We start from the raw sequence: 106150 nt of genomic DNA on the forward strand, positions 1-106150 counted from the left end.
GCATGGACGGCGCGGCGTACGGCTACGCGAACATGGGGCCCTACGACGGCGGGCAGGCCGAGTACCTGCGCGTCCCGTACGGCGACGTGAACCTGCTCGAGCTGCCGGAGGGCACGGAGCACGAGAACGACTTCACGATGCTGAGCGACATCTTCCCGACCGGCTGGCACGGCACGGAGCTGGCCCGGATGTCGCCGGGCGACGACGTGGCCGTGTTCGGCGCCGGCCCGGTCGGGCTGATGGCCGCGCACAGCGCGCTGCTCCGCGGGGCCTCCCGGGTGTTCGTCGTCGACAAGGAGCCGGACCGGCTGAGGCTCGCCGAGAGCATCGGCGCGATCGGCGTGGACTTCTCGCAGGGCGACCCGGTCGAGCAGCTGATGGACGCGACGCTCGGCCGCGGCGTGGACTGCGGCGTCGAGGCCGTCGGCTACCAGGCGCACGACCCCTCCGGCGAGGAGCACCCCGAGCTGGTGCTCGACAACCTCGTCGCGAGCGTGCGGACCACCGGGGGCATCGGCGTCGTCGGCGTGTACATGCCGCAGGACCCGGGCGCGGCGGACGAGGGCGCGAAGGAGGGCCGCATCGGCTTCGACTACGGCACGTTCTTCACCAAGGGCCAGCACATGGGCACCGGCCAGGCGCCCGTCATGCGGTACAACCGGCAGCTCCGCGACCTGATCGTCGCGGGCCGCGCGACGCCGTCGTTCATCGTGTCCCACGAGCTGCCGCTCGACCAGGCGGCCGACGGGTACGCCCGGTTCGACGCCCGCGAGGACGGCTGGACGAAGGTGCTGCTGCGCCCGGGCGCCGCCGCGTGAGCGCCCGGGACGTGACCGCGCAGGACGCGCCGGTCGGCGAGCCGGAGCTCGTGCACGCGTTCGACGGCCCGATGCCGACCGGCGTGACGGTGTCCGCCGCGGGGCGCGTGTTCGTCAACTACCCGCTGTGGGGCGACGACGTGCCGGCGACGGTCACGGAGCTGCGCGACGGCGTCGCGGTGCCGTACCCCGACGAGGCGTGGAACTCCCCGGGCGGCGACGACGACGCGAGCGCGTTCGTCTCGGTGCAGAGCGTCGTCGTCGACCCCGCCGACCGGCTCTGGGTGCTGGACACCGGCAGCCCGATGTTCCGGCCGACGTCGAAGGGCGGCCCGAAGCTGGTGTGCGTCGACCTCGCGACCGACGCGGTCGTGCAGGTGATCACGTTCGACACCGACGTGGCCCTGCCGAGCACGTACCTCAACGACGTGCGGTTCGACCTGCGCCGCGGCGAGGCGGGCACGGCCTTCATCACCGACTCCTCCGACTCCGGGCCGAACGGGATCGTCGTCGTCGACCTCGCGTCGGGCCGGGCGTGGCGCCGGCTGCACGACCACCCGTCGACGAAGGCGCAGCCGTGGTCGGAGTTCCGGCCCGTCGTGGAGGGCCGCCCGTTCGTGCAGCGGCCGGAGCCCGACGCGGAGCCGCAGCCGGTCGCGATGGGCGCCGACGGCATCGCCATCTCCGCCGACGGCGAGCGGCTCTGGTACTGCCCGCTGGCCTCGCGCCGGTGGTGGAGCGTGTCCGTCGACGCGCTCGCCGACGAGCAGGCCGACGAGTCCCGCGTCGCCGCGACGGTCCGCGACGAGGGCGACAAGGGCACCGGCTCGGACGGCCTCGAGACCGACGACCAGGGCCGGCTGTACCTGACCGCCTACGAGCACGACGCCGTGCTGTGCCGCGAGCCCGACGGGACGTTCCGGACGGTGCTGCACCACCCGAGCGTGCTCTGGCCGGACACGATGGCCGTCGCCGACGGGTACCTGTACGTCACCGCCAACCAGCTGCACCGGCAGGCGACGTACCAGGGCGGCGAGGACCTGCGCGAGCGGCCGTACGCGCTGTTCCGGGTGCCGATCGACGCCGGGCCGGTGCGGCTGCGCTGACTGCGGCTCGCGTCCGCCCGCTGACCCGGTCGGTGCGCGCTACTCCAGCCCGGCGTCGTGCACCAGCCGCGCGATCTGCACCCGGTTCGTCACGTCGAGCTTCGCGAACAGGTGCGCCACGTGGGTCTTCACCGTCGCGAGCCCGAGGTACAGCTGCTCGGCGATCTCGGCGTTCGACAGCCCGCGCGCCACGGCGGTCGCGACGTCCCGCTCGCGCGGGGTGAGCTGCTCCAGCCGGCGGACGGCGTCGTCGCGGCGCGTGCTGTCCTCGGGGCGGGTGACCGTCGCGATGAGCTGCGCCGTGACGGTCGGGGACAGGATCGGCTCCCCGGCGGCGACGCGGCGGACGCCCTCGACCAGCTGGGCCGGCGGGGTGTCCTTGAGCAGGAACCCGGCGGCGCCCTCGCGCAGGGCCCGGAGCACGAGCTCGTCGGCGTCGAACGTCGTCAGCACGACCACCCGGGCGGTCGACCCCTGGGCGCGGAGCGTCCGCAGGGCGGTGAGCCCGTCGACGCGCGGCATCCGGACGTCCATGAGCACGACATCCGGGCGCAGCCGCCCGACGACGTCGACCGCCTCGGCCCCGTCGGCGCACTCCGCGACGATGTCGATGGCGGGGTCGCCCCCGAGGATCATCCGCAGGCTGGCGCGCACCAGGGCGTCGTCGTCGACGACCACCAGGCGCACCGGGGCGGGGGTCGTCAGCTCGGCCACGGCAGCCACACTCTCATGGCGAAGGTGCCGTCCCGCTCGACCCCGTGCTCCAGTGAGCCGCCGAGCAGGTCCGCACGCTCCGCCGCGCCCACCAGGCCCAACCCGGCGCCGGGGACGGCGGCCGGCACGGTCGCGGGGACCAGGTTGCGGGCCTCGAGCAGCAGCCGCTCCCCCGGGGCGCCGGCCAGCCGGACCCGCACCTCCTGACCCGGCGCGTGCTTGCGCGCGTTCGTCAGCGCCTCCTGCAGCACGCGGAACGCCGTCCGGGACGTCGTGCCCGGCAGGGCCGCGAGCGCGGCGAGGTCGCCGCCGGGCAGCCCCGAGGTGTCGAGCTGGACGCGGCCGCCGGCCTCGACGGAGTCGGCGAGCAGCGCGGGGAGCTCCGCGAGGGTCGGCTGCGGGGCCTCGACGGCGACCTCCCCGGCCTGGCCCGGCCGCAGGACCCCCGAGCCGCCGTCGGTGCGCAGGACGCCCAGCACCTCGCGCAGCTCCCCGAGCGCCTGGTGCGCGCTGTCCCGGATGGTCTCCGCGGACTGCGTGATCTGCTCCCGCGACAGGTCCGCCCGGTAGGCCAGGGCGCCGGCCTGCATCGCGACCAGCGAGATGCGGTGGGCCAGCACGTCGTGCATCTCGCGGGCGATCCGCGTGCGCTCCGCCTGCCGGGCCTGCTCCGCGCGGGACTCCTGCGCGTGCTCCGCGGCCTCGGCCCGCAGCTCCAGGGAGCGGACGAGCTCGCGCCGGGTGCCGATGTAGAAGCCCGTGGCGATGACCAGCGCCGTGCCCAGCACGCTGAGCGCGATCACCAGCATCGTCATCAGGTGGCTCGGGGGCTCCCCCTGGGCCCCGGTCTGGTAGACGAGCTCGTAGACGAGGCCGGCGGCGAACCACAGCCCGGCGACCGGCAGGACCTCGCGCCACCGGCGCCGCGTGCTGAGCGACACGAGCGCGAGGACCGCGGGTCCGGCCGCGAACGACGACACCGCCGTGGCGGCGGCCAGCACCGCGGCCACCACGACCGGGTACCGCCGGCGCAGCGGCAGCAGCCCGATCGACAGGACCCCCACCACGAGGTCCAGCAGGACCGCGGCTCCGACGCGGCCGTCGTCCTCGACCCCGGGCTGCGTGCTGAGGTCGATGACCACGATCATCCACAGCAGGAGCCCCGTGCCGATCGCGACGAGGTAGCGCCAGGTCCGGGACCAGCCGCCCAGGCGCGGCGGCTCGACGGCCGCGGCAGAGGCGGTGGCGGGACGGGAGGGCATGCCGGCGAGCATAGGTCGGGCACTGCCGCCCGCGGATCGCCCCGGCGGCTGCGACGCCTCCGCCGAAAGGTGGACCGGCCCACCCACCGGCGCCGGGCGGGTCGAGCCCCGGAGCCGACGCGGGCCCGGACGCCCCGCGGCGAGGCTGACCACCATGATCGACATCAGCCACCTCACCAAGCGCTACGGCGCCACGACCGTCCTGGACGACGTGTCGTTCACCGCCCGCCCCGGCCGGGTGACCGGGTTCCTCGGCCCGAACGGGGCCGGCAAGTCGACGACCATGCGCGTGCTGTGCGGGCTGGCCACCGCGACGTCCGGCACCGCGACCGTCGCGGGCCGGCCGCTGCGGGACCTGCCCACCCCCGGCCGCGTCGTCGGCGTCCTGCTCGACGCGTCCGCCCAGCACGCCGGGCGCTCGGGCCGCGAGGTGCTGACCCTGTCGGCGCGGCTCATGGGCCTGCCCGCGTCCCGCGTGGCGGAGTGCCTGGCGCTGGTCGGCCTGACCGCCGCGGAGGCCGACGCCCGCACCCGCACCTACTCCCTCGGCATGCGGCAGCGGCTCGGGCTGGCGCACGCGCTGCTCGGGCAGCCGCGGGCGCTGGTGCTGGACGAGCCGGCGAACGGCCTCGACCCGGCCGGCATCCGGTGGATGCGGGACCTGCTGCGCGCGTTCGCCGACGACGGCGGCACCGTGCTGCTGTCCTCGCACCTGCTGCGCGAGGTGGAGGCCGTCGCCGACGACCTCGTGCTCATCGGGCGCGGGCGGGTGCTCGCGCAGGGAAGCGCGCAGGAGCTCCTGTCCGCCCCCGGCACGGAGGTGCGCAGCCTCGACGACGGCGCGCTCGCCCGCGCGCTGCTCACCGCGGGCCACGACGTCCGGCCGCTCGACGGCGGGGGCCTGGCCACGTCCGCCGGCGCGGAGGCCGTCGGCCGCTGCGCGCTCGACCAGGGCGTCGTCGTGCTCGACCTGCGGCCCGCCCGGTCCGCCGGCATCGAGGACCTGTTCTTCACGCTCACCGCTGGGACCGACCGACAGGAGGCCGCGGCATGACCGCCGTCCGTGAGAACCCCGCCGTGACGCTGCCGGCCCCCGCCGCGCTCCCCGGCATCCCGTGGCACCGCCTGGTGCGCGTGGAGCTCCGCAAGCAGCTCGACACCCGCGCCGGCCGCTGGCTGCTGGCCCTGATCGTCCTCGTCGACGTCGCCTTCATGGCCCTCATGCTGTGGACCTCCGACGCGGGGTCGCTCAGCTGGTCCGACCTCACCGAGGCCGCCACCGCGGGGCAGCTGCTGCTGCTGCCGCTGGTCGGCGTGCTCGCCGCCACCTCCGAGTGGTCCCAGCGCACCGCCCTGACGACGTTCGTGCTGGAGCCGCGGCGCACCCGCGTGCACGGGGCGAAGGCCGCCGCGGCCGGGCTGCTCGCGCTGGCGATCATGGTCGCCACCGTCGCGGCCGCCGCGCTGGCGAACCTCGCCGGCGGCGCGCTGCGGGACGGCGCGGGGCCGTGGACGCTGGACTGGGCGCTGGTCGGCGGCAGCACGCTCGGGCTGCTGCTGCTCGTCGCGCAGGGGCTCGGGTTCGGGCTCGCGCTGCTGTCCACCCCCGCAGCGATCGTCGCCTACCTCGCGCTGCCGACCGTGTGGACGATCGTCGCGAACCTGGTCGAGGCCCTGCGGAAGCCCGCCGAGTGGCTCGACATGTCCGGGCCGGTGTCCACGCTGATGTCCGGGGACATGGCCGGCGGCGACTGGGCGCGGCTCGCGACGTCGACCGCGCTGTGGGTCGGCGTGCCGCTCGCGATCGGCCTGTGGCGGACGGCGCGGCGGGACGTGGCCTGAGGCGCGGCGGCACCTCGTCCGGTCAGCGGGCGGGTGCCGCCACCGCGTCCTCCCACGGCCCCGGTCGGCCCAGCAGGTACCCCTGCCCGAGCTCGACCCCGAGCCCGAGCAGCGCGTCCCGCTCCTGCGGGGTCTCGACGCCCTCGGCCACCAGCCGGGACCCGAGCGTGCCCGCGAAGTCCCCGACGGCGCGCGCGAGGGCCTGCCGGACCGGGTCGGCGTCGATCCCGCGCACCAGCCCGAGGTCGAGCTTGATGATCGTCGGCCGCAGCTGGAGCACGTGCCGGAGGCTGGCGAACCCCGCGCCGGCGTCGTCGACCGCGACGTGCACGCCGGCGTCCTTGAGCCGGTCCGTCACCGCGCACAGCGCCGGGTAGTCCTGCACGGGGGTGTGCTCGGTGACCTCGACGCCGACCGACCGGCCGCCCGGCAGCAGCAGGGCGGGCGTCCGGGGGTCCAGCAGCGCCTCGGCGGACAGGTTCACGGACAGCCGCACGCCGGCGGGCAGGTCCGGCAGCCGGTCGAGCGCGCACCGGGCGGCCAGCAGCTCCAGCTCCACCGCCAGGCCGGCGGCGGACGCGGCGGCGAACGCGTGCACCGGCGTCGGGAACCGGGCGGGGTCGAACCGGGACAGCGCCTCGACCGCGACCACCTCGCCGGTCGCCAGCCGCACGATCGGCTGGAACACCGTGCGCAGGTCCCCGGTCGCGACGACCTGGCGCACCCAGCGCACCCGCTCGGACACCGCCGGCCGGTGCGGCAGGCCCAGCACCCCGAGCCGGTCCTCGACCAGCGCCGCGGCGAGCCCCATGACGCGCAGCGCGTCCTCGTCGAGCAGCGGGTTCGGACCCCGCCCCAGGCAGCAGAGCATCCCGACGGGCCGGCCGTCCGGGCCCCGCAGCGGCGCGCCGACGTAGGAGCCGATCCCCAGCTCCGCCGTCGCGCTCAGCTCCCGCGCCACCGGGTGCCGCCGCGCGTCGGGGATCACCCCCGGGAGGCCGCCCGACAGCACCCGCACGCAGTACGTGTCGTCGAGGTCCCGCGCGTCGCCCACGGCCATCTGCATCGGGCCGGTCTCCGCGCTGGTCGCGAGCACCACCTCGGCCGACGTGGTCAGGCCCGAGAGGAACGCGATGTCCATCCCGAGGTGCTCGCGCACGCGGTCGAGGATCCGCCGCACCGCGCCCGCATCGGCCTCCGACTCGGCCGGCGACCGGTCCTCGGTGACGCTCATCCCACCCCCGTGCGTCCTTGCCTGGTGATGACGCGGTCAGCCTAGTGACGCGGCGCCGGACGGCCACCCGGCGCCGCCGACGTCGCCCGTCCGGCCGTGCCCGTTCCCCCGCCCGGCCCTGGTCCCGGCGCTGCGCGCACCGCGAACTTCCCCTGCCGGGGGCCGCGCCGTGTGTGAGGATCGGGCGCATGGAGAGCCCGACCACCGGGACCGCGCCCGCCGCGCCCGCCCAGCCCGCCGCCACGCCCGCCGCCGACCGGCTGTGGGTGGAGCGCACCGGCACCCGCACCTACACCGGCCGCAACACCCGCGGCGCGGAGGTCAGCATCGGCCCCGTCGAGGCCGGCGCCGTCTTCACCCCGGGCGAGCTGCTGAAGATCGCGCTCGCCGGCTGCTCCGGCATGAGCGCCGACCACGCGCTGAGCCACCGGCTGGGCGACGACGTCGAGGTCACCGTCGAGGTCGAGGGCCCCAACCTGCAGGCCGAGGACCGGTACCCCGAGCTCCGCGAGCGCATGGTCGTCGACCTCACCGGCCTGGACGACGCCACCAAGGAGCGGCTGCTGCGCGTCGTGCACCGCGCCGTCGACGAGCACTGCACGGTCGGCCGCACCCTCCAGGCGGGCGCGACCGTCGAGCTCACCGTGACGGGCGAGTGATGGTCACCCGCCGCACCCCGCTGGTCGACGCGGCGCTCGACCGCGCGGTGACCATCCCGTCCTCGACCATCCACGCGCACGTCGACCAGGTCCGCCGCCGCAACCCGGAGGCGACGCCCGCCGAGGTCGTCGAGCTGCTGGAGCGCGAGTACCTGCTGGTCGTCCAGGGCACCGGCGGCGCCGTCGGTGCGGCCGCCGCGTTCCCCGCGGTCGGCACGGGGGTCGCGCTGGCGCTCACGATCGGCGACGTCGCGACGTTCTTCGGCGCGTCCGCCGCATTCGCCCTCGCCGTCGCGGACGTGCACGGCATCGACGTCCAGGACGCGGAGCGCCGCCGCGCGCTGCTGCTCGCGACGATCCTCGGGGAGTCCGGCGCGAAGGCCGTGACCGACACCGGGGCACTGACGGGGCTGCGCGGCATCAACGTCGCGCGCGCCCTGCTCACCCGGATGCCCACGGGCACCATCAAGCGCGTGAACGCCCGGCTCACCCGGCAGCTGTTCCGCAAGCAGCTCGCCCGGCAGAGCGGGCTCGCCTTCGGCCGGATGGTCCCGTTCGGCATCGGCGCGGTCATCGGCGTCACGGGCGCCCGCGCGCTCGGCCGGACCGTCGTCGAGGGCGCCCGGACCGCGTTCGGCCCGGCCCCCACGACGTTCCGGGACCGCGTGCTGGTCGTCGAGACCGGCGGCGAGCCGAAGCTCCTCCCGGAGCGGGAGACCCACCGCCGCTGACCCCGACCCCGACCCCGACCCGCGCAGTCGCCGAGTGGGCAGAAGATGTCCCCTCGGAGGCGCGAATGGGGACGTCGACTGCCCACTCGGCGACTGCGCGGAGCGGCGCGGGACGGGGCGGGCGCGGCGGGCCCGGGGACGAAGCCGGGCTAGCGGGTCACCAGCGGTCGTGGACGTGCGGGCGGATGCGGTCGTCGTAGATGCGGCGGAGCTCCTCCGCCGTCGCCTCGTCGAGCGCCGGGAGCGCGGCCGCACCGGCGTTGGCGCGGGCCTGCTCGGGGTTGCGCGCGCCGGGGATGACGGTCGAGACGCCGGGCTGGTCGACGATCCACCGCAGGGCGAGCTGCGCCGTGGTGGCGCCCTGCGGCGTGAGCGCCGCGACCTCGCGGGCCGCCGCGACGCCGACCTCGAACGGCACGCCGGAGAACGTCTCGCCGACGTCGAAGGCCTCGCCGTGCCGGTTGAACGCGCGGTGGTCGGTGGCCGCGAACTCCGTGTGCTCGTCGTACTTGCCGGACAGCAGGCCGCTGGCCAGCGGGACGCGGGCGATGATCCCGACGCCCGCCTCGGCCGCCGCCGGCAGCACCCGCTCGAGCGGCTTGCGGCGGAAGGCGTTGAGGATGATCTGGATCGTGGCGACCCCCGGACGGGCGATGGCCGCGAGCGCCTCGTCGACCGTCTCGACGGACACGCCGTAGGCGGCGACCCGGCCCTCGGAGACGAGGGTGTCGAGCGCGTCGTAGGTCGCGTCGCGGTCGAGCACCTCGCTCGGCGGGCAGTGCAGCTGCACGAGGTCGAGGGTGTCGACGCCGAGGTTCTCCCGGGACCGGTCCGTCCAGCCCCGGAACGCGTCGAGGGTGTACGCGTCCGCGACGTGCGGGTCCGCGCGGCGGCCCATCTTGGTGGCGACGGTGATCCGGGCGGCGTCGGCCGGCCGCTCGGCGAGGAACCGGCCGATCAGCCGCTCGCTGCGCCCGTCGCCGTACACGTCGGCGGTGTCGAAGAACGTCACGCCCGCGTCGGCCGCGGCGGCGAGCACGCCGAGCGCGTCGTCCTCGGCCACCTCGCCCCAGTCCGCGCCGAGCTGCCAGCAGCCCAGCCCCACGACCCCGACGTCCCGTCCCGTCCTGCCCAGCGTCCTCGTCTGCATGGGCGCGAGGCTACCGCCGGCGGCGGGCCGGGGCGCGCGGGTGAGATCCGTCTCGGACCACGTGGGGTCTGGGTGCCTGCACCCAACGACCTGCCGCCGCGGCCGCTCGGCCGGCGCCGTCGGGGAGAGGATGGGGACGACACGCCCGCGGGGTCGACGTGGGCACCCGCCCCACCCGCCCGGCGTGACGGACAGGGGCGCAGCGTGATCACGCAGGACCGGCACCGGACGCCCTGGGCGCGCGTGACCCGGGTGGTCCCGCTGGACGCGGCCGCCGCGTGGGCGCTCGTCGCCGACGCCCGGCACCACTCGCGCTGGGTGCCGCTCACCCGGGTCGACCTGGGTCCGCCGCCCGCGCCGGGCCGCGGGCCGGTGCGGCGGGCCGCGGGCGACGCGCCGCGGGTCGGCGACGACGTCGTGGCGGTGAGCGGGCCGTTCGCCCGGCGGGGGGCGCCGGGGCTCGTGGACCGCATGCGCGTGGAGCGGTTCGAGGCGCCGCTGGGTGCCGTGCCGGGCGTGGCCGTGTTCGTGAAGCGGGGGCCGGTCCTGCTCGGCACCGCGCGCATCGAGGTCGCGGCCGCGGGGCCGTCCTCGGCACGGGTGACGTGGTCGGAGACGGTGCACTTGCGCGGGCTCCCGCCCGCCGCGACGCGCTGGCCCGCGGCGGTGCTGCTGGACCTGATGATCGGGCTGGTCCTGCGGCGCGCGATCCGCGACGCCCGCCGCGCCGCCGCGCAACGATCTGCCGCCTGAGCCGCGATCCGCGCAACGAACTGCTGGTCCCCGCGCAACGTCGCGCCATGATGCTCGCGCCCCGGGCCTCGTAGGCTGACGGGACGTGCCCCGACGAGGCGGCCGACGTCCCCGGACCACGACCCCCGCGAGGAGCACCATGACCCGCACGCCCCAGGCCACCGCGCGGCACTACCTCATGTGCGAGCCCACCCACTACACCGTCTCCTACGAGATCAACCCGTGGATGGACTCGACCCGGTACACCGACGCCGGCCTGGCCGTGCAGCAGTGGAAGACCCTGCGCGAGACCTTCGAGCGGCTCGGCCACACCGTCGAGACGATCGACCCGATCCCGGGCCTGCCGGACATGGTCTACGCGGCCAACGGCGCGACCGTCGTCGACGGTCTCGTGTACTCCGCGAGGTTCCGCTACCCGGAGCGCCAGCCCGAGGGCCCGGCGTACGAGAAGTGGTTCGCCGACCACGGCTACGTCACGCACACCGCGGAGCAGGTCAACGAGGGCGAGGGCGACATCCTCGGCGTCGGGGACGTGCTGCTCGCCGGCACGGGGTTCCGCACGGACCGTGCCGCGCACGACGAGATCGCGCGCGTCACCGGCCGCGAGGTCGTCAGCCTCGAGCTCGTCGACCCGCACTACTACCACCTCGACACCGCGCTGGCGGTGCTCGACTCCACGCCCGGGCGCGAGCAGGTCGCGTACTTCCCGCCGGCGTTCTCCGACGCCTCGCGCGCCGAGCTGGAGCGCCGCTACCCCGACGCCGTGATCGCCTCCGAGGCCGACGCTGCCTGCCTGGGCCTCAACGCCGTCAGCGACGGCCTCAACGTCGTCGTCGCGCCGGGCGCCGTCGACCTCGCCGCCCAGCTCACCGAGCGCGGCTTCCGCCCCCACCCCGTCGACACCAGCGAGCTGCTCAAGGGCGGCGGCGGTGCCAAGTGCTGCACGCTGGAGATCCGCCCCACCGCCTGAGCACGCCCGCCACGCGCCCCAGGACAGCGGGCGCCCGCCCCGCCGAGGTGTCCCGATGACCGCCACGCTCCCCGCACGCACGGCCGAGGGCGCCGGCCCGCTCGCCCCCAACTACCACCCGCTGCCGGTCACCCTCACGACCGGCGAGGGCGCGTGGGTGCGCGACGCCGACGACCGCACGTACCTCGACATGCTGGCCGGGTACTCGGCGCTGAACTTCGGGCACCGGCACCCGGCGCTGCTCGCGGCGGCGCACGCGCAGCTCGACCGGCTGACGCTCTCGTCCCGGGCGTTCGACCACGACCTGCTGCACCCGTTCGCGGCCGCGCTGTCGGACCTCGCGCGGCCGGTCGTCGCCGGCGCGCAGGACGGGACGGCGCCGATGGTGCTGCCGATGAACACCGGCGCCGAGGCGGTCGAGACGGCGATCAAGGCGGCCCGCAAGTGGGGCTACGACGTCCGGGGCGTCGCGCCCGACCGGGCCACCGTCGTGGTGGCCGCCGGGAACTTCCACGGCCGGACGACGACCATCGTGTCGTTCTCCACCGACCCCGAGGCGCGGGACGGCTTCGGCCCGCACACCCCCGGCTTCCGCATCGTGCCGTTCGGCGACGCCGAGGCGCTGCGCGCGGCGGTCGACGAGACGACCGTCGCGGTGCTGCTGGAGCCGATCCAGGGCGAGCAGGGCGTGGTCGTCCCGGCCGCCGGCTACTGGCCCGCGGTGCGGGAGATCTGCACGGCGGCGGACGTGCTGCTGATCGCCGACGAGATCCAGTCGGGCCTCGGCCGGACCGGCACGACGTTCGCGCTGGAGCTGTGGGACGTCCGGGCGGACCTCGTGACGCTCGGCAAGGCGCTCGGCGGCGGGGTGCTGCCGGTGTCCGCGGTCGTCGGCCGGCCCGACGTGCTCGGCGTGCTGACCGCCGGCACCCACGGCTCCACGTTCGGCGGGAACCCGCTCGCGTGCGCCGTCGGGATCGCCGTGGTGGACCTGCTGCGGCCCGGCACGTACCAGGAGCGCGCCCGGACGCTCGGCGCGCACCTGCACGAGCGGCTCGCCACGCTGGTGGACACCGGCCTGCTGGTCGGCACCCGCGGCGTCGGCCTCTGGGCCGGGCTCGACGTCGACCCCGACCGGATGACCGGGCGGGAGCTGTGCGAGCGACTGCTGCGCCTGGGCGTGCTCGCGAAGGACACGCACGGCTCGACGATCCGCCTCGCGCCGCCGCTGATGATCGACGCCGACGACCTGGACCTCGCGCTCGACCGGCTGACGCAGGCGCTGCGCTGAGGCCCCGCATCCGCGCGGGTCAGGAGAAGCGCATCGCCGTGTAGAGGCGGCCGTTGATCGTCACGGCGCCGATCGACACGGTCGTCTTGCCGTCCTTGAGGATCCACGCCCGGTGGCCCGGGGAGTTCATGTAGGCGGCGATCATCTGGCTGTCGCTCGCCGGCTGCACCCAGCCGACGATGTGGTCGTTCCCGGAGTGCCAGATGCTCCCCGCGGCCGCCATCGCCGCCGCGTGGTCCGCGAGCGAGGACGACCCGGTGACGGCGAGCGCCGGCAGCCCGTTGTCGACCCGGGCGGCGTTCAGCGCGGCGCCCAGCCCGCTGATCCCGTACGACTGCACCCCGGCGGCCCAGCCACCGGCGGCGGGCGCCGCCGCGACGGACCCGCCCGACGAGGCGGGGGCGGCGGCGCGGGCCGCCCGGGAGCCGGTGCTGCGGGCGGCGGCGCGCTGGGCGGCCTCGGCGGCGGCGCGCTCCGCGGCGACCCGCTCGGCCTCCACGCGCGCGGCCTCGGCGGCCTGCCATGCTGCCTCCGCGGCGACGGCGGCCTGCTGCGGCGCGGCGACGGCGGCCGCGGACGCGCGGAGGGCCGCCACGTTCGTCCCGGCGCCCACCGTCGAGGCGGCGGCCGCGGTGGCGTCCGCGGCGGACCGGAGCGCGGCCAGGGGGGCCTCTCCGGCGTGCGGGGAGGCGTCGGCGGCCGCGCGCGCGGCGGTGACCACCTCGCCGGCCCGGGCGACGGCGTCGGCCGTCGCGGCGTCGTAGCCGGCGGCCACGGCGGTGCCCCGAGCGGTGGCGGCCACCGCGTCGTCCGCGCGCTGGGCGGCGGACGCGGCGGCGGCGCGGCTCTGGGCGTGGGCCCACGCGGCGGCGCGCTCGTCGGCCCGCAGCTGCACGACGACGCCGGCGGCGACCGCCCCGACGACCGCCAGGCACAGGAGCACGACGGCGACGGCGCGGGCGACCGCGCGGCGGCGGGCCGGCTCGGTGCGGCCGGGCTCGGTGCGGACGGGCTCGGTGCGGGCCGGCTCCGTGCGGGCCGGCGCCGTGCGGGCCGGGCTCGGTGCGGCCACCGCGGCGGGCGTGCCAGCGGCGGGGGCGTCGCCGTCCGGCGACGCGGGGTGCTCCCGCTGCGTGGGGAACGTCCGTGGTGCGGTCTCGCCCGGGTGGGGTGGCTGCGCCGCCCCCGGGGCGACGAGCGTGTCCGTACCGGCGTGCGTGGGTCCCTGCGGTGCAGGCATCCGCGTTCCTCTCGAGTCCGTCCGGGTGTCACCCCTTCATCGGCCGTGGGGCCGTCCGGGTGAAGCGTCGACGCCGGGTTCATCCGGCACGGGCAGGCGGTGAGCCGTGCCCCGGGGGCCCCGCGAGCGCAGGTGTGCGGGAAGATCGACCCCGTGACACCGACCAGCACCCGCGACCTGGACCCCATCGACGAGGCGATCCTCCGCGAGCTCGCCGTCGACGCCCGGGCATCCTACGCGGATATCGGCGCCGTCGTCGCCCTGTCCGCCCCCGCGGTCAAGCGCCGCGTGGACCGGCTGCGCGAGCGCGGCGTGGTGCGCGGGTTCACGGTGCTGCTCGACCCGGCGGCGCTGGGCTGGGAGACCGAGGCGTTCATCGAGCTGTTCTGCCACGGATCGACGAGCCCCGCGACCATGCGCGGCGCGGTCGAGCGCTACCCGGAGGTGGTCGCCGCGAGCACCGTGACGGGCGACGTCGACCTGGTGGTGCAGGTGCGCGCGCGGGACATGCGGCACCTCGAGCAGGTGGTCGAGCGGCTGGCGGCGGAGCCGTTCGTCGCGCGCACCCGCTCGACGATCGTGCTGTCCGCGCTGGTCCGCCGCCCGGACGTCCCGCCGCCGCCCGCCTGAGGGCCCGGGCCGGCACCCGCCTGACGGCGCGGCGCCGGCCCCCGCCTGCCAGCACCCGCCGGTCAGCGCCGGCGGTCAGCGCCCGGCGCTCTCCCCGTGCGCGGACCCGCCGGCACCGGCGGGCTCCGGCCGCTCCTGGCACCGGTTCGTCACGACCATCACCGGGCACGCCGCGTGGTGCAGCACCGCCTGGCTGGTCGACCCGAGCAGCAGGCCCGTGAACCCGCCGCGACCCCGGGAGCCGACCACGATGAGGTCGGTCGCCGTCGAGAACTCGGTCAGCAGCTCCGCGCCGGTGCCGTCCAGCACGTGCCGGCGGACGGTGAACCCGGGGTGGTCGGCGAGCGCGCGGTCCACGACCACGTTGAGCCCCTCGGTCACGTCGGCCAGCACCTGCGTCTGGTCGATGCTGGCGGGCAGCCACGCCATGACGCCCGACCCGCTCCCGACGGGCACGCCGGCCACCGCTGTGAGCTCGGCGTCCCAGGCCTTCGCCTCCTCGATCGCGTACCGGAGCGCGAGGTCGGCCTGCGGGGACCCGTCGACGCCGACGATCATCCGGCGCACCGGCCGGACGACGGGCTCGGACTCGTCCGTGGGGACCACGCCGCCGCGCCGCTGGTCGCGCAGCGGGACCACGACCGTGGGGCAGTAGGCGTGGGCGGGCAGCGTCGACGACACCGTGCCCAGCAGCCGGTCGGCGAACCCACCCTTGCCGCGCGTGCCGACGACCGCGAGCGACGCGTCGCGCGACATCTCGACCAGCACGGCCGCGGCGTCGCCGGTGGCGACCGTCGTGACGACCTCGACGCCGATGTCCCCGACGCGCTGGCGTGCCTCGGCCAGCACCGCGCGGGCGCCCTGCTGGATGGCGGTGTCGTCGAGCGCGGCGTACCCGCCGTCGAGCGACGCCGCCGTGAACGACGGGAGCGTGTACGAGCACACCACGTGCAGGGGGCGCCGGCGGGTGCGGGCCTCCCCCGCGGCCCAGTCGAGGGCGTGCATGCTCGCCGCCGACCCGTCCACCCCGACCAGGATCTCTGCGTCTCGCCTCATCGCTGCGTCCTCCTTCGGTGCACACCCCAGTGTGCCCCCGATCATGCCGTCTGCGCACGCTCCCCGGGGGGTGGCGTGGAGAACACTTGGCAGATCCTTGACGACCTCAGGCGCGGTCGGCGGCCACGACCTCGACGACGGTGCGGTCCGGGGCGACGCCGCGTGGCGGGCGGACGGTGTAGGTGGTGAACGCCATGTCGGCCGTGCAGGCGCCGCCGGGCGGGGTCACGTCGTCGACCGTGACCCGGAGCGTGGACCCGTCCAGCTCGACGGCGACGGGCACCCACGGGCACGACGAGCTGCCGCCGACCCACACGTCGACGAGCCCGTCCTCCCGCACGACCCCGCCCGAGCCGTCGGGCGTCAGCTCCGCTCCCGCCGGCACGCCCGGCCGCGAGTCGACGGCGATGCTCCGGACGCCGCCGGCACCCCGCTGCGCCAGTACGACCAGGAACCCGGCGACGATCGCGACGACCACCGCCACGGCCAGCACCCGCCGGCGCCGGCCCGTCACGCGGCCAGGTACGCCGACCACGCCGGCTCGTCGACGGCGGCGCCGTGCAGGAACGCGACCGCGCCGCGCGGCGGCGTCGGGGTGTACCGCAGCTCCCAGCCGATCTCGTGCAGCAGGCGGTCCGCCTTGCGGTGGTTGCACCGGCGGCAGGCGGCGACGACGTTCGCCCACTCGTGCCGCCCGCCGCGCGAGCGCGGGTGCACGTGGTCCACCGTGTCGGCGTGCGAGCCGCAGTACGCGCACCGGTGGTCGTCGCGCTGCAGCACGGTGCGGCGCGTCGGCGGCAGGGGCCGTCGCATCGGGACGTGCACGTACCGGGTCAGGCTCAGGACCACCGGCAGCGGCAGCGCGGCGTGCTCGGAGTGCAGCACGCGGCCGTCGGTCTCCAGCACGGTGGCCTTGCCGGACATGACGAGGGTGACGGCGCGGGGCATGGTCACCACGCACAACGGCTCGAGGCTGGCGTTCAGGAGCAGCGTCCTGGGTGGCGCGGGCAGCAGCACGGCGTACTCCTAGACCAGGTCGGGGACCCGTCTGGCTGTCCGGGCCCGCTGGGGGAGGCAAGCAAGAGCAGGGTACGCGCACCCGGCGGGATCCCGCGTGGGCTTTGCCGCCCGGCCCCGGGGACGACGCGACCCCCACGGCCGGTGGGCCGTGGGGGTCGGGTCGAGGAGTGCTGCGGCGCGGTGCGTCAGCCGATGCGGATGAACACCGGGGAGCTCTGCCAGATGCTGCGGAACTGGATCGTCTTGCCCGGGCGCGGGGAGTCGATCTGCTGGTCGCCGCCGGCGTAGATCGAGATGTGCCCGGGGCTCCAGATCAGGTCGCCCGGCTGCGCGTCCGCGGCGGAGACGACCGTGCCGGCCGCCTTGATCGCCGAGGAGGTGCGCGGCAGGGAGATGCCGAGCTGGGCGTACACGTAGGAGACGAAGCCGGAGCAGTCGAAGCCCTCGGGCGTCGTGCCGCCGGAGACGTACGGGACGCCCACGTAGCGGGCGGCGACCTCGAGGACGGCGTTGCCGGCGACCGACTGCGGCACCGAGGCGGTGGCCTCGGCGGCGACGGCCGTCGTGGCGGTCTCCGCCGTGGCGCGCTGGGCGCTGCGGGAGGTGGCCCGCACCGGCTCCGGCTCGGGCTCGGGCTCCGGCTCGGGGACGACCGCGGTCGCGGCGGGCGCCTCGAACGTCCACGCGGCGTCGGCCGGGGCCGTCACGACGGGGGCGGTCTCGAGCACCGCGCGGGCCGACGCCGTCAGGGCGGCGGTGTCCACGGACGGCAGCGACGCCTGGTCGCCGGACGAGGACGCGGCGGTCGCCGGGACGGCGACCATCGAGACCATGAGGCCCGAGGACGCCGCGACGACGGCGGTGCGGCGACCGGCGAGGGCGATGGAGCCCGTCGCGACGGTGGCGAGATCGGTCAAGGGGGTGACGGGGCGACGCGCGGAACGGTGTCGAGCGCGCACAGCACTAGCGGTCACGTACAGCCTCTCCTGGCGCCTACGAGGTGAGCTGTCGGGTTCGGGTTGGAGATCCCCGGCCGCGCTCCGCTCCCGGACGGATCCGGTCACGTCGCGCGGCTTCACCCCAAGGACACCGTCTCCGGTGCCCACATGTGGTTCCCCCGCCCCTGCCGGCGAAGTCCGTTCGGAACCTCGGGCGGCGGCAGGGCTCGGCGTACCGTCCAAGGGCTCTGACGGAGGAGGGTTCCGTCGAGCGAAACCGAACGTACCGGACCCCGGAGCCGATTGTCACGTTCCGGTCACGACTCGTTTCCCTGCGCGCGAGAACGCTCACAAGCACGGGTGAGGCCCGCCGCAGGTCACCGACGCGCGAGGGCCCCGCACGTGGCCTTCGCCACAGCGCGGGGCCCTCGGGGGGCGCGGCGTCAGGAGGTGCGCAGGAACACGTGCCGGGCGACCTCCTGCGGGAGGTCCAGCACCGTCTCGGCACCGGGGGCGCCGACGGTCACGGTGCCGCCGTTCTTCTCCACGACGATCTCGTTGCCGGGCTGCACGCCGGCCTGGGCCATGCGCGCCAGCAGCTCGACGTCGATCTGGATCGGCTCCCCGATGCGGGCGACGACGGCCTTGGTCGGGCCGCTCGAGCGGGTGGCGACCGCCACCGAGGACTCGACGCCGTCGAGGAACGTCACCTGGGTGCGCTCCTCACCGATCTCGTCCAGCCCGGGGATCGGGTTGCCGTACGGGTCGAAGTGCGGGTGGTCGAGCAGCGCGGCGAGGCGGCGCTCCACCCGCTCGCTCATGACGTGCTCCCAGCGGCACGCCTCCTCGTGCACGTACTCCCAGTCGAGGCCCACGACGTCGACCAGCAGCCGCTCGGCCAGCCGGTGCTTGCGCATGACCCGCATCGCCTTGCCGAAGCCGGCCTCGGTCAGCTCCAGGTGGCGGTCCCCCGACACGACCAGCAGCCCGTCGCGCTCCATCCGGGCGACGGTCTGCGACACCGTCGGCCCGCTGTGGCCCAGCCGCTCGGCGATCCGGGCTCGCAGCGGGGTGATGCCCTCCTCGGTGAGCTCGTAGATCGTCTTCAGATACATCTCGGTCGTGTCGATCAGGTCACTCACGCCGGTGCCCTCCTGTCGTGCGCGGACGTCCGTCCACAGGCTAGTCGGCTCCGGCGACGCCCGGAGGCGGGCGCGTAGGGTGCGGCGCGTGACCGCGACCACGCCCGTGACGATCCCGGACCACCTGCTGCCGTCGGACGGCAGGTTCGGGTCCGGCCCGGCGAAGGTGCGGGACGCGCAGGTCCGCGCGCTGGCGGAGGCCGGGCGGGCGCTGCTCGGCACCTCGCACCGCCAGAAGCCCGTCCGCTCGCTGGTCGGGCGGGTGCGCGCCGGCCTGGCCGAGCTGTTCGACCTGCCCGACGGGTACGAGGTCGCGCTCGGCAACGGCGGGTCCACGGCGTTCTGGGACCTCGCGACGCTGTGCCTGGTCGAGCGCCGGTCCGCGCACGCCGTGTTCGGCGAGTTCGGGTCGAAGTTCGCCGCCGCCGCGGCGCGCGCTCCGTTCCTCGACGAGCCGGTCGTCACCGAGGTGCGCCCCGGCACGTCCGCCGTGCCCGCGCGGGCCGAGGGCGTCGACGTGTACGCGTGGCCGCACAACGAGACCTCCACCGGCGCGATCGCCCCCGTGCGGCGCGTGCCCGGCTCCGCCGACCAGGGCGCGCTCGTGCTCGTCGACGCGACGTCGGGAGCGGGCGGCCTCGCGGTGGACGTGTCGCAGACCGACGCGTACTACTTCGCCCCCCAGAAGTCGTTCTCGTCCGACGGTGGCCTGTGGCTCGCGCTGCTGTCCCCCGCCGCCGTCGAGCGGGCCGCCCGCGTCGAGGGCTCCGGGCGGTGGGTGCCGGAGTTCCTGTCGCTGACGACCGCCGTGCAGAACTCGCGCGCCGACCAGACGCTGAACACCCCGGCCATCGCGACGCTCGTGCTGCTCGCGGAGCAGGTCGACTGGATGCTCGCGAACGGCGGCCTCGCGTGGTGCGCCGAGCGGACCGCCACCTCCGCCGCCCACCTGTACGGCTGGGCGGAGGCCCGCGACTGGGCGACGCCGTTCGTCGCGGACCCCGCGCAGCGCTCCCCCGTCGTCGGCACGATCGACCTCGCGCCCGAGATCGAGGCGCCGACCGTCGCGGCGATCCTGCGCGCGCACGGGATCGTCGACGTCGAGCCGTACCGCAAGCTCGGGCGGAACCAGCTGCGCGTCGCGATGTTCCCGTCGGTGGAGCCCGCCGACGTGCTGGCGCTCACCGCCTGCGTGGACCACGTGGTGGACCGGCTGGGCTGATCCGCACGGACGCACCCGCCGGGGGTTCCCGGCGGGTGCGTCCGTGCTGCGTCGCCCGGTGCGCCGCCCGGGTCCGGTCAGTGGCCGCCGTGGTGCCGGCGCACCGAGGTGGTCACGAGAGCCGCGCCCAGCAGGACCAGCAGCCCCGCCGCGGTGAGCATCGGCCAGGTGTCGGACCCCGTCGCCGCGAGCACCGCGGAGTCCGGCGCGGCGAGCACGTCGGACGTCGTCGTCGTGGTCGTGTCGGAGGCCGCGAGCACCTGGGACGACCCCGGCGGGTTCGCGCAGACCGACGTCTCGGGCGGGTACGACACCACCGTCGAGGCCTCCGGGTTCACCGACAGGACGACCTGGACGTCCGGCCGCGTGAAGTCGTAGGCGTCGTGCTGCGTCCAGCTGCCCTCGGGCGTCAGCATCCACCCCGGCCAGTCGACGACGGCCCCGTTCACGACCACGGTCCCGGGCCAGTACACCCGCCCGCTCAGCGGCAGGCCGGACTGGACGATGTCCTCGCCGTCCGGGTTCACCCAGGTGATGGTCAGGGTGTCGTCCGTGGTCCCGTACGCCTCGACTGCGTAGTCGAGCACCGGGGCGGCCTCGAGGCAGATGCCGGCCGCGCGGGCGATGACCAGCTCGCACCGACCCGGGGGTGCGTAGCCGTCCGCGGGCGTCTCGCAGCCGGTGTCCGGGTCGATGACCGCCGCGACCGGGGCCGCGGAGGCGGCGGGTCCTGCGGGGGCCGGCGGTGCGGCCAGGGCGGAGCCCGCCCCGCCGACGAGGAAGGCCGCCGCCAGCACCGCCACGAGTGTGCGTCGAACGCGTCCCATGTCCTGCTCCTGTCTGCCCAACGCCGTTGTCGGACGTCCCGCCAATTCGTACAAATCGGACATTTCGTACATCGTAGGCACGGGTCCGGGGAGGGCGCTGATCGGGAGAGCGGGTGAAAGTTCCGCGTGATCACGCGGAACTCCGGCCCTGGAGCGCGGCCGACGCGGTGACCAGCCACGACGGGGTGCCGGCGGGCGCCGGGAGGGGCGAGAGCGGCGTGCAGGGTCACCCGGACGGGTGTGCCGGACGGGCGCTCCCGGGCTCCGGGCGCGGCAGCGCGGTGCGCGGTCTGAGGCGGGCGGGGGGCGGCGGCGCGGCGAGTGGCGGCGCCTCAGGGTGCGGGCGGGCACTCCCCCGTGACCACGCCCGGGCCCGTCAGGGTCGGGGTCGTCCACACGGTCAGCGCGCCGTCGGGGGCGAGCACGGTCACCGAGTACACCTCGGCGGTCGCGGGGGCGAGGCGCGACGTCAGCACCGCGACGTCCCGCCGCGCGGTGCTCGCGGTCTGCCCGCCGACGACCGCGTCGCCGCGCCGGACCTCTCCCAGCCGACCGTCCCGCGCCGAGTAGAAGGACACGTTCGTCGCGAGCCACCCGGCGGGCAGCCCGGAACCGCCGTCGCCGACCACCTGCGCCGGGAGCCCCGCGACGTCGCCCGGCGGGTGGTACTCGAGCGCGACGTCCACCCGCGCCGCCGCCCGGGGCGTCCCGCACCCGGTCATCGTGACGGTCACCCCCGCCGTCAGGTCGTAGTCGAGCTTGCCGGCGGTGCCGTCGTCGAGGAACACGCCCACCGCCTGCCCCACGCCCCCGGTGGCCGTGGGGGCGTCGCCGCTCAGGAACGCCCCGCCGACCGAGGACGCCGCGAGCCGGGCCTGCTCGGCGGGCCGCGCGGACCACAGGGCGACCCGGCGGGCGGCCACCGCGTCCGTCGCGACCGTCACCGCGGCGCGCGCCGTCGCCGGGTCGGCCGCGGCGTCCCGCAGCACCGCGAACACCGACGTGGCGACCTGCGCGTAGAACAGGTCGCCCGCGCGCGGGTCCCCGTAGGCCAGGTAGGCGTCGCGCAGCAGCGCCTGCAGCAGGTCGTCGCCGCCGAGCTCCTCGCCGTCGGCCTGCACCGTCCGCCCGGTCGCGGCGAGCAGGTCGGCGACGACGGTCGGGTCGGTGGCGAGCACCCCGTCGACCGGCTGCCCCGTCGAGGCGACCCAGAACGCGGACGCGAGCTCGGCCGCGCGCGGGTAGTCCGGCGTCTGCACCGTGTCCTGCACCCAGCGCCCGAGCCGGTCGCCGAACAGCGCGAGCTCCTCGTCGGTCAGCGGCAGCGCGCTCGCCGGCAGCTCCGGCAGGTCGGCGGTGCTGCGCTGCCCGACCAGGCCCACGGCCCCGTCCCGGGCCTGCAGCACGGCGACCGCCCCGACGATGCCGCCCTGCGCGCGCAGCTCGGCGGGGTTGAGCGACAGCAGCAGGTACGTGCGCGGGCCGTCGGCGCCGAGCATCTCCGGCAGGACGGCGGCGAGGTCCGCCAGGGTGGCGCGGCCGCCCGCGGAGGCGTCGAGGGCGTCGCGCAGGTCGCGCACCGGGTCGGCGAGCGGGGCGGCGAGCCCGTCGGGGTCGATCGGCGCCAGGTCGGCGGCCAGGTCGTCGACGACCTCGGCGGCCCGGGCCGCGGCGGGGGCGGCGGCGGCCAGCGGCGCGACGTCGACCCAGCCGTCGGGGACCGTGCGCCCGGGGTCCGCGGCCGCAGCCGGTGCGGTGAGCGCACCCAGCGCGTCCAGGAGGTCCGGGGCCGCGTCGTGGGTGAGGTCCTCGGCCGCCGTCGCGACCGCCGACACCGCCGCGAGGTCGTCCCCCACGAACGGCAGGTGCTGCGCGAACCGCCACACCGGGTCGTCGGCGGCGGCCGACGCGCGGGCGGCAGCGTCCTGCAGGGCCGGCAGGCGCGCGCGGAGGGCCGCCACGTCGAGCGCCTCCGCCTCCGGCCGGGCGCCGTCGGCCGCGGCCTGGAGGTCCCGGGCGGCGCCGGCGGCCTGGACCACGCGGAACGTCAGCCACCCGCCGGCCAGGAGCACACCGCCGAGCAGCACCGCCACCGCGATGAGGAGCCGCCGTCGGATCGCCATCGTTCGATCGTCACATATCGGACAATTCGGACACGGGTCGGGGGGCGAAGTTCACCCGGCGCCGGCGGGGCCCGAGCGTCCCGGCGGCGAGAGCGTCCGGCAGTCAGAGCGCCGCGTCGGCCGCCTCGCGCGCCGCGACCTGGTCCACGCCGCTCCGGCGGGGGTTCGGCACGTCGGGGTGCAGCACCTCGAGGTGCGGGCGGGTGCGGACGCGGTACCGGACCTGGACGTTCCAGTGCTTCCTGGCCCACAGCGCCGCGAGCGTGGACACCAGCAGCGCGGTGATCGACCCGATGCCGATGGACCAGCGCGCCCCGAACGTCTCGCCGATCCAGCCGACGATCGGCGACCCGACCGGCGTCGCCCCGAGCATGACGATCATGTACAGCGACATGACGCGCCCACGGACCGCGGGGTCGGTCGACATCTGGATGGTGGTGTTCGCGGCGGTCATCATCGTCAGCGACGCGAGCCCCACCGGGATGCACGCGATCGCGTAGGACGTGTACGTCGGCATCAGCGCCTGCACGCCCGTCGCGACCCCGAACGCGAACGCCGCACCGATCACCAGCCGCACCCGGGGCCGCTCCCGCCGGGCGGCCAGCAGCGCGCCCGCGAGCGACCCGATCGCCAGCACCGACCCGAGGATCCCGTACTCCCCCGCGCCCTTGCCGAACTCGGCCCGGGCCATCAGCGCGCTCGTCATCTGGAAGTTCAGCCCGAAGGTCGACACCACGCAGATCACGACCATGATGACGAGGATGTCGCTGCGGCCCCGGACGTACCGGACGCCCTCGCGGATCTGCCCCTTCGCGCGGGGTGCGACCGGCATCGGGCGGAGCTCCGAGGTCCGCATGAGCAGCAGCGCCAGGATCGTCGCCGCGAACGACACCCCGTTGATGACGAACACCCAGCCGGTGCCGACCGCGGCGATCAGCAGGCCCGCGAGCCCGGGGCCGATCAGCCGCGCGGCGTTGAACGACGTGCTGTTCAGGCCCACCGCGTTGGACAGCCGGCCCGCGGGCACGAGCTCCGCGACGAACGTCTGCCGCACCGGCTGGTCGAGCGCCGCGACGGCGCCCAGCCCCAGCGCGAACAGGTACACGTGCCAGAGCTCCGCGTTCCCGGACAGCACCAGCACCCCGAGCCCGAACGCCAGCAGCCCCATCCCGCCCTGCGTGAGCATCAGCAGCTTGCGGCGGTTCACCCGGTCGGCGAGCACGCCCGCCCACGCGGACAGCAGCAGCGTCGGGAGGAACTGCAGCGCCGTCGTGATGCCGACCGCCAGGCCGGAGTCGTCGGACAGGACGGTCAGCACCAGCCAGTCCTGCGCGACGCGCTGCATCCAGGTGCCGATGTTGGCGACGAGCGCACCGCCGAACCACAGCCGGTAGTTCGGGTACGTCAGCGAGGCGAAGGTGGAGCTCATGCGGGCGGCCTCATCCTGCCGCGATCCGGCGCAGCAGCACGGCGGCCTGCGCGAGGGTCCGGCGTTCCTCGGGGGTGAGCGTGCGGAGCTGGTCGGCGAGCCAGGCGTCGCGGCGTCGGCGGGTCTCGCGGACCTCGGCCTCCCCCGCGCCCGTGAGGCTCACGACGACCTGCCGCCCGTCCGTCGGGTGCTCCGACTTCGCGACGAACCCGAGCCCGACCAGGGTGTTCACGGTGCGGGTCATCGACGGCGGCTGCACGTGCTCGGCCTCCGCGAGCGCCCCGGGGGTGAGGGGACCCTCGCGCAGCAGGATCGCGAGCACGTTGAACTGGGGGTCCGGCAGGTCGGCGGCCCCGCGCCGGGACCGGATCCGCCGGGTCGACTTCGCCAGCGCGACGCGCAGCTCCCCGGCGAGCGCGAGGGGCCGGGCATCGGCGACGAGAGACATGTCCTTACCTTAACTCATTACCTACGCTAACGACACGCCCGGAGCCCTCTCCCCCGCCTCCCCACGGCCTACCCACCGCCTCCCCGCGGACGTCCGGCGCCGAGACTGCAGCAGACCGGCGGGTCGTCAGGGTTCGAACCACCCCGCTGCTGCAACCTCGGCGCGGGACCGTCGAGGCGTCCACAGGGTCAGGTGCGGCTGCGTGGTCCACAGGGACGCCCCCGCCGGGCGGCGTTCGGGTGCCCGGGTGCGGGACCGTGCGGCCGTGACTCACCCTCGCGCGGCGCTGCCGGCTGCCCTGTCGGGGGCGGCGTTCACCGTCGCGGAGGGCCGGCGTGCCGGGCTCACGGTCGACCAGCTGCGGCGGACGTCGCTGCGCGCCCCGACGCGCGGGGTGCGCACCGGGGCGCCCGCCCCCGACGACCTGCTCGGACGGTGTCGCGAGCTCCTGCCGGTCCTGCCGCCGGATGCCGTGTTCTGCCACGTCACGGCCCTCGGGCTGCTCGACGTCGACCTTCCCTGGCACCTGGACCCCGCCGGCCCCCTGCACGTCCAGGTCGGTCCGGCCGCGTCGTGGCCGCGGCGACGCGGGGTCCGGGCCCACTCCCGGTCCACGGCCGACGTGCGGTCCTGGGCTCTGCCCGGCGGAGTCCGGGTCCTCGCCCCCGAGCTCGCGTGGGTCCAGCTCGGGGGCGAGCTCGACGTGCCGGAGCTCGTCGTCCTGGGGGACGCGCTCCTGCGACGCCGGGAGGCGCTGTCGCGCCTCGATCGCCTCCAGGCCACCGTCGCCGGTCTCCCCGCGGGGACGCGAGGGGTGCGGCGCCTGCGCTCGGCGGCCGTGCACGTGCGCGCCCGCACCGACTCGCCGATGGAGTCGCGGCTGCGGTGGCTGCTGGTCGACGCGGGGCTCCGGTGCCCGGACGTGAACGTCCCGGTGCGCGGGCCGGACGGCTCGGTCGTCGCGATGCCCGACCTGAGCTACGTGCAGGAGCGCGTGGCGGTCGAGTACGACGGGGACGTGCACCGGACCAGCAGGGCGGTGTGGCGCCGTGACGTCGCCCGCCGCCAGGCGCTGGAGGCGCTGGGCTGGCGGGTGGTCTCCTGCACGGCCGACGACGTCCTGCACCACCCCGCACGCGCTGTCGCGTGGGTCCGCGCCGCGCTCTCCCGCGCCGCCACGCCGTCGAGCCTGCAGTAGGCGGGTGGTTCGAGGGCCGTGAACCCCCCAGGTTCTGCAGTCTCGGCGCTGGTCGGCGGGTGGGTGGGTGGGGGGGCGGGTGGGGGCGGGCGGGGGGCGGGCGGGAGGCCCCGTCAGGGGCGGCCCAGGGCGCGGTACGTCCAGCCCGCGGCGCGCCAGCGCGGGGGGTCCAGGACGTTGCGGCCGTCGAGGATGCGGCGCTCCCGGACCAGGCCCGCCAGGGCGTGCGGGTCCAGGTCGCGGTACTCGGCCCACTCGGTCGCCAGGAGCACGACGTCCGCGCCCTCGACGGCCTCCTCGACGGTCGCCGTGAACACGAGGCCCGGCCACGCCGCGCGGGCGTTGTCGACGGCCCGGGGGTCGGTCACCCGCACCTGGGCGCCCTGGAGCTGCATCTGGCCGGCGACCGACAGGGCCGGCGAGTCCCGCACGTCGTCGGAGTCGGGCTTGAACGCGGCACCGAGCACCGCGACGTTCCGCCCGACGATCGACCCGTGGCACACCTCGCGCGCCAGGTCGACCATCCGGACGCGCCGCCGCATGTTGATGGCGTCGACCTCCCGCAGGAAGGTGAGGGCCTCGTCGACGCCGAGCTCCCCGGCGCGGGCCATGAACGCGCGGATGTCCTTGGGCAGGCAGCCGCCGCCGAACCCGAGGCCGGCGTTGAGGAAGCGGCGCCCGATCCGGTCGTCGTAGCCGATGGCGTCCGCGAGGCCGGTGACGTCCGCGCCGGTCGCCTCGCACAGCTCGGCCATCGCGTTGATGAACGAGATCTTGGTCGCGAGGAACGAGTTGGCGGCGACCTTGACGAGCTGCGCCGTGGCGTAGTCGGTGACGACCAGCGGCGTGCCGTCGGCGAGCGCGGCCGCGTAGACCTCGTCGAGCACCGCCCGCGCGGCCGCGCCGGCCTCGGTGGGCACGCCGCCCGGGCCCGTCGGCAGGCCGTAGACGAGCCGGTCGGGGTGCAGCGTGTCGTGCACGGCGAAGCCCTCGCGCAGGAACTCCGGGTTCCACACGAGCGTCGCGCCGGTGGGCGCCAGCCGCTCGGCCAGCGACTCCGCGGTGCCCACCGGGACGGTCGACTTCCCCACCACCAGGTCGCCGGGACGGACGTGCGGCAGCAGCGCGGCGAACGCGTCCTCGACGTAGGTCAGGTCCGCCCGGAGCTCGCCGTGCCGCTGCGGGGTGCCGACGCACAGGAAGTGCACGCGCGCGCCGGCGGCCTCCGCGGGGTCGGTCGTGAAGGTCAGCCGTCCCGCGTCCCGCACCGAGGTGAGCAGCTCGGGCAGCCCCGGTTCGTAGAACGGGGCCGTCCCGGCGGCGAGCTTCTCGACCTTCGCCTTGTCGACGTCGACGCCCACGACGGTGTGCCCGAGCTCCGCCATGCTCGCCGCGTGCACCGCGCCGAGGTAGCCGCAGCCGATGACCGAGACGCGCATGGGTCCTCCCGCCGGTGGTGGTCGGGTCGAACCTACCGGCGCGTCAGACGCCCAGCAGGTCCTTGATCGGGCCGATGAGGAAGTACACGACGAACAGCGCGCCGGCGACCCACATCAGCGGGTGCACCTGGCGCAGCTTGCCCATCGCCAGCTTGATGACGATGAACGAGATGACGCCCGCGCCGATGCCGACCGTGATCGAGTACGAGAACGGCATGAGCACGATGGTGAGGAACGCGGGGACGGCCACCTCGAAGTTCTTCCAGTCGATGCCCGAGACCTGCATGACCATGAGGAAGCCGACGACGACCAGCGCCGGGGTGGCGGCCTCGAACGGCACCATGCCGACCAGCGGGGCGAGGAACGTCGCGAGCAGGAACGCCACACCCGTGGTGACGGACGCCAGGCCGGTGCGCGCGCCGTCGCCGACGCCCGCGGCCGACTCGACGTAGCTGGTGTTGGAGGAGACCGAGGCCGCACCACCGGCGGCGGCGGCCAGGGAGTCGACGACCAGGATCTGGCGGGTGCGCGGCGGGTTGCCCTTCTCGTCCAGCAGGCCGGCCTCGCCGCCGACGGCGACCATCGTCCCCATCGTGTCGAAGAAGTCGGCGATCATCACCGAGAACACCAGCAGCACGACCGCGACGATGCCGATCTTCTCGATCGACCCGAACAGCGAGAACTGCCCGAGCAGGGAGAAGTCGGGGGCGGCGACGATGGAGTCGGGCAGCGCGGGCACGGCCAGCGACCAGCCGCCGGCGTTGTCGGCGGACCGGGCGCCGATCCCGGCGACGGCCTCGACCACGACGGCCAGCACCGTCGACGCGATGATCGCGATGAGGATGGCGCCGTGCACCTTGCGGGCCATGAGGATGATCGCGAGGAACAGGCCGACCACGAAGACGAGCAGCGGCCAGCTGCCGAGCGACCCGCCGATGCCGAGCTCCACGGGGGTGGCCTGGCTGAACGGGATGCGCACGAAGCCGGCGTCGAACAGGCCGATGAACGCGATGAACAGGCCGATGCCGACGCTGATCGCGGTCTTCAGCTCCATGGGCACGGCGCGGAACACGGCCTCGCGGAAGCCGGTGAGCACGAGCACCAGGATGATGAGGCCCTCGAGCACGACGATGCCCATCGCGTCGGCCCACGTCATGTCGGGCAGCGAGGCGATCGAGTACGTCACGACGGCGTTCAGCCCGAGGCCCGCCGCGAGCGCCAGGGGGAAGTTGGCCACCACGCCCATGAGGATCGACATGACGCCGGCGACCAGCGCCGTGGTCGCCGCGATCATCGGGATGTTCGGCTCGGAGCCGCCCCCGAGGAAGCTGCCCGTGCCGTCCTGCACGGTGCCGATGATCAGCGGGTTGAGCACGATGATGTAGCTCATCGTGAAGAAGGTGACGAGGCCGCCCCGGATCTCGGTCCCGACGGTCGACCCGCGCTCGGAGATCTTGAAGAACCGGTCGAGCGCGCTCTTCGGTGCGGCGGGCGCCTGCGCGGACGCCCCCGTGGAGGTGGTGGACATGGGGGGAAGTGTGGCAGAAGCGTGCGGGACGGGTCGCGCCCGTCCGCGAACGTTTACCCCCCCGAAACGCGCCCGGCCCGGCACCCCCGCGGGGGTACCGGGCCGGTCGCAGAGCGCCTCGCGTCAGATGACCAGGACCGACGCGGTGCCCTTGCCGTAGCCGGACACCTCGACCTCCAGGTCGAGGCGGCGGACGTACGCCAGGACCCACTGCGCCACGTCGGCGGGCAGCGGCTCCCGGGGGGCGTACCACTGGTCCAGCTTGAGGTGCGGGGCGTCGCCGACGTTGAACAGCGCGGCGGTGACGTTGAGGATCTCCCCCGCGTTCTCGGCGAGCGCCGGCGGCAGCTGCTCCTCCTCCGCCGCGGCCCGCGAGGTGGCGGCGGGGACGAGGGCGATGGACGCGCCGAGGTGCGCCGCGAGGGGCAGGTCGAACAGCACGATGGCCGACAGCTTCATCAGCCGGTCGACGTACACGCCGACGAGCGCGCCGCCGTTGAGCACCGGGTCGACCATGGGGCCGCCCGTGGCGACCTCCACGTCGCGGCCGATCAGGCCCTCCCAGTGCTCGCGGACCTCCTTGGCGGAGGGCAGGGGCGTGGCGTCGCTCATGCGAGCACCGGCTCGATGGCCTCGCGGAACGTGTCCGCGGTGAACGGCTTCGCGATGAGGAACAGCGCCCCGGCCTCGTCGGCCATCGTGCGCATCTCGTCGGAGCCCTCCGAGGTCACGAAGCCGAACGGGGTGCCGAACCCCTCGGCACGCAGGGCGCGCAGCAGGTCGATGCCCGTGAGGTTCGGCATGTTCCAGTCCGACAGCACGACGTCGGGCTCCTGGGCGCGGACGGCCTCGAGCGCCTCGGCGCCGTCGGCCGCCTCGCGGACGTCCCAGTCGTAGCCGGCCTGGCGCAGCGTGCGGATCACGATCTGCCGCATCACACGGCTGTCGTCGGCGATGAGCACGTTGATCATGCTCGTCACTTCCCTTCGGTGTCAGCGGTCGCGGCGGGGGCCGCGGGGTGCAGGGGGTACAGAGGATGCAGCGAGCCCACGCAGCTCACTGGAACAGCCAGACCACGACGAGGATCGCGTGGCCGCGCCAGTCGAGCCGCAGCTCGTGCGAGAGGGAGCCGCCGGCGACGTCCGGGAGCTCGGTGGCGACCCGGGGCAGGCCCAGGGTGCCCTGGGACGGCAGCAGCGCCTTGATGTTGCCGCCGACCACGTTCGCGACCTCGCCGAAGGCGTCGTCGAGGTCCTCGGGGCCGACGGGCTCGTCCGCGCCCATGCGCAGCAGCGCGCGGGTGAGCTCGTGCGCGGTGGCCAGGTCGGTGGTGACGGCGGCCCGGCCGGCGAGCTCGCCGTGGACGTCCACCCAGGCGACCAGCGGCTCGACGACGGCGGGCAGCTCGCCCTCCCAGGGACGCAGGTAGCCGACCTCCCCGTCGATCATGGCCGCGAACACCTCCTCGGCGATCGCGTACACCTGGTCCTGCTCGACGACGGCGGTCATACGGTCTCCTCGGCGGGGACGAGCCCGAGCAGGTCGAGCTTGTCGCGGATGGCATCGGGGGTGAACGGCTTGATCAGGTACTCGTGGGCGCCGGCCGCCAGGGCGCGCACGATCTGGCCGTGCTCGCTCTCGGTGGTGACCATCATCAGCGTGATGTTCCGCCACAGCGGGTTCGCGCGGACCTTGGTGACGAACGTCAGCCCGTCCATCACCGGCATGTTCCAGTCGATGCAGGCCAGGTCGACCTCGCCCTCCTGGTCCAGGACGTCGAGGGCCTGCTGACCGTCGCCGGCCTGGAGCGTGGTGAAGCCCAGCTCCTCCAGTGCGCCCGCGACGATGCGCCGCATCGTCCGCGAGTCGTCGATGACCAGGGCTCTCATCGCGTCACTCCTTGTTCGAATGCGGTGCCGGTCGTGCCGACCGCACCGGTCGGGCGCGGGCGCGCCGTGGGCAGGGTGGTGGTGGCCGGCCGGGTGAACGCCGGACGGGTCGTGGGGGCCGGCGCCGCGGCGGGGGCCGTGCCGAACGCCGGGGGTGCGAGGCGGGGCTGCGGGACGCCGCCGGCGCGCACGGGCCGGTAGACGGACCCCCGCTCGACGGGCATCCGCTCCCAGTCCTGGTCGACGCCGATGGTCGTCTCCGCGGCACCGAGCACCAGGAACCCGCCGGGCTTCAGCACGCGGTGCACCCGGGACAGGATCGAGCGCTTGGTCTCGAGGTCGAAGTAGATGAGCACGTTGCGCAGGAACACGATGTCGAACGGGCCGGCGGGCGGGACGTCCAGCAGGTTGTGCTTGAGGAACGTGATCGCGCGGCGCAGCTCGTCGGCGATCTGCCAGTCCGCGCCGGCGCGCTGGAAGTAGCGCACCAGCATCGGGGCGGGCAGGCCGCGGTTGACCTCGAGCTGCGAGTAGCGGCCCGACTTCGCCTTGGCCAGCACCTGGTCGGACAGGTCGGTGGCGGTGATGTCGAACCGGGCGCCGGGGCCGAGCACGTCCGCGAGGGTCATCGCGAGCGAGTACGGCTCCTGCCCGGTCGAGCACGCCGCCGACCAGACCCGCACGGTGTCGAGCACGGGCCGGTCCGCGCGCAGGGCGGGGACGATGTGCGTGCGCACGGCGCTGAACGGGGTGTTGTCCCGGAACCACGAGGTCTCGTTGGTGGTGAGCGCCTCGACGATCACGGCGAGGTCGGTCTCCCGGCGCGCCGAGCGCACCTCGCGGATGTACGCGTCGACGCCGGCGTGGCCCGCGTCGCGCGCGATGGGCAGCAGCCGGCTCTCGACGAGGTACTCCTTGCCGGCCTCGAGCTGGATCGCGCTGCGGCGCCGGACGACGTCGGCGACGAACGCGAAGGTGTCCTGGGTCAGGCTCATGGCCGACCTCCGATCGGTGCTGCGGGGCGTCCGCCCGCGCGGGCGAGGACGGACTCGAGAGCGGGGGCGACTTCCCCGAGGGGCAGGACGCGGTGGGCGAACCCGGCGGTCGCGACGGCGCCCGGCATGCCCCAGACGACGCTGGTGGGCTCGTCCTGGACGATGACGGTGCCGCCGGCGGCCACGACGTCCTCGCAGCCGGTGCGGCCGTCGGCGCCCATGCCCGTGAGCACGAGCGCGAGCAGCTGCCCGCCGAGCTCCCGGACGGCCGAGCGGAACAGCACGTCCACCGCGGGGCGGCAGAAGTTCACGGGCGGGCCGTCGGTGATCGCGGCGCGCAGCATGCCGGCGGACCGGCGCAGCTCCAGGTGGTGGTCGCCCGCGGCGATGTAGACGTGCCCGGGCTCGAGCAGGTCGCCGTCGGCGGCCTCGACCACGGTCGCGGGGCCCAGGCGGTCCAGGCGGTGCGCGAGCTGGCGGGTGAACACCGGCGGCATGTGCTGCACGACGAGCACCGGCACCGGCGGCGGCGCGGACAGCGCCCCGAGCCCCTTGGACGGCGCCTCGGGCCCGCCGGTCGACGAGCCGATGATCACGGCGCTGACCGGGTGCGGCGCGGGCGCCTGCCGGGTCACGACCGGCATCCGGGCCGCCGCGGCGGTCCCCGCGATGGGGGCGCGCTGCGTCGGCGCGGCGAACGCCGGCTGGGCGGAGGCGGCGGGCGCCCCGGTGGCCGGGCCCGTGACGCCGGGCGCACCCGCCCGGCGCGGCACCAGCGCCTTGATCTTCGGGATGAGCTGGTCGGCGACCTGCGCCAGCGACTCCTGCACGCTGCCGACGTTCGCCGGCTTCGTCACGTAGTCGGTGGCCCCGGCGACCAGCGCGTCCAGCGTGGCCGACGCCCCGCGCTCGGTGAGCGTCGAGAACATGATGATCGGCATGGTGTGCCGGTTGCGGCGCAGCGCGCGCACCGCCTCGATGCCGTTCATCTCCGGCATCTCGATGTCCATGGTGACGAGGTCGGGGGCCAGCTGGTCCACCTTCGCCAGGGCGATGCGCCCGTTGGAGGCGAACCCCACCACCTCGATGTCCGGGTCGCGCGAGAGCGAGTCCGTCACCAGCCGGCGGACGACGACCGAGTCGTCGACCACCAGCACGCGGATCCTGGTCACGTCGTTCCCCTTACATGCGGACCGGCCGCACCGGCCGGGTTCGTGGTTCTGATCGGTCGGTGCGGCCGGTTCCTGAGTGGGCCGGTGCCTCGCGGGCGGGTGGTCAGAAGGTGAAACGCGCCACCCGCTCGTGCAGGTCCGCGGACAGCGCCGCGAGGTCCTGCACCTGGCCGGACACCTGGTCCAGGACGCCCACGGAGCGGGCCGCGGCACCGGCGACGCCGGTGATGTTGTGCGCGATCTCACCCGACCCCGTCGCGGCCTCGGCCACCGAGCGGGACATCTCGTTGGTCGTCGCGGTCTGCTCCTCGACGGCCGACGCGATGGTCAGCTGGTAGTCGTTGATGCTCGCGATGATCTGCGAGATCTCCCCGATGGCCACCACGGCGGCGCCGGTGTCGTTCTGGATCGCCTCGACGCGGCGCGCGATGTCCTCGGTCGCCTTGGCGGTCTCCTGCGCGAGCTCCTTGACCTCGCCGGCCACGACCGCGAAGCCCTTGCCGGCCTCCCCGGCGCGCGCGGCCTCGATCGTCGCGTTCAGCGCCAGCAGGTTCGTCTGCTCCGCGATCGACGTGATGACCTTGACGACGTTGCCGATCTCCTGGCTCGAGACGCCGAGCTTGGCGACCTGCTCGTTCGTGGCGACGGCCACGTCGGTGGCCTGCCCGGCGACCTTCGCCGCCTGCGAGGCGTTCTGCGCGATCTCGCGGATGCTGGCGCCCATCTCCTCCGCGCCGGCCGCGACGGCCTGCACGTTGCGGGACACCTGCTCGGCCGCGGCCGCCACGACGCCCGCCTGCGCGGACGTCTCCTGCGAGCCGGACACGACGTCCCCGTTGGACGCCTTCAGGCTGGCCGCCGTGGTCTCGACCGACTCGGCGGCCGTCACCACCCCGGCGAGGGTCGTGCGCAGGGACTCCTGCGCCTGGCCGAGCGCGGCGGCCATCCGGCCGGTCTCGTCGCGCCAGGGGACCTCGGCCGTCACGGTGAGGTCGCCGTCGGCCATGGCCTCCAGCGAGCCCTGCACGCTGCGCACGGCCCGGGTGATCCGGCGGATCACCAGCACCGCCAGCACGCCGGACAGGCCGGCACCGACGACGAAGGCGATGACCAGGACGAGGATCGTCCGGTCGACCTCCGCACGGCTGTCCGCGAGGATCTGGTCCACCTGGGCGTCGACCTGGCCCTGGGCGAGCGCGAGCGCCCGGCCGGCCCAGTCGGGGTCGGCGGAGGCGTCGGCGGCCAGCGCGGTGCGCAGCCCGTCCACGTCGCCCGCCTGGATCAGCGGGGCCAGCGTGCTGTCGCGGTACGCGACCCACGCCTCCCAGCGGTCCACGAAGTCGGTCCACTGCCGGGTGTCCGACTGCGGGTAGGCGGCGATGTTGTCGATCTGCGCGGCGACGTCGCGGTCGTTCCAGGCGGACGACTCGAGCAGCTGGGTGCGCACGGACTCGTCCGTGGCCTCGGTCGCGCGGTGCACGAGCAGGTGGCTGCGGGCCTGCGCGGTGCGCAGCTCCGACATGGCGGACTGCAGGTCGCCGGTCAGGCCGGACATCTCCTCGAGGTTCTGGCCGGCGCGGTACAGCGCCACGGCGCCGACCCCGCCGACGACGGCGAACGTGCCGCCGAGCACCAGGAGGGAGACGGCGATCTTCAGGGCGACGGGGCGGTCCCAGAACCAGGACGCGCGCCGGCGGCGGGCGGGCGCCTCCTGCTCGGCGGCGCCGTACGGGCCCAGGTCGTCGTACGACGGGCGGGCGTCCTCGTAGCGGTTCCGCTCGCCGCGCGCGGGGGCGTAGGCGTGGTCGGTGGCGGTCATCAGCCCAGCTCCTCCGCGGTGTAGTAGCCGCCGGCCACGAGGACCTGGCGGTAGTTCTGGCCGGTGACGACCTGCGGCGTCAGCAGGTACGACGGGACGACCTTCACGCCGTTGTCGTACGAGGTGATGTCGTTCGTCTCCGGCTCGGCGCCGTCCAGCAGCGCGCGGACCATCGAGACCGCGACCTCGGCGAGCTGGCGCGTGTCCTTGTAGACCGTGCCGTACTGCTCCCCGGCGGCGATGGACTGCGCGGAGGCGAGCTCCGCGTCCTGGCCGGTCACGACGGGCAGCGGCTGCGCCGTCCCGTAGCCGATGGTCTTCGTGGCCTCGATGATCGCGAGCGAGATGCCGTCGTAGGGCGACAGGACGCCGTCGAGGCGCTGGCCGGCGTAGAGCGGCAGCAGCGTGTTCATGCGCGTCGTGGCGTTCTTCGGGTCCCAGGCCTCGATGGCGATGGTGGTGAAGTCCGTCTCGCCCGACGGCACGGTCAGCACCCCGGAGTCGAGGTACGGCTGCAGCACCTGCATCGCGCCGGAGTAGAAGACGGTGGCGTTGTTGTCGTCGGGCGACCCGGCGAACAGCTCGACGTTGAACGGGCCGGTCTGCCCGGTGGGCTCCCCCGCCGCGTCCAGCACGCCGAGACCCTGGAGCAGCTGGGTGGCCTGCTGCACGCCGACCCGCGCGTTGTCGAAGGTGGCGTAGTAGTCGACGTCCGGCGACTCGCGGATCAGGCGGTCGTAGGCGATGACGGGGATGTCGGCGGCGGCGGCCTCGGCGAGCACGCCCTTGAGCGCCACGCCGTCGATCGACCCGATCACCAGCGCGTCCGCGCCGTCGGCGATCATCTGCTCGAGCTGCGCGACCTGCGTCGGCACGTCGTTCTCCGCGTACTCCAGCGCGACGTCGTACCCGAGCGCCTGCAGCTGGTCCTCGACGTTCTCGCCGTCACCGATCCAGCGCTCCGACGTGGTCGTCGGCATCGCGACGCCCACCAGCGGGCGCTCGCCCGGCTCCTGCGCCGGGTCGGCGGCACCGCAGCCCGCGACCGTCCCCACCGCCAGCAGCGCGAGGGACGCGGTCAGCGCGTTCCTCGCACGGTGGCGCTTCCCGTGCCTCATCTCGACTCCCTCGTCCGTCTCGGCCGCTGCGCTCCCTGCCGCGGCCGTGACCCCCCATTCGGACGGAGCCCGGGGGAAATGAGCGCTCCCCCGGGCGAAACCGCCGCGGGGGAGCGCTGGACGAGGCGTTCGGGTGACCTCAGGCGGTTCTCAGTAGGTGAACCGCGACACCCGGCCGCGCAGGTCCTCCGACATCCGGGCGAGCTCGCCGATGGAGTCGCCCATCTGGCCGAGCGTCTCGGACGACGTGGCGGCGGCCGACGCGACGCCGGTGATGTTCACCGCGATCTCCCCGGAGCCGGTCGCGGCCTCCGCGACCGAGCGGGACATCTCCGTGGTGGTGGCCGTCTGCTCCTCCACCGCGCTGGCGATCGTCAGCTGGTAGTCGTTGATGCTCGCGATGATCTGCGAGATCTCCCCGATCGCCGCGACCGCGCCCGTGGTGTCGGACTGGATGGCCTCGACGCGCCGCACGATGTCCTCGGTCGCCTTGGCGGTCTCCTGGGCCAGCTCCTTGACCTCGCCGGCGACCACCGCGAAGCCCTTGCCGGCCTCGCCCGCTCGCGCGGCCTCGATCGTCGCGTTGAGCGCGAGCAGGTTCGTCTGCTCGGCGATGCTCGTGATCGTCTTGACGACGTTGCCGATCTCCAGGCTCGAGGCACCGAGGCGCGCCACCTGGTCGTTCGTCACCGCCGCCGCGTCCGTGGCCTGGCCCGCGACCTTGGCGGCCTGCGAGGCGTTCTGCGCGATCTCCCGGATGCTGGCGCCCATCTCCTCCGCGCCGGCCGCGACCGTCTGCACGTTCCGGGACACCTGCTCCGCGGCCGCCGCGACGACGCCCGCCTGCGCGGAGGTCTCGTCCGACCCGGACACGACCTGGTGCGACGCCACGGACAGCTCCTCCGCGGCGGCCGCCACGGTCTGCGCCGTCTCGACCACGCCGGAGATCAGCCCGCGCAGGCTGTCCTGCGTGCGGGCCAGGTCGACGGCCAGCCGGCCGATCTCGTCCCGGCCGTCGACGCCCGACGGCACCGTGAGGTCCCCGTCGCCCGCGGCGGACAGCGCGCGCTGCACCCCGCCGAGCCGGCGGACGATCCCGCGGGCCACGACGTACGCCAGCGCGGTCGCCACCAGGGCGCCCAGCAGCGCCACCAGGACGGTGATGAGGATGGAGCGGGCGGCCACGTCGTCCGTCTCGTCCGCGAGCGCCGCGGCCTGGTCGCCCTGCGCGGTGGTCTCGACCTGGATCGCGTCGACCACGCCGGTGGTCAGCGGCCGGATCGTGTCGTTGAAGTAGGTCCCGAAGCCGGCGGTGTCGCCGGCGTCGGCCAGCGGGAACAGGGAGTCCTCGGCGGCCGCGTAGTACGCGTCCAGCGCCGTCACGATCGCGTCGACCGCGCCCTGGTCCACGGCCCCCGCCCGGTACTCCTCGATCTGCGCGTCGAGGTCCTGCTGCCGGGTCGTGAGCTCGTCCAGCAGCGTGGCGCGGGTCTCCTCGTCGGCGATCCCGTACTGGATCACGCGCGCGCGGTCGCCCTGGAAGGAGCGCTGGATCTCGGTGAGCTGCTGCAGCGGGGTGACGTTGCCGGCGTACATCTCGGCGGCGTCGGCGCGCAGCGTGCGCAGCGAGCTGACGGCCACGAGCGTCACGACGAGGGTCATCAGGGTCATCGCCGCGACGGCGGCGAGGATCTTGACCAGCACGGGCCGGTCGGTCCAGGGCCGGCGCGGGGCGCCGGGGTGCTGCGCGGTCATCTTCTGTCCTTCTCGCTCTGCGGGACCTACGTCCCCTCTATCGGCCGGGCCGCGCGGGTGCGGAGAGGTTGCCGGCACGCCGCAGGGCCCGGCGCGCGGGGGGTGCGCCGGGCCCTGCGGGGTCGAGGGGTGCTGCGGGGTCGTGCTCGGTCGTGCCGGGTCGTGCGGTCAGTACCGGAAGCCGGACACCCGCGCGCGCAGGTTCTCCGACATCCGCGCCAGCTCGGCGACCGCGTCGCCCATCTGGTTGAGCGTCTGCGACGACTCCGCAGCGGCCGACGCGACCCCGGTGATGTTCACCGCGATCTCCCCGGAGCCGGTGGCGGCCTCCGCGACGGAGCGGGACATCTCGTTGGTCGTGGCGGTCTGCTCCTCCACGGCCGACGCGATGGTCAGCTGGTAGTCGTTGATCGACGCGATGATCGAGGAGATCTCCCCGATGGCCGCGACGGCCCCGTGGGTGTCGCCCTGGATGGCCTCGACCCGGCGGGCGATGTCCTCGGTCGCCTTGGCGGTCTCCTGCGCGAGCTCCTTGACCTCGCCGGCGACGACCGCGAAGCCCTTGCCGGCCTCCCCGGCGCGGGCGGCCTCGATCGTCGCGTTCAGCGCCAGCAGGTTCGTCTGCTCCGCGATGGACGTGATGACCTTGACGACGTTGCCGATCTCCTGGCTCGAGACGCCGAGCCGCGAGACCTGGTCGTTGGTGGTCTGCGCGACCTCGGTGGCCTGCCCGGCGACCTTCGCCGCCTGCGAGGAGTTCTGCGCGATCTCGCGGATGCTGGCGCCCATCTGCTCGGCGCCCGCCGCCACGGTCTGCACGTTGCGGGACACCTGCTCCGCGGCCGCCGCGACGACGCCCGCCTGGGCCGAGGTCTGGTCCGAGCCGGCCACGACCTGGTGGGACGACGCCGACAGCTCCTCGGCGGCGGCCGCGACGGTCTGCGCCGTCTCGACCACGCCCGAGATCGTGTCGCGCAGGTTCTCCTGCGCCCGGGCCAGGGCCCGCGACATCTGGCCGAGCTCGTCGGTGGTGTCGACCTGCGGGACGACCGTGAGGTCGCCGTCCGCCATCGCCTCGACCGCGCGCTGCACCTCGGTGACCTGCCGGCGGATCATGTTCGCGATGACCATGCCGACGGCGGCCACGACGGCCACGCCGCCGAGCAGCACGATGATGAGGATCCGCGAGCCGGAGGCGGCCTCCGCGGCGGCCTGGTCCGCGACCGTCTTCAGGTAGTCGGCGCCGGACACCTCGGCGGTCTCGAGCGCGGCGACCATCGTGTCGATCGCGGCCTGGCCCTCGTTCTCCGTGATCCGGGCGAACTCGACGTCGTCGTTGGAGAACGCCGCCGGGACGAGCTGCTCGTCGCGGATCTGCTGCCAGGCGGCCCAGGCGACCTTGAAGTCCTCCCAGCCCGGGACGACGACCTCGCCGATGCCGGCCTCGAACGCGTCGGCCGCGGCCTGCAGGTCGGCGTCGGTCGCGGCGATCGCGTCGAGGTCCTCCTGCTGCTGCGCCTCGGTGTCGGTGACGCTCGCGCCGGACTGGGCGATGAGCATGCGGGCCTTGATCTCCTCCTGGTGCACGACGGCCAGCGGCGCGATCACGTTCGCGCTCACGGACTGCACCGAGGCGGTGCTGGCGGCCAGGTCGTTCATCCGCACCGCGGCGAACGTCCCCATCGCCGCGACGACAGCGACGACGAGGGCCAGCAGCTGGATGATCTTGGTGCGCACGCCGCGGTTGGCGAACCAGGCGGTGCCACGGCGGCTGCCGCGGGACGGGCGCGGGGCGGGACGCGGTGCGGCGGACCCGCCGGGGCCGCGCTGGGAGGGCACGCGGTCGAGCCGGGTGGCCGGCCGCGACGTCGTGGTGACGCTCATGGTGGGTCCTTCCTGTGTGGAACACCTTCTGGGCTTCTCGATCGTCCGGACCCCGTTCGCCGTGAGGGGACGACCGGGTGAACGCGCGGCGAACGGCCACGGGCCGCGCCCTCCCCCTGGTAGGGGACGGCGCGGCCCGTGGCCGTGCGGTGCGGGGTGGCTCAGTACGCGAACCGCGACACCCGGCCGCGCAGGTCCTCCGACAGGCGCGCGAGCTCGCCGATGGCGTCGCCCATCTGCCCGAGCGTGCTGGAGCTGCCGGCGGCGGCCGTCGCGACGCCGGTGATGTTCGTGGCGATCTCGCCGGAGCCCGTGGCGGCCTCGGCGACGGAGCGGGACATCTCCGTGGTGGTGGCCGTCTGCTCCTCCACGGCGCTGGCGATGGTCAGCTGGTAGTCGTTGATGCTCGCGATGATGTGGCTGATCTCGCCGATCGCCGTCACCGCCGCGACGGTGTCGGACTGGATCGCCTCGACCCGGCGGACGATGTCCTCCGTGGCCTTCGCGGTCTCCTGGGCCAGCTCCTTCACCTCGCCCGCGACGACCGCGAAGCCCTTGCCGGCCTCACCGGCGCGCGCGGCCTCGATCGTCGCGTTCAGCGCCAGCAGGTTGGTCTGCTCGGCGATGCTCGTGATGGCCTTGACGACGTTGCCGATCTCCTGGCTCGACTCGCCGAGGCGCGTGACCTGCTCGTTGGTCGCCGCGGCGACGTCCGTGGCCTGTCCCGCGACCTTGGCGGCCTGCGAGGCGTTCTGCGCGATCTCCCGGATGCTCGCGCCCATCTGCTCGGCGCCCGCGGCGACCGTCTGCACGTTGCGGGACACCTGCTCCGCCGCCGCGGCGACGACGCCCGCCTGCGCGGAGGTCTCGTCCGACCCGGACACGACCTGGTGCGAGGCGGCGGACAGCTCCTCGGCGGCCGCGGCGACCGTCTGCGCGGTCTCCGCCACGCCCGACACGACGCTGCGCAGGCTGGTCTGGGCGGCGTCGAGGGAGCGCGCCATGTCGCCGAGCTCGTCGACGCTGCGCACGCGGGCCTGCACCGTGAGGTCGCCCTCGGCCATCGCCTCGAGCGCCGTGCGGACCTCGCCCGCGTCCCGGGCCAGGCGCCGGGCGACGACGAAGCCGATCGCCATGACGATCGCGAGACCCACCACGAGCAGCACCACGACGGTGACGATCGTGCGGGACACGGTCGCGCCGGCCTCGTCGGCGGTCGCGTCGGCGACCTCGGCGACCGACTCGTTCTCGAGCGCGATCGCGTCGGCGGCGATGGTCGTCTGCGGCAGGATCTGGTCGCGGTAGAACGCGCCCGCACCGGCCACGTCGCCCGCATCCGCCATCGGGAAGAGCTCGGTCTCGGCGAGGCGGACCATCTCGTTCCAGCCGGAGTCGAAGTCGGCCCAGGCCTGGTCGTTCACGACCAGCTCGGCGTACGCCGCCTGCTGGTCGGTGATCTTCGCCTCGTACTCGTCGAGCTGGGTGCGCAGGTCGGCCCGGACCTCCTCGGAGGCCGCCGGGTACTCGACCATCCGCGCGCGGCCGGCCTGGAGCGCGCGCTGGAGGTCGCTGACCTGGCCGAGCTGGGTGACGTAGCCGGAGCTGTGGGTCACGTCGGTGCGCAGCTCGGCCAGGCTCGCGGCGGCCGCGACGACCACGACCACGCCGACCAGGCCCGCCGCGGCGAGCAGGCCGAGCACCTTCGCGGCGATCGAGAGCCGCAGGCCGCGGCGGCGCGGGGTGACGGCGGACGGGTGGGACATGGTCGCTCCTGACAGGGGACGGTCGTCGGCACCCGCGCCCGTGAGGGCGACGGTCCGGCGCTGGGGATCGCCCTCCCGATCGGCAGCCCGCTCACCAGCGTGAACACTCACCCGGGTGAATCCCGGCGGAGCGGGACCTCGGTCCCGGGCGCCGGCACCGACGCCGGCCCCCGGCGCCCAGCGGAGAGCCCCGCCGGGCACGCCGGGGCGTGTCGGGCGGGGCTCTCGGTCGTGCTCCGGGGGGCGGAGCGCGTCAGGCGGCCGGGTCGGGCGGCCGGGTCAGGCGGCGGTGGCCTGGTCCACGTCGAGGACCAGCAGCAGCCGGCCGTCGAGCTTGTGCGCGCCGAGGATCAGCGGGCGCAGCGCGGCGTCCAGCGTCTCCGGCGGCGCCTCGAACGTCTCGGGGCCGACCTCCATGACGTCGCCGATCTCGTCGACGAGCAGGCTGACGGGCTCCCCCGCCACCTGCACGACGACCATCATCGGCTCGGCGTCCTCGCCCAGCGGCGCGAGGCCGAGGCGGGGGCGCAGGTCGACCGTGAGGACGACCTGGCCGCGGAGGTTCACCAGGCCGGCGACCCCGGGCGGGGCGAGCGGCACGCGGGTGCGGACGTGCGAGCGCAGCGCCTCCTGCACCCGGGTGACGTCGACCCCGTACAGGCTGCCGGCGAGGCTGAACGTGACGTACTGGCTCATCGCGTGGCTCCCACCAGCTCGGACCCGCCGACCTGCGTCGGGAGGTCGTCGTACGTGGAGCGGTGCTCGGGCCGCTCGTCGTAGAACGCCGCGTCGGCGGCGAGGATCGCGCGGCGCACGTCCAGCAGCTCGGTGACCTTCTCCCCCAGCACCGTGGAGCCGACCAGGCCGGCGTCCTCGATGTCGGAGTGCCGGGCCGAGTCGTCGTCGACGATGTCGACGATCTCCCGGACCACCAGGCCGACGCTGCGGCCGGCGCGGCTGTAGACCACGAGCAGCAGCTCGGAGGCGTCCTCCGACCCGTAGGCCCCGAGGATCCGGTCGAGCCGGGCCAGCGGGAGGATCGTCCCGCGGTACTGGACGACCTCGCGGCCGCCCACGTACTCGACCTGCTCGGCCTGCACGTGCTCCAGGCGGGCGACCGACGCGAGCGGCATGGCGACCTGACGGCCGCCGCCGATCCCGACGACCAGCACCTGCTGCACCTCGTGCGTCTCCCCCGAGCCCGCGTTCGCGTGGGCGTTCCGGGCGGCGACGTCGAGCTCGCCGGCCAGGGCGCGGCGGGCGATGGCCTGCACGTCCAGGATCAGCGCGACGTGCCCGTCGCCCAGCACCGTGGCACCGGCGTACGCGCCGATCGCCTTGAGGCGGGCGGACAGCGGCTTGACCACGATCTCCTCGGTGTTCAGGACGCGGTCCACCAGCAGGCCGAAGCGCTGCTGGTCGGACTGCACGACCGCGATCACCGCGTTGACCGGGCGCTCCGCCGGCACCTCCAGCACGGAGGACAGCGACACCAGCGGCAGCAGCTCGCCGCGCAGGCGGTACACCGGGGCCTCGTGGATGTGCTCGATGCCGGACTCCGAGCGCTGCGAGTCGAGCGCGACGAGCTCCAGCAGGTTCACCTGCGGGATGGCGTACAGATCGCCCGCGGACTCCACCGTCAGCGCCGGCATGATCGCCAGCGTCAGCGGGATCCGCAGCCGCCACGTCGTCCCGCGGCCGACCACCGAGTCGACCTCGACGGCGCCGCCGATGGACTCGATCTTGGTGCGCACGACGTCCATGCCGACGCCGCGGCCGGACACGTTCGTCACGGCCTCCGCGGTCGAGAACCCCGGCAGGAACAGCAGCTGCAGCAGGTCCGCCTGGCCCATCGACGCGACCTGGTCGACCGTGCGCAGGCCCTTCTGGACCGCCTTCGCGCCGATCTTCTCCGGGTCGATGCCCCGGCCGTCGTCGGCGACCTCCACCACGACCTGGCCGCTGGCGTGGTACGCCCGCAGCGCCAGGACGCCCTTCGGGGACTTGCCCGTGGCGACGCGGTCCTCGGCCGACTCGATGCCGTGGTCGACCGCGTTGCGCACCAGGTGCGTCAGCGGGTCCTTCACGGCCTCGAGCAGGCTGCGGTCGAGCTCGGTGTCACCACCGGAGAGCTCCAGGGTCACCTCGCGGTGGCACGCGGCCGCGACGTCGCGCACCATGCGCGGCATCTTCGACCACAGGTGCTCGATGGGCTGCATGCGGGTCTTCATGACCCCCTCCTGCAGCTCGCCGGCGATGAGGTTCAGGCGCTGCGCGGAGCGGGCGAGGTCGACGTCCTCGGTGCCGCCGGCGAGCCGGCTGATCTGGTTGCGGGCCAGCACGAGCTCGCCGACCTGGCGCATGAGCGCGTCGAGCAGCTCGACGTCCACGCGGATCGACGCGTCGGCGGCGGTCCGCAGGGAGCCGATCTCGTCGGCCGACGGCGCGGCGGCGGGCACGGCGGCGGCGGGTGCGGCGGCGGCGGGTGCGGCGGCTGCCGGCGCGGCGGCGAGTGCCGGCTCGCCGATGGCACGCACGGGCGCGGCCGGCTCCGGGGCGCGCGGTCGGACGTCCGCCACGGGGGCGGCCTCCGCGACCGGTGCGACGGCCTCGGCCGGGGCGACCGGCTCAGCGGGCACCTGGGCGGGGGCGGGGGCCTCGGCCGCCGGCTCCTGCGCCGGGGTCGCCGACGGGTCGACCGCCTGGATGGCCTCGATCGCGGCGATCACCGCGTCGATCTCCACGCCGCCCTCGGTCCCGTCGGCCTCGATGGCCCGCAGGATATCGCGCACCGTGTCGACCAGCCGGAGCAGCACGTCGGTCGTCGCGTGGTCCATGGACCGGCGCCCGTCCCGCAGCTCGACCAGCAGGTTCTCACCGGCGTGCGCGACGCGCTCCAGGCGCCCGAACGCCAGGAACCCGCTGGTCCCCTTGATCGTGTGGATCGTCCGGAACACGCTCGCGATCAGCGAGCGCGATCCTGGTTCGCTCTCCAGGGCCACCAGGTCCTGGTCGAGCTGGTCGAGGTTCTCATGGCTCTCGACCAGGAACTCGCGGACGATCTCGTCCATGTCCTCCACTGCTGCCTCCTACGTAGGCCCCGTCTGAGGTGAGGATCGGCGGGATCGGCCGCTGCGTGAGGACTTTCGCCCCGCCCCCGCCGCACCGGAGCGGGTGAACGACGCACGCCCCACCGGGCGGGACGGGCCGGGGCGAGGCGGGGGGGCTCACGGGCACGGGCGTCACGTGGGGCGGGGCCCGGGGCGGCCCGGAGGCGACCGGGGCCGGCGCGGTGCGGTTCGCGCGGGGGCTGCTGCGGACGGCCGGCCGGTCGTTCGGCGGGCGGCGCGTCGTCGTCGCCCGCGGGGGCCAGCAGCCCGCGCAGGGACTCGACCGCGTCGTCGCCCGCGTCGGAGGCGGCGACGTTGGCCGCGGTCACGGCCTCCAGGACCTCCGCGCGGTGCACGGAGACGGAGCGCGGGGCGTCGATGCCGAGGCGGACGCCGTCGCTGCGCACCTCGATCACGGTCACGACGATGTCGTCCCCGATCACGAGGCGCTCCCCGACCCGCCTGCTCAGCACCAGCATGGCGCCGACCCTACCTTCCGCGGCCGGGAGGACGGGATCCGACACCTTCGCGCGCCGCGCCCCGCACTCCCCGGGCCGGGTGGAACGTTCGGACGGACACGCCCGCGGCGTGTCCGTCCGAACGTTCCACCCGACGTGCCGGAGCCGCACGGCTGGACCCGGGTCAGCCCCAGACGGTGCCGTCGGGGAGGTGCTCGCCCAGGGCCGCGGCCCACGCCACGCGGGACGCGGGCACGCCGTCGATCCACGCGACGGGGACCCCGAGGCCCAGGACCGTGCCGGGCTCGCTGGTCTCGAACAGGCCGCCGACCGCCAGGGCGTCCAGCGGGCGGCGCGCCCCGACGGTGGCGATCCACCGGGTGCAGTCGCGGGACTTGCTGCGGGCGTCGACGACCCCCCAGGCCTGGTCGGGCGCCAGCGCGGCGAGCAGCTCCGCGGCGGCCTCCTCGCGGGCCCGGCCCGGGCGGACGCCGAGCGCGACGACGGTCACGCCGTCGCCGCCGGCGAGGTTCGCCCGCCACCGTTCCGCGGCCACGGGGCTGGTCAGCCGGTGGCCGGGGGTCGCGCCCGCCTCCGCGTCGCCGGCGTGCACGACCGCGCCGGTGCCGGCCCGCAGCGCCAGCAGGTCCGCGACCCGGGCCGCGTCCTCGGGCGGGCCGGCGACGACGAGCACGGTGCCGGGGTCGCGCGGCAGCGGCGGGGCGGCGGGCACGGCGGCCAGCAGCCGGGAGAGCTCCACCGGGCCGTCGCCGCACGCGGCGAGCAGCGCGTCCGGGACGCCCAGGTCCGCGAGCGCCGCACGCGGCACCCCCGGACCGGCGGGCACGGCGGGTACGGCGGGCGCGAACCGCTCGGCCGCGGGGGCCGGCGCGGGCGCGGGGACGACGGGCGGGGCGATCGGCTGGAACGTGCGCTCCGCGGTGACGACCGGACGCGGTGCCCCCGGCGCGGGCGGCGGGACCTCGATCTGGTGGTCCGGCGCCACGGTGCCGGTCATCGCGCGCATCTGCTCGAGCACCGACGCGAAGGACTCCTCCCCCGTCGACACCCGCGGCGGCGCGTCCGGGAGCCCCGCGGCGGCACCGGCGGGCGCGAGCACGTCGAACCCGGGCAGCGACCCGTCGGGCGCGGCGTCCTGGGCGTCGGCGGCGGCGAGCAGCGCGTCGATCCCCCCGGCGCCGCCGCCGACCGGCACGACGCCGATCCCGCGGCGGCGCAGCAGCGACTGGGCGGGGGCGGCGGGCGTGTCGGGCACGTCGATGGTCAGCTCGTAGCGCTCGCGGGCGAAGAACCCGGCGAGCCCGCCGGTGCGGACCCGCTCGGCGCGCACGATCCGCGCGGTGGGCCCGAACTCGGCGCGCACGTGCACCATGAGCTCGGCGAGGTCGGCTCCCTCAAGCAGCAATCGCGTGGGCACCGCTCACCACCCCGACGGTCTCGATGCGGACGCCGCCGCCGGTGACCTCGGCGTAGGACAGGACGGGCAGGCGGTCGAGCGCGAGGATGACGACCTTGCGCAGCGCGGGCCGCAGCGCCGGGGCGCAGACCAGCACGACGGACCGGCCGGTCGCCTCGGCGTCGGCCACCGCGACACGCAGCCGCTCCAGCATGGCCTCGAGCCGGGTGGGGTCGGTGACGATCTGCGTGCCGGAGTCCGACGGGCGCAGGGCCTCGACGAGCTGCTGCTCGAACACCGGGTCCAGCGTGAGCACGCGCAGCACGCCGTCCTGCACGTACTGGGCGGATAGCGCCGGACCGAGCGCGCCGCGGGCGGCCTCGACCAGGCCCTCGGGGTCCGTGGCGACCTTGGCCCTCAGCGTCAGCGCCTCGTAGATGCGGCCGAGGTCGCGGATCGGGACCTCCTCCGCGAGCAGGCCCTGCAGGACGCGCTGCACCTCGCCGAGCGACAGCAGCCCGGGGACGAGCTCCTCGACCACGGACGGGTTGACCTGCTTGACGCCCTCGGTGAGCACCCGGACGTCCTCGCGGCCGAGCAGGCGCGGGGCGTTCCGGGTGATGATCGAGCCGAGGTGCGTGATGAGCACCGACACCCGGTCGACGACGGTCGCGCCGGCCATCTCGGCGGCGTGCCGGAGCTCGGCGGCGACCCACTTGCCCGGCAGGCCGAACACCGGCTCGACCACGGACTGCCCGGGCAGCGCGCCCAGGTCCTCGCCCAGCGCGAGCACGCGCCCCGACGGCACCTCGCCGCGGCCGACCTCGACGCCGGCGATCCGCACGACGTAGGTGGACCGCGGCAGGTCGACGGAGTCGCGGGTGCGCACGGGCGGCACGACGATGCCGAGCTCCATGGCGATCTTGCGGCGCAGGCCGCGGACGCGGTGCAGCAGGTCCTGCTCGGGGCCGTTGCCGACCATGTCGACCAGGTCGGGGGCGAGCAGGATCTCCAGGGTGTGCACCCGCATCTGCTCGATGAGCGCCTCGGGCGTGTCGTTCGAGGTGGGCGCGGCGGTCGCGGTCGACGCGGCGGTGGCCTGCGCGTCGGCGGCGGCCTTGGCCTCCGTGGCCTTGATGCGCTGGGCGGCGATGATCAGCGCCGCGCCGACGAGCACGAACGGCAGCTTCGGCATCCCGGGCAGCAGCGCGAGCGCGAGGGCGCCGCAGCCGGCGATCAGCAGCGCGGTGCGGGACTGCATGAGCTGCTTGGACGCGACCGATCCCATGTCGCCGGAGGCGCTGGCGCGGGTCACCACGATGCCGGTGGACACGGAGAGCAGCAGGGCCGGGATCTGGGTGACGAGGCCGTCGCCGATGGTCAGGAGGCTGAACCGCTCGAGCGCCTCGCCGACCGACAGCCCCATCTGCATCATGCCGATGACGAAGCCACCGATCAGGTTGATCAGCGTGATGATGATGCCCGCGATGGCGTCGCCCTTGACGAACTTCGAGCCACCGTCCATCGCGCCGTAGAAGTCGGCCTCGGCGGCGACGTCCGCGCGCCGCTGCCGGGCGGTGTCCTCGTCGATGAGCCCCGAGTTCAGGTCGGCGTCGATCGCCATCTGCTTGCCGGGCATCGCGTCGAGGGTGAACCGGGCGCCGACCTCGGCCACGCGCCCCGCGCCGTTGGTGATGACCACGAACTGGATGACGACCAGGATCAGGAAGATCACCAGGCCGATGACCAGCGAGCCGCCGACCACGAAGTGCCCGAACGCGTCGATGACCGCACCGGCGTAGCCGTCCCGCAGCACCAGCCGGGTCGACGCCACGTTCAGGCCGAGCCGGAACAGCGTGAACACCAGGATCAGCGACGGGAAGACGCTGAAGTCCAGCGGCCGCTTCACGTACATGCTGGTGAGCAGGATGACCAGGGACGCCGTGATGTTGACGGCGATCAGGATGTCCAGGAGCGCCGCGGGCAGCGGCACGACCAGCAGGAGCACGATGCCCACGACGCCGACCGGGACGGCGAACTGGGAGATGTTCCGGTTCTTCATCGGAGGTCCTCTCGGGTGGTGCAGGTCGGGGGGGCGTGGTGCGCGCGGGCGGGCGCGGCGGGGGCGGGCCTCATGCGGCCCTGTCCTCGCGCGCCCGGCGCCTGGCGGCGGCCACGGTGGTCGGGACGTCGTCGGGGGCGACCGAGCCGCCCGGCATCGAGTGCTTGCCCAGGGCCGCCCCGCGGCGCTTGAGCTGCATGACGAAGGCCAGCACCCGGGCGACGGCGGTGAACAGGTAGGCGGGGATCTCCTGGTCGATCGCGCACGCGGCGTGCAGGGCCCGGGCCAGCGGGATGTCCTCGACCATCGGGACCCGCTTCGCGACCGCCTGCTCGCGGATCTTCGCGGCGACCGCGCCGGCGCCCTTGGCGACCAGGCGGGGTGCGCCGGTGCCGGGCACGTAGCGGATGGCGACGGCGACGTGGGTCGGGTTGACGACCACCACGTCCGCGTCGGCGACCGCGGCCATCATCCGGTTCCGGCTCATCGCCATCTGGCGGGAGCGGATCTGGCCCTTGACCTGCGGGTCGCCCTCGGAGCGCTTGTGCTCCTCCTTGATCTCCTGGCGCGACATGCGGGTCTGCTTGCGGTTCCGCTTCATGACGACCATGACGTCGATCGCCGCGAGCAGGATGCCGGCGGCGATGCCCCAGACCAGCAGCTGCTGCACGCCGGAGCCCGCGACGCCGAGCATGTGCGCGAGCGGGACCCGCCCGTTGCCCATGAGCTGCGGGACGAGCGCCTGGACGGCGACGTAGAGCACGGCACCGACCACGGCGGTCTTGAGCAGGGTCTTGGCGGCCTCCCACCAGGCGTGCCCGCCGAACATCCGCTTCAGCCCGGAGACCGGGTTGAACTGCTGCGTCTGCGGCTTGAGCTTCTTCACGTGCACGCCGCCCTGGGCGACGGCCACCGCGACGATGACGAACGCGACGACGGCCATCATCGGGCCGAGCGTGCCGACCACGGACCAGAGCCCGTCGCCGAGCAGCTCGGTCACGGTGCCCGCGTCCGGCGCGGCGATCGCCTGCCGCACGGCGGTGATCTGCTGGAGCGCGGCGTCCGAGCCGCGGCTCAGCGTGCTCGGCACCATCACGGCCGCGGCGGCCAGGCCGACCCACGCGGACAGGTCCTGGGAGCGGGAGAGCTTCCCGTCCCGGTGGACCTCCTTCATCCGCTGGGACGTGGCCTTCTCGGACTTCTCGCCGCCGTCCCCGCTCACGACGCCACCCCGAGGACGGCGTCGACCGCGCGCTCGGCGAGGTCGTCCACGACGCCGGGCAGGGCGAGGAACGCGAAGCCGGCGAACGTCAGGGTCATCAAGATCTTCAGCGGGAAGCCCATCGCGAACGCGTTCAGCGCGGGCGACACCCGGGTCAGCAGGCCGAGGCCCACGTCGGTGAGGAACAGCACGACCAGCAGCGGGCCGCCGATCTGCAGCGCGGCGACGAACATGTCCGTGAGGCCGGTCGTCACCGCGGAGGCCATCTTCGCCAGGTCGAGCCCCGCGCCCACGGGCACGGCGTCGAACGACCGCGCCAGGCCGCCGATCAGCACCTGGTAGGCGCCGGAGACGAACAGCAGCACCAGGCAGGTCATGTTGTAGAGCTTCGAGAACTGCGCGCCCGCGGTCATGTTCTGCGGGTCGAACGCCTGCGCCAGCTGGAAGCCGCCGAACAGGTCGATGAGGTTGCCTGCCGCCTGGACCGCCGAGAACACCAGCGACACCAGGAACCCGAGCGCCGCGCCCACGACCGCCTCGAGCACCAGGGCGCCGACGAACGCGCCGGTGGACTCCGTCACCGCGGCGTCGAGCCGCGGCAGGACGGCCAGGGCCAGCCCGACGGAGAGCATCGCCTTGACGGCGCCGGGGATGCCGCGGTGCGCGAACGGCGGGGCGATCATGAAGAACGCCGCGAACCGCACGCCCGCGAGCATCGCGGTCTGCACGTCGGCCAGGGGCAGGGTCACGTCCATCGCGCGTCAGCCCCCCAGGAGGGCGGGGATGCGGTCGAACAGGGCCTGCGTGAAGGACACGAGCTCGGCGATCATCCAGTGCCCGCAGACCAGCAGGGCCACGGCGGTGGCGATCGCCTTCGGCACGAAGGACAGCGTCACCTCCTGGATCTGCGTGACCGACTGCACCAGGGAGACGGCGAACCCGACGACCAGCGCGGTGATGAGCACCGGGGCGGAGAGCTTCGCGGCGACGATCATGGCGTCGAGCCCGATGTCGAGGACGGCGGCGGTGTCCATCAGCCCGCCCCTGCGACCGACGCGGCCGACGCGGCGCCGATGAGGGCGGTGACGATGAGGCCCCACCCGTCGACCAGCACGAACAGCAGCAGCTTGAACGGCAGCGACACCATGACGGGCGGCAGCATCATCATGCCCATGCTCATCAGGACCGAGGACACGACCAGGTCGATGACGAGGAACGGGATGAAGATGACGAACCCGATGATGAACGCCGACCGCAGCTCGGAGAGCATGAACGCGGGGATCAGCGTGAGCATCGGGACGGACGCGGCGTCCTGCGGGTTCGGCTGGTCGGCCGCCCGGGTGACGAGCGCGAGGTCCTGCTCGCGGGTGTGGCCGAGCATGTACTCGCGCATCGGGGCCGAGCCGGCGTCGAGCGCCGTCTGGAAGTCCATCGAGCCGTCGAGGTAGGGCTGCACGGCCTCGGTGTTGACGTCGGACAGCACCGGCGCCATGACGAACAGGCTGAGGAACAGCGCGAGGCCGGCGATCACCTGGTTGGGCGGCACGGTGGTGAGGCCGAGCGCGTTCCGGGTGAGGGACAGCACCACGAAGATCTTGGTGAAGCCGGTCATCATCAGCAGCAGCGACGGGGCGACCGAGAGCAGCGTGATGCCGATCAGCACGACGATCGAGCTGCTGGGCGTGCCGTTCACGCCGTTGATGGAGACCGAGACCTCGCCGGTGCCGGGCTCCACGGGGGCGACGGGCGCGACGGGGTCGGTCGGCGGGACCGGCGCGGCGTGCGCGGCACCCGACCCGAGCACCACGAGGGCGACGGCGAGCGCGAGCACGGCGAGCAGGACCAGCGGCCAGGTGCGGCGCGGCGCGGCGGCGGCCGAGGTGGGCGCGGCGGCGCGGGCGTCGGCGGTCACCGGCGCACCGTCCGCTCGCGCAGCGCCGCGACGGCCTGCTTCCAGGTGGACGGCGCGAGCACGGAGCCGTGCAGGGCGCCGCTGGCGTCCGCGGCGGCCGGCTCGGCGGCGGTGCGCTCGAGGGTCTCGATGCGGGCGTCGTCGACCTCGGCGACCGCCAGGCCCGCGAGTCCCGCGTCGTCCTGGGCCGACGCGAGCACGGCCTCGAACGACGGGGTCGCGGCGGTCGCCGCGGCGGCCGGGGCCGACTCCGCGCGGACGGTCTTCGGCGTGCGCGGCCCGCGCGGGTTCGGCAGCACCGCGGCCGCGAGCGCGCCGAGGGTCATCGGCGTGCCGGCCGTCCCCGCGTCGTCCGCGGTGAGGGGCGTGACCTCGGCCGGCGCGGGCGCCAGCTCGGTCAGCATGGTGACGTTCTGCTCGCCGTAGCCGAGCAGCAGGCGGCGGTTGCCGACCGCGACCACGGCGACACCGGCGTGGCGGCCGAGCGCCTGGCGCCCGACGACCTCGACGGCCGGGCCGGCGGGACGACGGCGCCCCTTGCCCCACCCGGCGCGGCGCGCGAGGACCCAGATCAGGCCGATCACGCACGCCAGCGCCAGGAGGACGCGCAGGCCCAGGACGAGGGAGTCCATCAGAGGGCGCCGTCCTCGCCGCGCGCGATCTCCGTGATGCGGATGCCGAACTCCTCGTCGATGACGACGACCTCGCCGCGGGCGATGAGGCGGCCGTTGACCATGACGTCGGCGGGGCTGCCGGCGGCGCGGTCGAGCTCCAGCACGGCGCCCGGGGTCAGCTCGAGCACCTGGCGGACCGGCAGCTTGGTGCGGCCGAGCTCGGCGGTCAGCGTCATCTCCACGTCGTAGAGCACGTTGAGGCTGGCGCGCTGCGTCGGGACGCCCGCGGCCTTCGGGGTCGGCTCGCTGCGCAGGCGCAGGCCGAACCAGGCCTGGACGCCCTCGTCGGTGGCGAGCGCGACGAGCTGGGCGTCGTCGGGCAGCGCGGTGGCGACCGGCTCGGTGCGGGCGGCCTCGAGGACGCCGGCGCCGAGCTCGGCGACCGCGGCCTCCAGCGCCGGGCGCAGCGCCGCGGCGAGGTCGAGCGGGATGCCGTCGGGCGCGCCGGCGGCGAGGGCCTCGCGCACGGCGACGTCGGCGACCAGGACCACGTCGGCGCTGTTCGGGCCGACGAACGAGGCGACGACGGCCAGCGCGTCGGCGTCCGGGCGCTGGCCGGACGGGGGGGGCGGTGACCGTGGGGTGGGGGAGGTAGCGGGCGGCGGTGGCGGCGGCCAGGGCGACGGCGGCGTCCGTGGTGGCGGTGGTGGCGTTCATCAGTGCTTCTCCTCGACGGTGACGACCATGCAGGCGAGGCGGGAACCGTTGTTCCCCGCAGCGGCTCGCGCGAGCACGACGCCGTCCACCACCACGTCGAGCGGCTGGGACGACGGGTGGGACAGGGGGACGACGTCGCCGACGGCGAGGCCGACGACGTCACGGGGGCGGACGACGACCGGCGCGAACCGGACGGCGACCTCGACGGGGACCTCCTCGACGGCGGCCTCCAGGTCGAGGACGGCGAGCTCGTGGGCCCGCTGGTCCTCGCCGGACCGGCCGCTCGCGCCGTCGGCCTGGCGGACGGCGGACAGCAGGAGCTCCGCGGGGAACATGACGGTCGCGAGGTCCTCGCGCTCGCCGACTCGCATGACGAAGGTGGCGACCAGCACCGAGTCGGAGGCGGGGACCGCCTGCACGAACTGCGGGTTGTACTGGACGGCGCGGAGCGTCACGTCCAGCGGGGTCAGGGCGGAGAACGCGTAGCCCAGGTCGCCGAGCGCGGCCTGCATCACGCCGCGCAGCAGGGTGATCTCGATCTCGGTGAGCTCGCGGTCCTCGCGGGCGTCGCCGGTGCCGGGGCCGCCGAGCAGGTAGTCGATCCACACCATGGTGGTGCTGACCGGGACCTGCACCACGGCGGTCTGCCGCGTCTGCTCGATCGTGCAGAGCATCATCGCGGTGGTGCCCGGCAGGCTGCGCACGTACTCGTCGTACGAGGTCAGCGTCAGCCCGTCGAGGGTGACCTGCGCCATCGCACGGAGCCGCGCGGTGAGCTGGTTGCCCCACTGGCGCGAGAAGGTCTCGAACGCCATCTCGAGGACGCGGGCGTGCTCACGCGCCATCGTCATGGGGCGTCGGAAGTCGTAGGGCTCCGGCACGTGCGTGCGCCGGCGGGAGCGCGCAGGGGCCTGACCCGTGGTGTGGACCGTCACGCCCACCCACATCGGCGCGCGAACGGGTGATGTGAGGGGTCTGCGCCGTCACTCTGCCGGCGACTTCTCCGCCCTCGGCCCGTCGTGGGCCGGCCTGCTGCGGAGCGATGTGGCGCCCTCCGTGGCGCCGCGGTTCACCAGCCCCCGACCCGCACGGTGACGTGCCTGGTCAGGGGCGGTGGGAGGGGTCGCGCGTCGCCGCGCGAGCCCTCACTGCGTGACGTAGTTCGTCAGGTAGACGTCCATCACCTCGCCCTCGTACAGCTCCTCCAGCTCGTGCAGGAACTCGGTCTTGAGCTGCTCGCGCACGGCGGGGTCGCTGACCTCGGCGATGGTGCGGCCGGAGAACAGGGCGATGGCGGCGTCGACGGCCTTGCCGGGCTCCGGGGCCTCCTCGCCGACGTCCGCGATCAGCTGCAGCTCGAACCCGAGGCGCAGGTAGTGGCCCTGCGCCAGGTTGAGGCTGATGGGCTCCACCGCGACGACCGCACCGGGCTCCGGCGCGGGCTCCTCCTCGGCGGCGGCCTCGGCCCCACCGGACTTCCCCAGCAGGAAGTACGCGGCCGCTCCGCCCAGCACCAGCACCACGGCGCCGATGACGAGGAGCAGCTTCTTCTTCTTGCCCTTCTTCGGGGCCGGCTCCGGCTCGGGCGCCGGGGCGTCCTTGCTGCCGCCGATCTTGGCTCCGCCGCCGATCTTCTGGCTCTGGCCGCCGATCACACGCTGCTCGATGGGCATGTCCCCTACCTCCCGTCCTCTCAGCTCCCACCCGCGACCGCGGGCAGCAGGGCGCGCACCGCTTCGGGCGCCGCGCTCAGAATCACCATGTCGACCCGCCGGTTGGCGGTCATCGCGTCCTCGCCCGTCCCCTGCACGAGGGGACGGGTGTCGCCGTAGCCCACCGCCTGGATGCGGGTGCCCGGCATGCCGTCGAACTCCACCAGGTGCCGCAGCACCTGCGTGGCCCGGTCGGACGACAGCTCCCAGTTGGTCGCGTACCGCCCGGAGATCGGGATCGTGTTCGCGTGCCCCTCGACGGAGATCTGCTCCTGGAGGCTCACGAGCGTGGGCGCCGCCAGGTCCAGGACCTGGTCGGCGGTCGGGGTCAGCTCCGCCGACCCCTGCGAGAAGAAGACGTCGTCGGCGACCAGCCCCAGCACGAGGCCGCGCTCGTCGATGCGGAACCGGACCTGGTCCTGCAGCCCCTGGCTGGTCAGCGCGGACAGCACCGCCTGCTTCACCTGCTCCAGGTGCGCGGCCTCCGCCTGCGCGGCCGCCAGCGTCGCCGCGTCGACCGCCGAGGGGTTCTCCTCCACGGTCGGCGACGGGTTCGACGCCTGCAGGCCGAGACCCTCGTCCGCGTCCACCATGCCGGACGTGCCGGTGTCGGGGGCGTCCGCGGCGGCGCTCGTGCCGTCCAGCGTGCCGTCCGTCCCGTCCAGCACCGAGCTGTTGACCGCCCCGTCACCGAACCCGGCGGCCAGGGAGGCGCGCAGCGCGACGTACTTCTCCTGGTCCACCTGGCTGATCGCGAACAGCACGATGAACAGCGCCATGAGGACCGTGATCATGTCGGAGTAGGACACCAGCCACCGCTCGTGGTTGACGTGCTCCTCCTCGTGCGCCCCGCCCCGGCGGCCGCGCCCGTGGCCGCCGGTGCTCATGCAGCGGCTTCCTTCTCGGCGGGGGTCTCCGGCAGCAGGCTGCGCAGCCGCTCGCCGACCAGGCGCGGGTTGGCGCCGGCCTGCACGGCCAGGAGTCCCTCGAGCGTGACCTCCATCTGCGCGCACTCCAGGTCGGAGAACCGCTTGATGCGGGCGCCCAGCGGCAGCCACACCACGTTCGCGGACAGGATGCCCCACAGCGTCGCGACGAACGCGGCGGCGATGGAGTGGCCCAGCGACGCCGGGTCGGACAGGTTCTCCAGCACGTGCACCAGCGAGATGACCGTGCCGATGATGCCGATGGTCGGCGCGTAGCCGCCCATGTCGGCGAAGTACTTGGACCAGACCTTCTCGCGGCTGCGCTTGGTCGCGATCTTGTCCTCCAGGATCATCCGGAGGTCGTCGGGGTCCGTGCCGTCGATCGCGGCCTGCAGACCCCCGCGCAGGAACGGGTCGTCGATGTCGCGGGCGGCGTCCTCGAGGGCCAGCAGGCCCTCGCGGCGGGCGCGGTCGGCGAGGTCGACCAGGGTGTCCACCGTGGTGGTGGGGTCCGGGACCTTGCTCATCAGCGCGCGCGGCACGGCCTTGAAGGACTGCATCACGTCCTTGACCGTGTGGCCGGCGATGCCGACGCCGATCGTGCCGACCCACACCAGCAGCAGCGGTGCGGGCAGGAAGATGGACATCGGGTCGGCGCCCTCCATGAGGAGGGCACCGAAGATCGCGCCGAAGGCGACGACCAGCCCGATGAAGCCGGCGGGATCCATCAGCGGCTCCTCGGTCGCAGGGGAACAGGGTCGGCGAGCGGCTCGTCGCGGTCGTCCTCGCCGGAGCCGTCGGACGCCGGTGCGGCGTCACGGACGAGCTCGACGGTGGGGACCGGCGTGGCCTGGATCTCCTGGGCTCGGGCCAGGAGGTGGGCGCGGTGCTCGTTCACCCGCGCGATGACCTCGGCCATCGACTCGCGGACGATGTACTTCGTCCCGTCGATGAGGGTCAGGATGGTGTCGGGCGCGCTGTCGACGCGCTGGAGCAGGTCGGGGTTCACCCCGAACTGGGCCCCGTTGAGGCGCGTCACGATGATCACGAGCGTTGTCCCGTCCCTGGTCGTACATGTGCGGCGGTGTCCGCCGCGGCGGCCCTTCCGTGGGCCGCTCACCCTTTCCCATCGGCCGCCGGGACCCTCGGCTGAGGGTTCCCGGCGGCTCTCGGGGCTGCGGCGCGGGTGATCAGCGCTTCAGGTTCACGAGCTCCTGCAGCACCTCGTCGGAGGTGGTGATGACGCGGGAGTTCGCCTGGAAGCCGCGCTGGGCGATGATCAGCTGCGTGAACTCCGTGGACAGGTCCACGTTGCTCATCTCCAGGGAGCCGGCGGACAGCGTGCCGCGGCCGCCGGTGCCGGCGGCGCCGACCTGCGGGTCGCCCGAGTTCACCGAGGTGGTGAACAGCGAGCCGCCGGCCTTGGCCAGGCCGGACGGGTTGGTGAAGGACGCCATGGCGATGCGGCCGAGCGTCTGCTTCAGGCCGTTGCTGAACGAGCCGGTGATCGTGCCGTCGGAGCCGAGCGCGAAGGACTCGAGGATGCCGGAGGCGTAGCCGTCCTGCTTGCCCGCCGCGACGGTGTCGACGCCCGCCATGCCGGTGACGCCGGACAGGTCGACCGAGACGCCGCCGAGCATGAACGACGCGTCGCCGGTGGTCCCGTCCGTCCAGGTGAGCGCGCCCGTGGCGTCGAACGTCAGCGGGGTGGCCGCGTACGTCGAGGTGCCGTCCGTGGCGGACATCGTCCAGCCCGTGGCGCCCTTGGTCAGGGTCAGCGCGATCTCGCGCGCCGTGCCGATCGCGTCGAACGCCTTGACCGTCACGGTCTTGACCGTGCCGTCCTTGGCGTCCGCCTGCAGGTTGCCGGCGAACGGCGCGTTCACGGTGGCCTTGGCCGGCATGACCGTGCCGACGCCCACGCGGATGTCGCCGACGGGACGGCTCGTGTCGATGACGCCGTTCTCCGCCGCCCAGCCCTGGACGATCGCGCCGTCGCCCGGCAGGACCATCTGGCCGGTCGAGTCGAAGTCGAACGAGCCGGCGCGCGTGTAGAACTGCTGCGTGCCCTGGCGGACGACGAAGAAGCCGTCGCCCGAGATCATCATGTCGGTGCTGCGGCCCGTGAGCTGCGCGGCGCCCTGCGTGAAGTTCGTCGTGATGCCGGCGACCTGCACGCCGAGGCCGACCTGCGCCGGGTTCTGACCGCCGACGCCGTCCTGGGCGCCCGACGCCGCGTTCAGCATCTGGCTCAGGGTGTCCTGGAACTGGATCTGGGACGCCTTGAAGCCCGTGGTGTTCACGTTGGCGATGTTGTTGCCGGTCACGTCGAGCATCGTCTGGTGGCTGCGCAGACCGCTGATGCCGGAGAAGAGAGAGCGGAGCATGGTGGATCCCTTCGGGGGTTCTGGTGCAGGACCGCGGTCAGGCGGTGGTGGTGGGGGCGCCGGCGGCCGGCGCGTCGGGGGTGACGGGGCTGACGCCGGAGACGGAGTCGAGCGGGAGGTCGGTGGTCCCGACCTTCAGGATCGGCACGGAGCCGGAGTAGTCGACGGATCCGACGACACCGGTCTGGGCCTTGCCCGCGGCGTCGGTCCAGGTGACCTGCTTGCCGACCAGGTCGGCGGACGCCATGCGCATCTGCAGCGCGAACTGCTCGCGGGACGACGTCTGGATCTCCGAGAGGGACTCCATCATCGACAGCTGCGTGGTCTGCGCCATCATCTGGCTGGTGTCCATCGGGCTGCTGGGGTCCTGGTTGGACAGCTGCGCGACGAGGAGCTGCAGGAACGTGTCCTTGTCGAGCTCCTTGCTCGGGGTGTTCGTGGGGGCGGCCGTACCGGTCTGCGAACCGATGTAGGACACGGGGACTTCCAGGGACACGGGGTCTCTCCTCCGGTCAGACGAGCAGGTCGAGGCCGCCGGCGGTGGCCGGCGAGCGGGTGGCGTGGGAGTCGTGGGGGCCGGCGAGGCCGGTCGCGCCCGGCTGCGGGGCCGCCGGGCGTGCGGGCCCGGCGAGGCCCCGGCGGTCGGCGCTGCCGCCGGGGGTGCCGGAACCGTCCGCGCCGTCGGCGCCGAGGCTGACGTCGGACGACAGGCCGGTCGCGGCGAGGTCCCGGCGCAGGTCGGGCAGCGACTGCCGCAGCGCGTCGCGGGCGGCGTCGGTGGCGCCGACCAGCTCGACCCGCACGGCGTCCGCCGAGATGTGCGCGACCACACGGACTGGGCCGAAGTGCTCGGGGTCCACGTGCAGCGTCAGCACGTGCTGGCCGTTGCCCGCGGCGCGCAGGGCCGGCAGCTGCTCCCCCAGCTTGGTCGCGAGCTGGTCCGACAGCGCCGGCGTGGCGCCCTGCGCGGCCGCGGCCACGCGGTGCTGGACCGTGCCGACCTGCAGCGCGCCGGCCGGGGCCGTCGGCGTGGGAGCCGGCGCGGGGGCGGCGTCCGTGGTGGCCGCCGGAGCGGCGGCGTCGGGGGACGCCGTGCCCGGCTCGGCGGAGGACGCGGCGGGCGTCGCGGCCGGCGTCGCGGCGACCGGAGCGGTCGCGGCGGCCGGGGCGGTGGTCCCGGTGGCGGCTGCCGGCGTGGCCGCGCCGTCGGCCGGGGAGGGCTGCGCCGGGGCCGCGGGAGCCGCCGGCGTCGTCGCGAGGTCCGCGGAGGCGGCGGTCGAGGCCGCCGTGGCCGGCGTCCCCGTCGCGGCACCGGCCGCGGCGACCCCCTCGGTCGCCACCTGGGACGAGGCGTCCGTGGCGGTGGGGGCGGCCCTGGGGGGCTGGGCGGCGAGCGCGGTGGCGGGGAGCGTCGCGGCGGCCGGGGCCCAGGCGGCCTGGGGTCCCGGCAACCGGGGCGAGGGCGCGGCCGCGGGGGGGACGCTCGCAGCGGGGGCCGCGTCCGCCGCCGGGGCGGGGACCGGCACGGCGACCGGAGCGGTCGGGGCGGTGATCGGGCGCCGGCGGCGGGGTCGGTGGTGGGGGCGTCGGCCTGGGCGGCCGTCGCGTCCGCTGCGTCCTCGGGGGTGCCTGTGGCGTCGGCGGGGCGGTCGGCGGCGTGGTCGGCGCGGTCGGTGCCGTGGGCCCGGTCCGTGCGGTCCGTGCGGTCCGTGCCCGGACGGTCGGTGCCCGGACGGTCGGCGCGGTCGGCCCGGTCCGTCCGGTGGCGCTCGACGGCGCCCCGGTCGGTGACGGGACGGTCGGCGGGGCGCTGCGGCGCCCGCTCGGGCTGCTGCGGGGCGGCGGCCAGCGCGCCCTGCAGGACGGCGTCGAAGCCGCTCGCGCCGGAGCGGGCGGGGCCGCCGGTGCCGGACGCGCTCGTGCTCGGGCGGGCCGGCACGGCGGACAGCGTGGTGGTGGTCACGAGGCGGCTCCCCAGAGGGACGAGGTGGACAGCGAGGACAGGGCGGACCCGCCGGAGGCGGACCCGGTGAGCAGCGCGAGGGCGTTCTGCCCGGCGGCCGTGGAGGCGAGCGCACCGGACAGCCCCGTGGTCGCGGAGGCCGTGGTGGCCGCGGCGGTGGCGCCGGCCTGCGGCAGGATCCGCCGGATGGTCGTGGGCTCCGCGTACACGTCGCGGACCGTCACGGACTTCCCGGGCTTCGGGGCGTCGATCATCTGGCCGCCGCCGACGTAGATGCCGATGTGCTTGCCGCCGCCGAGGACCACGAGGTCCCCCGGGAGGGCCTGGTCGAGCGACGGCACCTCCGTGCCGATCGTCGCCTGGTCGCGGGCCACGCGCGGCACGCCGGTGACCCCCAGGTCGGCGAGCGCCCGCTGCACGAGGCCGGAGCAGTCGAGGCCGCCCTCGGCGAGCGACTCGCCGCCCCACACGTACGGGGTGCCGAGGTACTTCTTCGCGGACGCGACCAGGTCCTGACCGGTGACGCCCGAGCCCGGCGCGATCGAGCCCGACTCGTCCAGGGCGGTGCCCGCGCCCGAGGCCTGGGCGAGCGCGGCGGCGAAGGTGGCGTCGGTGGCCGGCGCGACGGACGCGGCCGAGGCCGACCTGCCGGACCCGGTGGACGCAGTGGTCGCGGTCGACGCGGTGACGGCGACCGGGGTGACGATCTGCCGGATCTCGGAGATGCGCGCCTGCACGGCGGCGATCGGGTTGCTCACCGGTCCCCCTCCCCCGGCGCGCGGACGGCGGCGCGGCGGCCGGCGACCTCGTCGAGCACGACCTGCTCGGCCCGCTGCTCCTCGACGCGGACGACGGCCTCGTGCTTCTCCTCGAGCTTCTCGAGCGTGCGGGTCCGCGTGCGGGCGGCCGACCACTCGGCGTTCGCGGCGTCGACGGCGTCCTGCGTGACGCTGACGCGGGCGCGCTGGTCGACCAGCAGCGCGGACAGCGCCATGCGGCTGGCGACGACGGCGCGCATGCCGAGCACGTCCATGTCGACGGGGAACTCGGCGTCCCCGAGCATCGACTCGGTGGCGCGGCGGCGGGCGACGGCGGCGTCCCGGACGCTGCTGGCACCCGCGAGGCGGGCGGCGGCCTGCTCCTCGGCGAGCGAGCGCAGGCGGAGCAGCCCCGCGAGGCGGAAGGCGCGGCTCACGGCAGGTCTCCCATCGCGGCGACGAGGGCGGCGAGCCGGCCCCAGGACTCGTTCGAGGGCGCGCGCTCGTCCATGCCCTGGCGCAGGAACGCGTCGATCGCGGCGCCGTGCGTGACGGCGGCGTCGACCAGCGGGTTCGAGCCGGCGACGTACGCGCCGACGTCGAGCAGGTCCTGCGCCTGCCGGCGGGCCGCCATGACGCGGCGCAGCCGGGCGGCGAGCTGCTTCTGCTCCGGGCCGATGACCCGGGAGGCCACGCGCGAGATGGACGCGAGGGCGTCGACGGACGGGAAGTGCCCGGCGACCGCGAGGGACCGCTCCAGCACGACGTGACCGTCGAGGATGGACCGGGCGGCGTCGGCGATCGGCTCGTTGTGGTCGTCGCCGTCCACCAGCACCGTGTACAGGCCGGTGACGGACCCGGTGGCCGCGGTGCCGGCGCGCTCCAGGAGCTGCGCGAGCAGGGCGAAGGTGCTCGGCGGGTACCCGCGGGTGGCGGGCGGCTCGCCGACGGACAGGCCGATCTCGCGCTGCGCCATGGCGACGCGGGTCAGGGAGTCCATCATCAGCACGACGTCGTCGCCCTGGTCGCGGAACGACTCGGCGATCCGGGTGGCGACGAACGCGGAGCGCAGGCGCACCAGCGGCGGCTCGTCCGACGTGGCCACGACGACCACGCTGCGGGCCAGGCCCTCGGGGCCCAGGTCGTCCTCGAGGAACTCCCGGACCTCACGGCCGCGCTCGCCCACCAGGGCGATGACGGACACCTGGGCGTCCGTGCCGCGGGCGATCATCGACAGCAGGCTGGACTTGCCGACGCCGGAGCCGGCGAACAGGCCGAGGCGCTGGCCGCGGCCCGCGGTGACGAGGGTGTCGAGCACGCGCACGCCGAGGTCGAGGGGCTGGGCGACGCGGGCGCGGGCCAGCGGGTGCGGCGCGTGGCCGGTGACCTCCGCGCTGCGGACCCCGACCAGGGGGCCGCGGCCGTCGATGGGCCGGCCGAGGCCGTCGAGCACCCGGCCGAGCAGGCCCGGCCCGACGGGGGCGGTGAGCGCGGTGCCGCGCGGGCGGACCCGCATGCCGGCGCGCAGGCCGTGGGTGGGGCCGAGCGGCATGGCCTGCGCGGTGCCGCGGCCGGTCGCCACGACCTCCGCGGGGACCTCGTCGGCGTCCGTCTCGATGGTCACGAGCTCGCCGACGGCCGCGCCGGTGCCGGCGACCTCGACGGTCAGGCCGACCACGCCCCGGACGGTGCCGACGCGCTCGGGGCGCGCGGCGGCCAGGGCGGCGCCCCAGGCCGGGGTGCCGAGCGCGGGCGCGTCCGCGGTCGTCGCGGCGCGGCCGGCGGGCTCGACGGCCCCGCCGCGCGGGGTGGGCAGCACGGTGCCCGTGGTGGCGGTCACGCGATCACGCCCGCGGACGCCGGCACAGCGAGCGCGGCGCGGGCGCGGTCGAGCGCCCCGTCGATCCGCGCGTCCAGGTAGCCCTCGGGGAACTCGCCCACGGCGTCGCCGGGGGCCAGCGTCGGGTCGGCCACCAGGTCCACGCCGGTGAGGTCCGGCAGCCCGCCGAGCGGGTCGCCCGCGCCGGCTCCGGGCGCGGCCAGTGCCGTCCGGACGGCGGCGAGGTCGCGCGGGTGCAGGCGCACGGTGTGCACCTCGCGGGCCGGGTCCTGCTCGCGCAGGCGGCGCAGGGCGGCCCGGGCGGCGGTCGCCGCGTCGGACAGCTCGGTGCCGAGCACGGCCGCGGCCAGCTCGAGCGCCGCGGCGTGCAGGGTCGCCTCCGCCGCCGCGAGCACCGGGGCGCTGCGGTCGGCGGCGGCGCGGGCGGCGGCCGCCAGCACCGCGAGGGCGTCGGCGTGCTCGGCCGCACGGCGGGCGTCCGCCTCGGCGCGCTCGCGCTGGACGCGGACGGCCTCGGCCTCGGCGGCACGGGCCGCCTCGCGGGCACCGGCGGCGTAGCCGGCCGCGTACCCGGCGGCGTAGCCCTCCGCGCGGACCGACGTCTCGGCGGTCCCGCGGGTGCTCGCGTACGCCTGGGTGAAGGAGCGGGTGTCAGGAGACATACTCGTCCTCGCCCTCGCGCCGGATCACGATCTGACCGGACTCCTCCAGGCGGCGGATCGCCTGGACGATGCCGGCGCGCGACTCCTCCACCTGCGAGAGGCGGACCGGGCCGAGCAGCTCGATCTCCTCCTCCAGGTTCTCGCGGGCACGCTCGGAGAGGTTGCGCAGGATCTTGTCCCGCACCTCCGGCGCGACGCCCTTGAGCGCGACCGACAGCTCGTTGGTCTCGACGGCCCGCAGCACCAGCTGCATCGCGCGGTCCTCGAGCAGGACGATGTCGCCGAACACGAACATGCGGCTGCGGACCTCGTCGGCCAGCGCCTCGTCCCGGGCCTGCAGGCCCTCGAGGATGAGCTTCTCGGTGGTCGGGTCGGCGCGGTTGATGATCTCGACCAGCGGGTCGACGCCACCGACGGCGGACAGCTCGTTCGGGGTCAGCACCGTGGAGGCCTTGCGCTGCATCGACTCGGCGATGACCGCGACGACGTCCGGCGAGGCGCGCTCCATGAGCGCGATCCGGTGCGCGACCTCCGACTGCTGGTCCGGCGGGAGGCCGGCCAGGATCGCGGAGGCGTGCTCGGGCCGCAGGTGCGCGAGCACCAGGGCGACGGCCTGCGGGTGCTCGCCGTTCAGCAGCGACAGCACCTGCCGGGCGTCGGCGTGCTGCAGGAACTCGAACGGCTGGCCGGCCATCGAGGTCTGCAGGCGCTCGATCATGCCCGCGGCCTCGTCGCGGCCCAGCGCGCCCTCGAGCAGCTGGGTGGCGTAGCCGAGCCCGCCGCCCACGCCCGGGCCGATCGCCGACGCGGCGTAGAACTCCTCGACGACCTCGTCCGCGACCGTCTGGTCCACGCGCTCGAGGCGCATGATCTCGGCGGTCAGCTCCTCGATCTCGGCGACCTCGAGCTGGGACATGACCTTCGCGGCCCGCTCCCGGCCGAGCTGCAGCAGCAGCATGGCGGCCTTCTGGGTCCCGGTCAGCATCGCGGTGGCCATCAGCGCCGTCCGGCGGGGGTCAGCCAGCCGCGCAGGAGGTCCGCGACCTCCTCGGGCTGCTCGTCGGCCAGCGCGGCGATCTCGGCGCGCTTGACGGCGAGCGACTCCTGCACGGGGTCGATCTCGGCCGGGCCGGGCAGCGCCGGCGGGATCTCCGGCAGGTCCTCGAGCTCGGGCGCCTCGTCGGGGCCGTCCATGAGCGGCAGCTCGCCGATGTCGAGGGCCTCGCGCTTGCTGCGCCGCGAGCGGCGGGCCAGCACGATGCCGACGACGATCGCGATCAGGAGCAGCGCCCCGGCGATCACGGCCTGCCGGAGCAGCGACGCGCGCTCCGCGGCGGCGGCCTGGGCGTCCGCGGCGGCGAGCGCCTCGGCCGCGGCGTCCGCCCCGGTGGTGTCGAACGGCATGGCCTGCACCGCGATCGTGTCGCCGCGGGCGGTGTCGATGCCCGCGGCGGCGGTGAGGGTCGCGCTGAGCTGGGTCAGGTCGACGCCGGCGGCCGCGGTGGTGTCCACCAGGACGGCCAGCGACTGCTTCTGCACCGTGCCCGGGGCGACCGTGGTGACCTCGGTGACCTTGTTGACCGCGTTGTTCACGTCCTCCGTGGCCTTCGAGTACGTCCCGGTGCCGTCGCCCTCCCCGGTGGGGACCGCGATGTTGTCCGGGCCGAGCACGCCGGTGGCGGTGCCGGAGCCCGCGCCGGCGTAGTCCTCCGTGGTGGTGGACGAGGCGAGCGGCGGCACGCCCTCGGCGGCGGTGAACTCCTCGGAGGTGCGCTGCGTCTGGTCCTGGTTCAGGGCCGCGGTCACGGTGACGGCGGAGTTGCCCGGGCCGACGACCTGGTCCAGCAGGGCCTGCACCGCGCCGGTGACGCGCTGCTCGTAGGCGGAGGTCGCCTCGTCGCCGGTGCCCCCGGTGAGGCCGGTCCCGACCTCCGACAGCACCTTGCCGGTGGAGTCGACGACCGCGACGTCGGTGGCCTTCATGCCCTCGATGCCCGCGGACACGAGGTGCACGATCGCCTCGACCTGGTCGGTCGTGAGCTCGGTGCCGGTGCGGGTGCGGACGAACACCGACGCGGTCGGGTCCTGCTGCTCCGAGACGAACACCGTCTCCTCCGGCAGGGCGAGCTTGACCGTCGCGGCCTCCACGCCCTCCATCGCGCCGATGGTCTTGGCGAGCTCGCCCTCCAGCGCGCGCTGGTACGTCGTCTGCTGCTGGAACTCGCTGGACGTCATCGACATGCCGTCGAGGAGCGAGTAGCCGTCGCCCTCGGCGTTGGCCGGCAGGCCCGCCGCGGCGAGCTTGAGGCGCATCGCGTAGAGCTGGTCCTGCGGGACGAGGACGGTGCTGCCGCCGTCGGCGATCTCGTAGGCGACGCCCTCCGCGGAGAGCTGGTCGACCACGGCGGAGGCGTCGGTCGCGGACAGGCCCGAGAAGAGCGGGCTGAGCGCGGGCTTGCTGGCCCACGAGTACACGGCGAACGCGCCGAGGGCGATCGCGGCGACGGCGATGAGCGCGAAGGTCTTCTGGGGCAGCGAGAACTGCTTGACCGCGCCGCTCATGCGGCCGAACAGGGACTTCACCTGGGCGGGCATCAGGCCTGCATCCTCATGATCTCGGTGAACGCGTCGACGGCCTTGTTGCGCACGGCGGCGGTGAGCTCGAGGGCGAGCTTCGCCTCGGACGACGCGACGGTGTAGTCGTGCACGTCGTCGAGGTCGCCGGTCACGGCCTGGACCGCGAGCGCGTTGCTCGTGGACTGGAGCTGCTGCACGTGGTCGACCGCGCCGAGGGCCGCGGCGAAGCCGCCGTCGCCGGCACCGGTCGTCGCGGACGCGCCGGCGCCGGAGACGCCCTGCAGCTCCGCGAGCTCGGACAGGTAGGAGGTGGGGCTGACGCCGGAGACGCCGCCGACGGGCTGGATGCTCATGCGCTGCGTCCGATCTGCAGGGCCGCCTCGTAGGACGACTTCGCCCGGTCGACCACCGCGGCGTTCGCCTGGTAGCCGCGCTGGGCCATGATCAGCTGGGTCATCTGGCTGGCCATGTCGACGTCGGGGTACCGGACGTACCCGTCCTCGTCGGCCAGCGGGTTGGTGGGCTCGTACACCAGGCGGCCCTCGGCGGAGCCCAGCGCGATGCCGGACACCTGGGCGCCGCCGCCGCTCTCGGAGGGGATCTCGCTCGCGATGACCGACTTCGCCTGGTAGGCGTCCTCGGCGGTCGAGCGGACGGTGTTGAGGTTGGCGAGGTTGTCCGAGACCGCGTCGATCCACTTGCGGTACACGGTCATGCCGGTGCTGGCGATGCCGATCGCCCCGAACGTCGTCATCAGTTGGTCCTCATCGCGGTACGGACGCTGGAGAAGGTGCCGTCGACCGCCTGGGTCGCGAGCTGGTAGCGCAGGTTGGTGTCGACGTTGAGCAGCGTCTCCTCGTCGAGGTTGACGTTGTTGCCGTCGAGGCGGGTGGGCTCGAGGGACCGCGCGACGGTGGCGGAGGTGGCGCCGGTGCCACCGTCGACCGCACGCGCGAGCGCGTCCTCGAAGGCCACCTTCTTGGCGTGGTAGCCGGGAGTCTGGATGTTCGCCACGTTCTCGGCGATCGCGCGCTGGCGCAGGGCCAGGCCGTCGAGCGCGCTGTTCAGCGCGACATAGCTCACGGAGTCGAACATGCCCATGGCAGGGTCACCCTCACCGAGGTTGGTCCTGAGTCGGCCCGTCCATGGCCTGCTGCTCGAGCGATCCGTGCTCAGACCTCCCATCGGCGCCGAGCCCCGCTCGATGAGGCGCCGGGAGGGGTTTCTTTTCCCGTCACCCGCGTGGCGGACGCGTTTCGATGAGGAATGTCCGAGTTTGCCGAGGAATGTCTCGGCGCCCGCCGGGTGCTACCACCCAGCGCGGGCGGGTGGGTCAGCCCTCGACGTCGAGGTAGACCGGGGCGGCGGCGGCGCGGGTGCGCAGGCCGTCGGAGGTGCGCAGGCGGCGGCGGTGCTCGCCCAGCTGCTCGGCGGTGCGGCGGACCAGGTCCCGCTGGCGCTCGACGAGCGCGGCGGCGCGCGGTGCGAGGGTCACCGGCAGGGGGCCGAGCCCGCGCGGGGTGGTCCACGGCTCGGTGAGGGCGACGGCGACCTCGGGCTCGGCGGAGCGCGCGACGCGCAGCAGGTCCTCGGCGTGGTCCGCGACGCGCTCCATCTCGGCGAGCGCGTGCACCCACGCGGCCTCGCGCGCGGTGCGGGCGTCCCGCTCGCGGGGGCCGTCGTGCTCGGGGTGGGCGGCGGCCTCCGGGTGGGCGTCGGCGTCGAGGGCGGCGCGCTCGGTCGTCGCGACGGCGGCGACCGCGGGCGCGCTAGCCGACACCGAGCACCCCGGCTCCCGCACCCAGCTCCTCGGAGGCGGGGGCGGCCCGCGGCGTCGGGACGTCCTGGGCGACGACCGTCGCGGCCTCCCGCCACGTCGCGGCGAGCGGCGTGACGACGGCGCGGCAGGCGGCGGCGCGATCGGCGTCCCCGGCCAGGCCGGCGCCGATCATCTCCGACAGCAGGTAGGTGTAGATCGACAGCAGCCGGTCGCCGCCGTCCCACTCGTCGACGTCGAGGTTGACGATGAGCTCCGCCACGATCTCCTGCGCGTGCGCGAGCTGCTGGGTGCCCTCGGCGCGCGAGCCCGCCCGCAGCGCGACCTCGGCGCGCTCCAGGTCGAGCAGCAGCCGGTCGTACAGCATGGTGAGGAGCTTCGCGGGGCCGGCGGTGGCGACCGCGTCGGCGAGGTACCGGGTACGGACGTCGTACACGACGGTCCTCCCTTCCGTTCGGGCGGTGGGTCAGCTCGACGCGTTGGCGTTGAGCTGGGCGAGCTGCTGGGACAGGAAGTTGGAGGTCGACTGCATCTGCGACATCGAGACCTCCATCGCCGTGTAGGTGCGCACGAGCGACGCCCGGCGGGTGGCGAGGCGGTCGTCCCAGTCGGCGATCCGGTCGGCGAGGTCGCTGACCTCGCCCTCGTAGGACGTGATCTGCGTCGACAGGGTGCCCTTGGTGGGCTCCGACGCCGACGTGGCCGCGGTCTCGAGCGCGCCCGCGACCGCCTGCACGATCTTCTGGGTGCGGACCGGGTCCTCGTTGTAGGAGGTGGTGAAGGCGGCCTCGTCGAACGTGAAGGTGCCGTCCTTGCCCAGGACGATGCCGACCGAGGCGGGCGACCGGCCGTCGACCTCCAGCGAGCCGGCGGCCAGGACGTTCTGCTGCAGCACGCGGATCGCCGTGTTGCCCGACAGCAGGCCGGCCTTGAGGATCGAGCCGCCGTCCGCCGCGGTCCCGGTGGTGGACTTCGTGCGGTCGGCGATGTCGCCGAGCACCGCGGTCAGGTTGGACACCAGGTTCGACGCGAGCTTGCTCATCGAGCCGGCGCTGCGGGCCACCGTGACGGTGACCTCCTCGGTGCCCTCCTTGCTGACCGTCAGGTCGACGCCCGTGAGCAGGCCCTTGAAGGAGTTGCTCGAGGAGGTGACCTCGGTCTTGCCCGGCGTGCCCGGCCACAGCGTGACCTTCGCGTCCGCGGCGGCGCGCAGCTGCTGGCCCGTCAGCGTGGTGCCGTCGTTCGGGTTGGTCGCCGTCAGGGTGAAGCCGTTGTCGACGCCCGTGGCGGAGCCGGTGAGCTGGAGCCGGTAGACCGGCTCGGCGGCGGTGCCGACGTTGACGGCCGAGGCGGAGACGCCGGTGCCCTCGGCGTTGAAGGCGGCGACGACGTCGCCGATGTGCGTGCTGGTGGCGACGATCGTCTTCGTCTCGCCGCCGACGGTCAGGGAGAACGAGGGCTTCTCCGACGTGTACGACGTCGGGAGCGTGTAGAGCGTCGACTGGGACGCGGCCAGCTTGTCGACGGTCAGCGTGAGGGAGGACGGCGTCGCGTCCTTCGACGTCACGGCGGTGACGGCGGTCGAGGACGCCGTCGCGGTGGTGGTCTGCCAGGACTCGGCCTTGAGGGCCGCGGTCGAGGCGGTGCCGAGGGAGGCGACCTTGGTGTTGAGCGACTGCAGCGCGGTGACGATCGACTGCAGGCCGGTGCGCTTGGACGCCAGGAGCTTCTGCTGGTTGCCCTCGACGGCCAGGAGCTGGTCGATGATCTCCGAGGTCTTCATGCCGCTGATCAGGCCGTCGATCCCGATGCTGCTCGCCATGCTGGTGCGGTCCTCCCCGGTGGAACGGTGCTCGTGCGCGGCGGTGCCGGCACGCGACAGGCGGGGGGTGGACGGTCGTCCACCCACCGCCTGTCAGGGTCGTGCGGTGCCCCCCGCCCTCAGGGGCGGGCGACGGTCACAGCGTCAGCTCACTGGAGGAGCTGGAGGACGCTCTGCGGCAGGTTCTTGGCCTGGGCGAGCATCGCCGTACCGGCCTGCGACAGGATCGAGGCGCGGGTGTAGCTGACCATCTCGGACGCCATGTCGGTGTCGCGGATGCGGCTCTCGGACGCGGTCAGGTTCTCCACCGCGACGTTGAGGTTGTTGATGGTGTGGTCGAAGCGGTTCTGGACCGCACCGAGGCCGGAACGGACCGACGACACCGAGGTGATGGCGGCGTCGATCAGGTCGATGGCCTCGTCCGCACCGGAGGCCTGCGTGAAGCCGATCTCCGTGGCGGCGACCTGGGCGGCCGTGCCCGTGGTGGCGGCACCGGTCAGGGTGATGCCGGTCGCCGTGGCGGCGGCCGTGGCGGCACCCGCACCGAACTGGGCGGTCAGCGCGTTGTTCAGCGCGGTGACGGCACCGGCCGTGGTGGTGATGCCGGTGTAGTCGACCGACTTCAGGTCGAGGGACTTGGAGCCGATGGTGACGGTGCCGTTGAGGTCCTTGAACCCGTCGACGTTGTCACCGGTGAAGTCCACGGCCGCACCGAGGGTCTTGACGCCGGCGGTGCCGGACGCCGCGGCCGTGGTGTTGGCGACGGTGGTGGCGTTGGTCGCGATGGTCGTGACGTCGACGTTCGCGACGCCCAGGCCCACCGAGCCGAGGCCCTGGCCGTTGGCGGTGCTGATCTTGACCGCGATCTTGTCCTGCGCCGAGGTGTTGGCGCCGACCTGGAACGAGCCGTTGTACTGGCCGTCCAGCAGCTTCTTGCCGTTGAACTGCGTGGTGTCCGCGATGCGGGTGAGCTCGGTCTTGAGCTCGCCCAGCTCGTCCTGGATGTTGGACTTCGCGGTGTCGGACAGACCACCCTCGTTGGACGCCTGGACCGACAGCGTACGCATGCGCTGCAGGATCGAGTGCGTCTCGGTCAGGGCGCCTTCAGCGGTCTGCACGACCGAGATGCCGTCCTGGGCGTTGCGGACGGCCTGGGTGGTGCCGCCGATCTGGGCGCGCAGGCCCTCGGAGATCGCCAGGCCGGCAGCGTCGTCCGCCGCACGGTTGATGCGCAGACCGCTCGACAGCTTCTCGAGCGACTTGCCCAGGTCGTTCTGCGTGGCGGACAGGTTGCGGTACGCGTTGAGTGCCGCGATGTTCGTGTTGACGGAGAGCGCCATGGTTCTCTTCTTCCTTGAGTGGGGTACTCGTGGCCCATCCGTGGGCTCACCCTTGAGATTCGACCGGCGGCGGGCGCCTCTGAGGATTTCGCGCCGGTTCACCCGATAGGGGCAACCCGGGTGGCCGGCAGGCCCGTGACCTGCGCGGACGCGGTGCCGGCGTGGTGCCGGAGCGGTGCCGGAGTCGCGCTGGGGTCGTGCTGCGGGGGGGGCGGAACGCCGCAGGCGCCGGCCGCGGTGTCGCGGTCCGGCGCCTGAGGCGGGTGTGAACAGCCCTGGGTCGTGCGGGTCGTGCAGGCGGTCGAGCCGGGGCTCAGCCGGCCAGGGCGCGGGCGCCCGTGGTGTCGCCCTCGAACGGGGTGGGGACGACGCCCGCGGCCTCGACCTGGTGGCCGGCGGCCGACATCGCGGCGCGCGAGGCGACCGCGGCGAAGTACGTGCGGCGGCGACGCTCGGCCACGCCGTCGGGGCGCTCCGCGACCGGCACCATCTGCGGGTCGAGGCTCGCGTTCAGGCCGTCGCGCATGAGGGCCAGGCCCTCGGTGCGCAGCTGGCTGATGCGGGACTGGGTGACGCCCAGCTCGTCGGCGAGCTCGGCGACGGTCCGGTCCTGCAGGAACAGGCCCTCGATGACGGAGCGCAGGCGGTCGGGCAGGGTCTCGACGGCCGCGCGCAGGTAGCGCAGGCGCTCGCCGATGAGGACGTTCTCCTCCGGGCCGGGGGCCTCGTCGCGGACCAGGTCGGCGACGGGGTGCACCGTGGCGTCCATCGAGAGCACGCGGCGCTCGGCGTCCTGGCGGGCCTGGTCGACGGCGGCGACGTCCGTGCCGAGCTCCTTGGCGAGCTCCTCGCGGGAGGGGGTGCGGCCGAGCGCCGCGGTGAGGCGGTCGCTCGCGGCCGACATCTCACGGGCGCGGTGGCGGGCGCCGCGGGAGGCCCAGTCCATCGAGCGGAGCTCGTCGATCAGCGCGCCGCGGATGCGCAGCGCGGCGTAGCGGGCGAACGGGACGCCGGTCTCGGGGTCGTACGAGCGGGAGGCGAGGACGAGGGCGAGGTGGCCGGCGGACACGAGGTCCTCCCGGACGACCGTGGCGGGGACCCGGGACAGGACCTCGCTGACGTGGTAGCCCACGAGGGGCATGTGCGCGACGACGAGCTCGTCGGTGACGGGGGTGGCGGCTGAGCTGTTCACGATCCGGTTTTCGGTCCGGTCCGCAAAGGCCTTGAGCCCGCATCTCCATCTTTTCTGAGAAGCGATCTATGCGACTTCCTCGGCCATTTCGGACGTTACGGACCGGCAAATCGGACATGCGACCCCATAGCTCCGGGCCGCCACGGACGGGTGTGATGCAGGTCACACGAAGATCGCCCGATGTGTGTATCAGTCAGCCTCCTGCGCGCCCGTCACGGCGCTCGGACGGGCGACCTGTCCGATTCGCCTCAGCATCGGGGCGACGTGCCCGATAGGGAGGTCGAACCCGCCCGGCGACCTGCCGGAGCCGGTCCGGGTGACTGCATCGCGCCAGCGACGACAAAGGGGGCTTCCCGATGGCCTTGAGCCAGCTGTCCGACGTCCTGTGGACCGAGCGACGCCTGCTCGAGCTGCTGCTGTTCAAGCTGGAGGAGGAGCAGCTCGTGCTCACCAGTGGGCGCACCCGCTGGCTCGCCCACGCCACGCGGGAGGTCGAGACCGTGCTGGACCAGATCCGGGACGCCGAGCTCGGCCGGTCCGTCGAGGCCGACGCCCTGGCGATCGAGCTGGGCCTGGAGCCGGGCGCGAGCCTGCGCACCCTCGCCGAGCACGCGCCGGCCCCCTGGGACGACCTGCTGCACGCGCACCGCGACGCCTTCGTGCAGCTCACCACCGAGATCGCGCAGCTCGCCGACGGCAACCGCGAGCTGCTCGCCATGTCGCACCGGGCCACGCAGGAGACGCTCATGTCCCTGCAGCAGTCCGTGCAGACCTACGACCCGCAGGGTCACACCGCCACCGAGGCCGACCGCAGCGCACAGCTGCTCGACCGGTCGTTCTGACGGCCGACCACCGCGAGGAAGAGAACCTGTGAGCACCTTCTCCGGACTGGGCACCGCCCTCAGCTCCCTGATCGCCCAGCGCCAGGCGCTCGAGGTGTCGGGCCAGAACGTGTCCAACGCCAACACCGTGGGCTACACCCGCCAGCGCGCCGCCATGTCGTCCCTGCCCGCCGCCACTGTGCCGTCGATGTTCTCCAGCACCGACGGCGTCGGCCAGGGCGTCGCCGTCACCGGCTTCGAGCGGCTCGGCGACGTGTTCCTGGACGCCCGGCTCCGCAACGAGACCTCGGGCGCCTCCCGCCTGGCCGCGATCTCCGGCGAGTACAAGACGCTCGAGGCCACCATCGGCGAGCCCTCCAAGACCGGGTTCTCCAAGGACCTGACGGCGTTCTGGACCGCGTGGTCCGACGTCGCGAAGAAGCCGGAGTCCGAGGCGAGCCGCTCCGTGCTGCTCGAGAACGCCAAGGCCGTCGGCAACCGCATCGCGACGATGTACGAGGACACCGGCACCCAGTGGGCGCAGGCGCTCACCACGACGACGTCGCTCGTGACGCAGGTCAACACGACCGCCGCGAACGTCGCCGACCTGAACAACCGGATCCTGTCGATCACCAACGCCGGCGGGTCCGCCAACGAGCTGATGGACCAGCGGGACCTCCTCGTCACGCAGCTGTCCAGCCTGGTCGGGGCGTCCACCCGCACCAACGAGGACGGCACGCTCGACGTCATGGTCGCCGGCAACGCGCTGGTGTCCGGGTCGCAGGCCAACGAGCTCGCCGTCTCCCCCGGCAGCCCCGGGTCGTTCCAGGGCGCGGTCGACGGCGGCACCGTCTCGATCGTGTGGGCCCGCAGCGGCCACCCGGCCGGGCTCGAGGGCGGCCGCGTCGCCGGGCTGCTGACCACGCTCGCCCCGCCGGCGAGCGGGGGCATCCTCGCCGGCACGGGCGTCGCGCTCAACACGCTCGCGACGAGCATCGCGACGCAGGTCAACGCGATCCACACCAGCGCGTACACCATCGACGGCTACGGCACCGGCACCACCGGCGGCGCCTTCTTCGCCCTCACCGCCGGGCAGCCCGCGGCGCTCGGCCTGGAGGTCGCGATCACCGACCCCGCCGACGTCGCGGTCGCCGCCGCCGGCAAGGGCGCGTACGACGGCAGCGTCGGCACGGCCATGGCGAACCTCGCGAACGCGGTCGGCAGCCCGGACGCCCAGTGGTCCTCCTTCGTGGTCGACCTCGGCGTCAAGTCCGCCAGCGCCTCCTCGCGCGCCACGGTCGCCGAGGCCGCGCGGTCCACCGCCGCGGCCGCGCAGCTCTCGCAGACCAGCGTCGACACCGACGAGGAGTCCGTGAACATGCTCGCCTACCAGCGGGCGTACGAGGGCGCAGCCCGCGTCCTGACCGCCATCGACGAGATGCTGGACACGCTGATCAACCGGACGGGGGTGGTGGGCCGATGAGCACGATCGGACGCGTCACGCACTTCACGGTGCGCAGCTCGACGCTCGAGAACCTGCAGAACAACCTCGGCAGGATGTCGAACCTGCAGGCGCAGATGTCGTCGGGCCAGAAGATCAACCTGGCGTCGGACGACCCGGCGGCCACCGCCGACGTCCTGCGGCTGCAGGGCGAGCAGCGGGTGCTCGACCAGTACTCCCGCAACGCCGACGACGGCGAGGCCTGGCTGACCACGGTCGACAGCGCCCTGCAGTCCTCGCTGGCCTCGGTCCGCAAGGCCCGCCAGCTCACGATCAACGGCGGCGACGGGGCGCTCGGGGACACCTCGCGCCTCGCGCTCGCCCAGGAGATCGAGGGCATCCGTGACGCCCTCCTCTCCCAGGCCAACACCACGTACCTCGGCCGTCCGGTGTTCGCCGGCACGTCCGCCGGCCCGGCGTTCTCGGACGCCGCCGGCGGCTACGCCTTCAACGGCGTCGCCGCGGGGTCCGTGGACCGCACGGTCGCCAGCGGCACCACCATCCGCGTCGACTCCACCGGTTCCGCCGTCTACGGCGCCGGTGACGACTCGATCTTCGCCGTGCTCGACGGCATCGCCGCGACGCTGCGCGCCGGCGGGGACCCGACGGACCAGCTCGACGCCATCGACGGGCACGTGGACGCGATGCTCGCCGAGGTCTCGTCCATCGGTGCCCGGCAGAACCAGGTCGACGCGGCCCAGGGCCTCATCACCGAGAACCAGCTGACGTCCAGGACCCGCCTCTCGGCGATCCAGGACGTCGACCTCGCGCAGATCATCCTCGACCTCGGGTCGCAGGAGGTCGCGTACAAGGGCGCCCTGAGCGCCGCCGCCAAGGTGCTGCAGCCGACCCTCCTGGACTTCCTCTCATGACGATTCAGCTCGACGCTCCCCGCGAGCGCACCCACCTGCCCGAGCACCTGCACCTCGCCTCGCCCATGCCGGGCCTGGCCGGGTACGAGGACTTCACGCTCACCCCCCTGGACGACGCCGGCGTGCTGTACGCGCTGCGCTCCGAGCCCGACGGCGCCCGCCCCGTGCGGCTGTTCGTCATCGACCCGGAGGCGTTCTTCCCCGACTACGACCCGTCGATCGACTCCGGCGTGCTGGACGCGATCGGCACCGACCCGGCGCACGCCGTGCGCCTGGTCGTCGTGCGCCCCGCGGACGGCGGCGACCCGCCGACCGCGAACCTGCTGGCCCCCCTGGTCCTCGACCCGGCGAGCGGCGCGGCCGTCCAGACCGTCCTGACGGAGGACTGGCCGCTGCGCGCCCCGCTCGGCCGGGCCGCCTGACCGACGAGGAGACCCCCGCCATGACCTCCACCCTGGGTGCCGACGCCGAGCCGGCCCGCCCGGCCGCACCGGCCGCACCGCGCGCCGCCCTGCCCATCGGCGGCGGCGAGACGACCGTGCTGCGCCAGCCGGTCGTGCACCCGGACCGCTCCGTGTACGGGTACGCCGTGCGGGTGCAGGTCAGCGGACCCACGGGGGCGGCCCTGCCCGACGAGGCGGCGGAGCCCGCCGTCGAGACGGCCTACCGGCGCCTCGACCTCACCGGGCTGGCCGGGGACAAGCCGGTGCTGCTGCGCGCGACGGCCGGGCTGCTCGCGGGCACCACGGCGGTCTGGTACGACGCCGAGCGGCTCATGCTGGAGATCACGCCGGCGCTCGCCCGACGGTCCGACATCGACACGCTCGTCGAGGCGGCCGCCGCCCGCGGCCTGCGCCTGGCCCTCGCGGACTACGACGGCTCCCTGCCGCAGGAGCGCCTGCTCGGCCGGGTCTCCGTCGTCAAGATCGACCTGCGCCGGGCGCCCGACCACTGCGCCGAGCTCGTCGCCCGCGCGCACGCCGGCGGGGCCACCGTCGTCGCGGAGCACGCCGACACCGCCGCGTACGTCGAGCTCGGGCAGCAGCTCGACGCCGACCTGCTCCAGGGCCCGATGTTCCACCGGGACCCGACCCCCGTGCGCCGCACGTTCTCCGCCGGCGAGGTGCAGTGCCTCGAGCTGCTGCGCGTCCTGTCCGAGGAGCCCGTCAGCCAGCAGGACGTCGTGCGGACCGTCGCCTCGGACCCCGAGCTGTCCATGCGCGTGCTGCACCTGGTCAACTCCTCGGCGTTCGGCCTGCGGCGCGAGATCGACTCCGTGCTCCAGGCGGTCGTGCTCGTCGGCCCGCGCCAGCTGCACGCCCTCGCGATCGCGTCCCTGATCGACGCCCGGCCCACCTCGGTGGCCTCGCTCTGGTCGATCCTCACGCGCGCCCAGACCTGCCACACGCTCGCGGGCAACGACGCCGGGTACACGGTCGGGCTGCTGTCCGCCGTCGCCGCGCAGCAGGGCATCGACCTCACCGAGCTCGTGTCCCGCACCGGCGTCTCCGAGCAGCTCGCCGCGGCTCTCCTGCGCCACGAGGGACCGCTCGGGCACGTCCTCGCCGCGGTGCTCGCGCACGAGGAGAACGACACCGACGCCGTGCAGGCCACCGGCCTGGAGCCCTGGGACGTCGCGCACGCGTACCTCGCCGCCGTGCCGTCGGCGCTCGGGACCGCGACCGCGCTCGCGTTCGGGGACTGACCCCGCACTCACGGGGCCGGGGGCCCTCGGCCGGGGCCTAGGCTGGGCGGGTGCCGTCGTTCATCCAGCTCGCCCTGCGCCCGGAGCGCCGCAAGCCCGCACCCGACCCCGTGCCGGTGAGCATGCGCCCGGTGTTCCTGGTCGGGATCGCGGCCTGGCTGGTGGCGCTCGTGGTCGCGGTCGTGCTCTGGCTCACCGGCGCGGTCGGCCCGAGCGGCGTCCTGACGTGCACCGTGGGGGCCGCGCTCGGCGCGGTGGGCCTCGCCTGGACCGCCCGGCGCCCCGGCCGCTGACGCGCTGCCTCCGCTGAGTCCGCTGAGTCCGCTGAGCCGCTGAGTCCGCTGACCCGCTACGGCGCGGTCGGCTGCTCGGTCCCCGCCCGCGCCGCCTCCGCCCGCGCGGCGGCCGCCCGGGCGCGCGTGCCCTGCGTCGCGTGCTCCGACCACCGCGGCACCCAGACGGCCAGCGCCCCCGCGGCGAGCAGCCCGGCGGCGCCCATCGTCACGATCCCGGCCGCGAGGCTCCCGGCCGCCGCCACGGCGGACACGACCAGCGGCCCCGCCGCGGCGCCGGAGTCCTGGAAGACCCGCCACACCCCGAGGAACCGCGCCCGCCCCTGCGCGGGTGCGACGTCGGCGCCGAGCGTCATGAGGATCCCGGACCCGATGCCGTTGCCGAACCCCATGAGCATCGCGACGACCGCGAGGCTGCCGAGCGTCGACGCCAGAGGCAGGACGGCGATGGCCGCGCCGAGCACGAGCATCGACGGGACCGCGACCCACAGCCGCCCGCGCCGGTCCATCAGCCGGCCCGCCGGGTAGAACAGCAGCATGTCGACGGCGCCGGAGATGCCGAAGACGACGCTCGTCGTCGCGGGCGCGAAGCCGAGGTGCTCGGACCAGAGCGGGAGCACCACCTGGCGGGTCGCCCGGACGGCCCCGACGAGCACGACGGCCGTCCCCAGGGTCGCGAGCAGCCGGCGGTACCGGCGGACCAGGCCGGTGGTCGACACGGGCGTCGCGTCGCGGGGGGCGGCCCGCGGGTCGTCCACGTCCTGCGCGAGCCCGACGACCGCACCCGCGGCGACGGTGGTCCCCACGGCCAGCCAGAACACGGACCGCAGGTCCCCGACGTGCAGCACGGCGGCGCCGAGGAACGGACCGAGGAACACGCCGATCCGGGACACCCCACCGAGGGTGGACAGCGCCCGCGCGCGGTTCACGACCGGCACGACCTCCGTGAGGTACGCCTGCCGCGCCAGGTGGAACACCGCGGACGCGGCGCCCATGACGAGCACGCCCACCGACAGGACCGGCAGCGTCGGCGCGAGCGCGCAGGCGGCCAGGGCGGCGCACGCGACGGCGGCCGCGACCAGCATCGCCCGGCGGTCCCCGACGCGGGCGGCGAGCGCTCCCGCGGGGACGTCGCCGAGGATCTGCCCGACGCCGACGAGGGCGACCACCAGGGCGGCCTGGTCCAGCCCGGCACCCAGCCCCGCGGCCACCAGCGCCACCACCGGGGTGACGGCCCCGAGGCCGGTCTCGTACAGGAGCGCGGGCAGGTAGGCGGAGGTGAGCAGGGACCGGGTCATCGCCCGTCCATGATGCCCCCGGCGTCGGCGACCTGCTCCACGACCAGCTCGGCGGCGCGCGACGGCTCCACGAGCGCCAGCTCCACCGCGTGCCGCAGCCGCCAGGCGCCCGCCGCCTGCGCGAGCCCGCGGGCCAGACCCGCGAGGTGGGTGGCGTGCACGGTGGCGCCGGGGCCGCTGCCCTCCACCCACCAGTCGACCGGCACGCCGTCGACCCGCAGCTGCTCGTGCTCGACCCACGTGCCGGGGGCGTCGGGCAGCAGGGCGCGCGCGGCGGGCGGGGTCTCGGCGAGGCCCCCGGCGTCGTCGCCCTCGTCCTCGTCGACGCGCCCGGCGGCGAGCTCACCGGCGAGCGGCAGCCCCAGGGCCTCCGCGAGGTCCTCGGCGTCGACCCGCCCGGCGACGGGGACCATCGCGGCGACGTCGGTGCGCTGCCACCACATCGGGCCGGGGGCGACGGCGGCGTCCTCCGCGTGCACGAGCGCGACCCGGTCCAGGGCGACCAGCGCGGGCAGGACGTCCAGGTCGGCCGGGCCGTCCGCGTCCGGCCCGGCGAGCGCCGCCCACGCCGACCAGACGGCCGTGGCGAGGGGGACGTCCACGGGCGCGCCGACCGGGGCGGCGGCACGGAGCAGCCGGTTCCAACCGTCCGCGGGCACGTCGGCGAGCCGGCGCACCCCGCCGAGCGCCGCCTGGACGACGGGGTCGGTCCCGGCGACCTCGGGCGGCGCGTCGGGCAGCAGCGCCCGGCGCGCGGCGGGCGGCGCGCCCGGGGCGGCGAGGGGCCCCCGGGGGCCGCTCGCGGCGCGGCGCCGGCCCCGCCGCGCGGTTCCCCCGGGCGCCGCCCGGCCGGCGCGGGCGCCGCCCGCACCCGCCCCGCCCGCCCCCGTGCCCGCGGCGCGGCCGGCCCCCGCGGCGCGGACCGGTTCCAGCAGCGCCCGCCGCAGCGCGCCGGGGCTCGCGAGCCGGGCCAGGACGTCGGGCCACGCGCCGGGGTCGACGGCGTCCAGGTCGGCGACGGCGAGCACCTCCGCGAGTGTCTCCCCCTCCCCGAGCGCCCCGGCGACCGCGGCGAGGTACTCGTCCCACCCGTCCAGGGACTCCGTGACGAGGTCCGCGTCGTCGTCCGCCCCGGCGAGCCGGAGGTCGTCGGTGCCGGCGACGACGTCGGTCAGCACGAGCGGCACGAGGTCCGCCCGCACGCCGACGGCGACGAGCACGTCGGTGCCCCACCGCTCGACCGCCGCGGCCTCGACCGGGGCCAGCACCCGCGGGTCCAGCAGCCGCTCGGCGGGCGACCCCGGCAGGACCAGGCCGTGGGCGGGCGTCGGCTCGCCGTCGGCGGCCCGGAGCGTGAGCAGCCCCAGCAGCGCGCGCCCCGGCGGCACGGGCGCGTCGGGGTCCCGCGGCGCCGCGGTCCCGTCGGCGACGGCCGCGTGCACCAGGGTCAGGACGGCGTCGCTGACCTGATCGGCGAGGTCGAGGTCGTCCTCGTCCGCCTGGTCGAGCACGGCCTGCCGGACCCCGGGGTGCGCGAGCAGGGCGGCGGGGTCGGCCGGTGCCGCGCCGAGGCGCTCGAGGACCTCGTGCGCCGCCGCCGGGTGCACCAGCCGGACGCCCCAGCGGCCCAGGGTCGCGAGTGCCGCGGCGACCGGCCCGTCGGCGTCGAGGGCGCCGGCGACCGGCAGCAGCAGCCCCCGGGCGCCGCGGACCACCCGGCCGTCCGCCAGGGGCACCGGCAGCGCGGCGAGGGACTCGCGCACCAGCGGGTCGGCCACGGCGGGCGCGAGCGCCGCGTACAGCGCGCGCCAGCGCCCGGGCGGCAGACCGGACGCGGCCGGCAGCTCGTCGACCACGTCGGCGACCTCGCGCAGCTCCACGCCGAGCGCCCGGGCCGCCGGCAGACCGCCCTCGGGCAGGACGACCAGGCCCGCGAACCACGGGGCGAGCGCGCGCGTGAGGTCGGCCGCCGCCGGCCCCTCGAGCGCGACGGCCCGCTGCGGCTCGACCAGCCCTCCCGCCGAGCCGCCCTCCGGGTCCGTGCCGCCCTCCGGGTCCGCCCCGCCCACGGCACCCGCGTCCCCACCCGACGCGGCCGTGTCCCTGCCCGCGCCCGGGTCGGCGGGGACGAGCAGCGGGGTGCGGGCGAGGTGCTCGACGAGCCGGCCGCGCAGCGCGGCGTCCACGTCGCTCGCCGGGAGGCCGCGCGGGACGAGCCGGAGGGCGTCCTCGCCGTCGGCCGCGCAGGCGGTGGCGAGCCGCGCGTAGAGGTCGCCCGCGATGTCGAGCAGCGCGTCGGTGGCACGGCCGCGCGCGACGTGCCGCCGGGTCGGGTCCAGCGGGAGGGTCGCGATCAGGAGCGCCGGGAGGTCCAGCGCGTCGTCGGTCGGCGTCGGCGCGTGCACGACCCGCTCCCAGCGCGGGCCGGCGGGCTCCGGGTCCCACGCGGCCCGCTCGCCCTCCGCCCGCGGCATGGCCCAGGTCACGCGCCAGCCGCGGCGCGACCGCTCCTCGACCGGCCGGTCGGCGAGCAGCGCGGGGTCGAGCTCCCCCGCGGCCGTGAGGCGACGCCAGCGCCGGTCGATGTCCGCGACGCGGCGACGGACGCCCGCGAGCTCGTCCTCGACGACCACCTCGGTGAGGCCGGGCAGGGCGAGCAGCAGCGCGTCGCCCACCTCGGCCAGCATGCCGCGCACGGCGTCGACCGCGACGTCGTCCCGGAGCGTCAGCAGCACCGCGGTGTCGTAGCCCTCCGGCGGGCGTCCGGTGTGCTCGCGCGGCAGCCGCAGCGCGGGGAGCGACCCCTCCCGCCGGGCGACCTCGTCCGCGAGCCGCTCGGCGCCGGCCGACGCGAGCGCGAGGTCCCGGCGGGTCTCCGCCACGGAGAACCGCACGGCGCCGCTCGTCGACAGCACCGCGACCTCGTCGGCGACGGCCCGCACGGCCGCGAACCCGACGCCGAACCGGCCGACGAGCCCCGGCCCGGGGCCCCCGACCCAGTCCCGGGACGACGACGCGCGCATCGCCGCGAGGGACGCCACCCCGGCCGCGTCCAGGGGCGCGCCGGTGTTGGCGGCGAGCAGGACGGCGGCGCCGTTCGTCCCGTCGACGCCGTCCGCCCCGTCGGTCCCGTCCGTCGCCGCGGCCAGCCGCAGCAGCAGGCGCCCCGGCACGCCGCCACGGACGGCGGCGTCGGCGGCGTTCTGGGCGAGCTCGACCACCACGCGGTCGCGGTAGTACCCGCGGGCGTGGTCCTCCTCGGTGTTGGCGTCCTCGCGGAGCCGCGCCGGGTCGGTGCGCCACGTCCCCAGCACCCGGTCGCGCAGCGCGCGGGTACCGAAGACGTCGGCGGTCACGGCTCCGGGTGCGACGCCGGCGGCTCGGCCCCGGCGGAGTCCTCGGGCGCGGTGTCCTGGGGCGCGGAGTCCTCGGGCGCGGTGCCGGTGCCCGCGACGCTGACCTCGAGCTCCACGCTCACCGTCTCCACCGTCACGGTCTCGACCGTGGCGGCTGCGTCGTCCGCGACCTCGGCCGGCTCCGGCTGGGCCGCGGCGACCGGCTCGACGGCCGCGACCGCACCCCCGCCACGCACCAGCTCCGCCGTCGGCTCGACGACCAGCTCGGGCGCCACGGGCACCTCGGGCCAGTCGGTCGGCCGCGGGTCGACGTCGCTCTCGGAGTGCGCGCCGCAGCCGTGCTCCAGGGCGACGACCTTGCCGTCGTCGGGCGACCACTCGTTCGCGCACACGCCGAACACGGTGCCGAGCGGCCCCTGCAGCGGGATCAGGAACCCGCAGGTGAGGCACGGCTCGGCGGAGGCGACGGCACCGGCCGTCGCGGGGCCCTGGCGGCCGCGGTACCAGCGCTCGGCGGCCTCGCTGATCCCGACGGGCGACAGCACCCGGTTCCGGGCGAGCGCGAGCTCGTCGATCGCGACCTCGTCGAGCTCCGGGTCGCCGGTGGGCGTCCAGCCGGGCTCGAGGCGCGGGTCGTCGGGGCGGAACGGCAGCACGTCGCCGGGGCCGATGTCGCCGGGGCGCAGGCGCTCGTCCCACGGCACCCACGGCGGCGCGAGGACGGCGTCGTCGCCGGGCAGCAGCACGGCCTCGCACACGGTGGCCTTGCGGGCGCGCGGGGCGCGGGCCAGCGTGACGGTCCACACCCAGCCGCGGTAGCCCTTGGCGGTGCAGGCGAACCGGTGGGAGACGAGCCGGTCGGCGTCGACGGTGAAGCCGAGGTGCTCCCCGACGTCGGCGGGGTGCTCGGCGAGCTCGAGGGCGGCCTCGCGGGCGAGGTCGACGGCGCCGCCGAGCACGGCGTCCTGGGTCGCGGCGGCCATCTCAGGCCTCGAGGTCGTCGGCGACGGCGCGCAGCAGGGTGGCGACCTGCTCGGCGCGGGACTTCTCGGGGTGGCGCCCGCGACGCAGGTCGTTGCCGACCCGGTCGAGCACCTTGATGAGGTCCTCGACGATGACGGCCATGTCGTCGGCCGGCTTGCGGACGGTCTTCGCGACCGACGGCACGGGGTCGAGCAGCTTCACGGACAGCGCCTGGGGCCCGCGGCGGCCGTCGGCCACGCCGAAGTCCACCCGGGTGCCCGGCTTGGGGGAGCCGATGCCCGCGGGCAGGGCGGAGGCGTGGAGGAACACCTCGGTGCCGTCGTCGGCGGCGATGAAGCCGAACCCGCGATCGGTGTCGAACCACTTGACCTTGCCGGTGGGCACTGCGATCCCCTGGTGTGTCGTCGGAAAGTGCGGACCGGCGTCGGCCCGCACGTCACCAGGCTACCGGTCAGCCGAGCGCCACGTCCGCGTCGCCCGCGTCCGCACCGCCCGGCAGCGCCTGCAGGTGCGGCACCGGCTGGTACACGGTCGCGAGCAGGGCGCGCGCCTCCCGCAGGGCGGTCAGGTACACGAGCGAGACGTGCAGCGCGGAGTACGGCGAGCGGATGCTCGGCACCTGCTCCTCGGCGATGGCGTCGAGGTAGGCGTCGAGCACGTCGCACGCCGCGACGACCCGGGCGCTCGGCTGGGACCGGTGCAGCTCGGGGTCGAGGTCGGCCACGGGGACGTCGAGCAGCTCGGAGACGATGCGCACGAGGGCCTCGGTCGACGCCTCCAGCGGGTCCTGCGGCGCGAGGATCTCGGCCGCGCGGGTCCGGGCGAGGGCCATGAGCGGGATCTCGTCGTCGTGGTGCCCGGCCGTGGCCAGCACCTCGAGGATCAGCATCGCGCGGAACCGCTCCCGGCCGAGCAGCACGAGCGCCTGGTGCAGGTTGCGCACCGTGCGGCCCGCGCCGGACACGGAGTTCACGACGCGGAACACCTTGAGCGCGATGGCGGGGTCCGCGGCGGTCAGCCGGGCGAGCCGGCGGTAGGACACCTGCGGGTCGCCGAGCTGGACGAGCAGCCGGCCGGCGACCATCGCGTGGTGCGCGAGCGCGGGCCGGGTCAGCACCGTCGGGCGGCGGAAGTGGTAGCCCTGGAACAGGTCGAAGCCGGCGTCCTGGGCGGCGAGGAAGTCGGTCTCGTCCTCGACGTGCTCGGCGACCAGGGCGGCGTGCGGCGCCTCCCGGCGGAGCTGCGCGGCGAACTCCGCGAGCCGGTCGCCGACGTCGGACATGTCGACCTTGACGTAGTCGCACAGCGGGAGCAGCCGCCAGCGGGCGTCGCCGGGGACGAAGTCGTCCAGCGCGATGCCGAAGCCCAGCCGGCGCAGGCGCTCGACGCCGGCCACCACCTCGTCGTCGCCGGGGACCTGCTCGAGCACCTCCAGCACGACGCGGTGCGGGTCGAGGGCGACGGGGAGCTCGTCGACGATGAACGACCGCGGCACGTTGACGAACAGGTCGCCGTTGCCCGCGAGGTCCTCGACGCCGAACTCGGTCAGCGTCGCGACGATGACCGTCGCGGTCGCCCGGTTGTCGTCGATGCCGGGGCGCACGCCCGAGTCGACCGCCTGCGCGCTGGCGCGGAACAGCAGCTCGTGCCCGATGGGGCGCGAGAGCACGTCGTAGATGCCCTGGCGGGCGACGCACACCTCGCGTGTGGCGCCGGGCATCTGCCCGGCGGTGATCCCGGCCATCCGTGTCCCTCCGGTCGGCGCGCACGGGTCGCCCCACGGCGGGGGCATGACACCTGGTTCATCGGCACGAGCGCGGCGGACCTGAGCCGTCGACCGGGTGGAGCCGCTGATCAGCCGTCCCTCATCCCTCCGAGAGCCGGTCCAGGGCGAGGGCCGCGAGCACCGCCGGGCCGACCGCGAGCGCCCCGTCCTCGAACCGCGCCTGCGCGGAGTGGTTGTACGGGGCGGTGCGCGGGTCCTCGTCGGCGAGGGTCGCACCGACCGCGACGTAGGTGCCGGGCACCTCCTGGAGGACGTAGGAGAAGTCCTCGGCGCCGGCCAGCGGCTGGGGGGCGTCGCGGAACGCCCGCTCGCCGAACAGCCCCCGGGCCAGGCGGGCGGCGCGGGCGGCCTCCCCCGGCGGGCTCGACGTGACCGGGTAGCCCCGCTGGTAGTCCACCGTGGCGGTGAGCCCGTGCGCCGCGGCGACGCCCTCGCACACCCGGGTCAGGCGCTCGGGGACGACGCGGTGCACGTCCTCGGAGAACGACCGCACGGTCGCCTCGATGCGCGCGGTCGACGGGATGACGTTGTCGGTGGTCCCGGCCTCGATCCTCCCGACGGTGACGACGACGGGGTCGAACACGTCGAACTGCCGGGTGACCATCGCCTGCAGCGCCAGGACGATCTCGGCGGCGACGGGCACGGGGTCCTGGGCGAGGTGCGGCATGGAGCCGTGACCGCCGCGCCCGTGCACCGTGACGTGCACCGTGTCCGCGGCGGCGAGCATGGTCCCGGGCCGGCCGGTGACCATCCCCGTCGGCAGCAGCGCCGACAGCACGTGCAGCCCGTACGCGGCGACGACCCGCTGCCCCGCGGCGTCCAGGACGCCCTCCTCGATCATGAGCCGCGCTCCGTGGTCGCCCTCCTCGCCCGGCTGGAACATGAGGACGACCGAGCCGGCGATCTCCTCCCGGCGGGCGGCCAGCAGCCGCGCGGCGCCGACGAGGCCCGCGACGTGCAGGTCGTGCCCGCAGGCGTGCATGACGCCGGGGTTCTCGGAGCTGAACGGCTCCCCCGTGTCCTCCGTGACCGGCAGGGCGTCCATGTCGCCGCGGAGCAGCACCGCCGGTCCGGGCCGACCGCCGCGCAGCACCGCGACGACGGACGACAGGGCGGTGCCCGTGGTGACCTCGAGCCCGAGCGGCTCCAGGGCCTCGAGCACCAGCGCCTGGGTCCGCGGCAGGTGCAGGCCCACCTCGGGGGTGCGGTGCAGCGCGTGCCGCAGGGCGGCGATGTCCGGGAGCTGGGCCCGCGCGGCGGCGCGCAGGTCGGCCAGGACGGCGGGTTCGAGCGGCATGTCGGGCCTCCGGTCGGACGTCGGTCGGCTGACTGCGAACGTACCCCCGAACCCGGTCCCCGGCGCGTCCCTCTAGCGGGGCGGACCGTATCGTGGTGCGGATGGCCACGTTCAGCGAGCACCTGCGCAGCAGGTCGGACGACGAGCTGGTCCGCCTGCTCCTGCGGCGGCCGGACCTGGCGCACCCCTCACCCGCCACCCTGACGTCCCTCGCGGCGCGCGCGACCAGCCGGCCCAGCCTCGAACGCGCGCTCGCGGGGATCGACGCCGCCGTGCTGCAGGCGGTCGAGGCCGTGGTGGCGCTGGTCGAGGGCGGCGGCCCCGACGCCGGTGCGCGGGCCCGCGACGTGGTGGCGGCGGTCGGGGCGTCCCGCGCGGAGGCCCCCGCGGTGCGCGCGGCGGTCGCCGCGGCGACGGACCTGGCGCTGCTGCACCCGGTCGGCGGCCGGGCGAACGACCCGCTGCTGCGCCCCTCCCCCGGCGTCGCGGAGCTGCTCGGGCCCTCGGTCGCGGGGCTCGCGGCCCCCGGACCCCGCGACCCCGCGCCCGAGGCGGTGCCGGGGCTGCTGGCCGAGGCGCCGGGGGCGGGCCGCGCCGTCCTGGACGCCCTCGCGTGGGGACCGCCCGTCGGGGTGCGGCCGACCTCCGGCCCCGCGGCCGACGCGGTGACCGAGCTGCTGCGCCTCGGGCTGCTCGCCCGCGCCGACGACCGGCACGTCGTGCTGCCGCGCGCCGTGGCGCTCGCGCTCCGCGACGGCCGCACCCACCGCGGCCCCGCGACCGCGCCGGCCCCCGAGGACCTGCCGCGCCGGGACCCCGCGCTCGTCGAGGCGGAGCACGCCACCGCGGCCGAGCGCGCCGCGCGGCTGGTCGCCGGCCTCGTCCGGCTCTGGGAGGCCGCCCCGCCCCCGGTGCTGCGGGCCGGGGGCGTCGGCGTCCGCGACCTGCGGCGCGCCGCGCAGGCGCTGGAGGTCACGGAGGCGGAGGCGGCGTTCGTGATCGAGCTCGCCGGCATCGGCGGGCTGGTCCGGGACGACGGCGAGGAGTCCCCGCACCACGTGCCGACCACCGCCGCGGACGAGTGGCTGTCCCAGGACCTCGCGACCCGGTGGGCCCGCCTGGCCGCCGGGTGGTCCACGACCACGCGCACGCCCTCCCTGGTCGGCACCCGCGACGACCGCGGCGGCGTCCGGGCGGCGCTCGGGCCGGAGCTCGGCCGCCCCTGGGCCCCCCGCCTCCGCCAGGCGGTGCTCGGGCTGCTGGCGGACGCGCCGCCCGGCACGGCGTTCGATGCCGGGCAGGTCCGCGCGGCGCTGTCGTGGCGCACGCCGCGGGCGGTGCCGCCGCTGGACGCCGTCGAGGCCGTGCTGCGCGAGGCCGGGTGGGTCGGCGTGCTCGGCGCGGGGGCCCTGTCGACCGCCGGGCGCGCGCTGCTGGACGACGGCGACCGGGTGCCGGCGCTCGCGGCGGCCCTGGAGTCGGCCCTGCCCCCGGCGGTCGACGACCTGCTGCTCCAGGCCGACCTCACGGGCATCGTCCCGGGCCGCCCGGGCCAGGAGCTCGAGGCGCTGCTGGAGACGTGCGCGCGGGTGGAGTCCCGCGGCGGCGCGGTGACCGTCCGGTTCACGCCGGAGTCCGTGCGGTCGGCGCTGGACGCCGGGGCGACCGCCGACGACCTGCTGGCCGACCTCGCCCGGCACGCCCGCGGCGGCGTCCCGCAGCCGCTGGAGTACCTGGTGCGGGACGCCGCGCGCCGGCACGGCCGCCTCCGCACCGGCGCGGCGTCCTCGTACGTCCGCACCGAGGACCCGGCCCTGCTCGCCGGCCTGGCCGAGGACCCGCGGCACGCCTCGCTCGGGCTCGTACGGCTCGCGCCGACCGTGCTCGCCGCCCAGGCGCCGCTGCACGAGCTGCTCGCGGCCCTGCGCGCGCACGGCCTGGCACCGGTCGCCGAGACCCCCGACGGGCAGGTCCTGCACGCCGCGCCCACCGTCCGGCGGGTCGCCGCGAACCGGCACCGCGGCGGGGACGAGCCGGCGCGCGGGGCCGTGCCCCCGGCCGAGCGGGCGGCGGCGCTCGTCGGGCTGCTGCGGCGGGCCGAGGCGGCTCGGGCGGCGGCCGGCGGAGCGACCGGCGCCGGCGGCGCGACCGCCGGCTCTCCGGCCGGGGCCCCCTCCGGCCGGGCCGCCGCGTCGTCGCCCTCCGCCGCGTCCCCCGCGACCGCCCCCACGCTGCGGGAGCGCGCCGCCGGGGTCACCGCCGGGACGGCGGCCGCGCGCGGGGCGGCGGGCCGGGGAACAGCCGACCCCGCCGAGGCGTTGGGCCTGCTGCGCGAGGCGGCGGCCGGGCACACCGAGGTGTGGCTCGACCTGGTCGGCTCGCGCGGCGACCTGGAGCGGCGGCGCGTGCGGCCGGTGCGGGTCGACGGCGGACGGGTGCGCGTGGTCGACACCGCCCGGGACGCCGAGATCGTGGTCGCGGCCCACCGCGTCGCCGCGGTCACCCCTGTCGACGACCACGACACCCCCGACGACGTCCGGAGGACGAGCCCCGTATGACCGACGGACCCCTGATCGTCCAGAGCGACAAGACGCTCCTGCTCGAGGTCGACCACGACCGGGCGGAGGCCTGCCGCCGCGCGATCGCCCCGTTCGCCGAGCTCGAGCGCGCGCCCGAGCACGTGCACACGTACCGCCTGACCCCCCTCGGCCTGTGGAACGCCCGCGCGGCGGGCCACGACGCCGAGCAGGTGGTGGACGTGCTGCTCGAGTACTCCCGCTACCCGGTGCCGCACGCCCTGCTGGTCGACGTCGCGGAGACGATGTCCCGGTACGGGCGCCTGCAGCTCGTCGCGGACCCCGTGCACGGGCTGGTCCTGCACGCGCTCGACGCCGCGGTGCTGGCGGAGGTGCTGCGGTCCAAGCGGACCCAGGGGCTGGTCGGCGAGCGGCTCGACAGCACCGACGTGGTGGTGCACCCCTCGGAGCGCGGCACGCTCAAGCAGGCGCTGCTCAAGCTCGGCTGGCCCGCGGAGGACCTCGCGGGCTACGTCGACGGCGAGGCCCACGCGATCGACCTCGACACCTCCGGGGAGTCGAACCCGGGCGCCGACGGCGCGCCCCGACCGTGGCAGCTGCGCCCGTACCAGGCCGAGGCCGCCGACGGGTTCTGGCACGGCGGCTCGGGCGTCGTCGTGCTGCCCTGCGGCGCCGGCAAGACCCTGGTGGGCGCCGCGGCGATGGCCCGGTCCAAGACCACGACGCTCATCCTCGTCACCAACACGGTGTCGGCCCGGCAGTGGCGCGACGAGCTGATCCGCCGCACGACGCTGACCCCGGAGGAGATCGGCGAGTACTCCGGCGCCCGCAAGGAGATCCGGCCGGTCACGATCGCGACCTACCAGGTGCTGACGATGCGCCGCAAGGGCGTCTACCCGCACCTGGAGCTGCTGGACGCCCGCGACTGGGGCCTGGTGGTCTACGACGAGGTGCACCTGCTCCCCGCGCCGATCTTCCGGATGACCGCGGACCTGCAGGCGCGCCGCCGCCTGGGCCTCACCGCCACGCTGGTGCGCGAGGACGGCCGCGAGGACGAGGTGTTCAGCCTCATCGGGCCGAAGCGGTACGACGCCCCGTGGAAGGACATCGAGGCGCAGGGCTACATCGCGCCCGCGGACTGCGTCGAGGTCCGCCTCACGCTGCCCGAGCGCGACCGGATGCTGTACGCGACCGCCGAGCCGGAGGACAAGTACCGCCTCGCGGCGAGCGCCCCCGGCAAGTCGGACGTCGTGCGCCGGCTGGTGGCGAAGCACGCCGGGGAGCCGACGCTGGTCATCGGCCAGTACATCGACCAGCTCGAGGAGCTCGCGGACGACATCGGGGCCCCGGTGATCACCGGCTCGACCAGCGTGAACGAGCGGCAGCGGCTGTTCGACGCGTTCCGCGCGGGCGAGATCACCACGCTCGTGGTGTCGAAGGTCGCGAACTTCTCGATCGACCTGCCCGAGGCCTCGGTGGCGATCCAGGTGTCGGGGTCGTTCGGCTCCCGGCAGGAGGAGGCGCAGCGCCTCGGCCGGCTGCTGCGGCCCAAGGGCGACGGGCGCACCGCGCACTTCTACGCGGTCGTGGCGCGGGACACCGTCGACCAGGACTTCGCGGCGCACCGGCAGCGGTTCCTCGCGGAGCAGGGCTACGCGTACCGGATCGTCGACGCCGAGGACCTGGAGCAGGCGACGGAGGAGCAGGCCTGACGTGCGCGGGGGCCCGCCGGGTGGGAACCCGGCGGGCCCCCTACTCGTTGCGGCGGACGTACGCCTGAGAAAGGATCACCAGGTGCCGTCGCTCCGCCGCCTGTCCGTGCTCGTCCCGCTCGTCGGTCTCCCGCTGCTGGTGGCCGGCCCGGCGTCCGCCGCCGTGCCGGCGGTCGAGCCCGTGCCGCTCACCAGCGAGGTCACGGACGACGTCGACGTGCTCAGCAGCGGCGACGAGCAGCAGGTGCAGGCCGCGCTGGACGACCTGGCCCAGGAGACGCCGTACCAGCTGTACGTGGTCTACGTGGACGACTTCGAGGACCAGTCCGGCTCGGAGTGGGCGCAGGCGACCGCGGCGGAGTCCGGGCTCGGCGCGGACGACCTCGTGCTCGCCGTCGCCACGGAGACCCGGCGGTTCGCGCTCGCGCCGGAGTCGACCGGCGAGCTGTCCAGCGACGAGATCCAGCAGGTCAAGAACCAGGTCGAGGACCAGCTGCGGGACGACGACTGGACCGGCGCCGCGGTGACCGCCGCGGAGGGCCTGCAGTCCGCGGCCACGGGCGGCGGCGCGGGCGGTGCGATCGGCGGGATCTTCGTGGTCGGCCTGGTCGTCATCGCGGGCGTCACCGGCCTGGCGTGGCTGGCCTCCCGCCGCCGGCGTCGCGCCGCCGAGGCAGCGCCGGGCGCCCCCGGCACCGGACCCGCACAGCCGGCCGGCCCGGTCGACGAGCTCGCCGCGCTCCCGACGGCCGAGCTCGACCGCCGGTCCTCCTCCGCGCTGGTCCGCATCGACGACGCGATCCGCTCGTCCGAGCAGGAGCTCGGCTTCGCGCAGGCGGAGTTCGGGCCGGACGCCACGCGCGAGTTCGAGCAGGTGCTGGCCCGGGCGAAGCAGCAGGTCACCGAGGCGTTCCGGCTCCGGCAGACGCTGGACGACGACCTCCCCGACACCGAGCCGCAGATCCGCGACACCGCGATCCGCATCCTGCGCACCGTCGGCGCGGTGTCCACCGCGCTCGACGGGCAGCAGGAGTCGTTCGACCGCCTGCGGCACGTGCGGTCCCGCGCCGGCGAGGCCCTGGACGCGCACGAGCGGTCCGCCGCCACGCAGCGCGCCCGCGTCGAGGCCTCCCGCACCGCGCTCGCGTCGCTCGCCGCGACGTACCCCGCGAGCGCCCTCACGTCGGTCGCCCCGAACCCCGACCAGGCCGACCAGCTGCTCGACGAGGTCGCGAACGCGGTCCGGCTCGGCCGGGAGGCCGTCGAGTCCGGGGACCGCGACACCGCCGTCCGGTACGCGCAGGCCGCCGAGGAGGCCCTCGGCCAGGTGAACACGCTGATCGGCGCCGTCGAGCGCGCGGGCGCCGACCTGGCGACCATCGGCGCCCGGCTCGACGCCGCGATCGCCTCCATCAGCTCCGACGTCGCCGACGCCGACCGCCTCGCCCCGCGGGACCCCGAGGTCGTGGCGCGGGCGGACGACGCGCGGGCCGCGATCGCCGACGCCCGCACGGCACGCTCCGGCACGGGCGACCCGCTCGCGGCGCTGCGCCGCATCACCGACGCCGAGGCCGCGATCGACGCCGCCCTCGCGCCGATGCGCGAGGCGCAGGACCGCTCGCGCCGCGCCGCCGTCCACCTCGAGGAGGCGCTCGGCCGGCTGGACTCCGCGCTGCGCGGCACCACGGACTTCGTCGACACCCGCCGCGGCGCGGTCGGCCCCGAGGCCCGCACCCGGCTCGCCGAGGCCGGCCGGCTGTTCAACGCGGCGCTCGACCACCGCACCACCGACCCCGAGCGCGCCCTCGACAGCGCCCGCCGCGGCGAGCAGCTCGTCGTCGAGGCGCAGCGCCTGGCCCAGCGGGACGTCGAGTACGCCGAGCAGCAGCAGATGCAGGGCGCCTACGGGCGCGGTCGCGGCGGCATGGGCGACACCGTCAACGGCATCGGCGGCATGGTGCTGGGCGGCATCCTCATCGACTCGATCCTGCGCGGCGGTGGCGGCGGCTTCGACGGCGGAGGCTTCGGCGACGGCGGGTTCGACGGCGGGTTCTGATCGTGTTGGGCAGACGGAAGAGACGAGAGAGGCACGAGGCGATGACCGAGAAGCAGAGCATCTTCGGACGGATCACCCAGCTGGCGCGGGCGAACATCAACGCGCTGATCGACCAGGCCGAGGACCCGCAGAAGATGCTGGACCAGCTGGTGCGCGACTACACCAACTCCATCGCCGAGGCCGAGAAGGCCATCGCGCAGACCATCGGCAACCTGCGCCTGGCCGAGCAGGACTACAACGAGGACGTCGCGGCGGCCCGCGAGTGGGGCGCCAAGGCGCTCGCCGCGTCGTCCCGCGCGGACCAGTACCGCCAGGTCGGCGACGCCGCGAACGCGGACAAGTTCGACAACCTCGCCAAGATCGCGCTCGGCAAGCAGATCACCGCCGAGGGCGAGGCCCGGGACGCCGAGCCGATCATCTCCTCGCAGCGCGAGACGGTCGAGAAGCTCAAGTCCGGGCTCGCGCAGATGAAGGACAAGCTCGGCCAGCTCAAGCAGCGCCGCGACACCCTCGTCGCCCGGCAGAAGTCCGCCCAGGCGCAGCAGACGGTGCAGACGGCGATCTCCTCGATCAACGTGCTGGACCCGACGAGCGAGCTCGCCCGCTTCGAGGAGAAGGTGCGCCGCGAGGAGGCCATGGCGATGGGCCAGGCCGAGATCGCCGCGTCGTCGCTGGACTCGCAGTTCGCGGAGCTCGAGGCCTCCGGCGAGCAGCTGGAGATCGAGGCGCGGCTCGCCTCGCTGAAGTCGGGCGGCCAGCCGCAGCAGATCGGCGCCACCCCCGTCACGCCGCAGATCGAGGCCTGACACCCCGCACGCGGACGGCCCGGCTCCCCTCGGGGGGCCGGGCCGTCCGTCGTGGAGGGGCCGCGGGCCGGACGGGCCGGCTCGGCTGACCCGGCTCAGACGGCGGCGCGGTCCCCCACCCGGGCGGCGACCAGACCGGCGAAGGTCGCCGCGACCCGCGCGCCGTCCACCCGCATCCGGTCGTCGGCCGCCGCGACCGCCGCGTCGACGGCGGCGATCTCGGGCTCGGGGTCGCCCGCGTCCACCGCCCAGCGGTGCATCGTCTCCGGCGAGGTCTCGGGGTGGAACTGCACGCCCCAGGCGCGCTCGCCGACGCGGAACGCCTGGTACGGGTACATCCGCGACGCCGCGAGCCAGGCGGCGCCCCGCGGGAGGTCCACCACCGCGTCGGCGTGCATGGTCGGCATCGGCGTGCTGCGGGTGCCGGCGGCCTCCGCGTCGGCGGCCAGCCCGCCCAGCAGCGGGTCCGCGGCCGCCTCGGGGCGCCACCGCACGTCGACGACGCCGACCTCGCGCCCGGGAGGGGCGGCGACGTGGACCTGACCGCCGGTCGCGACGGCCAGCAGCTGCGCGCCCAGGCAGATCCCGAGCGTCGGGACCCCCGCGGCGACGGCGTCGGCCAGCAGGGCGCGGGTCGCGGCGATGCCGGGCTCCTGCTCGTCGTGGGCCGACATCCGGCCGCCGAGGACCAGCAGGCCGTCGAGGTCGCGGGCGGGCCCGGCGTCCTCGCCCGCGTGCGCGCGGACCAGGCGGACCCGCACACCGTCGAGGTGGTCGGCGAACCGGTCGAGGGGGACGGTGTCGTCGAGCTGCACGACGGTCAGCACGGGCTGCTCGACGGGCTCGGCGGGCGGGGTGGTGGCAGGGGCGGCGCTCACGAGGCAGCACCGTACCGCCTGCGCGCCGCGGCCAGGTCGCTCCCAGGAACCGTTCAGCATCCGGGCGCACACTGGGTGCGTGACCGCAACGACCCGCACCCCCGAGGCCCGGCTGCTCGTCGTGGACGACGAGCCGAACATCCGCGAGCTCCTCGCGACGTCGCTGCGGTTCGCGGGCTTCGAGGTGCACGCGGCGGCCGACGGTGCCGCGGCCCTGCGCCTCGCCCGCCAGGTCCAGCCCGACCTCCTGGTGCTCGACGTCATGCTCCCCGACATGGACGGCTTCACCGTCACGCGGCGCCTGCGGGAGAAGGGCCAGCACGTGCCGGTCCTGTTCCTCACCGCGCGCGACGACACCGCGGACAAGATCACCGGCCTGACCGTCGGCGGGGACGACTACGTGACCAAGCCGTTCAGCCTGGAGGAGGTCGTCGCGCGCATCCGCGCGGTGCTCCGCCGCACGCAGGTCGGCGAGGTCGCGTCCGCGAGCGTGCTCAGCTACGAGGACCTCGAGCTGGACGAGGACAGCCACGAGGTGCGCCGCGCCGGCCAGGTGGTCGACCTGTCCCCCACCGAGTTCAAGCTGCTCCGCTACCTGCTGCTCAACCCCGGCCGGGTGCTGTCCAAGTCGCAGATCCTCGACCACGTGTGGCAGTACGACTGGGGCGGCGACGCCAACATCGTCGAGTCCTACATCTCCTACCTGCGCCGCAAGGTCGACCAGGTCACCGGGCCGGACGGCACCAAGGTCGTGCCGCTGATCCAGACCAAGCGCGGCGTCGGGTACATGCTGCGCAAGCCGAGCGGGACGTGACCGCGCCGACCCAGCCGCAGGCCCCGGACCGCGACCGGCTCGGCGGCGTGCTGCGCCCGGTCCGCGAGCTGTGGGCGCGGACGCCGCTGCTCGCGCGGCTCGTGGGCATCAGCACCGTGCTGCTCGCCGCGGGCCTCGCGATCGCCGGCGCCACGACGACGACGATGCTGTCGAACTACCTGGTCGACCAGGTGGACGCCCGGCTGCGGGCGCAGACGGCCTCGTACAGCAAGTCGATCCTCGTGTACTACCGGACGCACGAGAGCCTCGACGCCGTCGGCCAGCCGGAGTGGGGCGCGTACTCCGACTACGCGATGCGCGTGGAGATCCTCGACGACGTCGCCACCGTCCCGCCTTCGGTCACGACGTCGGACGAGTACGGCAGCCCCCACCTGCCGGAGGTCGACCTCGCGACGCTCGACGAGCCGGTCGTGTCGACGACCAGCGGCACGATGCGCGGGTCCGCCTGGCGGGTGATCACGACCCCCGTGCTCGCCTCGGCCGACGACGACACGACGGTTGGCTACGTCATGCTCGCCCAGCCGCTCGGCCTGGTGCAGGACACCGTCCGCCGCGCCGCGCTGCTCCTGTGGTCGAGCGCCGTCGCGATCCTCGTCATCGGCGTCGTCGTCGGCACCTGGGCCGTCAACCGGTCCCTGCGCGGGCTGCGGGAGATCGAGGGCACCGCCGCGCAGATCGCCGCCGGTGACCTGTCCCAGCGCGTCCCGCCCGCGCCCGAGACCACCGAGGTCGGCCGGCTGGGCGCCGCGCTCAACGGGATGCTCACGCAGATCGAGGCGGCGTTCGACGCGCGCACGGCCTCAGAGGAGCGGATGCGCCGGTTCGTCGCGGACGCCTCGCACGAGCTGCGGACGCCCATCGCGGCGATCCGCGGCTACGGCGAGCTCTACCGGATGGGCGCGCTGACCGAGAAGGACCAGGTCGACGACACCATGCGGCGGATCGAGCAGTCCGCCACCCGCATGGGCGGGCTGGTCGAGGACCTCCTGGCCCTGGCACGGCTCGACGCCGACCGCCCCGGGCGCACGGAGCCCGTCGACCTCGCGGTGCTCGCGACCGACGCGGCGCACGACCTGCGGGCCATCGACCCGACGCGGGAGGTCCGCGTCGGCGCGCTCGACGGTGCCGCCGCCCGCGACGACGACGAGCTGCCCGCCACGGTCGTGCTCGGCGACGAGCCGCGGCTCCGGCAGGTCCTCGCCAACCTCGTCGGCAACGTCGCCCGGCACACCCCCGCCGGCACCCCGGCCGAGCTCGCCGTCGGGCGGGTCGGCGACCGGGTCGTCGTCGAGGTCCGCGACCACGGGCCCGGGATCGCGCCCGAGCACGCCCGCCGCGTGTTCGAGCGGTTCTACCGGGTCGACGCCAGCCGCACCCGCGAGGGCAACGGCTCCGGCGGCGGCGCCGGGCTCGGCATGGCCATCGTCGCGGCGATCGTCGAGGCGCACCACGGCGAGGTCGCGATCACCGCGACCCCGGGCGGCGGGACCACGGTCCGCGTGGCGCTGCCGGCGGGCGACGACCCGGCCGCCGGAACCGGGACGAATCACCCCGTTTCGTGACCCCGCGGCGCTGCGCCGGTCTCCTGGCATGGGGCTACGATGGCGCGTCCGAGCAGGGTCGTCTGTCGCAGTGAGGCTGTTCCATGGGCGTCTACGACGCGCCACAGTGGTTGTTGTCCGCGTTCATCCGCAGCGCGAAGGGGGCCGGCGCCACCGCCGCCACCGAGCGCATCCGTGACGTCGGTGCCGACCTCATCGAGCGGTGGACCGGACCCGGCCGGAGCTACCACAACCTCCGGCACCTGACCGACGTGCTGGCCCGCGTCGACGAGCTCGCCGAGGAGACCCACGAGCCCGACCTCGTCCGGCTCGCCGCCTGGTACCACGGCGCGGTGTTCGACGCCGCGCAGGTCGCCGCCTACGCCAACCGGGGCGGCGAGGACGAGGTCGCGTCCGCCCGGCTCGCGCGCGAGCAGCTGACCGACCTGGGCGTCCCGGCCGGGAGCGTCGACCGCGTGCACCAGCTCGTCATCGCCCTGGTGCGGCACGCCGCCGACCCGACGGACTTCGACTGCGCTGTGCTGTGCGACGCCGACCTCGCGATGCTGGCCGCCGAGCCGCAGCGCTACAAGTCCTACCTGCACGACATCCGCGAGGAGTACGCCGAGATCCCGGTGCAGGACTACCTGCGGGCCCGGGAACGGATCGTGCGGAAGCTGCTCAAGCGGTCGAGCCTGTTCGTCAGCCCGCTCGGCGCCGCCTGGGAGGAGCCCGCCCGGCAGAACCTCGCCGCGGAGCTGCACAAGCTGGAGAAGGTGCTCGCGCAGATCGAGGCGGACGAGCCGGCGGGGCCCGCCGGCGACGCCGCGGCCGCGGGTGGCCCGGCTGGTGCGGGTGGTCCCGGCGGTGCGGCTGGTCCCGGCGGCCCGGGTGGTCCCGGCGGCCCGGGTGGCCCGGGCAGTGCGGGTGGTCCCGGCGGCCCGAGTGGTCCGGGCGGTCCGGGCAGTGCGGGTGGTCCCGTGCCGACGCCGCAGCCCGTGCGGCGCGGCGCGGGTGCGGGCGCGGGTGCGGGTGCCGGCGCCGGCGCCGGCGCGTGACGATCCTCCTCGACCCGCCGCTCTGGCCCCGGCACGGCCGCTCCTGGTCGCACCTGGTCAGCGACACCTCGATCGCCGAGCTGCACGCGTTCGCCGAACGCGCCGGGCTCCCCCGCCGCGCGTTCGACCTCGACCACTACGACGTGCCCGACGAGCGGCACGCCGAGCTCGTGGCCCTCGGCGCGGAGCCGGTGTCCGCCGGCGAGCTCATCCGCCGGCTGCGCGCCTCGGGCCTGCGCGTCCCGGCCCGCGACCGCCCCCGCCACTGCCCCTCCCCCTGCACGCCCTCCCCCGCACGTCCTCCCCGCACGCTCGTCGTCGCCGAGACTGCAGGAAGCGGGGGTTCACAGGCCTCGAAGCGCCCGCCTTCTGCAGTCTCGGCGCGGCACGGCGGGGCGCGGCGGGGCGCGGCGCGGCGCAGCGGGGCGCGGTGCGGCGCGGCGCAGCGGGGCGCGGCGCGGCGCGGCGCGGGCGGACATGCGGACGGGCCGGCCACCCCCTGCGGGGTGACCGGCCCGTCGGCCGTGCAGGTGCGGGGCGTCAGGCGCCCCGCCGATCAGCGGGAGGCGTGGATCAGAAGTCCATGCCGCCCATGCCGCCGTCGCCACCCGGAGCCGGCGCGCCGGCCTTCTCGGGCTTGTCGGCGACGACCGCCTCGGTGGTGAGGAACAGCGCCGCGATCGACGCCGCGTTCTGCAGCGCGGAGCGGGTGACCTTGACCGGGTCGTTGACGCCGGCGGCCAGCAGGTCCTCGTACACGCCGGTCGCGGCGTTCAGGCCGGAGCCGGCCGGGAGGTTGCGGACCTTCTCCGCCACGACGCCGCCCTCGAGGCCGGCGTTCACCGCGATCTGCTTGAGCGGCGCGTCGATCGCGATGCGCACGATCTGCGCACCCGTCGCCTCGTCGCCCTCGAGCTCGAGGGTCGCGAAGGCCTTCTCGCCGGCCTGGATGAGGGCGACGCCACCACCGGCGACGATGCCCTCCTCGACGGCCGCCTTGGCGTTGCGCACGGCGTCCTCGATGCGGTGCTTGCGCTCCTTGAGCTCGACCTCGGTCGCGGCACCGGCCTTGATGACGGCCACGCCGCCGGCCAGCTTCGCGAGGCGCTCCTGGAGCTTCTCGCGGTCGTAGTCCGAGTCGGAGTTCTCGATCTCCGCACGGATCTGGTTCACGCGGCCGGCGATCTGCTCGGCGTCGCCGGAGCCCTCGACGATCGTGGTCTCGTCCTTCGTGACGACGATCTTGCGCGCCTGGCCGAGGACCTCGAGGCCGACCGTGTCGAGCTTGAGGCCGACGGTCTCGGAGACGACCTGGCCACCGGTGAGGATGGCCATGTCCTGCAGCATCGCCTTGCGGCGGTCGCCGAAGCCCGGGGCCTTGACGGACACGGACTTGAACGTGCCGCGGATCTTGTTGACGACGAGCGTGGCCAGGGCCTCGCCCTCGACGTCCTCGGCGACGATGAACAGCGGCTTGCCGGACTGGATGACCTTCTCCAGCAGGGGCAGCAGGTCCTTGACGTTCGAGATCTTCGACTCGACGAGCAGCACGTAGGCGTCCTCGAGGACGGCCTCCTGGCGCTCCGGGTCGGTCACGAAGTACGCCGACAGGAAGCCCTTGTCGAAGCGCATGCCCTCCGTGAGCTCGAGCTCCAGGCCGAGGGCGTTGGACTCCTCGACCGTGATGACGCCCTCCTTGCCGACCTTGTCCAGCGCCTCGGCGATGAGCTCGCCGATCGCGGTGTCGCCGGCGGAGATCGACGCGGTGGCGGCGATCTGCTCCTTGGTCTCGATCTCCTTCGCCTGCTCCAGCAGGGCGGCGGTGACGGCCTCGACGGCCTTCTCGATGCCGCGCTTGAGGGCGATCGGGTTGGCGCCGGCGGCGACGTTGCGCAGGCCCTCGCGCACGAGCGCCTGGGCGAGCACGGTGGCGGTGGTGGTGCCGTCACCCGCGACGTCGTCGGTCTTCTTGGCGACCTCCTTGACGAGCTCCGCGCCGATCTTCTCGAACGGGTCCTCGAGGTCGATCTCCTTGGCGATGGAGACGCCGTCGTTGGTGATCGTGGGGGCGCCCCACTTCTTGTCCAGCACGACGTTGCGGCCCTTGGGGCCCAGGGTGACCTTGACGGTGTCGGCGAGGACGTTGAGACCCCGCTCGATGCCGCGGCGGGCCTCCTCGTTGAAGGCAATGATCTTGGCCATGGGGCTATCGATCCTTCACTGTGGCTCGTGGTTCGGCCGGACGGCGCCCGCGACGGACGGCCCTGCCGCGCCCCACGGTCATGTCCCGTCGGGGCGGCGGACCTCACCGGTCGGCCTGTGTACTCATTCTGTCACTCTCGACCCGAGAGTGCTAAGTCCATGGTTAGCACTCGGCCTGGGTGAGTGCAAGGCCCATCGCTCTCGGCGGACGCCCCGCGACCCCGTGCCGCGGACCCTCGGGACGGGGCCCGGCGGGGACGGCTAGCCTGCCCGGCATGCTCTCCCGCAGCGTCGCCGCCGTCGTGGCGCTGGGCGCGCTCGCGGCGGGGCTCGTGGCCTTCGGGGCGTCCGGCCCGCGGGAGGCGCACGTCGACCTGTACGCCGAGGGCGTGGTCGCCACCCCCGACGGCCCGCGGACCGTCCCCGCCGGCGAGACCGCCGAGCTGCACCCCGGCACGCGGGTGGTCGTCGACGACGCGAGCACCGCGGACGACGCGCTCGCCGCCGAGCAGCGCGCGTGGCTGGCGTCGGGCGAGGTCCCCGGCGCCGACGGGCCGTACGCCGACCTGGTGACCGACGCGCTGCTCGACCTGCGCACGCTGGTGCTCGACGACGGTGCGGCGGTGGCCGCGTGGACCCCGCACTGGCGGTACGTCTGGCCGCGGGACGCGTCGTTCGTGGCGGTGGCGCTCGCCCGCACGGGGCACGTCGAGGACGCGCTGGAGGTCCTGGGCTTCCTGGCGCGGGTCCAGGCCGACGACGGGTCGTTCGAGGCCCGCTACCTGCCCGACGGCACCGGCGTCCCGGACGACCGCGCCCCGCAGACCGACGGCACCGGGTGGGCGCTGTGGGCGGCGGGCGAGACGGTGGCCGCGGCCGCGCCCGAGGACCGGGAGGCGACCGCCGAGCGCCTGCGCGCCCTGGTCGAGCGGTCCGCGGCCCACGCGACGTCCCTGGTGGCGGGCGACGGCCTGCCGGCGGCGTCCCCGGACTACTGGGAGGTCCCGGAGGACGAGCTGACGCTCGGCACCGTCGCGCCGGTGCTCGCCGGGCTGGAGGCCGCGGACGACGTGCTGGCGCTGCTCGGCGATGACGAGGAGGCGGCCGCGGTCCAGCGAGCCGCCGCCCGGACGCGGACCGCGGTGGAGCGCGCGTTCGGCGACGACACGGCGTACGGCCGGTACGCGGACGGCGGCGTCGCCGACGCGGCGAGCGCGTTCGTGCTGCCGCCGTTCCAGCCGACCGCCCTCGACGGCGCCGTCGAGGGCTGGCAGGCGTCCGCGGCGGCGATGGCGCGGCCCGCCGGCGGCCTCGCGCCGGGCGCCGGCTGGAAGCAGGACGGCATCTCCTGGACGCCGCAGACGTCGCTCTACGCCCTGGTCGCGGCGGAGAACGGCCTCACCGCGGAGGCGCAGGCACGGCTCGGCTGGCTGGACGCCCACCGGACGGGCATGGGCGCGCTGCCCGAGAAGGTGCTCGCCGACGGGTCACCCGCGGCGGTGGCCCCCCTGGCGTGGACGGCGGCGTGCGTGGTGCTCGCGGCGGACGCGCTGGAGGGCTGAGCCCCCGGCGCGTCCGCCGGTCGGCTCTACAGCGGGCGGACCTGCTCCGCCTGCGGGCCCTTGGTGCCCTGCCCGAGCTCGAACTCGACGGACTGGCCCTCCTCGAGGCTCCGGTAGCCGCTCGACTGGATGGCGCTGAAGTGGACGAACAGGTCCTGACCGCCGTCGGACGGGGTGATGAACCCGTAGCCCTTCTCGGCGTTGAACCACTTGACGGTGCCCTGCGACATGCGGAACTCCTGGTGACGACGTGATCGGGCGCCGTCGGTGGCCGTGGTCCCCCCGGCGGGCCGGCAGGCGGTCACCGCGACGCGGCCGAGCGTAGCCGCGGGCCCGCGACCTGCGGAAGAGGTCAGCTGTCGAAGTCGCGCAGCAGGAGGACGACGACGCCGTCGTCGGCCACCTCGGCCGACTCGACCACGTTCGCGATGCCGAGGGTCGTCGCGACCTGCTGCGCCGTGGCGGACAGCTCCGGCGTGCCGTAGAAGATCGTCGTGGCGGTGCTGCCGCCGGCGTTGCCGTTGCCCGTCTCGACGGAGGTGAACCCGGCGTCCTCCAGGTCCTCCGCTGCGCCCGCCGCGAGGCCGGTGATGCCCGACGCGTTGAGCACGCGGACGGTCGCGTCCAGGTCGGGGGCGGGCGGCGGGACCTCCTCGACGGGGGCCTCGGTGGCCGGCGGCTCCTCGACGGCGGGCTCGCTCGGGGTGGTCGACTCCGCGGGGGCCTCCGTCTCGGGCTGCGCGGGCGCGGAGGCGACGGGGGTCTCGGAGGTCCCGAAGCCGGGGATGCGGCCGTCCCAGGACGAGGCCCACAGCACGAAGACGACGGTCAGCGCCGGGACGAGGACGACGACGGCGACGAACGGCCACCAGCGGCTCCACCAGCTCCGGGGTGCGCGGTGCACGCCGATCGGCGCGTCCTCCGCCGGTGCGGCGTCGAACTCGTCCTCCGGGTACCGGTCGCTGCCCTTGCTCACGGCGGACAGGCTAACGGTTCGCGCTGGTGGGACCGGCCACGCGCACCGGGATCAGGCGTCCGCGCCGAGGCGGCGGGCGCTGCGGGCGCGCTGGCGGGTGGAGCGCATGCGCCGGAGCCGCTTGACCAGCATCGGGTCGTGCGCGAGCGCGGCGGGCGAGTCGATGAGCGCGTTCAGCACCTGGTAGTACCGGGTGGCCGACATGTCGAACAGCTCGCGGACGGCCTGCTCCTTGGCGCCGGCGTACTTCCACCACTGGCGCTCGAAGGCCAGCACCTGCTGGTCGCGCTCGGACAGGCCGGAGGGGTCGCTCCCGGCGGGCGCCGCGGTGCCGCCGTCGACGGCCACCAGCGTCGGCCGGGCGACCGTGCCGTCGCCGCGCTCCGCCGTCGCGTCCATCCGTGCCGCCCTCCCGTGCCGGTGCCCCTGGGTCAGCGGCCATCGTACGGCGGGAATCACACGGCTGTCATTCCTCGCGGGGCCGGTGCCACCCCGCTAGCGTCGGGGCCTGTGGACGCCGCCCCGCTCGCCTCGCTCGTCGCCTCCGACTGGGCCGCCGCCCTCGCTCCCGTCGAGCCGCAGGTGCACGCCGCCGGCGAGTTCCTCCGGGCGGAGGTCGCGGCGGGCCGCGGGTACCTGCCGGCGGGACCCGACGTGCTGCGGGCGTTCACCCGCCCCCTCGCCGACGTGCGGGTGCTCGTCGTGGGCCAGGACCCGTACCCCACGCCCGGGCACCCGATGGGGCTGTCGTTCTCCGTGCAGCCCGACGTCCGCCCCCTGCCCCGGTCGCTCGCCAACGTGTTCACCGAGCTCCGCGCCGACCTCGGCGTCCCGCAGCCGAGCACCGGCGACCTGTCCCCCTGGGCCGACCGCGGGGTCATGCTGCTCAACCGGGTGCTGACGGTCCGGCCGGGCGAGCCGGCCTCGCACCGCGGCAGGGGGTGGGAGACGGTCACCGACCGCGCCATCGCCGCCCTGGTCGAGCGCGGCGGCCCGCTCGTCGCCGTGCTGTGGGGCCGGGACGCCCAGTCGCTCGCGCCCGCGCTCGGCGGCGTGCCGGTCGTCGCGAGCCCGCACCCGAGCCCGCTGTCGGCGAGCCGCGGGTTCTTCGGCTCGCGCCCGTTCTCCCGCGTGAACGCCCTGCTCGCGGAGCAGGGCGCGGACCCGGTCGACTGGTCGCTGCCCTGACGCGGGGGTGCCGCAGGCCGCCGGCGCGGAGGAATCGGGCCTGACACGCGCCCGGGGCGGGGGGCAGACTGCGAGGGTGACGACGCACGAGGGGGCGGCGACGGCCGCACGCACGGACGACCGGCCGACCACGACGCAGCCGCCCCGCTGGGAGCGGTACGTCGCTGTCGGCGACTCCTTCACCGAGGGGCTCTGGGACACGCCCGAGGGCGACGAGGGACCGGTCCGGGGCTGGGCGGACGTCCTGGCCGGGCTGCTGTCCGAGCGGCGCCGCGCGGCCGGCGCCGAGCCGCTGCGGTACGCGAACCTGGCCATCCGCGGCCGCCTGCTCCGGCCGATCGTCGTCGACCAGGTGCCCACGGCGCTCGCGATGGGCGCCGACCTGGTGAGCCTGGTGGGGGGCGGCAACGACATCCTGCGGCCCGGCGCCGACCCGGACCGGCTCGCGCGCGGCCTCGAGCAGGCCGTCGCGCGCGTCCGGGCGTCGGGCGCGGACGTGCTGCTGGCGACGGGCTTCGACTCCGCCGGGTCGCCCCTCGTGCAGTCCACCCGCGCGCGGGTCGGGATCTACAACGCGCACATCTGGTCGATGGCGCGGCGGCACGGCGCGTACGTGCTGGACCTGTGGGGCATGCGGCACCTCAAGGACATCCGGATGTGGTCGCCCGACCGCATCCACCTCACCACCGAGGCGCACGCGCGCGTCGCGCAGGGCGCCCTGGTCGCGCTCGGGCTGGAGCCGGACGACCCGGCGTGGGACGAGCCTCTCGCCCCGCAGCCCCGGCTCCCGCGCGCGGAGCAGGCCCGCCGGGACGCCCGGTGGCTGCGGATGTACGCGTACCCGTGGGCGACGCGGCGGCTGCGGGGGCGGTCCTCCGGTGACGCGCGCGTCGCGAAGCTGCCGCAGCTGACCGAGGTCTGATCCGGGTCAGCGGCCCGCGGCGTCGTCGCCGGCCGCCGGTGCGCCCGTGACCGGCTCGTCGGTCACCAGGGCCAGCGACACCCCCGCGAGGTCCTCGACGGCCACCCCGGCTCCGTCCAGCGTCACCGACGTGCGGGGTGCGGTCACGGGGGTGCGGGCCTCCGCGAGCGCCTCGTCGTCCGGGCCGTGCAGGGTCACCGCCACCTCGCGGCCGGCGCAGCCCTCCGGCACGTCCGCCAGGGACGCGCGCGTGACGCCGTAGCCGCCGAGCGCGGCGACGTAGTCGACGTCGTAGTCGACGCTGATCCGGCTGACCACGCAGGCCCCGGCGGGCGCGGTGTCGCCGCCGTCCCACGTGAGGGCGCGGGCCATGGACACCGCGAGCCCGGCGCAGCCGAGCCACGCCAGGGTCACCCCTGCCGCGCGGCGTGCACGGACGTGCTCGTGCGCCATCGGCGCCCCCTCCATGGACCAGCCCGGTCGATCCGTCGACCTGGCGGGCCCATCGTCCGTCCGCGTCGGGTGCTGAGCACCCGGGGCGGCACGCCACCCGTCCGGGGGACGCGCCTCACCCGGTGGCGCGCGTCAGGAGTGCAGGCAGACGTCGAACGTGCGGGTCGTGTCGTCCCGGACGCCCCACGTGTCCCAGGCGGTCGGCGTCACCCGGTAGACCGTCCCGCCGCGGGCCTCGAGCGCGTAGCTGCCGGGCACGGTGAGGTCCGCGAGGTCGACCGTCCGGCCGCGCGCGGCGAACCAGGCCACCAGCGGGGCGACGTCGACGTCGGCGCGCCAGCCGGCGTAGAACTGCGGCGTCCCGGCGACCCCCACCGTCGTCGCGAAGCAGGCGTAGCCCACGTTGCCGTCGGGTGCCGCCGAGACCTGCGTGTACGGCAGGGCGGGGTCGTGGACCGGCGCGGGCAGCGCGTAGTGGCAGACCGTCACGGTGATCGTCTCCCCCGCGGCCAGCGTCTCGGACCCGGGCCGCCCGCCCACGGAGACGACGCCGCCGGACGGGGTGGCGGACAGGACCTGACCCCACCACGGGCTCTGGACCTGGAACCCCGAGCCGGACGTGACGCCGTTGAACGGCCGCTGGTCCAGGTGCAGGTCGACGCGCCAGACGGTGCTCGCCGCTCCCGAGACCGGCACGCTCACGCAGGCCTGCGTCCCGGACGACGCGAGCTGGCTCCACGTCACGGTGCCGAACGTCGTCCCGGGGCCGGGGGTCACCGGACCGGCCGGGGTCCGCGGCGTCCAGGTGGCCGGCACCGCCCACCCCCCGACGGTGACCGCGACGCCCGCGACGCGAGCCGTCGCGTACGAGGGCACGGTCACCGTCGCGGTCGCGGCCGCCGGGAGCGTGACGGACGTGTCCGCGCCCGCGAGCGCCGTGCCGTCCGCGGCGAACAGGCGCAGCGTCGCGACCTTCCCGCGGCAGCCGGCGGGGATGCCGGACAGCACGACCTGCGTCGCGGATGCCGACGTGCCGCCCGCCGTGGCACCCAGCGCGGCGGCGGTGCACGGCGCGGCGGCCGCGGTGGTGATCTGCCGCGCGGCGACGGGGAGCCGGGCGGCGCTCGCCGGCGAGAGCGCCAGGGCGGCGAGGAGGGCGAGGACCACCGCGACCAGGGCGGCGGGCGCGACGAGCCGGGCGCGCGCGGTCACGTCGCGGGCTCCGGGCGGCTCGGCCAGAGGAGCACGCCGCCGGCCACGACGATCAGGGACAGCCAGGCCCAGGGGTCGAGCAGCACGGCCGCGACCCGGCCGAGCCCGGGCACGTGCACCCGGGCGATGCCCAGGACGTCCTCCTGGTGGGGGCGCCACGGGTCGAGGAAGTCGTTGTTGTCCCCCTGGATCACCCACCCGTCGGCCGCGGAGCCGTCGACGACCCGGTGGATGACCCGGCCGTCGGGGACGCCCGGCGGGGTGTAGACGACCACGTCGCCCGCCGCGGGGACGCCGCACCGGGACACGACGAGGTCGCCGGTGACGTAGGCCGGCTCCATCGAGTGGCCCGACACGATGGTCAGCGTCGTGCAGCCGCCGAGCGTGCTCGGCCAGCCGAACCACACGAGCACGCCGACGACCGCCGCGGTGAGCGCCCAGCCGAGCGCCCCGCGCGCGCCCGGGCGCAGCCCCCCGACCCCCCGCCCCGTCGCCCCGGCGCCCTGGGCGCCCCGCCCGTCCGTCGGGGCCTCCGCCCGCGCGAGCGCCGACGTCGCGCACGGCGAGCCGATGCCGTCGCGGTTCGCCGCCGACGGCGAGGACCTGTCCCCCGCGCTGGAGTGGTCCGGGTTCCCCGAGGGCACGCGCTCGTTCGTGGTCAGCTGC

General features: G+C 75.4%; 102 protein-coding genes, 2 pseudogenes and 1 riboswitch (1 of these 105 running past the window's edge). Of the genes and pseudogenes, 30 read left to right on the forward strand and 74 right to left on the reverse strand.

What is annotated here, in order from left to right; all coding sequences use genetic code 11:
- Together QNH85_RS11295 and QNH85_RS11300 are read left to right on the forward strand one after the other, a co-directional pair.
- A protein-coding gene (locus QNH85_RS11295; RefSeq protein WP_282946566.1) for a glutathione-independent formaldehyde dehydrogenase crosses the window boundary here: on the forward strand, nucleotides 1–818 show its 3' portion. It extends 331 nt beyond the left edge of the window; the window shows 818 of its 1149 coding nt (coding positions 332–1149); its start codon lies off the left edge, out of view; it ends in the stop codon at nucleotides 816–818.
- A gap of 11 nt (nucleotides 819–829) precedes the next feature.
- Entirely contained in the window at nucleotides 830–1924 is a 1095-nt protein-coding gene (locus QNH85_RS11300; protein WP_282946568.1) for an L-dopachrome tautomerase-related protein, read from the forward strand.
- 39 nt (nucleotides 1925–1963) lie between these two features.
- Here QNH85_RS11300 and QNH85_RS11305 read toward each other — a convergent pair whose 3' ends face one another.
- Both QNH85_RS11305 and QNH85_RS11310 read right to left on the reverse strand, forming a co-directional pair.
- Nucleotides 1964–2638: a response regulator gene (locus tag QNH85_RS11305; protein ID WP_346016312.1), complete on the reverse strand. Its 675-nt coding sequence runs from the start codon at nucleotides 2636–2638 to the stop codon at nucleotides 1964–1966.
- Nucleotides 2626–3900 (reverse strand): sensor histidine kinase, encoded by a 1275-nt coding sequence (locus tag QNH85_RS11310; protein ID WP_282946570.1) that lies wholly within the window; start codon nucleotides 3898–3900, stop codon nucleotides 2626–2628. Before QNH85_RS11310 ends, QNH85_RS11305 begins: the two co-directional genes overlap by 13 nt.
- A 154-nt stretch (nucleotides 3901–4054) precedes the next feature.
- Between QNH85_RS11310 and QNH85_RS11315 the strand changes: the two genes are divergently transcribed.
- Together QNH85_RS11315 and QNH85_RS11320 are read left to right on the forward strand one after the other, a co-directional pair.
- Complete coding sequence (locus QNH85_RS11315; protein ID WP_282946572.1) at nucleotides 4055–4954, forward strand: ABC transporter ATP-binding protein; 900 nt, start codon at nucleotides 4055–4057, stop codon at nucleotides 4952–4954.
- Nucleotides 4951–5742: an ABC transporter permease gene (locus QNH85_RS11320; RefSeq protein ID WP_282946574.1), complete on the forward strand. Its 792-nt coding sequence runs from the start codon at nucleotides 4951–4953 to the stop codon at nucleotides 5740–5742. The genes QNH85_RS11315 and QNH85_RS11320 overlap by 4 nt, the downstream gene beginning before the upstream one ends.
- A gap of 22 nt (nucleotides 5743–5764) precedes the next feature.
- Here the strand turns inward: QNH85_RS11320 and QNH85_RS11325 are convergent, their stop codons facing one another.
- The gene (locus QNH85_RS11325) at nucleotides 5765–6976 is read right to left on the reverse strand and encodes a sensor domain-containing phosphodiesterase (protein ID WP_282946576.1); all 1212 of its coding nucleotides are present in this window, start codon (nucleotides 6974–6976) and stop codon (nucleotides 5765–5767) included.
- Nucleotides 6977–7164: 188 nt separating this feature from the next.
- Here QNH85_RS11325 and QNH85_RS11330 point away from each other — a divergent pair, with 188 nt between their 5' ends.
- Entirely contained in the window at nucleotides 7165–7635 is a 471-nt protein-coding gene (locus QNH85_RS11330; RefSeq protein ID WP_282946577.1) for an OsmC family protein, read from the forward strand.
- On the forward strand, nucleotides 7635–8366 hold the full coding sequence (locus QNH85_RS11335; protein ID WP_282946579.1) for a hypothetical protein: 732 nt from the start codon (nucleotides 7635–7637) through the stop codon (nucleotides 8364–8366). The genes QNH85_RS11330 and QNH85_RS11335 overlap by 1 nt, the downstream gene beginning before the upstream one ends.
- 157 nt (nucleotides 8367–8523) lie before the next feature.
- Here the strand turns inward: QNH85_RS11335 and QNH85_RS11340 are convergent, their stop codons facing one another.
- Entirely contained in the window at nucleotides 8524–9516 is a 993-nt protein-coding gene (locus QNH85_RS11340; RefSeq protein ID WP_282946582.1) for an aldo/keto reductase, read from the reverse strand.
- A gap of 204 nt (nucleotides 9517–9720) precedes the next feature.
- On the opposite strand from QNH85_RS11340, the gene QNH85_RS11345 reads away from it, so the two are divergent.
- The 3 genes from QNH85_RS11345 to rocD all read left to right on the forward strand — a co-directional run bounded on the left by QNH85_RS11345 (nucleotide 9721) and on the right by rocD (nucleotide 12530).
- The gene (locus QNH85_RS11345) at nucleotides 9721–10269 is read left to right on the forward strand and encodes a hypothetical protein (RefSeq protein WP_282946583.1); all 549 of its coding nucleotides are present in this window, start codon (nucleotides 9721–9723) and stop codon (nucleotides 10267–10269) included.
- Between the two features lie 139 nt (nucleotides 10270–10408).
- Nucleotides 10409–11239, forward strand: a complete 831-nt coding sequence (ddaH, locus tag QNH85_RS11350) for a dimethylargininase (RefSeq protein WP_282946584.1) — start codon at nucleotides 10409–10411, stop codon at nucleotides 11237–11239.
- A 55-nt stretch (nucleotides 11240–11294) separates the two neighbouring features.
- Nucleotides 11295–12530, forward strand: a complete 1236-nt coding sequence (gene rocD / locus QNH85_RS11355) for an ornithine--oxo-acid transaminase (protein WP_282946586.1) — start codon at nucleotides 11295–11297, stop codon at nucleotides 12528–12530.
- Between the two features lie 19 nt (nucleotides 12531–12549).
- Here rocD and QNH85_RS11360 read toward each other — a convergent pair whose 3' ends face one another.
- On the reverse strand, nucleotides 12550–13770 hold the full coding sequence (locus QNH85_RS11360; protein WP_282946588.1) for a spore germination YkwD domain-containing protein: 1221 nt from the start codon (nucleotides 13768–13770) through the stop codon (nucleotides 12550–12552).
- A 153-nt stretch (nucleotides 13771–13923) separates the two neighbouring features.
- Between QNH85_RS11360 and QNH85_RS11365 the strand changes: the two genes are divergently transcribed.
- On the forward strand, nucleotides 13924–14400 hold the full coding sequence (locus QNH85_RS11365) for an Lrp/AsnC family transcriptional regulator (protein WP_249669509.1): 477 nt from the start codon (nucleotides 13924–13926) through the stop codon (nucleotides 14398–14400).
- 75 nt (nucleotides 14401–14475) lie between these two features.
- On the opposite strand, the gene QNH85_RS11370 is transcribed toward QNH85_RS11365, so the two are convergent.
- The 5 genes from QNH85_RS11370 to QNH85_RS11390 form a co-directional block, all read right to left on the reverse strand.
- The gene (locus QNH85_RS11370; protein WP_282946592.1) at nucleotides 14476–15456 is read right to left on the reverse strand and encodes a universal stress protein; all 981 of its coding nucleotides are present in this window, start codon (nucleotides 15454–15456) and stop codon (nucleotides 14476–14478) included.
- Nucleotides 15457–15562: 106 nt separating this feature from the next.
- Nucleotides 15563–15991 carry a hypothetical protein gene (locus QNH85_RS11375; protein ID WP_282946594.1) on the reverse strand — a complete coding sequence of 143 codons (429 nt, stop codon included), beginning with the start codon at nucleotides 15989–15991 and terminating at the stop codon, nucleotides 15563–15565.
- A complete protein-coding gene (locus tag QNH85_RS11380) occupies nucleotides 15967–16404 on the reverse strand; it encodes an HNH endonuclease (protein ID WP_213284182.1) in 438 nt (145 codons plus the stop codon). The genes QNH85_RS11375 and QNH85_RS11380 overlap by 25 nt, the downstream gene beginning before the upstream one ends.
- A gap of 257 nt (nucleotides 16405–16661) precedes the next feature.
- Entirely contained in the window at nucleotides 16662–17450 is a 789-nt protein-coding gene (locus QNH85_RS11385) for a C40 family peptidase (RefSeq protein WP_282946597.1), read from the reverse strand.
- Nucleotides 17451–17452: 2 nt separating this feature from the next.
- A riboswitch (cyclic di-AMP (ydaO/yuaA leader) is annotated at nucleotides 17453–17618 on the reverse strand.
- Between the two features lie 239 nt (nucleotides 17619–17857).
- A complete protein-coding gene (locus tag QNH85_RS11390; protein ID WP_282946598.1) occupies nucleotides 17858–18556 on the reverse strand; it encodes an iron-dependent transcriptional repressor DtxR in 699 nt (232 codons plus the stop codon).
- Nucleotides 18557–18635: 79 nt separating this feature from the next.
- On the opposite strand from QNH85_RS11390, the gene serC reads away from it, so the two are divergent.
- Nucleotides 18636–19778, forward strand: a complete 1143-nt coding sequence (gene serC, locus QNH85_RS11395; RefSeq protein ID WP_428830396.1) for a phosphoserine transaminase — start codon at nucleotides 18636–18638, stop codon at nucleotides 19776–19778.
- Nucleotides 19779–19855: 77 nt separating this feature from the next.
- Here serC and QNH85_RS11400 read toward each other — a convergent pair whose 3' ends face one another.
- The 4 genes from QNH85_RS11400 to QNH85_RS11415 form a co-directional block, all read right to left on the reverse strand.
- Nucleotides 19856–20605 (reverse strand): LPXTG cell wall anchor domain-containing protein, encoded by a 750-nt coding sequence (locus QNH85_RS11400; protein WP_282946602.1) that lies wholly within the window; start codon nucleotides 20603–20605, stop codon nucleotides 19856–19858.
- Nucleotides 20606–20937: 332 nt separating this feature from the next.
- Nucleotides 20938–22728 carry a DUF4012 domain-containing protein gene (locus tag QNH85_RS11405; RefSeq protein ID WP_282946604.1) on the reverse strand — a complete coding sequence of 597 codons (1791 nt, stop codon included), beginning with the start codon at nucleotides 22726–22728 and terminating at the stop codon, nucleotides 20938–20940.
- Between the two features lie 103 nt (nucleotides 22729–22831).
- Nucleotides 22832–24157, reverse strand: coding sequence for an MFS transporter (locus QNH85_RS11410; RefSeq protein ID WP_282946606.1), 1326 nt, complete (start codon nucleotides 24155–24157; stop codon nucleotides 22832–22834).
- A 10-nt stretch (nucleotides 24158–24167) separates the two neighbouring features.
- The gene (locus tag QNH85_RS11415) at nucleotides 24168–24605 is read right to left on the reverse strand and encodes a MarR family winged helix-turn-helix transcriptional regulator (RefSeq protein WP_213282744.1); all 438 of its coding nucleotides are present in this window, start codon (nucleotides 24603–24605) and stop codon (nucleotides 24168–24170) included.
- Between the two features lie 265 nt (nucleotides 24606–24870).
- On the opposite strand from QNH85_RS11415, the gene QNH85_RS11420 reads away from it, so the two are divergent.
- Entirely contained in the window at nucleotides 24871–25803 is a 933-nt protein-coding gene (locus tag QNH85_RS11420) for an endonuclease domain-containing protein (protein WP_282946609.1), read from the forward strand.
- A gap of 113 nt (nucleotides 25804–25916) precedes the next feature.
- On the opposite strand, the gene QNH85_RS11425 is transcribed toward QNH85_RS11420, so the two are convergent.
- The 46 genes from QNH85_RS11425 to QNH85_RS11650 form a co-directional block, all read right to left on the reverse strand.
- The gene (locus tag QNH85_RS11425; protein WP_282946611.1) at nucleotides 25917–27242 is read right to left on the reverse strand and encodes a UDP-glucose dehydrogenase family protein; all 1326 of its coding nucleotides are present in this window, start codon (nucleotides 27240–27242) and stop codon (nucleotides 25917–25919) included.
- A gap of 43 nt (nucleotides 27243–27285) precedes the next feature.
- Nucleotides 27286–28770, reverse strand: coding sequence for an NCS2 family permease (locus QNH85_RS11430; RefSeq protein WP_282946613.1), 1485 nt, complete (start codon nucleotides 28768–28770; stop codon nucleotides 27286–27288).
- 123 nt (nucleotides 28771–28893) lie between these two features.
- A complete protein-coding gene (locus tag QNH85_RS11435; RefSeq protein WP_213283305.1) occupies nucleotides 28894–29382 on the reverse strand; it encodes a hypothetical protein in 489 nt (162 codons plus the stop codon).
- Entirely contained in the window at nucleotides 29379–29741 is a 363-nt protein-coding gene (locus QNH85_RS11440) for a response regulator (RefSeq protein WP_213283306.1), read from the reverse strand. Before QNH85_RS11440 ends, QNH85_RS11435 begins: the two co-directional genes overlap by 4 nt.
- An 85-nt stretch (nucleotides 29742–29826) precedes the next feature.
- On the reverse strand, nucleotides 29827–30279 hold the full coding sequence (locus QNH85_RS11445) for a chemotaxis protein CheX (protein ID WP_282946614.1): 453 nt from the start codon (nucleotides 30277–30279) through the stop codon (nucleotides 29827–29829).
- Nucleotides 30276–30659 (reverse strand): response regulator, encoded by a 384-nt coding sequence (locus tag QNH85_RS11450; protein WP_213283308.1) that lies wholly within the window; start codon nucleotides 30657–30659, stop codon nucleotides 30276–30278. The genes QNH85_RS11445 and QNH85_RS11450 overlap by 4 nt, the downstream gene beginning before the upstream one ends.
- Nucleotides 30656–31654 carry a CheR family methyltransferase gene (locus tag QNH85_RS11455; RefSeq protein WP_282946616.1) on the reverse strand — a complete coding sequence of 333 codons (999 nt, stop codon included), beginning with the start codon at nucleotides 31652–31654 and terminating at the stop codon, nucleotides 30656–30658. The genes QNH85_RS11450 and QNH85_RS11455 overlap by 4 nt, the downstream gene beginning before the upstream one ends.
- Nucleotides 31651–32826, reverse strand: a complete 1176-nt coding sequence (cheB, locus tag QNH85_RS11460; RefSeq protein WP_282946618.1) for a chemotaxis-specific protein-glutamate methyltransferase CheB — start codon at nucleotides 32824–32826, stop codon at nucleotides 31651–31653. Before cheB ends, QNH85_RS11455 begins: the two co-directional genes overlap by 4 nt.
- Nucleotides 32827–32929: 103 nt before the next feature.
- Nucleotides 32930–34645 carry a methyl-accepting chemotaxis protein gene (locus QNH85_RS11465; RefSeq protein ID WP_282946620.1) on the reverse strand — a complete coding sequence of 572 codons (1716 nt, stop codon included), beginning with the start codon at nucleotides 34643–34645 and terminating at the stop codon, nucleotides 32930–32932.
- Nucleotides 34645–35763, reverse strand: a complete 1119-nt coding sequence (gene chvE, locus QNH85_RS11470; RefSeq protein ID WP_282946621.1) for a multiple monosaccharide ABC transporter substrate-binding protein — start codon at nucleotides 35761–35763, stop codon at nucleotides 34645–34647. The genes QNH85_RS11465 and chvE overlap by 1 nt, the downstream gene beginning before the upstream one ends.
- Nucleotides 35764–35913: 150 nt before the next feature.
- Nucleotides 35914–37518 carry a methyl-accepting chemotaxis protein gene (locus tag QNH85_RS11475; protein ID WP_282946623.1) on the reverse strand — a complete coding sequence of 535 codons (1605 nt, stop codon included), beginning with the start codon at nucleotides 37516–37518 and terminating at the stop codon, nucleotides 35914–35916.
- A 168-nt stretch (nucleotides 37519–37686) separates the two neighbouring features.
- On the reverse strand, nucleotides 37687–39402 hold the full coding sequence (locus QNH85_RS11480) for a methyl-accepting chemotaxis protein (RefSeq protein WP_282946625.1): 1716 nt from the start codon (nucleotides 39400–39402) through the stop codon (nucleotides 37687–37689).
- Between the two features lie 161 nt (nucleotides 39403–39563).
- The gene (locus tag QNH85_RS11485) at nucleotides 39564–41165 is read right to left on the reverse strand and encodes a methyl-accepting chemotaxis protein (protein WP_282946627.1); all 1602 of its coding nucleotides are present in this window, start codon (nucleotides 41163–41165) and stop codon (nucleotides 39564–39566) included.
- Nucleotides 41166–41444: 279 nt separating this feature from the next.
- Complete coding sequence (locus QNH85_RS11490; RefSeq protein ID WP_282946629.1) at nucleotides 41445–41861, reverse strand: chemotaxis protein CheW; 417 nt, start codon at nucleotides 41859–41861, stop codon at nucleotides 41445–41447.
- Nucleotides 41858–44236, reverse strand: coding sequence for a chemotaxis protein CheA (locus QNH85_RS11495; RefSeq protein ID WP_282946710.1), 2379 nt, complete (start codon nucleotides 44234–44236; stop codon nucleotides 41858–41860). Before QNH85_RS11495 ends, QNH85_RS11490 begins: the two co-directional genes overlap by 4 nt.
- Nucleotides 44131–44754, reverse strand: coding sequence for a carbon storage regulator CsrA (csrA, locus tag QNH85_RS19940; protein WP_346016313.1), 624 nt, complete (start codon nucleotides 44752–44754; stop codon nucleotides 44131–44133). The genes QNH85_RS11495 and csrA overlap by 106 nt, the downstream gene beginning before the upstream one ends.
- Before the next feature lie 163 nt (nucleotides 44755–44917).
- On the reverse strand, nucleotides 44918–46171 hold the full coding sequence (locus QNH85_RS11505; RefSeq protein ID WP_282946631.1) for a hypothetical protein: 1254 nt from the start codon (nucleotides 46169–46171) through the stop codon (nucleotides 44918–44920).
- On the reverse strand, nucleotides 46149–48212 hold the full coding sequence (locus QNH85_RS11510; protein ID WP_282946633.1) for a flagellar biosynthesis protein FlhA: 2064 nt from the start codon (nucleotides 48210–48212) through the stop codon (nucleotides 46149–46151). Before QNH85_RS11510 ends, QNH85_RS11505 begins: the two co-directional genes overlap by 23 nt.
- A 70-nt stretch (nucleotides 48213–48282) precedes the next feature.
- Nucleotides 48283–49434, reverse strand: coding sequence for an EscU/YscU/HrcU family type III secretion system export apparatus switch protein (locus tag QNH85_RS11515; protein ID WP_282946635.1), 1152 nt, complete (start codon nucleotides 49432–49434; stop codon nucleotides 48283–48285).
- Nucleotides 49431–50189 (reverse strand): flagellar biosynthetic protein FliR, encoded by a 759-nt coding sequence (locus tag QNH85_RS11520; protein WP_282946637.1) that lies wholly within the window; start codon nucleotides 50187–50189, stop codon nucleotides 49431–49433. The genes QNH85_RS11515 and QNH85_RS11520 overlap by 4 nt, the downstream gene beginning before the upstream one ends.
- A 6-nt stretch (nucleotides 50190–50195) precedes the next feature.
- Nucleotides 50196–50468 carry a flagellar biosynthesis protein FliQ gene (gene fliQ / locus QNH85_RS11525; RefSeq protein WP_213282222.1) on the reverse strand — a complete coding sequence of 91 codons (273 nt, stop codon included), beginning with the start codon at nucleotides 50466–50468 and terminating at the stop codon, nucleotides 50196–50198.
- Nucleotides 50468–51346 (reverse strand): flagellar type III secretion system pore protein FliP, encoded by an 879-nt coding sequence (gene fliP / locus QNH85_RS11530; RefSeq protein ID WP_428830397.1) that lies wholly within the window; start codon nucleotides 51344–51346, stop codon nucleotides 50468–50470. Before fliP ends, fliQ begins: the two co-directional genes overlap by 1 nt.
- Nucleotides 51343–51978 (reverse strand): flagellar biosynthetic protein FliO, encoded by a 636-nt coding sequence (gene fliO / locus QNH85_RS11535; RefSeq protein ID WP_282946638.1) that lies wholly within the window; start codon nucleotides 51976–51978, stop codon nucleotides 51343–51345. The genes fliP and fliO overlap by 4 nt, the downstream gene beginning before the upstream one ends.
- Nucleotides 51978–52511 carry a flagellar motor switch protein FliN gene (fliN, locus tag QNH85_RS11540; RefSeq protein WP_249669202.1) on the reverse strand — a complete coding sequence of 178 codons (534 nt, stop codon included), beginning with the start codon at nucleotides 52509–52511 and terminating at the stop codon, nucleotides 51978–51980. The genes fliO and fliN overlap by 1 nt, the downstream gene beginning before the upstream one ends.
- A 165-nt stretch (nucleotides 52512–52676) precedes the next feature.
- Nucleotides 52677–53624, reverse strand: coding sequence for a FliM/FliN family flagellar motor switch protein (locus tag QNH85_RS11545; protein WP_213282220.1), 948 nt, complete (start codon nucleotides 53622–53624; stop codon nucleotides 52677–52679).
- A gap of 198 nt (nucleotides 53625–53822) precedes the next feature.
- Nucleotides 53823–54350 (reverse strand): flagellar basal body-associated FliL family protein, encoded by a 528-nt coding sequence (locus QNH85_RS11550; protein WP_282946641.1) that lies wholly within the window; start codon nucleotides 54348–54350, stop codon nucleotides 53823–53825.
- Between the two features lie 20 nt (nucleotides 54351–54370).
- Nucleotides 54371–55276: an OmpA/MotB family protein gene (locus QNH85_RS11555; protein ID WP_282946642.1), complete on the reverse strand. Its 906-nt coding sequence runs from the start codon at nucleotides 55274–55276 to the stop codon at nucleotides 54371–54373.
- Nucleotides 55273–56043: a motility protein A gene (locus tag QNH85_RS11560; RefSeq protein ID WP_282946644.1), complete on the reverse strand. Its 771-nt coding sequence runs from the start codon at nucleotides 56041–56043 to the stop codon at nucleotides 55273–55275. The genes QNH85_RS11555 and QNH85_RS11560 overlap by 4 nt, the downstream gene beginning before the upstream one ends.
- The gene (locus tag QNH85_RS11565) at nucleotides 56043–56363 is read right to left on the reverse strand and encodes a flagellar FlbD family protein (RefSeq protein ID WP_213282216.1); all 321 of its coding nucleotides are present in this window, start codon (nucleotides 56361–56363) and stop codon (nucleotides 56043–56045) included. Before QNH85_RS11565 ends, QNH85_RS11560 begins: the two co-directional genes overlap by 1 nt.
- A 142-nt stretch (nucleotides 56364–56505) precedes the next feature.
- Nucleotides 56506–57702, reverse strand: coding sequence for a flagellar hook protein FlgE (locus QNH85_RS11570; RefSeq protein WP_282946646.1), 1197 nt, complete (start codon nucleotides 57700–57702; stop codon nucleotides 56506–56508).
- 37 nt (nucleotides 57703–57739) lie between these two features.
- The gene (locus QNH85_RS11575) at nucleotides 57740–58198 is read right to left on the reverse strand and encodes a flagellar hook assembly protein FlgD (RefSeq protein ID WP_282946648.1); all 459 of its coding nucleotides are present in this window, start codon (nucleotides 58196–58198) and stop codon (nucleotides 57740–57742) included.
- A gap of 16 nt (nucleotides 58199–58214) precedes the next feature.
- Complete coding sequence (locus QNH85_RS11580) at nucleotides 58215–59153, reverse strand: flagellar hook-length control protein FliK (protein ID WP_282946650.1); 939 nt, start codon at nucleotides 59151–59153, stop codon at nucleotides 58215–58217.
- Between the two features lie 508 nt (nucleotides 59154–59661).
- Entirely contained in the window at nucleotides 59662–60423 is a 762-nt protein-coding gene (locus QNH85_RS11585) for a C40 family peptidase (protein ID WP_282946652.1), read from the reverse strand.
- Complete coding sequence (locus QNH85_RS11590) at nucleotides 60420–60860, reverse strand: flagellar export protein FliJ (protein WP_282946654.1); 441 nt, start codon at nucleotides 60858–60860, stop codon at nucleotides 60420–60422. The genes QNH85_RS11585 and QNH85_RS11590 overlap by 4 nt, the downstream gene beginning before the upstream one ends.
- Complete coding sequence (locus QNH85_RS11595; RefSeq protein ID WP_282946714.1) at nucleotides 60857–62143, reverse strand: FliI/YscN family ATPase; 1287 nt, start codon at nucleotides 62141–62143, stop codon at nucleotides 60857–60859. Before QNH85_RS11595 ends, QNH85_RS11590 begins: the two co-directional genes overlap by 4 nt.
- A gap of 116 nt (nucleotides 62144–62259) precedes the next feature.
- Nucleotides 62260–62925 carry a FliH/SctL family protein gene (locus QNH85_RS11600; RefSeq protein ID WP_282946656.1) on the reverse strand — a complete coding sequence of 222 codons (666 nt, stop codon included), beginning with the start codon at nucleotides 62923–62925 and terminating at the stop codon, nucleotides 62260–62262.
- A complete protein-coding gene (gene fliG / locus QNH85_RS11605) occupies nucleotides 62915–63922 on the reverse strand; it encodes a flagellar motor switch protein FliG (RefSeq protein WP_213282211.1) in 1008 nt (335 codons plus the stop codon). The genes QNH85_RS11600 and fliG overlap by 11 nt, the downstream gene beginning before the upstream one ends.
- The gene (fliF, locus tag QNH85_RS11610; protein ID WP_282946658.1) at nucleotides 63922–65520 is read right to left on the reverse strand and encodes a flagellar basal-body MS-ring/collar protein FliF; all 1599 of its coding nucleotides are present in this window, start codon (nucleotides 65518–65520) and stop codon (nucleotides 63922–63924) included. Before fliF ends, fliG begins: the two co-directional genes overlap by 1 nt.
- Nucleotides 65520–65855, reverse strand: coding sequence for a flagellar hook-basal body complex protein FliE (fliE, locus tag QNH85_RS11615; RefSeq protein ID WP_213282209.1), 336 nt, complete (start codon nucleotides 65853–65855; stop codon nucleotides 65520–65522). Before fliE ends, fliF begins: the two co-directional genes overlap by 1 nt.
- Entirely contained in the window at nucleotides 65852–66256 is a 405-nt protein-coding gene (flgC, locus tag QNH85_RS11620) for a flagellar basal body rod protein FlgC (protein ID WP_282946661.1), read from the reverse strand. The genes fliE and flgC overlap by 4 nt, the downstream gene beginning before the upstream one ends.
- On the reverse strand, nucleotides 66256–66597 hold the full coding sequence (locus tag QNH85_RS11625; RefSeq protein WP_282946663.1) for a flagellar basal body rod protein FlgB: 342 nt from the start codon (nucleotides 66595–66597) through the stop codon (nucleotides 66256–66258). The genes flgC and QNH85_RS11625 overlap by 1 nt, the downstream gene beginning before the upstream one ends.
- 238 nt (nucleotides 66598–66835) lie before the next feature.
- Nucleotides 66836–67303, reverse strand: coding sequence for a hypothetical protein (locus tag QNH85_RS11630; protein WP_282946665.1), 468 nt, complete (start codon nucleotides 67301–67303; stop codon nucleotides 66836–66838).
- Nucleotides 67272–67715, reverse strand: coding sequence for a flagellar export chaperone FliS (locus QNH85_RS11635; RefSeq protein ID WP_213282206.1), 444 nt, complete (start codon nucleotides 67713–67715; stop codon nucleotides 67272–67274). Before QNH85_RS11635 ends, QNH85_RS11630 begins: the two co-directional genes overlap by 32 nt.
- 30 nt (nucleotides 67716–67745) lie before the next feature.
- Nucleotides 67746–69101 (reverse strand): flagellar filament capping protein FliD, encoded by a 1356-nt coding sequence (fliD, locus tag QNH85_RS11640; protein ID WP_282946667.1) that lies wholly within the window; start codon nucleotides 69099–69101, stop codon nucleotides 67746–67748.
- Between the two features lie 149 nt (nucleotides 69102–69250).
- Entirely contained in the window at nucleotides 69251–70441 is a 1191-nt protein-coding gene (locus QNH85_RS11645) for a flagellin N-terminal helical domain-containing protein (RefSeq protein ID WP_282946668.1), read from the reverse strand.
- Nucleotides 70442–70754: 313 nt separating this feature from the next.
- The gene (locus QNH85_RS11650; protein ID WP_282946669.1) at nucleotides 70755–71633 is read right to left on the reverse strand and encodes a sigma-70 family RNA polymerase sigma factor; all 879 of its coding nucleotides are present in this window, start codon (nucleotides 71631–71633) and stop codon (nucleotides 70755–70757) included.
- A gap of 356 nt (nucleotides 71634–71989) precedes the next feature.
- On the opposite strand from QNH85_RS11650, the gene flgN reads away from it, so the two are divergent.
- From flgN to QNH85_RS11680, 6 genes are read left to right on the forward strand one after another with little or no spacing between them, the layout of a single operon-like run.
- Nucleotides 71990–72475, forward strand: a complete 486-nt coding sequence (flgN, locus tag QNH85_RS11655; RefSeq protein ID WP_282946670.1) for a flagellar export chaperone FlgN — start codon at nucleotides 71990–71992, stop codon at nucleotides 72473–72475.
- 28 nt (nucleotides 72476–72503) lie between these two features.
- Nucleotides 72504–73937: a flagellar hook-associated protein FlgK gene (gene flgK, locus QNH85_RS11660; protein ID WP_282946671.1), complete on the forward strand. Its 1434-nt coding sequence runs from the start codon at nucleotides 72504–72506 to the stop codon at nucleotides 73935–73937.
- Nucleotides 73934–74827 (forward strand): flagellar hook-associated protein FlgL, encoded by an 894-nt coding sequence (gene flgL, locus QNH85_RS11665; protein ID WP_282946673.1) that lies wholly within the window; start codon nucleotides 73934–73936, stop codon nucleotides 74825–74827. Before flgK ends, flgL begins: the two co-directional genes overlap by 4 nt.
- Nucleotides 74824–75249, forward strand: a complete 426-nt coding sequence (locus QNH85_RS11670; RefSeq protein ID WP_213282200.1) for a flagellar assembly protein FliW — start codon at nucleotides 74824–74826, stop codon at nucleotides 75247–75249. Before flgL ends, QNH85_RS11670 begins: the two co-directional genes overlap by 4 nt.
- Nucleotides 75250–75269: 20 nt before the next feature.
- Nucleotides 75270–76532, forward strand: a complete 1263-nt coding sequence (locus QNH85_RS11675; RefSeq protein ID WP_282946675.1) for an EAL and HDOD domain-containing protein — start codon at nucleotides 75270–75272, stop codon at nucleotides 76530–76532.
- Nucleotides 76533–76582: 50 nt separating this feature from the next.
- The gene (locus tag QNH85_RS11680) at nucleotides 76583–76825 is read left to right on the forward strand and encodes a DUF2530 domain-containing protein (protein WP_249669197.1); all 243 of its coding nucleotides are present in this window, start codon (nucleotides 76583–76585) and stop codon (nucleotides 76823–76825) included.
- A gap of 56 nt (nucleotides 76826–76881) precedes the next feature.
- Here the strand turns inward: QNH85_RS11680 and QNH85_RS11685 are convergent, their stop codons facing one another.
- The 6 genes from QNH85_RS11685 to QNH85_RS11710 form a co-directional block, all read right to left on the reverse strand.
- On the reverse strand, nucleotides 76882–78123 hold the full coding sequence (locus tag QNH85_RS11685; protein ID WP_282946678.1) for an MFS transporter: 1242 nt from the start codon (nucleotides 78121–78123) through the stop codon (nucleotides 76882–76884).
- Nucleotides 78120–81479 (reverse strand): sacsin N-terminal ATP-binding-like domain-containing protein, encoded by a 3360-nt coding sequence (locus tag QNH85_RS11690; RefSeq protein ID WP_282946679.1) that lies wholly within the window; start codon nucleotides 81477–81479, stop codon nucleotides 78120–78122. Before QNH85_RS11690 ends, QNH85_RS11685 begins: the two co-directional genes overlap by 4 nt.
- Complete coding sequence (locus tag QNH85_RS11695) at nucleotides 81476–82462, reverse strand: DUF3027 domain-containing protein (RefSeq protein ID WP_282946681.1); 987 nt, start codon at nucleotides 82460–82462, stop codon at nucleotides 81476–81478. Before QNH85_RS11695 ends, QNH85_RS11690 begins: the two co-directional genes overlap by 4 nt.
- 1 nt (nucleotide 82463) lies before the next feature.
- Entirely contained in the window at nucleotides 82464–82847 is a 384-nt protein-coding gene (locus tag QNH85_RS11700) for a cold-shock protein (RefSeq protein WP_213282195.1), read from the reverse strand.
- Nucleotides 82848–82914: 67 nt separating this feature from the next.
- Nucleotides 82915–84207, reverse strand: a complete 1293-nt coding sequence (locus tag QNH85_RS11705; protein WP_282946684.1) for an EAL and HDOD domain-containing protein — start codon at nucleotides 84205–84207, stop codon at nucleotides 82915–82917.
- Between the two features lie 121 nt (nucleotides 84208–84328).
- Nucleotides 84329–85546: a M20 metallopeptidase family protein gene (locus QNH85_RS11710; protein WP_282946686.1), complete on the reverse strand. Its 1218-nt coding sequence runs from the start codon at nucleotides 85544–85546 to the stop codon at nucleotides 84329–84331.
- A 101-nt stretch (nucleotides 85547–85647) separates the two neighbouring features.
- On the opposite strand from QNH85_RS11710, the gene QNH85_RS11715 reads away from it, so the two are divergent.
- The 4 genes from QNH85_RS11715 to QNH85_RS11730 all read left to right on the forward strand — a co-directional run bounded on the left by QNH85_RS11715 (nucleotide 85648) and on the right by QNH85_RS11730 (nucleotide 92657).
- Nucleotides 85648–88104 carry a helicase-associated domain-containing protein gene (locus tag QNH85_RS11715; RefSeq protein WP_282946687.1) on the forward strand — a complete coding sequence of 819 codons (2457 nt, stop codon included), beginning with the start codon at nucleotides 85648–85650 and terminating at the stop codon, nucleotides 88102–88104.
- The gene (locus QNH85_RS11720; RefSeq protein WP_282946688.1) at nucleotides 88101–89795 is read left to right on the forward strand and encodes a DNA repair helicase XPB; all 1695 of its coding nucleotides are present in this window, start codon (nucleotides 88101–88103) and stop codon (nucleotides 89793–89795) included. Before QNH85_RS11715 ends, QNH85_RS11720 begins: the two co-directional genes overlap by 4 nt.
- 82 nt (nucleotides 89796–89877) lie before the next feature.
- Entirely contained in the window at nucleotides 89878–91851 is a 1974-nt protein-coding gene (locus QNH85_RS11725) for a TPM domain-containing protein (RefSeq protein ID WP_282946690.1), read from the forward strand.
- Nucleotides 91852–91892: 41 nt separating this feature from the next.
- Complete coding sequence (locus QNH85_RS11730; RefSeq protein ID WP_213282189.1) at nucleotides 91893–92657, forward strand: PspA/IM30 family protein; 765 nt, start codon at nucleotides 91893–91895, stop codon at nucleotides 92655–92657.
- Nucleotides 92658–92752: 95 nt separating this feature from the next.
- Here the strand turns inward: QNH85_RS11730 and QNH85_RS11735 are convergent, their stop codons facing one another.
- Complete coding sequence (locus tag QNH85_RS11735; RefSeq protein WP_282946692.1) at nucleotides 92753–93535, reverse strand: type 1 glutamine amidotransferase; 783 nt, start codon at nucleotides 93533–93535, stop codon at nucleotides 92753–92755.
- Nucleotides 93536–93614: 79 nt separating this feature from the next.
- On the opposite strand from QNH85_RS11735, the gene QNH85_RS11740 reads away from it, so the two are divergent.
- From QNH85_RS11740 to QNH85_RS11755, 4 genes and pseudogenes are all read left to right on the forward strand, one after another.
- A complete protein-coding gene (locus tag QNH85_RS11740) occupies nucleotides 93615–94349 on the forward strand; it encodes a response regulator transcription factor (RefSeq protein WP_282946694.1) in 735 nt (244 codons plus the stop codon).
- Nucleotides 94346–95932, forward strand: coding sequence for a sensor histidine kinase (locus QNH85_RS11745; protein ID WP_282946696.1), 1587 nt, complete (start codon nucleotides 94346–94348; stop codon nucleotides 95930–95932). Before QNH85_RS11740 ends, QNH85_RS11745 begins: the two co-directional genes overlap by 4 nt.
- An 83-nt stretch (nucleotides 95933–96015) precedes the next feature.
- On the forward strand, nucleotides 96016–96969 hold the full coding sequence (locus QNH85_RS11750; RefSeq protein ID WP_346016314.1) for an HD domain-containing protein: 954 nt from the start codon (nucleotides 96016–96018) through the stop codon (nucleotides 96967–96969).
- Nucleotides 96966–97226 (forward strand): annotated as a pseudogene (locus QNH85_RS11755) (DUF4031 domain-containing protein); the annotation flags it as partial. The gene QNH85_RS11750 and the pseudogene QNH85_RS11755, both read left to right, overlap by 4 nt.
- A 316-nt stretch (nucleotides 97227–97542) precedes the next feature.
- On the opposite strand, the gene groL reads toward QNH85_RS11755, so the two are convergent.
- Nucleotides 97543–99171 carry a chaperonin GroEL gene (gene groL / locus QNH85_RS11760; protein ID WP_213284463.1) on the reverse strand — a complete coding sequence of 543 codons (1629 nt, stop codon included), beginning with the start codon at nucleotides 99169–99171 and terminating at the stop codon, nucleotides 97543–97545.
- 275 nt (nucleotides 99172–99446) lie between these two features.
- Here groL and QNH85_RS11765 point away from each other — a divergent pair, with 275 nt between their 5' ends.
- Nucleotides 99447–100733: a glycoside hydrolase family 15 gene (locus tag QNH85_RS11765; RefSeq protein WP_282946697.1), complete on the forward strand. Its 1287-nt coding sequence runs from the start codon at nucleotides 99447–99449 to the stop codon at nucleotides 100731–100733.
- A gap of 26 nt (nucleotides 100734–100759) precedes the next feature.
- On the opposite strand, the gene QNH85_RS11770 is transcribed toward QNH85_RS11765, so the two are convergent.
- The 3 genes from QNH85_RS11770 to QNH85_RS11780 form a co-directional block, all read right to left on the reverse strand.
- Entirely contained in the window at nucleotides 100760–100963 is a 204-nt protein-coding gene (locus tag QNH85_RS11770; RefSeq protein ID WP_282946698.1) for a cold-shock protein, read from the reverse strand.
- A gap of 122 nt (nucleotides 100964–101085) precedes the next feature.
- Nucleotides 101086–101709 (reverse strand): LytR C-terminal domain-containing protein, encoded by a 624-nt coding sequence (locus tag QNH85_RS11775; protein WP_282946699.1) that lies wholly within the window; start codon nucleotides 101707–101709, stop codon nucleotides 101086–101088.
- Nucleotides 101710–101760: 51 nt separating this feature from the next.
- Nucleotides 101761–102108, reverse strand: a complete 348-nt coding sequence (locus QNH85_RS11780; RefSeq protein ID WP_282946701.1) for a DUF3263 domain-containing protein — start codon at nucleotides 102106–102108, stop codon at nucleotides 101761–101763.
- 111 nt (nucleotides 102109–102219) lie between these two features.
- On the opposite strand from QNH85_RS11780, the gene QNH85_RS11785 reads away from it, so the two are divergent.
- On the forward strand, nucleotides 102220–102897 hold the full coding sequence (locus QNH85_RS11785; protein ID WP_282946702.1) for a uracil-DNA glycosylase: 678 nt from the start codon (nucleotides 102220–102222) through the stop codon (nucleotides 102895–102897).
- 76 nt (nucleotides 102898–102973) lie between these two features.
- Complete coding sequence (locus QNH85_RS11790) at nucleotides 102974–103819, forward strand: SGNH/GDSL hydrolase family protein (protein ID WP_282946704.1); 846 nt, start codon at nucleotides 102974–102976, stop codon at nucleotides 103817–103819.
- Nucleotides 103820–103825: 6 nt separating this feature from the next.
- On the opposite strand, the gene QNH85_RS11795 is transcribed toward QNH85_RS11790, so the two are convergent.
- From QNH85_RS11795 to QNH85_RS19945, 3 genes are all read right to left on the reverse strand, one after another.
- Entirely contained in the window at nucleotides 103826–104272 is a 447-nt protein-coding gene (locus tag QNH85_RS11795) for a hypothetical protein (RefSeq protein WP_282946706.1), read from the reverse strand.
- A 132-nt stretch (nucleotides 104273–104404) separates the two neighbouring features.
- A complete protein-coding gene (locus QNH85_RS11800; RefSeq protein WP_282946707.1) occupies nucleotides 104405–105484 on the reverse strand; it encodes a hypothetical protein in 1080 nt (359 codons plus the stop codon).
- Entirely contained in the window at nucleotides 105481–105897 is a 417-nt protein-coding gene (locus tag QNH85_RS19945; protein ID WP_346016315.1) for a S24/S26 family peptidase, read from the reverse strand. The genes QNH85_RS11800 and QNH85_RS19945 overlap by 4 nt, the downstream gene beginning before the upstream one ends.
- A gap of 157 nt (nucleotides 105898–106054) precedes the next feature.
- On the opposite strand from QNH85_RS19945, the pseudogene QNH85_RS19950 reads away from it, so the two are divergent.
- Nucleotides 106055–106150, forward strand: a pseudogene (locus QNH85_RS19950) (YbhB/YbcL family Raf kinase inhibitor-like protein); the annotation flags it as partial.

Source organism: Cellulomonas endometrii, assembly GCF_949769265.1.
In the GTDB taxonomy this organism is placed as follows: Bacteria; Actinomycetota; Actinomycetes; order Actinomycetales; family Cellulomonadaceae; genus Cellulomonas; species Cellulomonas endometrii.

Coding starts and splice junctions, on each gene's coding strand:
- QNH85_RS11310 (WP_282946570.1), bottom strand. CDS start 3,900: ATGCCCTCCCGTCCCGCCACCGCCTCTGCCGCGGCCGTCGAGCCGCCG.
- QNH85_RS11315 (WP_282946572.1), top strand. CDS start 4,055: ATGATCGACATCAGCCACCTCACCAAGCGCTACGGCGCCACGACCGTC.
- QNH85_RS11320 (WP_282946574.1), top strand. CDS start 4,951: ATGACCGCCGTCCGTGAGAACCCCGCCGTGACGCTGCCGGCCCCCGCC.
- QNH85_RS11325 (WP_282946576.1), bottom strand. CDS start 6,976: ATGAGCGTCACCGAGGACCGGTCGCCGGCCGAGTCGGAGGCCGATGCG.
- QNH85_RS11330 (WP_282946577.1), top strand. CDS start 7,165: ATGGAGAGCCCGACCACCGGGACCGCGCCCGCCGCGCCCGCCCAGCCC.
- QNH85_RS11335 (WP_282946579.1), top strand. CDS start 7,635: ATGGTCACCCGCCGCACCCCGCTGGTCGACGCGGCGCTCGACCGCGCG.
- QNH85_RS11340 (WP_282946582.1), bottom strand. CDS start 9,516: ATGCAGACGAGGACGCTGGGCAGGACGGGACGGGACGTCGGGGTCGTG.
- ddaH (WP_282946584.1), top strand. CDS start 10,409: ATGACCCGCACGCCCCAGGCCACCGCGCGGCACTACCTCATGTGCGAG.
- rocD (WP_282946586.1), top strand. CDS start 11,295: ATGACCGCCACGCTCCCCGCACGCACGGCCGAGGGCGCCGGCCCGCTC.
- QNH85_RS11360 (WP_282946588.1), bottom strand. CDS start 13,770: ATGCCTGCACCGCAGGGACCCACGCACGCCGGTACGGACACGCTCGTC.
- QNH85_RS11370 (WP_282946592.1), bottom strand. CDS start 15,456: ATGAGGCGAGACGCAGAGATCCTGGTCGGGGTGGACGGGTCGGCGGCG.
- QNH85_RS11380 (WP_213284182.1), bottom strand. CDS start 16,404: ATGCCCCGCGCCGTCACCCTCGTCATGTCCGGCAAGGCCACCGTGCTG.
- QNH85_RS11400 (WP_282946602.1), bottom strand. CDS start 20,605: ATGGGACGCGTTCGACGCACACTCGTGGCGGTGCTGGCGGCGGCCTTC.
- QNH85_RS11405 (WP_282946604.1), bottom strand. CDS start 22,728: ATGGCGATCCGACGGCGGCTCCTCATCGCGGTGGCGGTGCTGCTCGGC.
- QNH85_RS11410 (WP_282946606.1), bottom strand. CDS start 24,157: ATGAGCTCCACCTTCGCCTCGCTGACGTACCCGAACTACCGGCTGTGG.
- QNH85_RS11415 (WP_213282744.1), bottom strand. CDS start 24,605: ATGTCTCTCGTCGCCGATGCCCGGCCCCTCGCGCTCGCCGGGGAGCTG.
- QNH85_RS11425 (WP_282946611.1), bottom strand. CDS start 27,242: ATGCGCGTCTCGGTCATCGGCTGCGGCTACCTCGGCGCGGTGCACGCG.
- QNH85_RS11430 (WP_282946613.1), bottom strand. CDS start 28,770: ATGTCCACCACCTCCACGGGGGCGTCCGCGCAGGCGCCCGCCGCACCG.
- QNH85_RS11435 (WP_213283305.1), bottom strand. CDS start 29,382: ATGAGCGACGCCACGCCCCTGCCCTCCGCCAAGGAGGTCCGCGAGCAC.
- QNH85_RS11440 (WP_213283306.1), bottom strand. CDS start 29,741: ATGATCAACGTGCTCATCGCCGACGACAGCCGTGTGATGCGGCAGATC.
- QNH85_RS11445 (WP_282946614.1), bottom strand. CDS start 30,279: ATGACCGCCGTCGTCGAGCAGGACCAGGTGTACGCGATCGCCGAGGAG.
- QNH85_RS11450 (WP_213283308.1), bottom strand. CDS start 30,659: ATGAGAGCCCTGGTCATCGACGACTCGCGGACGATGCGGCGCATCGTC.
- QNH85_RS11455 (WP_282946616.1), bottom strand. CDS start 31,654: ATGAGCCTGACCCAGGACACCTTCGCGTTCGTCGCCGACGTCGTCCGG.
- QNH85_RS11465 (WP_282946620.1), bottom strand. CDS start 34,645: ATGACCGCCACCGACCACGCCTACGCCCCCGCGCGCGGCGAGCGGAAC.
- chvE (WP_282946621.1), bottom strand. CDS start 35,763: ATGAGGCACGGGAAGCGCCACCGTGCGAGGAACGCGCTGACCGCGTCC.
- QNH85_RS11475 (WP_282946623.1), bottom strand. CDS start 37,518: ATGACCGCGCAGCACCCCGGCGCCCCGCGCCGGCCCTGGACCGACCGG.
- QNH85_RS11480 (WP_282946625.1), bottom strand. CDS start 39,402: ATGAGCGTCACCACGACGTCGCGGCCGGCCACCCGGCTCGACCGCGTG.
- QNH85_RS11485 (WP_282946627.1), bottom strand. CDS start 41,165: ATGTCCCACCCGTCCGCCGTCACCCCGCGCCGCCGCGGCCTGCGGCTC.
- QNH85_RS11490 (WP_282946629.1), bottom strand. CDS start 41,861: ATGAGCCAGTACGTCACGTTCAGCCTCGCCGGCAGCCTGTACGGGGTC.
- QNH85_RS11495 (WP_282946710.1), bottom strand. CDS start 44,236: ATGGACGAGATCGTCCGCGAGTTCCTGGTCGAGAGCCATGAGAACCTC.
- csrA (WP_346016313.1), bottom strand. CDS start 44,754: ATGCTGGTGCTGAGCAGGCGGGTCGGGGAGCGCCTCGTGATCGGGGAC.
- QNH85_RS11510 (WP_282946633.1), bottom strand. CDS start 48,212: ATGAAGAACCGGAACATCTCCCAGTTCGCCGTCCCGGTCGGCGTCGTG.
- QNH85_RS11520 (WP_282946637.1), bottom strand. CDS start 50,189: ATGGACGTGACCCTGCCCCTGGCCGACGTGCAGACCGCGATGCTCGCG.
- fliQ (WP_213282222.1), bottom strand. CDS start 50,468: ATGGACACCGCCGCCGTCCTCGACATCGGGCTCGACGCCATGATCGTC.
- fliO (WP_282946638.1), bottom strand. CDS start 51,978: ATGGACTCCCTCGTCCTGGGCCTGCGCGTCCTCCTGGCGCTGGCGTGC.
- QNH85_RS11545 (WP_213282220.1), bottom strand. CDS start 53,624: ATGTGGGTGGGCGTGACGGTCCACACCACGGGTCAGGCCCCTGCGCGC.
- QNH85_RS11550 (WP_282946641.1), bottom strand. CDS start 54,350: ATGCCCATCGAGCAGCGTGTGATCGGCGGCCAGAGCCAGAAGATCGGC.
- QNH85_RS11555 (WP_282946642.1), bottom strand. CDS start 55,276: ATGAGCACCGGCGGCCACGGGCGCGGCCGCCGGGGCGGGGCGCACGAG.
- QNH85_RS11560 (WP_282946644.1), bottom strand. CDS start 56,043: ATGGATCCCGCCGGCTTCATCGGGCTGGTCGTCGCCTTCGGCGCGATC.
- QNH85_RS11570 (WP_282946646.1), bottom strand. CDS start 57,702: ATGCTCCGCTCTCTCTTCTCCGGCATCAGCGGTCTGCGCAGCCACCAG.
- QNH85_RS11600 (WP_282946656.1), bottom strand. CDS start 62,925: ATGTCTCCTGACACCCGCTCCTTCACCCAGGCGTACGCGAGCACCCGC.
- fliG (WP_213282211.1), bottom strand. CDS start 63,922: ATGGCCACCGCGATGCTGACCGGGACCCAGAAGGCCGCCATGCTGCTG.
- fliF (WP_282946658.1), bottom strand. CDS start 65,520: ATGCCCGCCCAGGTGAAGTCCCTGTTCGGCCGCATGAGCGGCGCGGTC.
- fliE (WP_213282209.1), bottom strand. CDS start 65,855: ATGAGCATCCAGCCCGTCGGCGGCGTCTCCGGCGTCAGCCCCACCTCC.
- flgC (WP_282946661.1), bottom strand. CDS start 66,256: ATGACGACGTTCGGGGCGATCGGCATCGCCAGCACCGGCATGACCGTG.
- QNH85_RS11625 (WP_282946663.1), bottom strand. CDS start 66,597: ATGTTCGACTCCGTGAGCTATGTCGCGCTGAACAGCGCGCTCGACGGC.
- fliD (WP_282946667.1), bottom strand. CDS start 69,101: ATGGCGAGCAGCATCGGGATCGACGGCCTGATCAGCGGCATGAAGACC.
- QNH85_RS11645 (WP_282946668.1), bottom strand. CDS start 70,441: ATGGCGCTCTCCGTCAACACGAACATCGCGGCACTCAACGCGTACCGC.
- flgN (WP_282946670.1), top strand. CDS start 71,990: ATGGCCTTGAGCCAGCTGTCCGACGTCCTGTGGACCGAGCGACGCCTG.
- flgL (WP_282946673.1), top strand. CDS start 73,934: ATGAGCACGATCGGACGCGTCACGCACTTCACGGTGCGCAGCTCGACG.
- QNH85_RS11670 (WP_213282200.1), top strand. CDS start 74,824: ATGACGATTCAGCTCGACGCTCCCCGCGAGCGCACCCACCTGCCCGAG.
- QNH85_RS11675 (WP_282946675.1), top strand. CDS start 75,270: ATGACCTCCACCCTGGGTGCCGACGCCGAGCCGGCCCGCCCGGCCGCA.
- QNH85_RS11685 (WP_282946678.1), bottom strand. CDS start 78,123: ATGACCCGGTCCCTGCTCACCTCCGCCTACCTGCCCGCGCTCCTGTAC.
- QNH85_RS11695 (WP_282946681.1), bottom strand. CDS start 82,462: ATGGCCGCCGCGACCCAGGACGCCGTGCTCGGCGGCGCCGTCGACCTC.
- QNH85_RS11705 (WP_282946684.1), bottom strand. CDS start 84,207: ATGGCCGGGATCACCGCCGGGCAGATGCCCGGCGCCACACGCGAGGTG.
- QNH85_RS11710 (WP_282946686.1), bottom strand. CDS start 85,546: ATGCCGCTCGAACCCGCCGTCCTGGCCGACCTGCGCGCCGCCGCGCGG.
- QNH85_RS11715 (WP_282946687.1), top strand. CDS start 85,648: ATGGCCACGTTCAGCGAGCACCTGCGCAGCAGGTCGGACGACGAGCTG.
- QNH85_RS11720 (WP_282946688.1), top strand. CDS start 88,101: ATGACCGACGGACCCCTGATCGTCCAGAGCGACAAGACGCTCCTGCTC.
- QNH85_RS11730 (WP_213282189.1), top strand. CDS start 91,893: ATGACCGAGAAGCAGAGCATCTTCGGACGGATCACCCAGCTGGCGCGG.
- QNH85_RS11750 (WP_346016314.1), top strand. CDS start 96,016: ATGGGCGTCTACGACGCGCCACAGTGGTTGTTGTCCGCGTTCATCCGC.
- groL (WP_213284463.1), bottom strand. CDS start 99,171: ATGGCCAAGATCATTGCCTTCAACGAGGAGGCCCGCCGCGGCATCGAG.
- QNH85_RS11765 (WP_282946697.1), top strand. CDS start 99,447: ATGCTCTCCCGCAGCGTCGCCGCCGTCGTGGCGCTGGGCGCGCTCGCG.
- QNH85_RS11770 (WP_282946698.1), bottom strand. CDS start 100,963: ATGTCGCAGGGCACCGTCAAGTGGTTCAACGCCGAGAAGGGCTACGGG.
- QNH85_RS11780 (WP_282946701.1), bottom strand. CDS start 102,108: ATGGACGCGACGGCGGAGCGCGGCGACGGCACGGTCGCCCGGCCGACG.
- QNH85_RS11795 (WP_282946706.1), bottom strand. CDS start 104,272: ATGGCGCACGAGCACGTCCGTGCACGCCGCGCGGCAGGGGTGACCCTG.